109 protein-coding genes and 1 tRNA gene are annotated in these 113,162 nt (G+C 58.9%); 54 read left to right on the top strand and 56 right to left on the bottom strand.

What is annotated here, in order from left to right; all coding sequences use genetic code 11:
- Positions 1-160 precede the first annotated feature (160 nt).
- Positions 161-237, bottom strand: a tRNA-Met gene (locus ABRP64_RS03390).
- Between the two features lie 162 nt (positions 238-399).
- The gene (locus ABRP64_RS03385) at positions 400-3,369 is read right to left on the bottom strand and encodes a UPF0182 family protein (RefSeq protein ID WP_296087853.1); all 2,970 of its coding nucleotides are present in this window, start codon (positions 3,367-3,369) and stop codon (positions 400-402) included.
- A gap of 123 nt (positions 3,370-3,492) precedes the next feature.
- Here ABRP64_RS03385 and ABRP64_RS03380 point away from each other — a divergent pair, with 123 nt between their 5' ends.
- Positions 3,493-4,029 carry a PPA1309 family protein gene (locus tag ABRP64_RS03380; RefSeq protein ID WP_284770000.1) on the top strand — a complete coding sequence of 179 codons (537 nt, stop codon included), beginning with the start codon at positions 3,493-3,495 and terminating at the stop codon, positions 4,027-4,029.
- Positions 4,030-4,065: 36 nt separating this feature from the next.
- Complete coding sequence (locus tag ABRP64_RS03375; protein ID WP_284770001.1) at positions 4,066-4,722, top strand: beta-N-acetylglucosaminidase; 657 nt, start codon at positions 4,066-4,068, stop codon at positions 4,720-4,722.
- A gap of 22 nt (positions 4,723-4,744) precedes the next feature.
- Here ABRP64_RS03375 and ABRP64_RS03370 read toward each other — a convergent pair whose 3' ends face one another.
- Positions 4,745-5,809, bottom strand: coding sequence for a YlbL family protein (locus tag ABRP64_RS03370; protein ID WP_349865422.1), 1,065 nt, complete (start codon positions 5,807-5,809; stop codon positions 4,745-4,747).
- A 93-nt stretch (positions 5,810-5,902) separates the two neighbouring features.
- On the opposite strand from ABRP64_RS03370, the gene ABRP64_RS03365 reads away from it, so the two are divergent.
- On the top strand, positions 5,903-7,348 hold the full coding sequence (locus ABRP64_RS03365) for a zinc-dependent metalloprotease (RefSeq protein ID WP_349865420.1): 1,446 nt from the start codon (positions 5,903-5,905) through the stop codon (positions 7,346-7,348).
- Between the two features lie 6 nt (positions 7,349-7,354).
- Here the strand turns inward: ABRP64_RS03365 and ABRP64_RS03360 are convergent, their stop codons facing one another.
- The gene (locus ABRP64_RS03360; protein ID WP_296087839.1) at positions 7,355-7,876 is read right to left on the bottom strand and encodes a M48 family metallopeptidase; all 522 of its coding nucleotides are present in this window, start codon (positions 7,874-7,876) and stop codon (positions 7,355-7,357) included.
- 160 nt (positions 7,877-8,036) lie between these two features.
- On the opposite strand from ABRP64_RS03360, the gene ABRP64_RS03355 reads away from it, so the two are divergent.
- Positions 8,037-8,855, top strand: a complete 819-nt coding sequence (locus ABRP64_RS03355; protein WP_349865418.1) for a hypothetical protein — start codon at positions 8,037-8,039, stop codon at positions 8,853-8,855.
- Here the strand turns inward: ABRP64_RS03355 and ABRP64_RS03350 are convergent.
- From ABRP64_RS03350 to ABRP64_RS03315, 8 genes are all read right to left on the bottom strand, one after another.
- Entirely contained in the window at positions 8,836-10,890 is a 2,055-nt protein-coding gene (locus tag ABRP64_RS03350) for an ATP-dependent DNA helicase UvrD2 (protein ID WP_349865417.1), read from the bottom strand. The genes ABRP64_RS03355 and ABRP64_RS03350 overlap by 20 nt on opposite strands.
- The gene (locus ABRP64_RS03345) at positions 10,883-11,614 is read right to left on the bottom strand and encodes an NAD(+) diphosphatase (RefSeq protein WP_284781742.1); all 732 of its coding nucleotides are present in this window, start codon (positions 11,612-11,614) and stop codon (positions 10,883-10,885) included. The genes ABRP64_RS03350 and ABRP64_RS03345 overlap by 8 nt, the downstream gene beginning before the upstream one ends.
- On the bottom strand, positions 11,615-12,733 hold the full coding sequence (locus ABRP64_RS03340) for a potassium channel family protein (RefSeq protein WP_284770008.1): 1,119 nt from the start codon (positions 12,731-12,733) through the stop codon (positions 11,615-11,617).
- 99 nt (positions 12,734-12,832) lie between these two features.
- Positions 12,833-16,012 carry an ATP-dependent helicase gene (locus ABRP64_RS03335; RefSeq protein WP_349865415.1) on the bottom strand — a complete coding sequence of 1,060 codons (3,180 nt, stop codon included), beginning with the start codon at positions 16,010-16,012 and terminating at the stop codon, positions 12,833-12,835.
- Positions 16,005-19,112: an ATP-dependent helicase gene (locus ABRP64_RS03330; protein ID WP_349865429.1), complete on the bottom strand. Its 3,108-nt coding sequence runs from the start codon at positions 19,110-19,112 to the stop codon at positions 16,005-16,007. Before ABRP64_RS03330 ends, ABRP64_RS03335 begins: the two co-directional genes overlap by 8 nt.
- A 32-nt stretch (positions 19,113-19,144) precedes the next feature.
- Positions 19,145-19,933: a hypothetical protein gene (locus tag ABRP64_RS03325; RefSeq protein ID WP_284852128.1), complete on the bottom strand. Its 789-nt coding sequence runs from the start codon at positions 19,931-19,933 to the stop codon at positions 19,145-19,147.
- 10 nt (positions 19,934-19,943) lie between these two features.
- Entirely contained in the window at positions 19,944-20,897 is a 954-nt protein-coding gene (locus ABRP64_RS03320; RefSeq protein WP_349865413.1) for a DUF3152 domain-containing protein, read from the bottom strand.
- 66 nt (positions 20,898-20,963) lie between these two features.
- Complete coding sequence (locus tag ABRP64_RS03315) at positions 20,964-21,188, bottom strand: DUF3107 domain-containing protein (protein WP_239269424.1); 225 nt, start codon at positions 21,186-21,188, stop codon at positions 20,964-20,966.
- 74 nt (positions 21,189-21,262) lie between these two features.
- Here ABRP64_RS03315 and ABRP64_RS03310 point away from each other — a divergent pair, with 74 nt between their 5' ends.
- Together ABRP64_RS03310 and ABRP64_RS03305 are read left to right on the top strand one after the other, a co-directional pair.
- Positions 21,263-22,603 (top strand): DEAD/DEAH box helicase, encoded by a 1,341-nt coding sequence (locus tag ABRP64_RS03310; RefSeq protein ID WP_284849899.1) that lies wholly within the window; start codon positions 21,263-21,265, stop codon positions 22,601-22,603.
- Complete coding sequence (locus ABRP64_RS03305; protein ID WP_284785035.1) at positions 22,600-23,838, top strand: Rv3212 family protein; 1,239 nt, start codon at positions 22,600-22,602, stop codon at positions 23,836-23,838. The genes ABRP64_RS03310 and ABRP64_RS03305 overlap by 4 nt, the downstream gene beginning before the upstream one ends.
- A gap of 50 nt (positions 23,839-23,888) precedes the next feature.
- Here the strand turns inward: ABRP64_RS03305 and ABRP64_RS03300 are convergent, their stop codons facing one another.
- Entirely contained in the window at positions 23,889-24,368 is a 480-nt protein-coding gene (locus ABRP64_RS03300) for a hypothetical protein (RefSeq protein ID WP_284785037.1), read from the bottom strand.
- A 516-nt stretch (positions 24,369-24,884) separates the two neighbouring features.
- Here ABRP64_RS03300 and ABRP64_RS03295 point away from each other — a divergent pair.
- The 3 genes from ABRP64_RS03295 to ABRP64_RS03290 all read left to right on the top strand — a co-directional run bounded on the left by ABRP64_RS03295 (position 24,885) and on the right by ABRP64_RS03290 (position 26,508).
- Complete coding sequence (locus tag ABRP64_RS03295; RefSeq protein ID WP_126318533.1) at positions 24,885-25,145, top strand: WhiB family transcriptional regulator; 261 nt, start codon at positions 24,885-24,887, stop codon at positions 25,143-25,145.
- 104 nt (positions 25,146-25,249) lie between these two features.
- Positions 25,250-25,324 carry a 50S ribosomal protein bL37 gene (locus ABRP64_RS11680; protein ID WP_369707509.1) on the top strand — a complete coding sequence of 25 codons (75 nt, stop codon included), beginning with the start codon at positions 25,250-25,252 and terminating at the stop codon, positions 25,322-25,324.
- Positions 25,325-26,058: 734 nt separating this feature from the next.
- On the top strand, positions 26,059-26,508 hold the full coding sequence (locus tag ABRP64_RS03290; protein ID WP_284770014.1) for a hypothetical protein: 450 nt from the start codon (positions 26,059-26,061) through the stop codon (positions 26,506-26,508).
- 352 nt (positions 26,509-26,860) lie between these two features.
- On the opposite strand, the gene ABRP64_RS03285 is transcribed toward ABRP64_RS03290, so the two are convergent.
- A complete protein-coding gene (locus ABRP64_RS03285) occupies positions 26,861-27,133 on the bottom strand; it encodes an anti-sigma factor (protein ID WP_239269419.1) in 273 nt (90 codons plus the stop codon).
- Positions 27,133-27,735 carry a sigma-70 family RNA polymerase sigma factor gene (locus tag ABRP64_RS03280; RefSeq protein WP_239269418.1) on the bottom strand — a complete coding sequence of 201 codons (603 nt, stop codon included), beginning with the start codon at positions 27,733-27,735 and terminating at the stop codon, positions 27,133-27,135. Before ABRP64_RS03280 ends, ABRP64_RS03285 begins: the two co-directional genes overlap by 1 nt.
- A 36-nt stretch (positions 27,736-27,771) precedes the next feature.
- On the opposite strand from ABRP64_RS03280, the gene ybaK reads away from it, so the two are divergent.
- Positions 27,772-28,275: a Cys-tRNA(Pro) deacylase gene (ybaK, locus tag ABRP64_RS03275; RefSeq protein ID WP_349865410.1), complete on the top strand. Its 504-nt coding sequence runs from the start codon at positions 27,772-27,774 to the stop codon at positions 28,273-28,275.
- Here ybaK and ABRP64_RS03270 read toward each other — a convergent pair.
- Positions 28,261-28,908, bottom strand: coding sequence for an SOS response-associated peptidase (locus ABRP64_RS03270; protein WP_349865408.1), 648 nt, complete (start codon positions 28,906-28,908; stop codon positions 28,261-28,263). The genes ybaK and ABRP64_RS03270 overlap by 15 nt on opposite strands.
- Between ABRP64_RS03270 and aroA the strand changes: the two genes are divergently transcribed.
- The gene (gene aroA / locus ABRP64_RS03265) at positions 28,907-30,208 is read left to right on the top strand and encodes a 3-phosphoshikimate 1-carboxyvinyltransferase (RefSeq protein WP_349865406.1); all 1,302 of its coding nucleotides are present in this window, start codon (positions 28,907-28,909) and stop codon (positions 30,206-30,208) included. The genes ABRP64_RS03270 and aroA overlap by 2 nt on opposite strands.
- Positions 30,201-31,235, top strand: a complete 1,035-nt coding sequence (gene rsgA / locus ABRP64_RS03260) for a ribosome small subunit-dependent GTPase A (RefSeq protein WP_349865404.1) — start codon at positions 30,201-30,203, stop codon at positions 31,233-31,235. The genes aroA and rsgA overlap by 8 nt, the downstream gene beginning before the upstream one ends.
- A 6-nt stretch (positions 31,236-31,241) precedes the next feature.
- On the opposite strand, the gene ABRP64_RS03255 is transcribed toward rsgA, so the two are convergent.
- Both ABRP64_RS03255 and ABRP64_RS03250 read right to left on the bottom strand, forming a co-directional pair.
- A complete protein-coding gene (locus tag ABRP64_RS03255) occupies positions 31,242-31,757 on the bottom strand; it encodes a DUF6912 family protein (protein WP_411706959.1) in 516 nt (171 codons plus the stop codon).
- A complete protein-coding gene (locus ABRP64_RS03250) occupies positions 31,757-32,167 on the bottom strand; it encodes an HAD-IA family hydrolase (RefSeq protein WP_284781755.1) in 411 nt (136 codons plus the stop codon). The genes ABRP64_RS03255 and ABRP64_RS03250 overlap by 1 nt, the downstream gene beginning before the upstream one ends.
- A 177-nt stretch (positions 32,168-32,344) precedes the next feature.
- Between ABRP64_RS03250 and ABRP64_RS03245 the strand changes: the two genes are divergently transcribed.
- Positions 32,345-32,728 carry a hypothetical protein gene (locus ABRP64_RS03245; protein WP_284628921.1) on the top strand — a complete coding sequence of 128 codons (384 nt, stop codon included), beginning with the start codon at positions 32,345-32,347 and terminating at the stop codon, positions 32,726-32,728.
- Positions 32,729-32,807: 79 nt separating this feature from the next.
- Here the strand turns inward: ABRP64_RS03245 and secA are convergent, their stop codons facing one another.
- The 8 genes from secA to ABRP64_RS03205 all read right to left on the bottom strand — a co-directional run bounded on the left by secA (position 32,808) and on the right by ABRP64_RS03205 (position 42,508).
- The gene (gene secA / locus ABRP64_RS03240) at positions 32,808-35,393 is read right to left on the bottom strand and encodes a preprotein translocase subunit SecA (RefSeq protein WP_284853448.1); all 2,586 of its coding nucleotides are present in this window, start codon (positions 35,391-35,393) and stop codon (positions 32,808-32,810) included.
- 237 nt (positions 35,394-35,630) lie between these two features.
- Positions 35,631-36,275, bottom strand: a complete 645-nt coding sequence (gene hpf / locus ABRP64_RS03235) for a ribosome hibernation-promoting factor, HPF/YfiA family (protein ID WP_023025625.1) — start codon at positions 36,273-36,275, stop codon at positions 35,631-35,633.
- A gap of 136 nt (positions 36,276-36,411) precedes the next feature.
- Positions 36,412-36,852 (bottom strand): ComF family protein, encoded by a 441-nt coding sequence (locus ABRP64_RS03230; protein ID WP_284853447.1) that lies wholly within the window; start codon positions 36,850-36,852, stop codon positions 36,412-36,414.
- A 253-nt stretch (positions 36,853-37,105) separates the two neighbouring features.
- A complete protein-coding gene (gene lpqB / locus ABRP64_RS03225) occupies positions 37,106-38,851 on the bottom strand; it encodes an MtrAB system accessory lipoprotein LpqB (protein WP_284785047.1) in 1,746 nt (581 codons plus the stop codon).
- On the bottom strand, positions 38,852-40,690 hold the full coding sequence (mtrB, locus tag ABRP64_RS03220) for an MtrAB system histidine kinase MtrB (RefSeq protein WP_410762324.1): 1,839 nt from the start codon (positions 40,688-40,690) through the stop codon (positions 38,852-38,854). It abuts the gene before it with no gap.
- Positions 40,691-40,780: 90 nt separating this feature from the next.
- Positions 40,781-41,473 carry an MtrAB system response regulator MtrA gene (gene mtrA / locus ABRP64_RS03215; protein WP_284785051.1) on the bottom strand — a complete coding sequence of 231 codons (693 nt, stop codon included), beginning with the start codon at positions 41,471-41,473 and terminating at the stop codon, positions 40,781-40,783.
- A gap of 3 nt (positions 41,474-41,476) precedes the next feature.
- Positions 41,477-42,091 carry a dTMP kinase gene (locus ABRP64_RS03210; protein ID WP_284781761.1) on the bottom strand — a complete coding sequence of 205 codons (615 nt, stop codon included), beginning with the start codon at positions 42,089-42,091 and terminating at the stop codon, positions 41,477-41,479.
- A gap of 63 nt (positions 42,092-42,154) precedes the next feature.
- Positions 42,155-42,508: a DUF4259 domain-containing protein gene (locus ABRP64_RS03205; RefSeq protein ID WP_023025612.1), complete on the bottom strand. Its 354-nt coding sequence runs from the start codon at positions 42,506-42,508 to the stop codon at positions 42,155-42,157.
- 212 nt (positions 42,509-42,720) lie between these two features.
- Here ABRP64_RS03205 and ABRP64_RS03200 point away from each other — a divergent pair, with 212 nt between their 5' ends.
- Positions 42,721-43,587 (top strand): hypothetical protein, encoded by an 867-nt coding sequence (locus tag ABRP64_RS03200; RefSeq protein ID WP_284770027.1) that lies wholly within the window; start codon positions 42,721-42,723, stop codon positions 43,585-43,587.
- Positions 43,588-43,707: 120 nt separating this feature from the next.
- Here the strand turns inward: ABRP64_RS03200 and manA are convergent, their stop codons facing one another.
- Together manA and ABRP64_RS03190 are read right to left on the bottom strand one after the other, a co-directional pair.
- The gene (manA, locus tag ABRP64_RS03195) at positions 43,708-44,961 is read right to left on the bottom strand and encodes a mannose-6-phosphate isomerase, class I (protein WP_349865400.1); all 1,254 of its coding nucleotides are present in this window, start codon (positions 44,959-44,961) and stop codon (positions 43,708-43,710) included.
- Positions 44,962-44,967: 6 nt separating this feature from the next.
- Positions 44,968-46,017, bottom strand: a complete 1,050-nt coding sequence (locus ABRP64_RS03190) for an exopolyphosphatase (protein ID WP_284770029.1) — start codon at positions 46,015-46,017, stop codon at positions 44,968-44,970.
- A gap of 41 nt (positions 46,018-46,058) precedes the next feature.
- On the opposite strand from ABRP64_RS03190, the gene cobA reads away from it, so the two are divergent.
- Positions 46,059-46,811, top strand: coding sequence for a uroporphyrinogen-III C-methyltransferase (gene cobA, locus ABRP64_RS03185; protein WP_284781762.1), 753 nt, complete (start codon positions 46,059-46,061; stop codon positions 46,809-46,811).
- On the opposite strand, the gene ABRP64_RS03180 is transcribed toward cobA, so the two are convergent.
- Genes ABRP64_RS03180 through ABRP64_RS03165 form a run of 4 tightly spaced genes read right to left on the bottom strand, consistent with a single transcriptional unit; the run spans position 46,808 to position 50,480 of the window.
- Entirely contained in the window at positions 46,808-47,827 is a 1,020-nt protein-coding gene (locus ABRP64_RS03180) for a sulfite exporter TauE/SafE family protein (RefSeq protein WP_284770031.1), read from the bottom strand. The genes cobA and ABRP64_RS03180 overlap by 4 nt on opposite strands.
- Complete coding sequence (locus ABRP64_RS03175; RefSeq protein ID WP_284852118.1) at positions 47,821-48,546, bottom strand: sirohydrochlorin chelatase; 726 nt, start codon at positions 48,544-48,546, stop codon at positions 47,821-47,823. Before ABRP64_RS03175 ends, ABRP64_RS03180 begins: the two co-directional genes overlap by 7 nt.
- Positions 48,547-48,555: 9 nt before the next feature.
- A complete protein-coding gene (locus tag ABRP64_RS03170) occupies positions 48,556-48,807 on the bottom strand; it encodes a hypothetical protein (protein WP_005277497.1) in 252 nt (83 codons plus the stop codon).
- Positions 48,804-50,480 carry a nitrite/sulfite reductase gene (locus ABRP64_RS03165; RefSeq protein ID WP_349865399.1) on the bottom strand — a complete coding sequence of 559 codons (1,677 nt, stop codon included), beginning with the start codon at positions 50,478-50,480 and terminating at the stop codon, positions 48,804-48,806. Before ABRP64_RS03165 ends, ABRP64_RS03170 begins: the two co-directional genes overlap by 4 nt.
- Positions 50,481-50,787: 307 nt before the next feature.
- Here ABRP64_RS03165 and ABRP64_RS03160 point away from each other — a divergent pair, with 307 nt between their 5' ends.
- Positions 50,788-52,140 carry an FAD-dependent oxidoreductase gene (locus ABRP64_RS03160; protein ID WP_349865397.1) on the top strand — a complete coding sequence of 451 codons (1,353 nt, stop codon included), beginning with the start codon at positions 50,788-50,790 and terminating at the stop codon, positions 52,138-52,140.
- 8 nt (positions 52,141-52,148) lie between these two features.
- On the opposite strand, the gene ABRP64_RS03155 is transcribed toward ABRP64_RS03160, so the two are convergent.
- Both ABRP64_RS03155 and ABRP64_RS03150 read right to left on the bottom strand, forming a co-directional pair.
- Complete coding sequence (locus ABRP64_RS03155; RefSeq protein WP_284852115.1) at positions 52,149-53,516, bottom strand: phosphomannomutase/phosphoglucomutase; 1,368 nt, start codon at positions 53,514-53,516, stop codon at positions 52,149-52,151.
- 107 nt (positions 53,517-53,623) lie between these two features.
- Positions 53,624-54,115, bottom strand: coding sequence for a DUF3499 domain-containing protein (locus ABRP64_RS03150; protein ID WP_410762405.1), 492 nt, complete (start codon positions 54,113-54,115; stop codon positions 53,624-53,626).
- A 94-nt stretch (positions 54,116-54,209) separates the two neighbouring features.
- Here ABRP64_RS03150 and ABRP64_RS03145 point away from each other — a divergent pair, with 94 nt between their 5' ends.
- Positions 54,210-54,686, top strand: coding sequence for a metallopeptidase family protein (locus tag ABRP64_RS03145; protein WP_284781768.1), 477 nt, complete (start codon positions 54,210-54,212; stop codon positions 54,684-54,686).
- A gap of 85 nt (positions 54,687-54,771) precedes the next feature.
- On the opposite strand, the gene ABRP64_RS03140 is transcribed toward ABRP64_RS03145, so the two are convergent.
- The 3 genes from ABRP64_RS03140 to ABRP64_RS03130 all read right to left on the bottom strand — a co-directional run bounded on the left by ABRP64_RS03140 (position 54,772) and on the right by ABRP64_RS03130 (position 57,600).
- Positions 54,772-55,065, bottom strand: coding sequence for a WhiB family transcriptional regulator (locus ABRP64_RS03140; protein ID WP_005277485.1), 294 nt, complete (start codon positions 55,063-55,065; stop codon positions 54,772-54,774).
- 438 nt (positions 55,066-55,503) lie between these two features.
- Positions 55,504-56,598: a mannose-1-phosphate guanylyltransferase gene (manB, locus tag ABRP64_RS03135; protein ID WP_284609975.1), complete on the bottom strand. Its 1,095-nt coding sequence runs from the start codon at positions 56,596-56,598 to the stop codon at positions 55,504-55,506.
- Between the two features lie 93 nt (positions 56,599-56,691).
- Positions 56,692-57,600, bottom strand: coding sequence for a glycosyltransferase family 2 protein (locus ABRP64_RS03130; protein ID WP_349865395.1), 909 nt, complete (start codon positions 57,598-57,600; stop codon positions 56,692-56,694).
- Between the two features lie 134 nt (positions 57,601-57,734).
- Between ABRP64_RS03130 and ABRP64_RS03125 the strand changes: the two genes are divergently transcribed.
- The 7 genes from ABRP64_RS03125 to ABRP64_RS03095 all read left to right on the top strand — a co-directional run bounded on the left by ABRP64_RS03125 (position 57,735) and on the right by ABRP64_RS03095 (position 64,555).
- Positions 57,735-59,366, top strand: coding sequence for an LCP family protein (locus ABRP64_RS03125; RefSeq protein ID WP_284781770.1), 1,632 nt, complete (start codon positions 57,735-57,737; stop codon positions 59,364-59,366).
- Between the two features lie 25 nt (positions 59,367-59,391).
- Positions 59,392-60,054 (top strand): TIGR03089 family protein, encoded by a 663-nt coding sequence (locus ABRP64_RS03120; RefSeq protein WP_349865394.1) that lies wholly within the window; start codon positions 59,392-59,394, stop codon positions 60,052-60,054.
- A 28-nt stretch (positions 60,055-60,082) separates the two neighbouring features.
- On the top strand, positions 60,083-60,820 hold the full coding sequence (locus ABRP64_RS03115; protein ID WP_349865393.1) for a sulfite exporter TauE/SafE family protein: 738 nt from the start codon (positions 60,083-60,085) through the stop codon (positions 60,818-60,820).
- A 190-nt stretch (positions 60,821-61,010) separates the two neighbouring features.
- Positions 61,011-61,646: an ABC transporter permease gene (locus ABRP64_RS03110; protein ID WP_349865392.1), complete on the top strand. Its 636-nt coding sequence runs from the start codon at positions 61,011-61,013 to the stop codon at positions 61,644-61,646.
- Between the two features lie 2 nt (positions 61,647-61,648).
- Positions 61,649-62,863 carry an ABC transporter ATP-binding protein gene (locus ABRP64_RS03105; RefSeq protein WP_349865390.1) on the top strand — a complete coding sequence of 405 codons (1,215 nt, stop codon included), beginning with the start codon at positions 61,649-61,651 and terminating at the stop codon, positions 62,861-62,863.
- Complete coding sequence (locus tag ABRP64_RS03100) at positions 62,850-63,602, top strand: ABC transporter permease (RefSeq protein WP_284849885.1); 753 nt, start codon at positions 62,850-62,852, stop codon at positions 63,600-63,602. The genes ABRP64_RS03105 and ABRP64_RS03100 overlap by 14 nt, the downstream gene beginning before the upstream one ends.
- The gene (locus ABRP64_RS03095) at positions 63,599-64,555 is read left to right on the top strand and encodes a glycine betaine ABC transporter substrate-binding protein (protein ID WP_284849884.1); all 957 of its coding nucleotides are present in this window, start codon (positions 63,599-63,601) and stop codon (positions 64,553-64,555) included. The genes ABRP64_RS03100 and ABRP64_RS03095 overlap by 4 nt, the downstream gene beginning before the upstream one ends.
- A gap of 298 nt (positions 64,556-64,853) precedes the next feature.
- Here ABRP64_RS03095 and ABRP64_RS03090 read toward each other — a convergent pair whose 3' ends face one another.
- Both ABRP64_RS03090 and ABRP64_RS03085 read right to left on the bottom strand, forming a co-directional pair.
- On the bottom strand, positions 64,854-66,176 hold the full coding sequence (locus ABRP64_RS03090) for an MFS transporter (RefSeq protein ID WP_296087694.1): 1,323 nt from the start codon (positions 66,174-66,176) through the stop codon (positions 64,854-64,856).
- A 480-nt stretch (positions 66,177-66,656) separates the two neighbouring features.
- Complete coding sequence (locus ABRP64_RS03085) at positions 66,657-67,928, bottom strand: threonine/serine exporter family protein (RefSeq protein WP_284781957.1); 1,272 nt, start codon at positions 67,926-67,928, stop codon at positions 66,657-66,659.
- Between the two features lie 537 nt (positions 67,929-68,465).
- Between ABRP64_RS03085 and ABRP64_RS03080 the strand changes: the two genes are divergently transcribed.
- The 6 genes from ABRP64_RS03080 to ABRP64_RS03055 all read left to right on the top strand — a co-directional run bounded on the left by ABRP64_RS03080 (position 68,466) and on the right by ABRP64_RS03055 (position 75,106).
- Positions 68,466-69,350 carry a carbohydrate ABC transporter permease gene (locus ABRP64_RS03080; RefSeq protein WP_349865425.1) on the top strand — a complete coding sequence of 295 codons (885 nt, stop codon included), beginning with the start codon at positions 68,466-68,468 and terminating at the stop codon, positions 69,348-69,350.
- Between the two features lie 29 nt (positions 69,351-69,379).
- Positions 69,380-70,225: a carbohydrate ABC transporter permease gene (locus tag ABRP64_RS03075; RefSeq protein WP_284785088.1), complete on the top strand. Its 846-nt coding sequence runs from the start codon at positions 69,380-69,382 to the stop codon at positions 70,223-70,225.
- Positions 70,226-70,300: 75 nt separating this feature from the next.
- Positions 70,301-71,623, top strand: coding sequence for an ABC transporter substrate-binding protein (locus tag ABRP64_RS03070; protein ID WP_284853432.1), 1,323 nt, complete (start codon positions 70,301-70,303; stop codon positions 71,621-71,623).
- 37 nt (positions 71,624-71,660) lie between these two features.
- Positions 71,661-72,755 (top strand): ABC transporter ATP-binding protein, encoded by a 1,095-nt coding sequence (locus ABRP64_RS03065; RefSeq protein ID WP_284853431.1) that lies wholly within the window; start codon positions 71,661-71,663, stop codon positions 72,753-72,755.
- Between the two features lie 170 nt (positions 72,756-72,925).
- Positions 72,926-73,543, top strand: coding sequence for a zinc metalloprotease (locus ABRP64_RS03060; protein WP_349865388.1), 618 nt, complete (start codon positions 72,926-72,928; stop codon positions 73,541-73,543).
- 168 nt (positions 73,544-73,711) lie between these two features.
- Positions 73,712-75,106, top strand: a complete 1,395-nt coding sequence (locus tag ABRP64_RS03055; protein ID WP_284853429.1) for a GntP family permease — start codon at positions 73,712-73,714, stop codon at positions 75,104-75,106.
- Here the strand turns inward: ABRP64_RS03055 and ABRP64_RS03050 are convergent.
- A complete protein-coding gene (locus ABRP64_RS03050; protein ID WP_284853428.1) occupies positions 75,103-75,612 on the bottom strand; it encodes a gluconokinase in 510 nt (169 codons plus the stop codon). The two genes, ABRP64_RS03055 and ABRP64_RS03050, sit on opposite strands and share 4 nt — an antisense overlap.
- A gap of 151 nt (positions 75,613-75,763) precedes the next feature.
- On the opposite strand from ABRP64_RS03050, the gene ABRP64_RS03045 reads away from it, so the two are divergent.
- Positions 75,764-76,669 carry a hypothetical protein gene (locus ABRP64_RS03045; RefSeq protein WP_349865387.1) on the top strand — a complete coding sequence of 302 codons (906 nt, stop codon included), beginning with the start codon at positions 75,764-75,766 and terminating at the stop codon, positions 76,667-76,669.
- Here the strand turns inward: ABRP64_RS03045 and uriH are convergent.
- Positions 76,666-77,622 (bottom strand): uridine-preferring nucleoside hydrolase UriH, encoded by a 957-nt coding sequence (uriH, locus tag ABRP64_RS03040; RefSeq protein ID WP_284853426.1) that lies wholly within the window; start codon positions 77,620-77,622, stop codon positions 76,666-76,668. The two genes, ABRP64_RS03045 and uriH, sit on opposite strands and share 4 nt — an antisense overlap.
- Before the next feature lie 150 nt (positions 77,623-77,772).
- On the opposite strand from uriH, the gene ABRP64_RS03035 reads away from it, so the two are divergent.
- Genes ABRP64_RS03035 through hepT form a run of 3 tightly spaced genes read left to right on the top strand, consistent with a single transcriptional unit; the run spans position 77,773 to position 79,882 of the window.
- Complete coding sequence (locus ABRP64_RS03035) at positions 77,773-78,975, top strand: amidase (RefSeq protein WP_349865385.1); 1,203 nt, start codon at positions 77,773-77,775, stop codon at positions 78,973-78,975.
- Between the two features lie 56 nt (positions 78,976-79,031).
- Positions 79,032-79,451, top strand: coding sequence for a hypothetical protein (locus tag ABRP64_RS03030; RefSeq protein WP_296087673.1), 420 nt, complete (start codon positions 79,032-79,034; stop codon positions 79,449-79,451).
- The gene (gene hepT / locus ABRP64_RS03025) at positions 79,448-79,882 is read left to right on the top strand and encodes a type VII toxin-antitoxin system HepT family RNase toxin (RefSeq protein ID WP_349865383.1); all 435 of its coding nucleotides are present in this window, start codon (positions 79,448-79,450) and stop codon (positions 79,880-79,882) included. Before ABRP64_RS03030 ends, hepT begins: the two co-directional genes overlap by 4 nt.
- Here the strand turns inward: hepT and ABRP64_RS03020 are convergent.
- Positions 79,868-80,377 carry a 2'-5' RNA ligase family protein gene (locus tag ABRP64_RS03020; protein WP_284784464.1) on the bottom strand — a complete coding sequence of 170 codons (510 nt, stop codon included), beginning with the start codon at positions 80,375-80,377 and terminating at the stop codon, positions 79,868-79,870. The two genes, hepT and ABRP64_RS03020, sit on opposite strands and share 15 nt — an antisense overlap.
- Positions 80,378-80,759: 382 nt before the next feature.
- Between ABRP64_RS03020 and ABRP64_RS03015 the strand changes: the two genes are divergently transcribed.
- The 4 genes from ABRP64_RS03015 (at position 80,760) to ABRP64_RS03000 (ending at position 87,015) form a co-directional block, all read left to right on the top strand.
- On the top strand, positions 80,760-82,706 hold the full coding sequence (locus ABRP64_RS03015; RefSeq protein WP_349865381.1) for a fructose-specific PTS transporter subunit EIIC: 1,947 nt from the start codon (positions 80,760-80,762) through the stop codon (positions 82,704-82,706).
- 145 nt (positions 82,707-82,851) lie between these two features.
- On the top strand, positions 82,852-83,613 hold the full coding sequence (locus tag ABRP64_RS03010; protein ID WP_284849874.1) for a LamB/YcsF family protein: 762 nt from the start codon (positions 82,852-82,854) through the stop codon (positions 83,611-83,613).
- On the top strand, positions 83,613-85,232 hold the full coding sequence (locus ABRP64_RS03005) for a 5-oxoprolinase subunit B/C family protein (RefSeq protein WP_349865379.1): 1,620 nt from the start codon (positions 83,613-83,615) through the stop codon (positions 85,230-85,232). Before ABRP64_RS03010 ends, ABRP64_RS03005 begins: the two co-directional genes overlap by 1 nt.
- Positions 85,222-87,015 (top strand): ATP-binding protein, encoded by a 1,794-nt coding sequence (locus tag ABRP64_RS03000; protein WP_349865376.1) that lies wholly within the window; start codon positions 85,222-85,224, stop codon positions 87,013-87,015. Before ABRP64_RS03005 ends, ABRP64_RS03000 begins: the two co-directional genes overlap by 11 nt.
- 10 nt (positions 87,016-87,025) lie before the next feature.
- Here ABRP64_RS03000 and ABRP64_RS02995 read toward each other — a convergent pair whose 3' ends face one another.
- A complete protein-coding gene (locus ABRP64_RS02995; RefSeq protein ID WP_296087657.1) occupies positions 87,026-87,226 on the bottom strand; it encodes a DUF8462 domain-containing protein in 201 nt (66 codons plus the stop codon).
- Positions 87,195-88,121, bottom strand: a complete 927-nt coding sequence (locus ABRP64_RS02990; protein ID WP_349865374.1) for an ATP-binding protein — start codon at positions 88,119-88,121, stop codon at positions 87,195-87,197. Before ABRP64_RS02990 ends, ABRP64_RS02995 begins: the two co-directional genes overlap by 32 nt.
- Before the next feature lie 116 nt (positions 88,122-88,237).
- On the opposite strand from ABRP64_RS02990, the gene ABRP64_RS02985 reads away from it, so the two are divergent.
- Positions 88,238-88,855, top strand: a complete 618-nt coding sequence (locus tag ABRP64_RS02985; protein ID WP_349865372.1) for a GntR family transcriptional regulator — start codon at positions 88,238-88,240, stop codon at positions 88,853-88,855.
- A 20-nt stretch (positions 88,856-88,875) separates the two neighbouring features.
- On the opposite strand, the gene ABRP64_RS02980 is transcribed toward ABRP64_RS02985, so the two are convergent.
- From ABRP64_RS02980 to ABRP64_RS02970, 3 genes are all read right to left on the bottom strand, one after another.
- Entirely contained in the window at positions 88,876-89,655 is a 780-nt protein-coding gene (locus ABRP64_RS02980; protein WP_349865370.1) for a putative hydro-lyase, read from the bottom strand.
- Positions 89,646-90,809 (bottom strand): NRAMP family divalent metal transporter, encoded by a 1,164-nt coding sequence (locus tag ABRP64_RS02975; protein WP_284770101.1) that lies wholly within the window; start codon positions 90,807-90,809, stop codon positions 89,646-89,648. Before ABRP64_RS02975 ends, ABRP64_RS02980 begins: the two co-directional genes overlap by 10 nt.
- 196 nt (positions 90,810-91,005) lie before the next feature.
- Entirely contained in the window at positions 91,006-91,905 is a 900-nt protein-coding gene (locus ABRP64_RS02970; RefSeq protein ID WP_349865368.1) for a DUF559 domain-containing protein, read from the bottom strand.
- Between the two features lie 461 nt (positions 91,906-92,366).
- Here ABRP64_RS02970 and ABRP64_RS02965 point away from each other — a divergent pair, with 461 nt between their 5' ends.
- On the top strand, positions 92,367-93,410 hold the full coding sequence (locus ABRP64_RS02965; RefSeq protein WP_349865366.1) for a ribonuclease HI: 1,044 nt from the start codon (positions 92,367-92,369) through the stop codon (positions 93,408-93,410).
- 6 nt (positions 93,411-93,416) lie between these two features.
- Here the strand turns inward: ABRP64_RS02965 and ABRP64_RS02960 are convergent, their stop codons facing one another.
- Complete coding sequence (locus tag ABRP64_RS02960; RefSeq protein WP_284770067.1) at positions 93,417-93,872, bottom strand: YdcF family protein; 456 nt, start codon at positions 93,870-93,872, stop codon at positions 93,417-93,419.
- A 120-nt stretch (positions 93,873-93,992) separates the two neighbouring features.
- On the opposite strand from ABRP64_RS02960, the gene ABRP64_RS02955 reads away from it, so the two are divergent.
- From ABRP64_RS02955 to ABRP64_RS02945, 3 genes are read left to right on the top strand one after another with little or no spacing between them, the layout of a single operon-like run.
- Positions 93,993-94,979, top strand: a complete 987-nt coding sequence (locus ABRP64_RS02955; protein ID WP_349865364.1) for a LacI family DNA-binding transcriptional regulator — start codon at positions 93,993-93,995, stop codon at positions 94,977-94,979.
- An 11-nt stretch (positions 94,980-94,990) separates the two neighbouring features.
- A complete protein-coding gene (locus tag ABRP64_RS02950) occupies positions 94,991-95,899 on the top strand; it encodes a ribokinase (RefSeq protein ID WP_284781817.1) in 909 nt (302 codons plus the stop codon).
- A gap of 48 nt (positions 95,900-95,947) precedes the next feature.
- Positions 95,948-96,232 carry a hypothetical protein gene (locus ABRP64_RS02945; RefSeq protein ID WP_349865362.1) on the top strand — a complete coding sequence of 95 codons (285 nt, stop codon included), beginning with the start codon at positions 95,948-95,950 and terminating at the stop codon, positions 96,230-96,232.
- Between the two features lie 50 nt (positions 96,233-96,282).
- Here ABRP64_RS02945 and purE read toward each other — a convergent pair whose 3' ends face one another.
- Positions 96,283-96,783, bottom strand: coding sequence for a 5-(carboxyamino)imidazole ribonucleotide mutase (gene purE / locus ABRP64_RS02940; RefSeq protein WP_302521138.1), 501 nt, complete (start codon positions 96,781-96,783; stop codon positions 96,283-96,285).
- 24 nt (positions 96,784-96,807) lie between these two features.
- Positions 96,808-98,016 (bottom strand): 5-(carboxyamino)imidazole ribonucleotide synthase, encoded by a 1,209-nt coding sequence (locus tag ABRP64_RS02935; protein WP_349865360.1) that lies wholly within the window; start codon positions 98,014-98,016, stop codon positions 96,808-96,810.
- On the opposite strand from ABRP64_RS02935, the gene budA reads away from it, so the two are divergent.
- Positions 98,002-98,733: an acetolactate decarboxylase gene (gene budA / locus ABRP64_RS02930; RefSeq protein ID WP_349865359.1), complete on the top strand. Its 732-nt coding sequence runs from the start codon at positions 98,002-98,004 to the stop codon at positions 98,731-98,733. The two genes, ABRP64_RS02935 and budA, sit on opposite strands and share 15 nt — an antisense overlap.
- On the opposite strand, the gene ABRP64_RS02925 is transcribed toward budA, so the two are convergent.
- Positions 98,711-99,151 carry a YdbT family protein gene (locus ABRP64_RS02925; protein WP_284770074.1) on the bottom strand — a complete coding sequence of 147 codons (441 nt, stop codon included), beginning with the start codon at positions 99,149-99,151 and terminating at the stop codon, positions 98,711-98,713. The two genes, budA and ABRP64_RS02925, sit on opposite strands and share 23 nt — an antisense overlap.
- 129 nt (positions 99,152-99,280) lie before the next feature.
- Positions 99,281-100,150 carry a biotin--[acetyl-CoA-carboxylase] ligase gene (locus tag ABRP64_RS02920; RefSeq protein ID WP_349865357.1) on the bottom strand — a complete coding sequence of 290 codons (870 nt, stop codon included), beginning with the start codon at positions 100,148-100,150 and terminating at the stop codon, positions 99,281-99,283.
- A gap of 43 nt (positions 100,151-100,193) precedes the next feature.
- Between ABRP64_RS02920 and ABRP64_RS02915 the strand changes: the two genes are divergently transcribed.
- The 6 genes from ABRP64_RS02915 (at position 100,194) to ABRP64_RS02890 (ending at position 106,263) form a co-directional block, all read left to right on the top strand.
- On the top strand, positions 100,194-101,186 hold the full coding sequence (locus ABRP64_RS02915) for an ABC transporter ATP-binding protein (protein ID WP_349865355.1): 993 nt from the start codon (positions 100,194-100,196) through the stop codon (positions 101,184-101,186).
- A 103-nt stretch (positions 101,187-101,289) separates the two neighbouring features.
- The gene (locus tag ABRP64_RS02910) at positions 101,290-102,552 is read left to right on the top strand and encodes an ABC transporter substrate-binding protein (RefSeq protein WP_349865354.1); all 1,263 of its coding nucleotides are present in this window, start codon (positions 101,290-101,292) and stop codon (positions 102,550-102,552) included.
- Positions 102,553-102,747: 195 nt separating this feature from the next.
- Entirely contained in the window at positions 102,748-103,755 is a 1,008-nt protein-coding gene (locus tag ABRP64_RS02905) for a carbohydrate ABC transporter permease (RefSeq protein ID WP_349865353.1), read from the top strand.
- Positions 103,755-104,576: a carbohydrate ABC transporter permease gene (locus tag ABRP64_RS02900; protein ID WP_005281622.1), complete on the top strand. Its 822-nt coding sequence runs from the start codon at positions 103,755-103,757 to the stop codon at positions 104,574-104,576. Before ABRP64_RS02905 ends, ABRP64_RS02900 begins: the two co-directional genes overlap by 1 nt.
- Positions 104,576-104,761 carry a hypothetical protein gene (locus ABRP64_RS02895; RefSeq protein ID WP_005281620.1) on the top strand — a complete coding sequence of 62 codons (186 nt, stop codon included), beginning with the start codon at positions 104,576-104,578 and terminating at the stop codon, positions 104,759-104,761. The genes ABRP64_RS02900 and ABRP64_RS02895 overlap by 1 nt, the downstream gene beginning before the upstream one ends.
- Positions 104,758-106,263 carry an alpha-amylase family protein gene (locus tag ABRP64_RS02890; protein WP_296090023.1) on the top strand — a complete coding sequence of 502 codons (1,506 nt, stop codon included), beginning with the start codon at positions 104,758-104,760 and terminating at the stop codon, positions 106,261-106,263. Before ABRP64_RS02895 ends, ABRP64_RS02890 begins: the two co-directional genes overlap by 4 nt.
- A 281-nt stretch (positions 106,264-106,544) precedes the next feature.
- Here ABRP64_RS02890 and ABRP64_RS02885 read toward each other — a convergent pair whose 3' ends face one another.
- The 3 genes from ABRP64_RS02885 to ABRP64_RS02875 are packed head-to-tail and all read right to left on the bottom strand — an operon-like array spanning position 106,545 to position 108,990.
- A complete protein-coding gene (locus ABRP64_RS02885) occupies positions 106,545-107,123 on the bottom strand; it encodes a hypothetical protein (RefSeq protein ID WP_284770081.1) in 579 nt (192 codons plus the stop codon).
- A 3-nt stretch (positions 107,124-107,126) separates the two neighbouring features.
- Complete coding sequence (locus tag ABRP64_RS02880; RefSeq protein ID WP_284770082.1) at positions 107,127-107,699, bottom strand: hypothetical protein; 573 nt, start codon at positions 107,697-107,699, stop codon at positions 107,127-107,129.
- Between the two features lie 22 nt (positions 107,700-107,721).
- Positions 107,722-108,990, bottom strand: coding sequence for a hypothetical protein (locus ABRP64_RS02875; RefSeq protein WP_284770083.1), 1,269 nt, complete (start codon positions 108,988-108,990; stop codon positions 107,722-107,724).
- A 338-nt stretch (positions 108,991-109,328) separates the two neighbouring features.
- Here ABRP64_RS02875 and ABRP64_RS02870 point away from each other — a divergent pair, with 338 nt between their 5' ends.
- The 4 genes from ABRP64_RS02870 to ABRP64_RS02855 are packed head-to-tail and all read left to right on the top strand — an operon-like array spanning position 109,329 to position 112,039.
- Positions 109,329-110,789 carry an acyl-CoA carboxylase subunit beta gene (locus ABRP64_RS02870; protein ID WP_349865351.1) on the top strand — a complete coding sequence of 487 codons (1,461 nt, stop codon included), beginning with the start codon at positions 109,329-109,331 and terminating at the stop codon, positions 110,787-110,789.
- Between the two features lie 6 nt (positions 110,790-110,795).
- Positions 110,796-111,005 carry an acyl-CoA carboxylase subunit epsilon gene (locus ABRP64_RS02865; protein WP_284628984.1) on the top strand — a complete coding sequence of 70 codons (210 nt, stop codon included), beginning with the start codon at positions 110,796-110,798 and terminating at the stop codon, positions 111,003-111,005.
- Positions 111,005-111,592, top strand: a complete 588-nt coding sequence (locus ABRP64_RS02860) for a Maf family protein (RefSeq protein ID WP_284852095.1) — start codon at positions 111,005-111,007, stop codon at positions 111,590-111,592. The genes ABRP64_RS02865 and ABRP64_RS02860 overlap by 1 nt, the downstream gene beginning before the upstream one ends.
- Positions 111,593-111,622: 30 nt before the next feature.
- Positions 111,623-112,039, top strand: a complete 417-nt coding sequence (locus tag ABRP64_RS02855; protein ID WP_284770086.1) for a DUF3151 domain-containing protein — start codon at positions 111,623-111,625, stop codon at positions 112,037-112,039.
- A 532-nt stretch (positions 112,040-112,571) separates the two neighbouring features.
- Here ABRP64_RS02855 and ABRP64_RS02850 read toward each other — a convergent pair.
- A partial coding sequence (locus ABRP64_RS02850; RefSeq protein ID WP_349865349.1) for a DUF4282 domain-containing protein occupies positions 112,572-113,162 on the bottom strand: 591 nt, incomplete at its 5' end.

Below are 113,162 nucleotides of genomic sequence, written 5' to 3'. Positions count from 1 at the left end.
AGTTCGGCGGATTAAGCATCAATCAACGCCGACGCAAGCTGCTACTCTGAATAGTCCTAAAAAATGTCCGCATCCCCTTTTGCTACTTAACCCGCATTCAGCTCCACAAGGCATAAATAAAGGCCCTGGCCAGAAATTAATCTGGTCAGGGCTCGGAAGTTGGTAGCGGGGGCAGGATTCGAACCTACGACCTCTGGGTTATGAGCCCAGCGAGCTACCGAGCTGCTCCACCCCGCGTCGAGATGACTTCCATCATCTGCGCTTGAACAGTGCAGTAATACTTAACGTATTCGCTCTGTCCCGGCGACTTCTGTAACTATACAGACAGGAAGGCACCTACCCAAATCCCCTGGGTAGGTGCCTTATTTCCTGAGTTTCGAGTGTAAGAAGTTGGAGGTTTTAGCCTTCGGACTTCTGGTAGGACTCGACGGCCTTATCCAACTCATCTAGGGCGCGGCCGTACTCTTCGAAGGAACCGTCGCGGGCATCCTCTAGGCCCTTCAGAGCCTTGTTGATGTCATCGATAGCGCCTGCTTCATCGGAGGAGCGAGGGGCCGAAGCCGGAGTCGATTCCTCAGAAGACTCCTTCTTCTCGTCCTTCTTATCCGCAGAAGAGCTGTCTTTGTCGGCATCGTCGTCGCCGGAATCGCCCTCAATCTCTTCGATGTCCTGGGCGGACTTAGCGTCGATTCCCACCTGCTCAAGGGCATCACCGATAGTCGGTGCGTAGCCCACGCGGCCCTTGTAGGACACGAGCACGCGCAGCAGCTTCGGGAAGGCGGAGGCCTGATCCTTGCGCTGCGAGTAAATCGGTTCGAGGTAGAGAATCTCGCCGCCACCGACCGGCAAGGCCAGCAGGTTACCGTTGTGCAGGTCGTTGGTGCCCTCCCACAGGGTGCGGTCGCGGGCAACCTGGTCAGAAGACATCATGGCGTCCTGCGCCTGCTTCGGACCCTGGGTCTGCGTATTGGTTGGCAGTACGCGCACGGTGATATCGCCGTAGGTATCCGGATCAGAAGATACCGCCATGTGTGCGGACAGGAACTCACGGTTCAAGCCACGGTACGAGGTAGTCAGCTGGAAGCTCGGCTCGCCGGTCTCTGGATCAGCAGCCATCACGTAGTACGGCGGCTGGTTCAGGTCGCGGGATTCCTCAGCGGTCGGGTCATTCGGTACGGACCAGAAGGCGTCGTTATTGAAGAAGACGTTCGGATCATCAACGTGGTAGCGGGCCAAGAGGTCACGCTGCACCTTGAACATATCCTCCGGGTAGCGGAAGTGCTCGCGCAGCTCATCGGAGATCTCCGATTCCGGCTTCACCACATCCGGGAAGACACCTTCCCATGCCTTGAGCACGGGGTCTTCCTTGTCAAACTCGTAGAGGTCCACGCTGCCGTCATAGGCATCCACGGTCGCCTTCACGGAGTTGCGGATATAGCCCACCTGGTCATTAACCAAGCGCTGGGTGGTGCCATCGGGGTTGAGGGCGTCCTGGGTGGCATCGGAAAGCGAAGCGCGCTGCGAGTATGGCAGGGAGTCCAGGGTGGTGTAGCCATCAACGATCCACTTCAGGTGGCCGTCAATAACGGCCGGGTAGGTAGCGGAATCGGTGGTCAACCATGGGGCCACCTTCTCCACGCGCTCGCGGGGGTCGCGGTCATAGAGCAGCTTGGATTCGCTGCCCACGCGATCCGAAAGCAGGAAGTTCAGCTCGCGGTACTTAGCGGCATACATGGTGCGGTCAAAGAGATTGCCAATCTCAACGCCACCGTCACCGTCATAGGTGTAGTTGGTGCTATCGGTGTCGTACTCCACTGGATTCTCGCCGGTGGTACCGGTAATGGCGTAGTCCAAGTTATCAGCAGCGCCTGCGATGACCGGGCCGTAGTAAATGCGGGGCTGGTCTACCTTGATGCCCAAGGACTTCTCAGCGTCTTGGGTCTCGCCCTCGCCCTCAGACTCGCCGGCCTGGGTCTGCAAGTCAGAAACGGTGAAGATGGGGTAACCACCGCGGGCGGAACCGGCATCGCGGGCAACCTCATCGACGGTATTAGCCTGCGCGGCTACGAAGCCATTGCCGTGGGTATATACGGTGTGGCGGTTAATCCAGTCGGACTGGTTTTCGCGCAGCTCGTTCGGGTCCAGCTCGCGGGCCGCAACGACGAAGTCGCGCATCTTGCCGTCGATTTCGTAGCGGTCCATAGACAGCGTTTCTGGGAATCCGTAGAAGTTCTTCAGCTGCTGCATCTGGGTAAACGTCGGCGACAAAATCTCTGGATCCAGCAGGCGCAGGTTATTGATGGTGGCGTTATCGGAGGCAACCTTGTCATCCGATACGTCATCGCCGCCCCAGTTTTCCTTGTAGTCCACGTGGTCATCGGTAAGCCCATAGGCATACCGCGTGGCCTCGATATTGCGGGCGATGGACTCGTTTTCCTTGGCCTGGCGGTTTGGCTGGACCGAGAAACGCTCCATCAGCAGCGGCCATGCCTGGCCGATGATCAGGGAGGACGCGAGCATGAGCACGACGGCGAGGCCAGGAATGCGCAGGTCCTTAATGACGATGGCCATAAAGAGCGCAATGGCGACGAAGACGCCGATAATCATCAAGATGATCTTGGCGGGCAGGTAGGCGTGGATATCCGTGTAGGAACCACCGGTAAACAGGTCGTGCTCGGAATACAGCAGCCCGTAGCGCTCCAGCCAGTAGCCGGCGACCTGGGCCACCATCCACAGCCCGGCTGTAATGGCCAGCTGCAGGCGCGCCGAGCGGGAGATAGAGCCGCGCACTCCCGCAGCCTTATTGCCAATGCGGATTCCACCCAAGATGTAGTGGCCGAACAGAGCAATGAGGAAGGCGAGCACGAGCAGGATGGACAAGGTGCTGACCACAATCTGCAGCACGGGCAGGCTGAAGGCATAAAAGCCCAAGTCGTGGTGGAATTGGGGGTCCTGCACGCCAAAGTCCTGGCCGTTGAGGAATAGCATCACATCGCGCCAGTGGGATTGGCCAATAAAGCCTGCGATGATACCCACGATGGCCGGGATGACCTTGAAAAGCACGCCCATGGATTTCTCAATGGACTGGCGGTACTGATAGACCGGCGAATTCAGATCCCCCACATCCAGGGAATCAGGGCGTCCGCGCCAAGCAAAGAACCCGGCTGCCCACACCACTGCGGCTGCAACGAGTCCGAAGATGATAAAGAGGACTATGCGCGCAATAATCGCAGTGGTGAAAACGCTGCGGTAATCAATGGAGCCAAACCACCTCCAATCCGTGTACATGCCCACGAGCATGGGGCCGAAGAATAAGAGGACGGCAATGATGGCCGCAATAATTGCCGCGACCTTAGGAGGCCGCTTCAATGGGGCGGCTGGTGTGGATGACCCTAGGGACAACGCCAGCTCCAATCAAATAGTGCGAATATTAAACATGTAGACTTTTCCCAGTTTAAGGAATCAATACCCAGATAACGAATAAGGATGCCTATGAGTTCCCCCGAATTATCACAGCCAGCTTTAAACCGCGCTATGACGGAGGCCGTGGATTTCGTCCACGCTGAAGGTTGGGACGCCCGCCCCACCATCTTCGCGCTTGTTCCCACCCACCTAGTGGCGGACCAGCTAGCGGCCATGGATGAGGAAACCGCGTCCCCGCTGACCCTTATCGTGCAAGACAACGTCCCGGAAAACATCGAGCCAGGCTCCGAGGAATTGGCTGATTACGTCTCCCGCTTGGCCTGGCCGCGCGAGGTCGCAGGCGCCATCTTGGCCCAGGAGATCAAATTCCGGGATACCTCCAGCGAGGACCCCTCCCCTCGCCCGGCGCGCCTGTATTCGGGTGCCCTGCGCGAGGAAGGAATTGAGACCACCTTGCTGCAGCTGCGGCCCACCGAAGAAGAGCTAGAGGCAGCAGGTCCCTTTGCTGAGGACGATATTCAGCTCCGCGGCGGCCCGCAGGTGGCCCCTGGCGTGATCGCCGCTTTGCGCTATGGCCTCAACCAGGATCCGGATGAACTAGACTAAGTGGCAATTAAGCCCGCAACCAAGGAGTTCTATACAGTGCGACGCCTTTCCTTCTCCCGCCGTTCTTCTGCCCGTACCGCTACCGCGGCGGCGCTACTAGGGCTCAGCGTGGCTGCGGCAAGTTGTTCCTCCGGTGCCGATGCGCCTGACGATGCCCCCGTAGAGACCACCTCTGCGGCCACCACCACAGCCTCTGAGAACGACGAGGAGTCCGCGGCATCGAGCACCGAATCCTCTACGGAGTCAGAATCAGCAGCCAAGGATGAGGACGAGGCTTCCGAAGAAAGCACCACCCGCGAGCCGAGCGCTAGCAGTGAGCTGGATAAGTCGGTGGCCAAGGTCTATGACGTTTATAAGTCGCTGGCGCCCAAGGACCTATTCGCCCAGTTTGAGCGCTGCGATTCCACCGGCGGGGATTCTTCCTACAATTGCTCCGGCCCTAAGGTGGGGCAATTCCAATTCTTTAAGTCCCACTCCAAGGCCTCCCAGACCACCCAAGTCCTTACGGAGTTGCGCAGCTCCCATGCCATCGAGGACGATGGCGATCGCGTCGTCGGCTGGTCTACGTTGGGCACCACCGCGGTTATCACCGTGGTGGATAATAAGGAAGGCTTGGTCATGCAACAGATGATTTCTTCTGACCAAGTGGACCCGGAGGAAAAGATCAAGGAATTGGGCCTAGTAAAGGACTAGGCCTCGGCCTTATTAGCTTTTATTAGCTGCATTCCTTGACGTCTTTGCCCGCTGCAAAGTCCTTCATAGCCGCCACGGCATCGTCGAGGTTTTCTACCTGCGCAATGGTCATATCGCCGTGGTCGCTGCCGGCCGCTGCAGAACAGTTGTCCTTGGGCGCCAAGAAGAGCTCGGCGCCAGCATCGTGCGCGGCGGCGATTTTATGCTCGATGCCACCAATCGGCCCGACCTTGCTATCGGCCTGAATGGTCCCGGTGCCGGCCACGAAGGTACCGCCGGTTAAGTCTTCATCACTGAGCTTGTCGATGACCGCCAGGGTAAACATCATGCCCGCTGACGGCCCGCCGATATCCTGCAGGTTATAGTTCACCGAAATATCGTCCTTGGGCTGCGATAGCATGGCGATTCCCAGCAGCGCCTTGCCCTTATCGTGCGGGTTTTCGCCCAATTCAATTTCTTCGCTGAGGTCTTTGTCCCCGCGAGTGACGCTGATTTTTACCTTATCGCCAGGGCTTTTGTCCTTGATAATGTCTTGGACCTCGCTCGGCTCGGTGACCTCGGTGCCATCGACGGCGGTGATGACATCGTCCTTTTTAAGGTGTTCCGCGGCGGCGCCGTCCTCGATGACCTCGGCCACGGTGATTTTGACCGGCAGGTGCAAATAGTCCATCGCCGCAATGGTTGCTGCGGATTCAGATTGGGTAAAGGCCTGCTTATTGGATTCTTGGACCTCTTCATCGGTCATATTCTGCGGAATGACGGTATCGATGGGCACCAAAGTGTCATCGGTAAGCGCCCAGCGCCCCAGCGCCTGCGCCAAGGTCATATTGGTGCGCACGGACACGGTGGTCATATTGAGGTGCCCACTGGGCTCATAGGTCTTTGGCGCCTGCACATCAACGACTTGGGTGCCATCAACCTCGCCCAGCGTATCCACGGTAGGGCCAGGGCCTTCGGCGGCATAAGGAACGGTCAGCGAGACATCGGTGCCCGGGATATGGTCAAGCGATACCAACGCACCGGTAAGCACAACGGGGATGGCACCCCAGGCGATGGTGCGGACGCGACGGCTAGCAGGAGAATTCACGAAGCAATAGCCTACAACCTTTGGCGTACTGTTCGCTGTCAGCGTTGCTGTGATCATGGAAACTTTCCGCACGGTGCCGGTAGATTGGAGCGCATGAGCAACGGATTCGGTTTTTCTTTCCCAAATAACGATGACGACGATAATGACGGCCGTCGTGACCAGAACCCGTTCGGCGCATTCGGCGGCGGTAACGGTGGCGGCCTCGGAGACATGCTGAACCAGTTCGGTCAGATGCTATCCGGCATGGGTTCGTCCATGAACTCGCCCCAGAACTCCGGGCCGGTCAATTACGACATGGCCAAGCGCATCGCCCTGCAGCAGATCCCCAAGTCAAAGAGCATCAGCGCGGAAGATTCCAAGGCAGTAGAGGAATCGGTGCGCTTGGCGGAGCTGTGGCTTGACGATGCCTCCATTCTCCCCACCGCTTCCGGCGCCACGCAGGCATGGGATTCCAAGCAGTGGCTGGAAGAAACCATGCCTGCTTGGGAGCGCATGGTCACCCCGGTGGCCCAGCACATGAACGATGCCCAGCTGGAGTCCATGCCGGAAGAGGCCCGCGAAATGATGGGCCCAATGACCAAGATGATGGGCCAAATGTCCAGCATGAATTTCGGTATGCAGCTAGGCCACGCCTTGGGCGATCTGGCCACCCAGGCACTAACTGGCTCCGATTTCGGTCTGCCCATCGCCCCAGCCAATACGGTGGCGCTTTTGCCGCATACCATTCAGAAGGTCGCGCGCGAGCTCAACGTTCCTGGCCAGGAGGTATTGGTCTACATCGCCGCGCGGGAGGCCGCCCGCCAGCGCCTATTCAAGCACGTGCCGTGGCTGGTAGAGCGCATCGTGTCCTCCGTGGAGGAATACGCCATCGGTTTGGTCATTGATACCTCCCACATTGAAGAGCTTGCCCGCGAGCTCAACCTAGAATCCGGCGATCCGCAGGCCATTCAAGAGGCAATGAGCAAGCTGCAGGGAATGGACCTCTCCCCGCGCATTACCTCCAAGAACACCGCTGCCGCATCAAGGCTAGAAACCCTGCTGGCCTTGGTTGAGGGCTGGGCCGAGCACGTCGTAAGCGAGGCCTTGGGCGATCGCATCCCCTCTACCGCCAAGCTCACTGAGGCCTGGGCGCACCGCCGCAGCACCGGCGGGTCTGCCGAGCAGGCTTTCAGCAAGGTCGTGGGCATCGAGCTCAACGCCCCCAAGGTGACCGAGGCCGCCGAGCTGTGGCGCCGCGCCACCGTTGCCGTGGGTGCAGAGAAGCGCGATAAGGCCTGGGACCACCCAGACTTCCTGCCCACCGCAGAGCACCTCGATAACCCGGCCGCCTTCATCGATTCCCTCTTGGATGACGAGCCGGATGAGGGCTTCGAGGAAGAATTTGCAAAGCTCGAGGAGATGCTCAAAAACGGCGAGGACTCCGAAAACAAGTCCGAAGAGGACAAGGATTCTGCAGAGGACCAGGATTCCAAGGGCAGCGACGACGGTGACGACAGCGACGAGAGCACCGATAAGGACAACGGCAGCGAGGATAAGTAGCTCGCGTTAACCGCCCCAGCGCTGGTAGGCCTCGAGGTAGCCCTTGGCCCGCTCGGCGTGGGGTGCTCTATCGGCCCACTGCCAGAATTCGCGCCCATGGCGCGGGATGAAGGTATGGGTCAACTCATGGATGATGACCGAATCCAACACATAATCCGGCACCTGCTGTAGCCGGTTGCTCAGCCGGATATCCGCGGTGGAGGTAGTACAACTACCCCACCGCGTATTTTGATTGCTCACCCACCGGATGGACCCAATCCAGGCTCGCCCTTCCAGGTACTGTGCGTTGAGCTGTTCGGCGCGCTGAAGGAGCGCCGCATCGGTCTTCGCCGCACCACCGGTCTTCTTTTCTAAGCGCGCGAGCATGTCCTGTACCGCCTCGTTTTCCTCACGGGCGGACATCCAGGCAGGAATGCGCACTTCCAATACCCCGGCCACCATGCGCGCCTGCACCGACTTTCGCCGCCGCGCAGAACGGATAACCTTGACCTCAGGGTGGTTACTTCCTGGTGGTTGCGTGCTCGACATGACAGGCCATTGTACCTGTGGTGCAATGGACGCACATGCGGCGCTTTGCCGTATTCGGGGTGCTCGAGGGGATTCGGGGGAAGCAATGACTGCCTCACAAGGCACGACTCAACTTGTGACATTGGCGCCAGGGTGCGGCGTATTTTGCCGCGAGGATTCCGTGGTGCAATTCGGAATGGATGCCACCCGGGTGGCGGTGGCGGAAACGGGCAATGCGCCGGGTATAGCGCGCGCTTTAGCCACCGCCCATCAGCCGGTCGACTCTTCCGACTTGGCGGCGCGGTTGGAAGCGGCCGGCTTGGATAGCGCTGCCGCCAGTAGCCTTATCGATGATGCCCTAGCCTATGGCATCCTCTGGCCGCAGCCACCGCATCCCAAGAAGCCTGAAACCATCATCATGCTGGGTGAATCCCCGCTCGCTGTGGAGCTGCGCACCCGCTTGACGGCAGATGGATACACGGTGCGCATCCCCCTTGATGAAGACAATATCTTTTCCTATACCCACGACCTCGATGGGCTTTTTACGGTACTTGGCATCGACCAGCTCCACTGCCCCATCGATTGCGCCAATGCGCTTGCCGGCACCCAGACGACCTGGTTGCCGATTTCCTTACTAGATAACCGCGGCATCATCGGGCCCCTGCGCGTAGAAGGGCAAGGCCCCTGCCCGCTGTGCGTTCACTTATTTCGCGTGGATGCGGATCCGCAGTGGAGCACCATTGCTTCCCAGCTCACCAGCGTGCGCAGGCAGCCAGAAAAACTAGTCATCGATGCCGTAGCGACCCAAGCACAGGTGGTGATTCGCCGCTTAAGCAAGCGCCCCTTACCACCAGGCGCGCCCACGGCCTTCCCACGACCGGGGCAGCAATGGGAGGTAGACGTCTACGGCCGCCACCAGCAACGCACGGCCATCGCCCATCCGCGATGCCCGGTGTGCTTCGGCGGCAAGGTCAACCTGGCTACAGCCGCACAGAGCTAATGACCTCCAGGATTTGCTCGCCGTAGCGCTCCAACTTATTGGGCCCTATTCCGGAAATGGACAGCAGCTCCGCCTCATCTGCCGGCAGCTCTTCCGAGATGGCTTGCAGCGTGGCATCCGTAAAGATGACATAGGCCGGAACCTTTTCCTCACGGGCCACCTGCGCGCGCCACGAGCGCAGGGCGGAAAAGACCTCGTCATCGCCATTGCCCTCACAGTCTTCATGCCGGCCAATGACCTTTTCCGCCGGGGTCTCTAAAACCCCGCTGCATACGCGGCAGCGCTTCGGGCGGCGGGAGCGGCCACTCCCTGCAGAAGATTCCACGCCGGGCGCGATGCCGTCGAGAAAGCGGGTGCGTTCCCGGGAGGCTCGCGAACCGGCGGTCTTCGCCAATGCCCACGACAGGGCCAGGTGCTCGCGGGCGCGGGTAATGCCTACATAAAACAGGCGGCGTTCTTCCTCAATCTGCTCATCGCCCGCCTTAATGGCGTGGTTGATGGGCATGAGTTTTTCGCTCAGCCCGACGAGGAAGACGGCGTCCCATTCCAAGCCCTTCGCCGCGTGCACCGTAGCGAGGGTCACGCCCTCCATGGCGGGGGCTTGCTTATCGGTGGAGCGGCGCCGCAGCTCACCCAGCACCCCATTGAGATCGATGCCCGGGGTGGATTCCACGATCTTCTCGATCAACCCCACCAGCGCGTTCAGCGATTGCCAGCGCTCGCGGGCCTGCGCGCCCTGCGGTTCGGTGGCACTGAGCCCAAGCTCCACGAAGGCGGCCCGCGCAATCGCCACGGGGTCCTCCGGCAAATCATCGCGGCGCGTGGCGGCGATGAGCACGCGAATGGCCTCCAGAATCTCCGGGCGGCGGAAGAAACCTTCACCGCCGCGGACTTGGTAGACCACTCCGGCATCGGCAAGCGCCTGCTCGAACTGTTCCGACTGGGCGTTAATGCGGTACAAGATGGCAATTTCTGAAGCCGGCACACCCTGATTGAGCAGTGTCAGCACCTGCCCAGCCACCTCCTGCGCCTCATTTTCCTCGGACTCGTAGGCCTTGAACGTCGGCTCCGGCCCGGGCTCGCGCATGCCCTGCAGCTCCAAGCGGGTGCCCGCCGCGCGCCCCGTAGCCTTGCCGATGACCCGGTTCGCCAAATCCGTTACCTGCGGCGTGGAACGATAGTCGCGCTGCAGCTTGACGATGGTCCCGTCCGGATAGCTGCGCGAAAAATTCAGCAGGTACTCCGGAGATGCGCCATTAAAAGAATAGATGGTCTGATTGGCATCGCCCACCACGGTGAGATCATCGCGATCACCCAGCCAGGCGTTCAGCACGCGCTGCTGCAGGGGCGTGACGTCCTGGTACTCGTCAACGACGAAGGTGCGGTATTGCTCACGGAAGGTCTCCGCAATGGCTGGGACGTTTTCGATGGCACCGGCGATATGCATGAGCAGGTCATCGAAGTCCAGATGCATCATATCCGGCGTGGCTTTGGCCTTTTCGTAACGCCGGAAGGCCTCGGCCACCTTGGCGGCATCAGCCGGGGCGGTGCGATCCGTTTCCGCGATGACGCTCTCATAGTCCTCCGCGCTGACCAGTGCGGATTTCGCCCATTCGATTTCCGCCAGCACGTCACGGATCATGTCTTTGGAATTATCCAGCCCCACCGAGCGCACCGCGCGGGCTACCAACGGGAATTTATTATCCAAAAGCGTCCATGGCAGATCGCCTGCGACCTGCGGCCAGAAATACTTCAGCTGCCGCCGCGCGGCCGCGTGAAAGGTTTGGGCCTGCACGCCAGCAACACCCATCATGCGCAGGCGATCCCGCATTTCTCCCGCCGCACGCGCGGTAAAGGTCACGGCCAAAACTCGCTGGGGGTTTACGAACCCTTGATCCACCATGTTGGCGATGCGATAGGTAATGGTGCGGGTCTTACCGGTGCCCGCGCCCGCCAAAATGCACACCGGTCCGCGCGGGGCGGTGGCCGCGCGGCGCTGATCCTCATCCAGCAGGGACAAATCCGGCTTACTCACCGTGATACCACTCCATAATCATCGTGTGTGCGATAGAACCCGCGGTGGCCAGCGGAAGCTTAGGCAGCTCGGCGCGGGTCACCCAACGAATTTCTTCCAGTTCCCCATCAGTATGGCAGGTGGCCTGGACATCCGATGTCTCTGCGTGAAAGCCCAGCATAAGCGAGCCACTCGGCGGCCACGGCTGGGATCCCCAGTAACGAAGATTCTCAATGCGCCGCCCAGTTTCCTCCATGGTTTCGCGGGCAAAGGCGTCCTCAATGGTCTCGCCCGGCTCCACGTATCCAGCAATCAAAGAAAAGAAGTTATTGCGCCCGCGATTGCGCGCCAGCAAAATCTTCTCCTCGCCCTTGAGCTCAATAAGGCCAATGACCGCGGGGTCCAAGCGCGGGAATACCATGCGGCGCGAATCCTGCGGATCGCGGCCAACGATACCCGGCGTTGGATAGTCCAACGGTTGGCCTGTGCGTGGATCGAAGCGTTGCTCCAACCTGTTGCGGATCAAGGCAATCGCCTGCATGATAAGGGAATTATCGGCGAAAAAGGTCGCAGGTTGCAGCTGCCCTATCCCCCGTGCAATTGCTTCCGGGCAGGCAAAAACGTGCAGCGTGCCGATGTCCACCATCTCCGGAGTTCCCACACCTTCCGGCAATTCCTCCACCAACGCCGCGTCCCCACTCGCGGTGGCGGGCACTAGTCCCGTGTGCGTTACGGGCAAATACAATTAATCCTCCTCGTCATCATCTTGCACTTCCACGGGTTGTTCCAGATCGTGCTTGATATACAGCAGGCGGTCGCCCGGTTTCAGTGCGGAGGCATCAGCAGTATCGACGCGGTGGAGTTCGTTATTGCGCAGCACCGCGAGCACGATATCCGCCAGGTGGCGCGGGTTGGACCCGACCTCGAACTCGCGCACGGCGCGCTCAGATACCGAAAAGCCCTCATTAGGAGAAAGCAGGTCTTCCATCATTTCCACCACGGTGGGGGTCACGGTGGCAAGCCCCAGCAGGCGGCCGGCGGTCTCTGCGGACGTCACCACGGAATCGGCACCAGATTGGCGCAGAAGGTGGCGGTTTTCGGACTCGCGCACCGAGGCCACAATCTTGGCCTTGGGGGCAAGCTCGCGCACCGATAGGCAGCACAGCACCGCGGTATCGTCCGAGGACGGGGTGACCACTATGGAGCTCGCGTGCTCCACCCCGGCCACCTTAAGCACGTCCTGCTTGGTTCCCGAACCAAAGATGGTGACCAGGCCGTGGTGCTCCGCATGCGCCAGCGACGCGCGGTTATTATCGATGACCACGATCTGGGAGGTGGGTACGTCATCTGCCAAGAGCGCGGCGACTGCCCCGGCGCCCTTCGTTCCATAGCCAATAACGACGGTGTGGTTACGCAATTGTTTTCTCCAGTTCTGGATTTCAAAGGTGCGGCGGGCCTTGTCCGTCAGCACGGAGAGCGTCGCACCAACCAACAGCACAAGGAAGACGAGGCGGGCCGGGGTGATAAGTACGAGGTTAATAAACCGCGATTGCTCCGTAACGGGAACGATATCGCCATACCCCACTGTGGTCAGCGTGACGGCGGCATAGTAGGAGGAATCCAAAAGCGACATGTCCTCGCTATAGCCCTCGCCGTCCAAGTACACCACGACGGTGACGAAGATGAGTATGCCAAATGCCCACAGCGCGCGTTTGGCCAACTGGCGCCACGGGCTGGCATTTTGATCCTTGGGCACAGTGATGACATCAAGGAGCGCGTGATCAGGTTGCGAGGACAACTCGACTTGGGGCAAAAAGCGCTGTTTAATACGCCCTTTGAACACCTTCGCACGTTTTCTGGCCACTGGCCCAGCCTTCTTTTCTGGATCGATTTTTCATTCCGCCGGTTATACGGGGACGCAACTATCCATTCATCGTCCGCATTCCGTCCCCATACCTTAGCCCTAGTGGCCTGCTACTGACGATTCAAGCAGGCTACGCAGCTCCTCACCTTGGGCTAAAGTATCTGGCTCAAAAGTATAACCATCGTGAACGTAATGGAAAGCGGCGCGGATTTTATCGCCGCCGTGGATGCGCCGCCAGGCTTCGGCATAGACCGCCAACTGGATCTTCGCCGCTTCCATAGCCGCCCCCTTCGGTGGCCGGCCAGTCTTCCAGTCCACCACCATCCACGTGCCATCTGCCAAGCGGAAGACGGCATCCATTCGCCCGCGCACCACAGCGCTGCCGATGGTGATTTCAAACGGCGCCTCCACAAAGTCCGGCTGGCGCTCCGCCCATTCGGATTTCAGGAAGGATTCCTTCAGCTCTTCTAGGTCGAAGTCCTCCGGCTCATCGATGCCCGGCAATTCCTCTTCCCCTAGCAGCGCTGGGCTGCCAAAACGCTCTTCCAGCCATGCGTGGAAGGCGGTGCCCCGCTTGGCATAAGAATTGGGCTTAAACGGCACCGGGCGGCGTTGCCGGCGCGCAAACTGCAGCGGATCGCTGCCCAGGGCCACCATGTCAGAAGCGGTCAGCTCGCTGGGAAGTTCCACATCCACTACCGGTTGCTGCAGGGACTTGTATTCCTCAATGAGCGCACCCGCATCCTGTTCCCACAACTCGAAGGTCTCGCCGTGGCTCAGCTCAGGAAGGTCCTCCATGGCGGCTAGCACCGCATCCGCGCCGGCCAGGGAATCCGGATCGGCTTTGAGGGCCGGGAAGAGCCCGCTTTCTGCCGCATTAGCCGAGGTTTCTACCGGCTCTTCGGGCACCGTCCACTCCACTACGTACTGGGGGAAGGATTCTTTTAGCCTTTCAAGGTACTCATACGGGACCTTCTTGCCCCTGCCCGGCTTGTTATTCGTACCAGAGCCGGTAACGGTCAACGTGGACTCGGTTCTGGTTAAGGCCACATAAAAGAGACGAGCTGCCTCCTCCGCTTTAAGCGCGCGGTCATCATCCAAGAATGCCTTGCAGGCCTTTTCGAATTCGGAGCGAGTGACCGCATCCGGTGATACCTCGATATAGTCATCTTCACCGGGTACCTTCTCGATCTTGGATAAAAAGGTCTCTGCTTGTGCCCCATAACTCGAAGAATCCGCGTGCACGAGATAGACGTGCTCCCACTCCAAGCCCTTAGCCTTATGCACGGTCATGATTTGTACGCGATCCGTAGAGGCAGGAACCTCCCCAAGCTCGAGGCCATCTTCATGCTCGCGAGCGAGCTCTAAATAATCTATGAGCGCATACAAGGAATCCCCGTGGAATCCCGCGACGATATCGGCAAATTTATCCAAGTGGGTGGCGCCTCCCGCGCTGCCGCGGGCGAGTACCTCGGTACGGATATTGAAGATAGCCTCGATATCTGCGAAGAGATCGCTTAAAGGCTTGGACAGCGAGTAGGTGCGCAGGTAGCGCAGCTTGGCAGATACCTCTTCCATACGCGCCAAGCCCTGCGGGGTGTAGCGATCGCGCTCGCCGAGGTCTGCCAGGGCATCGGCAAGCCCCACCGTCTGATCTGGGCCCTCGGCCGTAAGCTGCGCTAATTGGGCGCGCAGATACTCCTCCGGATCCATGCCCTCTTCCCACTGCAGGCGCTCTTGCTTCGCCCCCGCCAAATTCTTTTGCCGTGCGGAAAGGACTTGGATATCGCCCATGCCCAGCCCGCAAATGGGCCCGGCGAAAATGCGGAGGGCGGCTTGCGCGTCTTCAGGCCGCACCAGCATGGTTGCCAGCGCTACGAGGTCCTGGATTTCCGGTTGCCACAGCAATCCACCCAGGCCATTAATTTCATTGGGAACATCAACGGCATCCAAGGCTGCTGCAATGGCCGTAGTTTGCCGGTTGGTGCGCACCAGTACCGCTGCGCTAAAGCCATCGCCTTCGCGTGCATCCCACTGCTGCTTTAATTTCTGGGCAATATAATCGTGTTCCTCGTCCTCGCTGGCGAAATAGGCCAGCTCAATCTCGCCTTCGCCCTTGTGCGGGGCCGCACGCAGTTCATCGACGGGGCGCGGGCCGCCGGCAAAGACCCCGGCCGCCACCGAGTTGGCCAGCTTCAAGGCACCCGACGGGTTACGCCACGAGGTAGTGAGCTGATCCTTGGGAGCAGGGGTGCCATCTGCCTGCGGGAAGTCCTCCACAAACGCGGTGAGGTTTTCTGAGGTAGCTCCGCGCCAGCCATAGATAGACTGCATAGGATCGCCCACGGCGGTCACGGAAATGTCTTTCTGCTCCCCGCCAAAGAGGCTGCGCAGCAGTACGCGCTGGGCATAAGACGTATCTTGATATTCATCCAGCATGACCACGCGGTAGCGCTGCGCCTGTTGCTTGCCCACGGCCGGGTGCGCTTGTGCGAGGCGCGCTGCTACAGACATCTGCTCGCCAAAGGTGATGACCTGCTGTTTTGCCTGCGCGCGCTTGAGTTCCTCGAGCAAAGGCACGTACTGCACGCGCCAATCCTGGACATCAATCCAATCCTGCAGATTCTTGGAATACTTGCCCTCCGTACTCGGCGCCTTTTCCAGGTTGTCTATATCGGCGCGGAAATCCCTCGCGAACTCGGCGATACCATCCGGACCTTGTAAGGAATTATCCATATTGGAGGTCATCTTCAGCAGGGTTTCTGTAATGTTTCCCAAGCTATTTGTATCCGTTAATTTCCCGCCGTAGTTTTTTACCACGTCATAGGCAATGGCGAAGCGCTCTGCCTCCGTAATGATTCGCGCCGAGGGCTCCACTGGGACCAAAAGACCGTATTCGCGCACTAGCTCGCCGGCATAAGAGTCATAGGTGGCCACGGTGGGTGCGATATTGGTAAGTGCCTCCGCGGCGGGGCTACCAGGGGCGATGAGGCCAGAATCGCGCAGCTGAATGAGCTGGCGCCGAATGCGCTGTTCTAGTTGCTGAGCCGCCTTGCGCGTAAAAGTCAGCCCCAGCACCTCTTCTGGGCGCACGTAGCCATTGGCCACCAAATAGACCACGCGGGAGGCCATGGTTTCCGTCTTACCGGCACCCGCGCCGGCGACCACGAGCTTGGGGCCAAAAGGACCCTCGATGACGTGGGCTTGTTCCTTAGTGGGTGGATAATCTTTACCCAGTGCTTGGGCTATTTCTTCCGGGGAAAAATTCTGCTTAGGCATGGATGGTCATCTTTCCTTCCTCCTGCACCGGGCAGATGGTACGAATGGGGCACTTATCGCAATCCTTATTGGTGCGCGCGGTAAGCTGCGGTCCGCGCAGTTCCGCCGCCAGTGGTGGCAGTAGTGCAGAAAATTCTTCAAGTGCCTCCGCGGTGAGCTGACTTTGTGTGCGCGTGGTGATCTTTTTGGAATCTTTTCCGGCAAAGACAAGCACCCCGCCTGCGCGCGGCATCCCTTCGCCATCGCGAACCCGCTGCCCGTCGAAGCTGCCCCGGGACAAGGCCAATTGATAGGTCATTAGCTGGCGGTTTTCTTCCGCCTCCGGCACCGACACTACAGATTTACCGGTCTTGAGGTCCACGACCAGGTAATTTCCATCTCCATCCTGCATCAAGCGGTCCATGAATCCACCTACCCGGATATTAGGGGCAACTTGGACATAAACGGGCACTTCGACCCCGACGAGTTCGTTTTTGACTTCGGATTGCTGTGCCCATTGCTGCGTGCGCTCTAGCAGGCGGGAAAATTCATTTAACTTGGTCTGCAGCTGCCACTGTGGAACGTCCAGGATGAGCTCATAGGCCTCCATGACGAGCAGGCGGGCCTTTTCTGCATCCATGCCGCGGCCGATGGCCTCCAAGAAATGGTGGGCCAGGTCGCCGCGTAAGAGGTGCTCGGCGCCGCTGGGATCTTCGGCAAGGTTGCCAACAATCGCCTTGAGTGGGCAATTCAGTAGGGCTTCAACCCGGGACGGGGACAGGCTCTTGCTGCCTCGCAGCTGCGTATGCGATGCCACAGAGCGCGCGGAGAACCATTGGTCTGGATGGGCGCCTGGGATTTCCGCCTGCGCTAAGCGCGCCAGCTGCCGGGCTGCTTGGCGCCGCTCCGCCTCGCCAGAATCTGGATTCGTGACCACGCGGCGCAATTGCGCCACAAAGGAAGGAACGGAAAGCACCGCCACGTCGAGGGGATCGACCTCGAGCCCATCGCGCAGAGACACCGGTGCCGGCTCGGGAACATCCAAGCCCAGCTCGCGGGGAAATTGGGTGGCGCGCAAGGCGCGGCTGGCTTCCCGGCGCGCCATAGTCCCGGGCACATCAACCCCGCGCCCGGTAAATTCCGCGATGAAGCGGGAAGGTTCTGCAAAGGCATCCTCATTGGGGTTTTCCACCGCGGCGATGAGCAACCGGCTCCGGTGGCGCGTGGTGGCGACGTGGAAGAGCCGGCGCTCTTCTGCCAAACGGGAGGCAATGTGGCTAACAGGGGTATCGGGCTCAATATCGCGGTCCAGGAGATCGATGAGATCTTCTTGGCCAAAAATGGATCCGGTCTCCCCCAGCGAGGGCCACGCGCCTTCTTGGGCTCCGGCGACGATGACGGTATCCCATTCGCGGCCAACGGCGCCGTGGGCGGTGATGATCTCTACGGCCTGCGGGATGGCGGTGCGGCGGTCGCGCACGCCGGTGGGCAGTTCTTGTTCGGTGATGTGAGTTAAAAAGGACTGCAGCGAGGAGCCGGGTCGGCGCTCGGAGTAATCACCGGCAGCATCAAAAAGCGCCATCATGGCATCGAGGTCACGATCCGCCTGCGAGCCGGTGGCGCCGCCGCGCAAGGCGGATGCCTGCAGGCGCATATCCAGCTCGGTAGCGCTCCATACCTCCCACAGGATTTCTTCCACAGAAGCCTGGGCTTGCACGGCCTGCCTGCCCGCGGAAAGTACTGCGCGCACGCGCTCTAGGATGGAAAATTCGCGTTCGGTGAGTTGCCCGTTGAAGTCCGGCAGCTCGCCCTGCAAGAGCTCGCGCAGGCTATCCATGCCGCGCGTATCGGGTGCCCACCGGCGCAGACCGCGAATCAGGCGGCGCAGGGTGACGGGATCCGCCCCTCCCACTGGACCGGTAAGCAAGTCCTCGAGCTCCACATTGCTGAGGTCTTCTTCCAAGGCGCGCAGGGCAAGGAGCATGGCAGATACTAGGCGTTGTTCTGCCAAAATCACGTCGGTCGGGCTGATGTGTACGGGTACGCCGGCGGCCAGCAAGGTGCGGCGCATCTGGCCTATATCCGCCGTCGAGCGGACGATGACGGCGATATCGCGCCACTGCACGCCATCGTCCAAATGGCGGCGGCGCACGGTATCGGCCACCACATCGCGCAGGCGGCCCTCAGAATCCACGATGGAAACGCAGGCCGGGGATCCGTTGCGGTGCGGCTGCGAAAGCTCCACGGAGTGTTCCGCGGGAAATTCTTCAAGGAATTGCGAATTAGCACCGCGGAAGGCAAAGACGGATTGGTCCGCATCACCGCCGATGACCAGCAATTGTGCATCGGGGGCCAAGCGAGAGATGAGCTTGCCCGCGGTGGGATCTAATAGCTGGGCATCATCGACCACGATGGTGTGCCACGGGTGCGAACTCGTAAGTTCTGGGCGCAGCAAGACCTGGTTAACTAACTCGGCCGCGGAATAAGAATGCGCCCCGGATAGGGCTTGGACGCGTTCGTATTCGCGCAGGAACGTACCGGCAGCACTCCACATACCGCGGCCGTACTTAGCTCCGAGGCTCTCTAAATCCGCGGGGCTAAGTCCTCGTTCAATGGAGCGCAAAAGAAAATCGCGCAATTGGCGGGCAAAGCCTACATACTCTAGGGCGGGGCGGACTTCCTCTGGCCAGTCGCCGTGGCCGGATTCAGCGTGGCCTTCGAGCAATTCCCGGATAACGGCATCTTGTTCCGCGCCGGTAATAAGGCGCAATTCCTCGTCGCTTGCACTGCGCAGAAGGGCAAAGGCCAAGGAGTGGATGGAGCGGACCATAGAGGATTGTGCCGCATAATCTTCGAGGCGTTCCGAAAGCTCACGGCGCAGGCGGGCGCCGGATTCCTTGGAGGCGGCAACAACGAGGATGCCGGAGGGATCTGCCCCCGTCTCCTGGGCGCGGTCGAGGGCATGAATGACGGTATCGATAAGAAAACTGGATACGCCGGTTCCGGCGGTGCCGGTTACCTTCCAGGTACCGGTTTCCGGCAGCTCAACGGGCCAGGAACGAGCGTGTGCGGACGGGGTGCGGGCGATGAGTCGTACCTCTGGCGACGGCGGTAGGACCACTCCCGCGCGGGCGGTGGAATGGGGATTGTAAGTCACCGCCCCAGTATCGCAGATGCCCTAGACACAAGAAACTGTTCCACCCGCTCAATATTAGAACGCACATTCGAGCGTGACCGCGGATTCAAATCATTGATATGCCGGCGGTAGGACACAGCCCGCAGCAAAAGCTCCTGCATACCCGGCACGTGACCAAACCGCTGGCAGATATCATCATCTACCACTTGCGCGATCAACCCATCCACGATCACGAGCGCAGCGCTCCACCCGGCGGGGCGCGCGGATTGGCTCGGCACGAGATCCACGATTCCCGGTGGGTGCGCGCCATAAAAGACCGTGGTGGTCAGCAGCGCGGTATGGGCGGTAACCAAGGGGACATCGGCAAGCGCGGCCTTATCGTAGGCCTCCCCCGTCTCCGCCCAGGCGGTGCGCTCCGCGCGGGCAAAGGCATCATCGCGGTGCGTACCCGGAGGTACTGGCGCATTAGCCATGGCATCGTCCAAGCGCAAGGCCGTCTGCGCCGCTTCATCGATACGCCCGGTGACCTCGCCGGGAAGGAACTGCGTCGCCTTCCACCCGGCCGCGGTATGGCGCCCGTCGCTCGCGAGAACCGGCCGCGATACCCGCGCGCCCGGCACGCTGAGCTTTTCGCGCACCTTGGCAGACCACGCCGCGAAGGGGCCGGCCTGGGAGTAGACCACATCGCCCACCTTGATGCCGTTATCCCATACTGGGCCCAGCTGATCGCCTTGGGCCCGGCGCGACCCTGTCGCACCGGTTTCTGCGTGGAAGGCGCTTAAAACATGCTCTGGAGGAAGCGGCATCCAGTACTCCTTATTGGGGTTGGTGGGGATCCTTGTGCTCCGGATTGGGATATGGCCACGGGTTAGGCTCGCAGGTCACATCCTCATCAGGATAGACCTCCTTGGGATTGCGGTCATGCAATTCCTTGTTGTTCAAACTCAGCGTCTGCTGCATCATTACCGGGGCCAATTTGCCCTCGCCGCCGCACTGCTGGTGGGAGGCATAGCCAATGGCGTGGCCCAATTCGTGGTTGATGACGTACTGGCGGTAATTGCCCAAATCACCCTCAAAGGGCGTGGCCCCGCGCACCCACCGCGCCTCATTAATGATGGTGGTGGATTCGCCGGTAAACATGGTGTGGCAGGAGGTTTCCGTCTCGATCTTCTCGCCACACCGCTCCGCAGCAGTGCCCAGAGAGGTCAGCTGGATGCGGGTATCGGGATCGTCTGCAGAGGCGACGTGCTCGAATTCGAAGTCACCCTGGGCGGTCCACCCGCGTGGATCCGCAAGGGTTGCCTCCACCATTGCGGCAAAGGCATCATCACCGCCGTAGGGAGCGGTATTGAGCCCATCTTCCACCTCGATGGAGTAGCGCACCTTCTTCTCGCCACCCTCGCCGGCTACGGCGCCGGGGCGGCCGATTGCGTGGAACGTGCCCTTTCCTTTTTTGGTGAAGTCACTTCCTGGGGGCATCTCACTAATCTCGCGCTCTACCGCCTCCGCATTCGCGGGGTCGGGGCCGGTGAGATCCTCGTGGGTAGGGGTGGCGGCTGCGGTGGTCTCCGCGCTGGATGCATCGCCGTTATCATCGGTCGAAGAGCCGGACGCGATATCCACAATCACCCAGATGGTAAGCAGCACCATCACGGGGATAGCCACTACACGCCACCAGCCGTAGCGGCGGGCGAACCGGACCACCGGGTTCGGGTGATCCGGGATTCGCCCATGGCTCTGGTGAGCCTTGCGATTCTGCCTACTTTCCATAGGCATTGAGGGTACCCGGTTGCCTATTCAAAAACTGAATTAGCAAACCTTTAGAAAGCCCCAAGCTTAGGCGCCGGCGAATCCGACGGACTGCTTCTTAGCGGCGCCAACCTCGACGTACACCACGCGGTCCGTGCGCACGAGGTACTTGCGACCCTTGTCATCTTCTAGCTCCAACGTGGAGTTTTCCGCCAGGGCGCTATTAATCTTTTGCGTCAGCTCCGCCTGCTCGCCACTGGTGCTAATAATCAGCTCGCGCGGGGTATCTGCAAAACCAAACTTGATATCCATAAAAACTATCCTCCTTTAACGAGAGTTTTACATGCCAATGGCCCCACTATAACCATCCCGGCTACTATCAAGGTGTGTCTGTCATAAAACCCCAGCCACCGACCTTCGCGGAACTCGGCGTGGCCGCCGAAATCTGCGATGGGCTCGCTGACCGTGGCATCGCGCGAACCTTTGCAATCCAGGAATTAACCCTGCCCATTGCGCTCAATGGCCAAGACCTCATTGGCCAGGCGCGCACCGGCATGGGCAAGACCTTTGGCTTTGGTGTGCCGCTGCTCGATCGCGTTTTTGATGACGCGGATATTGCCCCACTGGATGGGACGCCGCGGGCACTTATCGTCGTGCCCACCCGCGAGCTCGCCCAGCAGGTCACCGCGGATCTGCAGGACGCGGCCGCGCACCTGCCTGTCCGCCTCGCCTCCATCTACGGCGGGCGCCCCTACGAGGAGCAGATTAAGCTCCTCCAGCGCGGCGTTGATGTGGTCATCGGCACGCCAGGCCGCCTGCTCGATCTGCACGAGCGCGGCGATCTGGTTCTGCGCCACGTCGCTATCGTGGTGCTCGATGAGGCCGATGAGATGCTGGACCTGGGCTTTTTGCCCTCCATAGAGGCCATTTTGGAAGCGCTCGATGGCAATGCGCACCAAACAATGCTGTTTTCTGCCACCATGCCGGGCGCCATTTTGAACTTATCGCGGCAGTTCATGAATAAGCCCGTACACATCCGGGCCGAATCGGAGGCGGATGAAGTCACGCACGAAACCACCCGCAAGGTCACCTTCCAAGCCCACCGCATGGATAAGGTGCCGGTCATCGCACATATCCTGCAGGCCCAGGGCCGGGGTCGCAGCATAATCTTTACCCGCACCAAACGCTCGGCGGCGCAATTGGCCGATGACCTTGCTGAGCGCGGCTTCCGCGTCGGCGCCGTGCACGGTGACTTGGGGCAAAAGTCCCGGGAAAAGTCCCTGCAGGCCTTCCGCTCGGGCGAGGTGGACATCCTCGTCGCCACCGATATCGCCGCGCGCGGCATCGACGTCGATGATGTCACCCACGTCATCAACTACCAAGTTCCCGATGATCCCATGACGTTTATCCACCGCATCGGGCGCACTGGCCGCGCTGGGCATACCGGCACCGCCGTTACCCTCGTGGGCTACGATGAGCTGGCCAAATGGCAGGTCATCAACGATGAGCTAGGCCTAGATTCGGCCACGCCGCCGCAGTGGTTTTCCACCTCCCCGGAGCTTGCCCAGGCGCTGTCCATCCCCGCTGGCGTGCAGGAAAAGGTGGGGCCTGCCACCAGCGTGATTGGCCAACTTCCGGCGCATAAGCGGTCCGCGGGACAAGCCCAATCGCGGTCCCGGGGCGGGTCTCGGCGCGGTAATGGCACGCCCCGAGGAGGGCGCCGATGACTAAGGCCCCCATCTTGCGGGCTACCGCGGCGGATTGGAAGGCCACCGGCATCATTGGCGCTATCTGTGCCATCGCGGTGGGCGGCGCGGTCGCCACCGCCAATATCCACCAGGCGGACCTGCACCAAGAGGCGGTTCCTGGGGAAGGTGATGCCGCTGTGCTTGCCGATGTCCCCTCCTCCCTCACCACTGCCTACAGCCTGCCCAACCAGCCCGTACCCGGCCAATACCGCGCCATTTCCGCCCACGGGTTGAGCATTAGCCACGATGGCGATGTGCTCACTGCCACCAATGCCGATGGCTCCACGGCCTGGACCTATACCCGCAGCGATGCCGATCTCTGCTCGCTATCGACCGCCTGGGGCAAGGTAGTTGCCACCTATCGCACGGGCGTGGGCTGCGGGGATACGGTTGCCATCAACGCCGCGACGGGTGAATATGACTCCACCCGCAGCGCTATCAATTCCCCGGACGTTGTACCTGTGCAGTCCAATGACCGGGTAGGGACCGTTTCTGCCGGGCGAATCGATCTATGGCGCTCAGATCTCGTGCGCACCGTGGAATACGGCGAAGTGGAGGCCAAGCAGGAGGCACAGAAGCAACCGCACGAGGAGTGCACCATTTCTTCGGCGCTGACGCGTACCGAGAATCTCGCACTGACGGAATCGTGCCCGGAGGAACTTCACACCACGTGGTTAAGGTTTCAAAACACCACCCCGGAGGACTCCCGGGAACCAGAAATGGATGCCGATGTCTCCGTCGATCGCGATGGAGCGCGGCTTATCGCGGTGGGCCAAGACGCCGCCGCGGTCTATATCCCCGGCCCAGAACCCCGCATTGAGTCCTATAACAACGAGGGCGAAAAGCTTTCTTCTACCCCCGTAAAGCCTTCCGCAGCCATCGATTCCGGCACAAGCCCTTTCGCCCCGGCCGTTGCGGATCTCCCGCACCATATGACGTGGTTTGATGGGCAGCGCCTCTACCTTTTAACGCCTAGTGATTTGCGAGTCGATCATGTCATCGACGGCGCCATCGGCACCCCAATTTCAGTGGCTGGGCGCATGCTGATGCCCACCGAAAAGGGCATAGCTGTCGTGGACTGGTCTACCGGTAAGGTACTGCGCGAAATTGCCGTCGACCGCGGAGATTACCGCGGTCCTGTCCACCTCACGTTGGCGGGCGAGACCATTGTAGAAACCCGCGGCGATACCGTCGTTGGCCTCAGCAGCGACTAAGCGAGTGCCACTCGTGGGCCCCGCGCGAGTGGCCCAAACGCGAGTGGCCCTTAGAAATTCGAGGCGGCCCACTCCGAGGACTCGCGCCTGAACATCAAGAGGTAAAGCACCGCGACCGCGCTTAGCAGGGTGATAGTTCCCAGCACCGGGGATCCACCGCTATACATTTGAAACGCGCTCGCGCCCAGGATGAGCTCTACGAGGACCACGGCACCTCTTCCCCATCGCTTTCCCTTCACCATGGCCCACGCGCCTGCGATGACGAAGCCAAAGACGATGAAGATAAAGATGGCGGTGCCAAGCCCTACAAAGCTTCCCGATCCGGAATCAGAGACCATCGAGTCATTTTCCGCACCCACCGCTTCGCGCACAATGAGGAAAATGCCAAAACAAATAACCGCGATGGATTGCACCGTGGCAATGCCAGCGCCTATCAGCACCGACTGCGGGGCACTATCCGGTGCCGCTGCGGGCGCTGCCGCCTTATCTCGCTGCTGTTTATTTACCTGGCGTTTGTTCTGCTTAGACACAAAGCCACAGTCTACTAATCCGGCGTGAATTTTTTCTGTGCCACCCACGGCAAGGCCTCGATGTTGCCTGCACTAGCGCGGGGGCAAGGGCTGAGCTGGGAGATTTGACGGTCTCTTCCTCACCACACTCACAACATAGCACCTATAGCTGCAGCTCACGGCGATTCTCACAGGATTCTTTAAAATTTGATTTTGACATTTATGGCCCCCACACTGCGCCTATTTGCGTGATGTTAACCACAATTTAGCCTTTAACCCTAGCGGCGATCGGGTAAACATGTCATGATTCTCTAGTAGCAAAAAGAAAGAGGGCGTAAACCTCTTCTTAACCTGGAGGAAACTTCAGGCAACAACACCGTGAACCATAGGCGGCGGCGACGCTGGCCCGACCTCGAGACCGGACCCCACTGCTAGCAGACCAGTTCACACACCACCTAAAAATCAAGGTGCTTTCCTGCCCCGCACGGATTGCGCTCGTATTTACTGCTGTCAAAAATTTGTTAGGAGATATCAATCATGGATTGGCGCCACGAAGCCGTTTGCCGCGACGAAGACCCAGAGCTGTTCTTCCCAGTAGGTAACTCTGGCCCTGCTCTTACCCAGATCGCTAAGGCCAAGCTGGTCTGCAACCGCTGCCCCGTCGCTACTTCCTGCCTCAACTGGGCACTCGAGTCCGGCCTCGATGCCGGCGTCTGGGGCGGCCTGTCTGAAGAGGAGCGCCGCGCCCTCAAGCGTCGCCGCAACCGCGGCCGCGGCCGTTCCCGCGTGTCCGCCTAAAAGCGCGGACCCGGGGAACCTAACCCCCGCCCCAATTTTCGTTTCGGCGCCCTTAGCCGCTACAGTTGAATAAAGTTCAGAAACCCTCAACGAAGGAGTGCGCAATGAGCAAGCGTGGTCGCAAGCGCAAGGATCGCCGCAAGAAGGCCGCTAATCACGGCAAGCGTCCTGGCGCATAACGTACAGCACATATTATAAAGCCCGGTTTCGTACCAGTTCACCTTAAGAACTCGTACGGCCGGGTTTTTAATCTTTCTATTAGAAATCCGACTCTCGGAGCAGTAGCGACCAGGGCGCTCATTTTGGGTTGATACTACTGGTCCATATCGGGACATCGGTCATAGCTTCCCCGAAGTGCACTAATTGAACTCATTTCGTGGTTTCCTTTTGCCGGCTTCCGTTAGCAGGTATAGCGATCGGCGATGGTGGCCCCTGTTACATATGGGTGCCCATCGTCCGTAAGCTGTTCGCCTCAACTACCTCCTCAAGGCGAAAGACACTTGACGACGACGAGTATGCAGGACTAGCCCGAGACTCACCGTGCAAACTGGTAGTAGCCGGAACCCGCACAAACATCGCTCCTCACTACGCCCAAATTGATGGAGTAGAGACATACTAAATCTTGCTGACACCAGAAACCGATTTAGGCGCATAAATATCCTCGGGGCAGCGATTCTCGCCTTCTTCACTTCGACAACGTCTCTGCTGCACCCCACAGAGCCGAATCTTGAATCCTCAGGACACAACAGCCAAATCTTCCTTGTAGAAAAGTGAATGCTGGAATACACTCAATCGTCTAAGAAGACAGCAAAACTGGGGACTGGGCTATATCCGCAACCTGCTTTTCGACAAGACTTTAAATCAATATTCAGGGGCTTGGGTTATACGCCCTGCATAGCCCGACAGGAACCTAATGTGGCTTGACGGATATCATCAACAATTCGGAAATAGGCTGGAAGACTTCCTTTCAACAACAGTCCCCACGACACTTGCAGAGTTGACGCCTCTTCAGCGCAAGCAGGTCACCGATGGCACAAAAGAGTTTCCCTTCGAGATCGTACTCGAAATCTTAAACTCTAAACACAGCTATGAAGAGAAAGTATCCCGCATCCTCGCTATCAACGGCACATGGATGAATGCGATGTCAGGGAGTCAGTGGGCACTTGGCCCTTTAAATAGCACGGCCTACTCCGAAAGAGTCGGCATAGGCATCAGATGGGGCGAGATCGCTTTTTCACCGTTGCTAAACATCGCAGAAAACCTTATCGATACGTATCCCATCTGGCCGGGCGTACTCATGGAATTTGCTCACATGCAAGAAGACAATCGTGATTACTACCGCCAGCGAATTCAGAAAAACTAGCGCTGGTACCACCAGAGAGGTACCAGCCCAAAAACAGAACCCGTTCTTCAACTATTCGCAGGATGCGTATTTACTAGTCAGGGCTGGACATGACCCCAGAAAATGGACACGTCAGTGTTAGGCCCCTACTATTTGCCTATCCACTCGCATTACGCCCCAGGGCGTGTGGGTAGGGTTTGACTCGCGGGTTGACCGCTGCGAGTGAGATCCTATGGAAATTTTTTCTACAGCACCGCTTCGGCAGAGGGCGCCTGACGGTATGTATGTATGCTTCTGAACTGGAAGAGGAAATACAGCAGTACGAAATGCCTCGACTCTTGTTGCGAGGCGTTCTCAGTTCTAAATGACACTTTTACCAGCGGGATTCGATCTCCGTAATTTCTATCGAGATGCGGCGGCGCAGCGATTGCGGTGCCTTAGCTTGGCCGGCACAGCAATTGCGCACGAGGGAGCGGACGAGCTCTTCGCGCTCTAGTCGTTGCTGGCAAAAATCACATTGGGCGATGTGCTCGCGGATGGCTAAAGCGCGGGCGTAGGTCGTGGATTCATCGAGAAGCTCGCAAAATAGGTTGTGTACCTCAGTGGAACTACACGCACCACAGTTCTTTCCGGTTGCGCCTTCCATTACTTCTCCTCCATGTCCGGGTGTTCTAATCCAATTCCTTGTTCACGTGCTACGTCCTTCAACGCCTTCCGGAGCATTTTTCTTCCACGGTGCAGGCGAGACATCACCGTTCCCAATGGAGTATCCATGATTTCGGCGATTTCCTTGTACGCTAAGCCCTCCACATCGGAGTAGTAGACCACCATCCGGTAATCCTCCGGCAGGTCATTAATGGCCTGCGAGATGGACCTATCTGGCATCTCTTTAAGCGCTGCCACCTCAGCGGATTCCAACCCGGTGGAATCGTGCCCTGCGGTGGTATAGAGCTGAAAATCACTCAGATCATCGGCAGAAGACTCGGTAGGACGCCGCTTCGCCTTGCGATAGGAGTTGATGTAGTTATTGGTCATGATGCGATAAAGCCATGCCTTCAGGTTCGTTCCCTGCTTAAAGGAATGGAAGGACTTATAGGCCTTCAGATAGGTCTCTTGCACCAAGTCTTCCGCGTCTTGCGGGTTTCGCGTCATGCGCAGCGCGCCGCCATAGAGCTGATCGAGCAGCGGGAGCGCTTCCTTTTCAAAGCGGCGCTGCAGCTCCTTTTCGCTCACTGTTTCTTTAACCACACAATCTATCCTAACGTCTCACGCTAAAATTCCTATATGGCCAAAAAGTCCCCGCATGCCGCTACCCCGGCCCTGAAAGTCATCGAAGATGCCGGAGTCAAACACTCCATATCCACCTTTGAAGCGGGCAAGGACCACTTCGGTGACCACGCCGCGGCGGCCTTAGACGTAGAACCCGAGCGCGTGCTGAAAACGCTCATTATTGATCTCACCGCGGGCAAAGGCCCGCGCCGCGAGCTGGCGGTGTGCGTGATTCCCACCACGCACCATTTAAGCCTCAAGAAGGCGGCGGCCGCCCTTGGCGTATCTAAGGCCGCCATGGCGCAGGTGCACGATGCCGAGAAATCCTCAGGCTACGTGCACGGCGGCATTTCCCCGCTCGGACAAAAGAATCCGCTGCCCACGGTGATCGAGGAATCCGCGGTGCTCTTCGATACTGTCTTTATCTCCGGCGGCCGCCGCGGCTTAGATATTGAGCTCAACGCAGAAGACCTCGCGCGCTTGTGCGGGGCTGACTTTGCCGATCTACTGGCTGAGTAGCTCCGGGTAGTCATTAGAGACAGTCCCCACGGCCTTATCCACAGGGTGATACTCAAACCCCCGCAGGCCAGTGGGCACTAGCAGCTCCTTGGCCTCCTCGGCACTACCCTCGAGCCAGGTGCGCATCTCCTCCGGCGCCAAAAATCGCGGCAACCTGTGGTGCAGCCACTCCATCTCTTCGGTAGCCGCGGTGGTCACGATGGTGGCAGAGAGCCGGTCCAACCCAGTATCCCAGAGCCCCGCGGCCCACAGCAGGCCCTGGTCTGGATGGACGTAGTACGGCGTCTTGGTGGAGCCATCCTTGTGCCACTCGTAATAGCCGTTCATGGGGATAAGGCAGCGCTGGGATTTAAAGGCGGTGCGAAAAGATGGCTTGCTTGCCACCGTTTCCGCCCGGGCATTAAAAAGCGGCGGGCCATCCAGGTCTTTCTTCCACTGCGGCAAGAGCGCCCACCGCGCGGGATCGACTTCCGCCAGTTCTTCGCGCACGCGTACGATGGGAATGGGCTGGGTCGGGGCAATGTTATATCGCGGCCCAGGCGTGCCCTGTGGGGCGTGGACTTCCTGGATTCCCGGGAGGTTTCCCACCTCATCGAGGAGGGACTCGGTAAAAAGAACGAATCTTCCGCACATGGCCTCTATTATGGACACTATGTCTCAACCTTGGACCGCCCCGCTGGCTACCAGCCCCGTTACGGGGGAACACCAGGTGCCAGGATCGAAATCGATTACCAATCGCGCCTTCATCCTGGCCGCGCTTGCTGATTCCCCGTCTATCCTGCACACCCCGCTGGTATCGCGCGATACGCAGCTAATGGAGGATGCGCTCAGTGCCATGGGGGTTCGCTTCACCCATGACGGCGCCGATATCCACGTCCAGCCTGGGAAGCTGCACGGTGCCACGGTGGATTGCGGGCTGGCCGGCACGGTGATGCGCTTTGTGCCGCCGGTCGCGGCGCTGGCGGATGGCCCGGTGCGCGTCGATGGCGATAAGCAGGCCTACAGCCGCCCCATGTCGACGACGCTGGATGCGCTGCGCAGCCTCGGCGTTGATGTGGAAGGAGATAGCCTGCCCTTTACGGTGTCCTCCAACGGCGTGCCAGAAGGCGGCAAAGTCACCATCGATGCTTCTGGTTCTTCCCAGTTCGTCTCCGGCCTGCTGCTGAGCGGGGCGCGTTTTTCCCAGGGCATCCAGCTCACCCACGAGGGCGGCCAGCTGCCATCTATGCCGCACGTGGAAATGACGGTGGGCATGCTGCGCCAGGCGGGCGTGCGCGTGGATTCTGACGGCACGACGTGGACGGTGCACCCCGGCCCCATTGCCGGGCGCGAATGGTTCATCGAGCCGGATCTCTCCAATGCCACGCCATTCCTCGCCGCAGCGGCGGTAACCGGTGGGCGCCTGACCATCAAGAATTGGCCGGCAAATACCACCCAGCCAGGCGATGCCATCCGGCAGATCCTGCTGGATATGGGTGTGATGGTAACCCAGGAGCACAATAGCGTGACTGCAGTGGGCAACCCTGCGGGAAAGATGCAGGGCATCGAGCGCAATATGGGCGATATCGGGGAGCTTACCCCCACCGTTGCGGCCCTGTGCGCGCTCGCGGAAACGCCGTCGCGGCTCACGGGCATCGCCCACCTGCGCGGCCACGAGACCGACCGCCTGCAGGCGCTCGCAGCGAATATCAATGCACTGGGCGGCAGGGTCACCGAGCTTGACGATGGCCTGGTGATCGAACCCGCCGAACTCCACGGCGGCGATTGGCCGTGCTATGCCGATCACCGCATGGCCACCGCCGGCGCAATTCTGGGTTTGAAAGTCCCTGATATCCAGATTGAGGATATTTCCACCACCTCCAAGACCTTGCCCGGTTTCGCCCGCATGTGGGAGACGATGCTGCACCCCGACCAACAGGATTTACATGGCTAGACGTTTCGGTTCCTTTGATGAATCTGATGTGCGCGTGCGCCCCGGCAAGGGCTCGCGCCCGCGCACCAAGGATCGGCCCAAGCACAAAAATGCCAAATACGGCATGGTAATCACCAAGGACCGCGGGCGGTGGGGCGTTGCGCTTGACGATGGCCCCCACGTCACCGCCATGCGCGCCCGCGAGCTGGGCCGCACCGCCATCGAGGTCGGTGACCGCGTCGGCGTGGTTGGTGATACCTCTGGTGCCAAGGACACGCTGGCGCGCATCGTCAAGCTGGCGGATCGCACCTCCGTGCTGCGCCGCACCGCCGATGACACGGATCCGTATGAGCGCATCGTGGTGGCCAATGCCGATCAATTGCTGATCGTTTCTGCCGTGGCAGACCCTCCCCCGCGATCCGGCTTTGTCGAGCGCGCCCTGATTGCCGCATTCGTGGGCAACCTCCACCCCATCTTGTGCCTGACCAAGACGGATCTCGCGGACCCAACGCCGTTTGCAGAAGAATTCGCCGACCTAGATGTCACGGTGGTCGAAGCCGGAGTCGAGGATGGCCTAGATGCCGTGCGCGCGCAAGTAGATGGCCACATTACCGCGCTCATCGGGCATTCCGGGGTAGGCAAGTCCACGCTGGTCAACCGCCTGGTTCCAGACGCGGAAAGGGAAACGGGGGAAGTATCGGGCATCGGCAAGGGCCGGCATACCTCGACGCAATCGGTGGCCCTCCCCTTGCCCACCGACGCTCCAGGTGCCGAACCTCAGGGCGGCTGGATCATCGATACGCCGGGCATTCGCTCCTTCGGGCTGGCGCATGTGGACGCGGATACCGTCCTTGGCGTTTTCGAGGACCTCGCCGCGGCTATTGAGGAGTGCCCGCGCGGCTGTACGCACGCAGGGCCGCCGGCGGATCCGGAATGCGGGCTCGATGATCCAGAAATCATCCCCGAGGGCACCGCTACCGCCCGCCGTCGCGATGCGGTACGCGGACTACTACAAGCCCTGCGCACCAACGTGGAGTGGGAAAATTAGCGCGGCTTAGAGCAATTCCACGAGGAACGGCAGCTCCGTTGGGTGGTAGAAGGCCATGAAATTATCCAAGGCATCGCCCACCGCGAGCTCCGCGTCCTCATCGCCGAGGTCAGCGGAATCAATGGCCTCAATGGCCTTGGCGGTTGCCTCTTCGGATTCTTCAATATCCACGTGAATGGCGGCGAGATTATCGGTGCCAAATTGCGCCGGCTGGAGCTCTACCACCGGCTCGCCCATATCTGGGCGCGGGGTAACTGCAGTGTCATCAACGTCGATAGAAATGACCACGCGCCGGTGCGGGAACTTCTCCTCGTCCCCAATGGTCAACAGGCGCAGCGAGGCCATAGAGGCCTCAAGGAAGGCGGAGTAGGCGATCTCTTCTTCATCGCCTGCGGTATAAAAATCCCGCAGGGCTGGGGTAACCATGAAACCCCAGCCGGAACGCGCCGCGAGCGTTCCGGTTTCTGCGAGCTCCGCCAGCATGGCATAGGTCGCCGGAATATAGACGCGGGCTTGAGCCACTAAAATTCCCCTTCAATATCGAATACGGCTTGAATTTCTACAGAAACGCGGTCGAAGCTGGTGTACAAGAAACCGATCATTCCGGCATCGACGGCGGCGCGCACGTTAAGAATCGAATCATCGACCATGACGCAATCGCTCAAGGGCAGCTCAAGGGCATCGGCAGCAGCTTGGAATGCCGCAACCTCCGGCTTTTCCGCCCCGATTTCTCCAGACAACACCACGGCATCGACGTTGCCGCGGTATTCCCACTCGCGAATGTGCTCGGCTCCGGAACCGCCCGGGTCATTAGACAAGATAGCGGTTGCGGCACCATTTGCCTTCGCCGCAGACAGCAGAGCCTTCCAGCGGCGATTGTCCTCTTCAGCGCCATCGAGGACGCCGACATAGTCAATGATGAGACCACGCATAATTTTTAATCCTTCAGTACACGAATACTTTGTAACTCCCGAAAGTATAGCGAACTGCGCTTATATTCTCGCCCGCCTCATACAGGAAACTGCCAGAAATAGCGCGCGCAGCGCCCCCGTGAGATAATTATCACGCGTTCGCCTCCCTGCCCTTTTTGCAGGAGCACTCATTTCACCATGTATGAGCCCATTCCCGGCTACTCTCATCTCAAGCTATACATCGCCCCGCACCGCATCCATTACGGCCGCCTGCCCACTACGGCAGAGGTAGCCGCCCAGCACCATATCCAAGCCTGGGTCGTCTTTATCCTTGAGGTCGCCGCCGGCTACCGCCCGCTGGCACACCTTAATTCCCCGCGCTTTTCGGATTCCATCCGCCTACATATCGGTTCTTGGGTGCACCGGCGCGAAAGCCCCTATGACACCGATGCCCTGCGCCTTACCAGCCTGCACGCGCGACCTAATGGCGAATACTTCGGCTCCGCGGTCATCGGCACGCACCGTCACGCCTTTACCGGCTCCGCCACGGACCAAGGGCTACGCTCGTTTCGGCTGCTCTAAAACTAACAGCGCCCCTACCGCTTCCCCACCGCGCGAGGGCAGGGAGGAAGAGGAAGGGGCGTGATAGGACGTTGAAGCGTTATGCCTCTACGGTTTCTTGGCCTGCAGGACCAGAGCCCGAGTCACCGCCGGATTCTTGGTTTTCTTCCTGCTGCTTGAACTGCTTGCGCAGCATGAACAACTGGCGCACGGTTTCTTCCTTCACGCCTTCATTCATGGCATTGAACATATCGCCACCCTCCTTCTGGTATTCCACCAGCGGGTCGCGCTGCGCCATCGCGCGCAGGCCGATGCCCTCCTTGAGGTAGTCCATCTCATAGAGGTGCTCGCGCCACTTCTGGTCAATAATCGGCAGGATCACCATGCGCTCGGTATTGCGCATCTGCTTGTCGCCGCCGATGGCAGAAACGGATTCCTCCAACTTGTCGTACTCTCGGTTCGCGTCGGTGACGAGGGCATCGCGCAGCTGCTCCGCGGTGAGCTCGCCTGGGGAACCGTACTCGGAGCCCTCCACTAGCTCGTCCGGGGACATCGTGGGGCCGTACAGCGCCTCGAGGGCATTCCAGAGTTCCTCGAGGTTCCAGTCCTCGACATAACCGGTGGCGGTAGCACCCGCGACGTAGGCAGAGACCGTGTCATCGATCATGGTCCGGATATCGTCCTTGATGTCATCGGCATCGAGGATGGAATAGCGCGTGGAGTAGACCACCTTGCGCTGCTCATTGAGCACCTCATCGTACTTCAGCACGTTCTTGCGCATCTCGAAGTTTTGATTCTCCACCTGCGCCTGGGCGCCCTTAATGGAGTTCGAGACCATCTTGGCCTCGATGGGGACATCATCGGGCACGTTGAGGCGATTCATCATGTGCTCCATGGACTGGCCCACAAAGCGCACCATCAACTCATCGCGCATAGACAGGTAGAAGCGGGTCTCGCCCGGGTCACCCTGACGGCCGGTACGACCGCGCAGCTGGTTATCAATGCGGCGAGACTCGTGGCGCTCGGTGCCCAAGACATAGAGCCCGCCCGATTCGCGCACCTCATCACCCAAGCGCTTCGAGCGCTCTTTCTCACCGTCGATCTCGGCTTCCCAGGCCTCCTGGTACTTTTCCTCATCCTCAAAGGGGTCGAGGCCGCGTTCGCGCAGCTTCTCATCGAGAATGACTTCCGGGTTACCGCCGAGCACGATATCGGTACCACGACCGGCCATGTTGGTTGCCACGGTCACGGTGCCGGGGCGGCCCGCACGGGCAATGATCTGGCCCTCTTCTTCGTGGTGCTTGGCGTTGAGCACGTTGTGCTGCACGCCGCGCTTGCTAAGCAACTGCGACAAGTATTCGGAGCGCTCCACAGAGGTGGTACCAACCAAGACCGGCTGGCCGTTTTCAACGTGCTCTGCAATATCATCAACCACCGCGGCAAATTTTGCCTCTTGCGTCTTGTAAATGCGGTCCGAGTGGTCGGTGCGCTGGTTCGGCTTATTGGTAGGAATAGGAACCACATCCAGCCCATAGATGGAATGCAGCTCCGCGGCTTCCGTTTCCGCGGTACCGGTCATGCCGGAAATTTTTTCATAGAGACGGAAGAAGTTCTGAAGGGTAACCGTCGCCAGCGTCTGGTTTTCGTTTTTGATCTCCACCTGCTCCTTGGCCTCAATGGCCTGGTGCATGCCTTCGTTATAGCGACGTCCTGCCAAAACGCGGCCGGTAAAGCCATCCACGATCATCACTTCGCCGTTGCGAACGATGTAGTCCTTATCGCGGGTAAAGAGCTCCTTGGCCTTCAACGCGTTATTGAGGTAGGAAACCAACTGGGAGTGCTCCGGCGCGTAGAGGTTATCAATGCCGAGCTGATCTTCGACGTATTCCACGCCCTCTTCCAAGACGCCGATGGTGCGCTTTTTGTGGTCCACTTCGTAGTGGATGCCCTCGCGCATGCGCGGCGCCAGCTGGGCAAAGACGCCGTAGAACTGGGAGGAGCCATCAACCGGGCCGGAGATGATGAGTGGGGTACGGGCTTCATCGATAAGAATCGAGTCCACCTCATCCACGATGCAGAAATTGTGTCCGCACTGAACTACATCATTAAGGGTGCGCACCATGTTATCGCGTAGGTAATCAAAGCCCAGCTCATTATTGGTGCCGTAGGTGATGTCGCAGTCATAGGCTTCCTTGCGCTCTTGCGGGCGCATTTCTGCCAAGATTACGCCCACGGAAAGGCCCAACCAGCGGTGCACACGACCCATCATCTCGGCGTCGCGCTTGGCCAAGTAGTCATTGACCGTGACAATGTGTACGCCCTCGCCCTCCAAAGCGTTGAGGTAAGCGGGCAACAAGGAGGTCAGGGTCTTACCCTCACCGGTACGCATCTCTGCAACATTGCCAAAGTGCAGGGCGGCGCCGCCCATGATCTGCACGGGGTAGTGCTTTTGCCCTAGGACGCGCCAAGCGGCTTCGCGGACGGTAGCAAAAGCATCGAGCAAGATGTCGTTCTTTTCTTCGCCATCCTTGAGGCGAGTTTTGAACTCGTCAGTCTTGGCCTTTAGCTCATCGTCCGAAAGCTCCGCGTACTGATCCTCGAGTGCAATTACATCGTCTGCAATCTTGCCCAGGCGCTTGACCGTACGGCCCTCGCCCGCGCGCAGCAGCTTGGAAAGTCCAAACACTATTCGTTAGTCCTTCTTATCGCGACACATTCGTTAACTTCCCGCAATTGTACTCACGCTGCTGGCCTTGTCGCGTTCTACCCGCCCTTAAACGATAGTGATTTCACACTAAGAGCACTAAGAAAACAGATAACTCACAGCATGACAAATCCCCCTTCCCCACCTCATCGAGCAATAGCCCGATTGGTAGGAAGGGGGAATAAAGAGGTTTAGCGCTCTAGGCGGGCGCCGGAGGCTCTAGCCCTCTGCATCCTCAGACAAGGAGATGATGCCGTAGTCGAAAGCGTGGCGGCGGTAGACCACGGATGGCTTGTTGTTTTCCTCATTGACAAAGAGGAAGAAATCGTGACCAACCAGCTCCATCTCACTCAGGGCATCGTCCACGCTCATCGGGGTGGCCGGGTGTTCCTTGGTGCGCACGATCTGGCCGGGGCGAACATCCTCGACGGTCTCGGCATAAGGATCAACCAAGCGCTCTTCCTTGGCGCGCTGTGCTTCTGCCTCCGCAACCATCTCGGCGGCGATTTCGCCGGTGCCCTTCTGTGCGCGGTGGCCGCCCTTGACGTATTCACGGCGCACCTTCACCTTGCGCAGGGAGCGTTCCATCTTCCCCATCGCGGTTTCCAGCGCTGCGTAGAAGGAGTCTTCCTTAGCCTCTGCGCGGGCGATGTGGCCTTTACCGGTCGCAGTGATCTGGATGCGGTCGGACTCTGCTTCGCGGCGTGGGTTTGGCTCGTGCTGCAACTCCACGTGGAAGAAGGTCAATGTGGGATCAAGGCGTTCAATCTTGGCCAGCTTTTCATTGACGCGCTCTTGGAAGTGTTCCGGAACTTCAACGTTACGGCCCGTAATCGTTACCTGAGCATTATTTGGCTGGGACATTGAGATGCCTCCCTTTGGTAGTGGGGACTAGAAACAATCACAGTAACTGTTCCTCTGTGACACTTTTAATAATACCAGTGGTTATGACCTGATGGCATTAGGGGGTAAAACCGTGCACCCTACTGTGTGATGTACCTTAAGCATCTGCAAAGGCCAATGCCCCATAGACTGTGGCGCCGGCGGCGCGTAGGGCCGCCATACTGGCCGCAAGGGTGGCGCCGGTGGTTATAACGTCATCGACAAGCAGCGCCGGCTTACCGTTCACTGGGGCGCAAACCCCCACTCGCCCCTGTAGATTCGCCCATCTATCCTGCGCATTGAGCTCAGATTGATCCTCGGTATTCGCGCCCATGATAAGCGCCTCGCGCACCTGCAGGGACCGTTGCCGGCGCGCCGCACCCTGGCACACGGCCGTCACGGGATCGCCGCCGCGCCTGCGCGCAGAGCGGCGACGAGTAGGTGCCGGCACTAGGCACAGCTCGCGGGGAATCTCGCCGCGGGCAGCCAAGTGCGCCACGCCCGCGGCCACCACCGCACCGATATAATCGCGCACCTCCCTATTGCCCTGTTCCTTCATGCTGATGATGATATTTCGGCGAATGTCCGAATAGGACCCCAGGGCAAATACCGGTGCCCCGAGCAGCCGCGGGCGGCTTACCAGGTAAGGAGGCTGGCGCAGGTGCTCCCGGCACTGCGCGCACAAGACATGTCCGGGCGCGCGGCACCCCGCACACGCACGCGGAAAAATCAGTTCTCGCACGCTCACTGCGCACCACCGCCCCATCCCCGAAAGGCCTTTGCGGCGGCGCCACCTAGAGCGCAACCGCCTTCTAATCGGACACGATAGGCGAAGAACGCCGGCCCTGCAGGCCAGGCACCTCGCGCCAGTTCACCTCATCTACCACCGTGGCGGGAAGTTCCAACATGGCATGGGAATCCGTTATATAAAGCTTTGACGGCGAGGTCGCCACCGCGACTACTGGGGCGGTGATATTACCCGTCGGCATGGTAGATGCCGAAGAACCATCCTGCTCGATGCGCCATACCGGCGACTGACCAGAGGAGGTACCGACGATGAGCGAGCCATCGTTATTCCAATCCAGCGATAATGCCGAACCAGAGACCTCTGGACCCACCTCGCGGGCGTTGACGATGCGCTTATCGCCGCTGCTGGATTGGGCTACCGCAGCGATATAGACGTGGCCGTCAATGATCATCGCCGCGCGTGCGCCGCTATGGGAGAGCCGGATAACGGAGATTTCGCCCTCGATCTCATCAATGCTGCGGGCATCAACCTCGGATTCCGAAATCCGCCCGGTGGTCTTGGAACGCACGACGCGCACGATGCGGTCACCATCGACCACCGTCCAGGCGGCCTGCCCGTTGAATTCGAAGGTGGGCCGCGCCAGCGTCTTGCCGTCGACCGAGTCCTGCATGACGGAGCCGATTTCGCCCATTTGCAACTTGAAGTCACCACTAGACTTCCGGCTGACCGCCGCAATCATGCCGGAGTCGGTGACATCGACTGACTGCACATTGCCGCTCGACCCCAAGGCACCAGTGATCGGCTCGGCCACCCCACTATCGACTTCCAGCACGTTGCCCTCGTTCAATGCGTACAGCGTGGACAGGGAATTGCTATTGATCTTGGGGTTATAGTCAGCAAAATCATCCACGCTGACTGTATCCATGCCTTCTACCAGGTTGCTGCCATCGGCCTTGACCTTGAAGGGGCCGATATGTCCGGCATCAGAAAGCGTCCAGACCAATTGCGCGGCAAAGCGGGTGCGGTCATTTTCATCCAGATCTGACAAGCCCTCGAACTGGTAGCCGTTTTCATTATCGTAGCCAGCAAAGGTGACCTTTTCATCCGCTGCCCGGCGGGTAGCCGGGGCAATGCTGCTGGACGGGCCTTCCATCAAGAGGGTAATCAGAGTGGACTCGGATTCTTCGCTGCCTTTATAGAGCCACCGGCGATCCGGGACGAGGACGTCATCGGTTTGTTTATAAAAATAGAGCGATTGCGGGGTGTAATGATTGCGCAGCTCATTGCGCTCAATAACCAATCCTGCCGGCAGCCCATTAATAAGCCACTGGTCATCCACCATTTTCATATCGATGGTAGCTTCGTAGCCTTCATTTTCCGGCACATACGCCCCACCGGATTTAAGCCGTCCAATGATGGTGCCCCGCACATTAAATGAGCGCACATCCTCCGCTGTGTTTTGTTTCTTATCGGGTGCGGTCACGATATCCAGGCTATCGACCACCATGACATCGCCCGAGGCATCCCACGCCCCGCGGGCGGTCTCCGTGAGGAATCCACGGGCCGCATCGTGATCATTGGTGGGAACGGCCGCAGCTCGGTAAAAATCGCGCAGGGTAAGGTCCGGGTCTGCCCCCACCTCTGGGGCAATGACTTCTTCCGGGCCATCGGGCTGATTGTGGTAGGTACCTACGACTTGGGGGCTCGTATCGTGCGGCAAGGTTGAGCAACCGGAAACAAAGCCCAGCACCGCCACCGCGCCCACTGCGGTGCTCCGCCGCCACAATCCGTTGCGTACGACCGAATTCATTTATATATCCCCCTTAAAATCTGGCGCCTTATAGGAGCGCCTCTCTGGCGACGCGGCCCCGCGATTGTGCTCGCGTTCGGAGGGCCACAGGATGCCGTCACCATCTGACTCAGCTGCGTCAGCGGAGTCATCGTCGATGCCAATTCCACGACCTAGCACTGAGCTATTGCTTGGCGATGCCCCACCAGCGGACGCTCCGCCCTTGTCTTCCGCTGCACCATCCTCCGTTGCATCAGCTTCCGCTTCCCCAGCTTCCTCGGTACTAATATCCGCGTTACTAGCATTCGCGGCGCCAGTTGCGCCGCTGGGGTCGGCGGTAGCAGGGGCATCGGCAAGCGCAGCGTGCCCAGAGTCTGAAGCTGTGCCTGGGGCACCTGGAATCTCGCGGGAAATGGGCTCATCACCAATCTCGGTATTCGGCTCGCGCGGGATGATGAGGCGGAAACGGGAACCATAGCCGAATACGCCAAAGGCATCGAGCGTGCCGCCATGCAGGGCTGCATCCTCGCGGGCGATGGCAAGGCCTAGCCCGGTGCCGCCGGAGTGGCGCTTGCGGGAAGAATCCGCGCGCCAGAAGCGGTTGAATACTAGTTCTTCTTGTCCTGGTTTCAGGCCCACGCCGTGGTCCGTAACGGCCACGCCGACGGCCTTATCTGTGGTGGCAATATCGATCACCACAGGTTTGCCCTCGGAATGGTCGATGGCATTGGCCAAGAGGTTGCGCAAAATACGCTCGATGCGGCGCGAATCGGCCTGGATGGTAATCCGCTCGTCCGGCATATTGCGAACGACCTCCACGTCGAGCTTCTGCGCCAAGTGCTCGACCTGGCGGTAGGCAGCATCCACGCAAGAGCGCAGGTCAATGGCCGTGGTGGACAAGTCCGCCACGCCGGCATCGTGGCGGGAAATCTCCAACAGATCCGCCAGCAGCTCCTCGAAGCGGTCCAGCTCCCTGGACATGAGCTTGGAGGCACGCTGCGCGCCCGCAGGCAGGCTATCGGCCTCGGATTCGATGAGGTCTGCGGCCATGCGCACGGTGGTAATGGGTGTGCGCAGCTCATGCGAGACATCGGAAGTAAATTGCCGCTGCAAATCGCCGTATTCCTCTAGCTGCGCAATCTGGGAGGATAATTTATCCGCCATATTATTAAAGGAGGCGGCAAGCCGGCCCATCTCATCGTCCCGGTCCACGGCCATGCGCTCCTTAAGGTGGCCGGCGGCCAGGCGCTGGGCAATGCGGGACGCGGACTTAATCGGGGTAATGACCTGCTGGGTAGCCAACCAGGCAATGCCCACCAGCAAGACCACGACCACCACGCCGGCTGCAGAGAGCAACCCGCGCATAAGCGCCATCGTGGATTCTTCCGATTCCATGGAAAGCGCCAGGTAGACCTGCAAATTCGGAATCTCTGCATCAGTGGGCGTGCCCACCATGAGCGCGTTATAGTAATCGCCATTGCCGCGCGGGACAGGGTAATACTGCTGCGCAATCTGGTCCTGGCCCACCATCTTCCGCATTTGTTCCGGAACCGGGAAATCCTCCGGCGAGGTGGTGATGGATCCATCTTGGTTTTCCACCACGATGACGGGTTCATATACGGCCTGCGCATCGCCTTGTTGTGCAGAGAGCTGATCCAAGGAAGCGCGCGCGGAATTGATGCGCACCTGCACCGAGTTTGCCGAGCTGGTGGCATCGATTTGCTGCTCCACCGCCGTGCGGGCGCGCTCGAGTTCCTGCAGCGCCACGTCTTCTTTTTGGGATACTAACCGCTGGGTCAGCACGGAGACCAAGGCATAGGCCAAGATGATCATGACCACCGAGGAGGCGACCACAATCATGCCGATAACGCGCGCCTGCAATGAGGTGCGCAGCGTATCTACTATGGCGTCACGAATGCGCCGCACGCGGTCCAGAATTCTGATGTTTCCTTACTTCCCGGCACCGGCCTTGCCGGTCTTATACCCCACGCCGCGCACCGTCAGCACGATCTGCGGATCTTCCGGATCGTGCTCGATCTTGGCGCGCAGGCGCTGCACGTGCACGTTAACCAAACGAGTATCGGAGGCATTGCGGTAGCCCCAGACGGATTCCAGCAGTGACTCGCGGGTATGCACCTGCCCTGGGTGCCGCGCCATTTCCAGCAGGAGATCGAACTCCAGCGGGGTCAGGTTCAATTCGGTGCCATCGGCACGGCGCACCGTGTGCTCCGGCACATCGATGATCAGGTCGGCGACCTCAAGGGTTTCCGGTTCCGCAGAATCGGTGCGGCGCAGGCGCGCCCGAATGCGGGCGATGAGCTCCTTCGGCTTAAAGGGCTTGGTGATGTAATCATCCGCGCCGGATTCAAGGCCCAAAACCACGTCCACGGTATCGGTCTTGGCGGTAAGCATGACGATGGGCACCGCGGATTCGCGCCGGATGGTGCGGCAGATATCCACACCATTCATGCCCGGCAGCATGAGATCCAAAAGGATGAGATCCGGTTCGTGCTCGCGGAAGGCAGGAACGGCATCGTTGCCATCCATGACGGGGACGGGATTGAGTCCCTCAGATTCAAGGACAATGGTCAGCATTTCCGAAATCGCTGGATCATCATCCACAACCAAAATCGTTGGCGCCACGTTTTAATCTCCTACAAGGTCATTTATTGCTGCCGTAATAGTATCCGCATCGGCGGTGGCGATCCAGCGCCCGCCCCACCCGGACTCGACTAGGCGCCGGTAGGCGGCGGCGGTGCGCTCCTGCAATCCCCCATCGCGTTCATAGTGGTCGCGCTCGCGGGTGGAATCGCTAGCGGCTCGGGAGTGCGCTCTTGCCGATGCCACCTCCACCGCCGTATCCACATACACCTGCAGGTCTGCTTGTGGCAGGCCCAAGGTGCCAAATTCTAGGTCATAGACCCATTGGAAGAGGCTATCGTCGCGCAACCGGGCCGCGGAATAGGCAGCGTTGGAGGCTACATAGCGGTCTAGGATCACTACCTCGCGCGTTTGCTTCGCCGCCAGCAATTCCTCTTTTACCCCAAAGCGGTCGAGGGCGAAAAGCGTGGCCATACCGTAGGCCGAATCCGTAAGGTCGCCCATCTTTCCGTAGAGCGCCTCGCGCGCAAGCTGCGCGTGGATGGAGGTCTCATAACGCGGAAAGGAAACGGTTTTTACTGGGACTTGGAGGGCGTCCCGCACTGCGGTCGCAAGTGTATTTTTTCCGGCGCCATCAATGCCTTCAATGCTTATAAGCATGGTGAGATATGCAGAATCCTTTCTGCTCCTAGGCGGCGCCAGCGGCACCGAGGGAGGTGGGTTTTAAGAAAGCGCCTCGATAAACGGTTCCACGTCGTAGTCTTCTTCGACGGTATCCAGGATCTCAAGGGCATTTTCGGTCAGGGTATCGTCAACGGTTCCCACCAAGTCCCTAATATAGGGGTAGTCTTCAACGGTTTCGCTGGCGCTGAACGGCGCGCCCGCCCAAATGGCGGCGATCGTGGCCGCAGCGTGGGCGTTGAGCTGTTCTTCCTCGGTTAAATCGTTCTTGCTGCGAGCCACCTCGCAGGCATCCTGTACTGCGCGGATTACCCCTTCTTCATCGAGGTTTGCCAATTCATCTAGAAAATCCACGTTGAGATCGGTGCTAAAAATCTCTTCGTCCCAGCTGCTCATTTCTCACTCCTTCGACGGGTTTAGCGCCATTTATACACGCTTTTGCGGCGCAGAAAAATCGGGCATGAAAAGGATTGCATAGAAAATCCACTTTCCCATTTGAGCTTTGTTCACATATCACGGATTCTAAAGGCTGTCGCGAAAATTCCAATGCATGATACTCTCGTTATCAACTTGTTACCCACCCTATGTAACTAAGAAAGGAGAGCACGATGAAGCCAGATTCACGTCGCGTGTACGTGTTCATCGTGCTCGGCCTTATCGCCGCCGTCGTCGTGGGAGTGGGCGTGTGGCGCATGAGCACGCCGAGCGCCCGTTACTCCAACGCCGCGAATGAGTCCCCTACCTCTAGCGTGGCACCAAAAAATACTTCCGCTGAAGAATCGACGACATCGTCGACACATAAGAAGCCTTCGCCGGAAAACTCCACCTCCGCAGAGTCTAATTCAGGCGCTGGTGAATCGGACCATCAGCGCCCGCAATCGACGGACCCATACTTGGCGCCCAATGCCGTCACGCATCCCCACGCGGCTACCCGCCCTACCAAGGTGTACCGCCCCGGAAATGTCTACTCTCCAGACGCTTCCGCTAATAACGCCCCGTCCGCCCAGGGCGGCCAGGCTCCGCAGAATGGTAACGGTGCCGGCACCATGCAGGCAGCGCCGGATAATCCCAGCAAGCCGGATAACTTAGCACCGTCTTTCCCGGCACCAAGCTCACCAGCTCCATCTTCTGCTCCAAGCGAGGGGAAGCCAGGTCAAAGTGAACAGGGTGGAGAGTCCGGAAAACCGGTAGAGCCCGCCGGATCCGATAACCCGGAGTCGCCATCAACGCAGGCCCCGCAAAAGTCATATACCAACGGGAGCGCGCAGCGCACCCCGTCTGCTCGTAATGCCACCACAGAGGATCACGGTGCGGGAACGAGCGCGCCTTCTAGCGCACCGCAGGCGAAAAATAAATCCCACGCCAAGCCGGAAGCAACCGGGAAGCCTGCCACTACGCAACAGACGGGAAACCAAGAGCCCACGGATCTCCCGGCAACGGGAAGCTCTGCCGCGGGATCTTCCGCTGCGCGCTAAGTCCTCTATGCGGCTAGCGCAACTGGTACCAAGGAGTTAGCCTCGGCCCAAATGCCGCCAACACCTAAAAGTGCCCCCTTGCTGGGATTTTCTAGCAAGGGGGCACAGTTATAAGACCTATTAGACTCGGGCGACGAATAATTGCGCCGTGCGGTCCTCAGGACTTGACTCATGTACAGCGTGAGCTTGGGCGGTAACCACACCATCGGAGGCCGGCAGCCATGCGGCTTGGCCCGGAGAAAGGATCAATTCCTCGCCCGCGGCATTGCGAAGGTTGAGGGAACCAGCGGTGCACAAGGCGATGGTGGGGCCGTCATAATCGAGGTCGACGGAAGAATCGGGCCCGAGCTCGGCGCGATCAAGCAGAAATTCATCGATGGGCACCGGATAGGACCAAGCCTCGGCACCATGGACGTTATCCTGATTCCGCTTATCTTTTTGCTGCACCCGCGGCTCATTGGCGGCCGCATAGGTCAGGACCTTCACCAACTCCGGCACATCCACGAATTTCGGGGTCAATCCGCCGCGCAAGACGTTATCGGAATTGGCCATTATTTCTACGCCAAGTCCGGAGACATACGCATGGAGCTGCCCGGCGTCGAGGTAGACGGCCTCACCTGGGGCAAGCTCGATGTGGTTAAGCAAGAGCGCGCCAAGCACGCCAATATCGCCAGGATAGCGATCATTAAGGTCCACCACCGTAGCCATGACCCGCGCTTTCCAATCCTTCGGGTCGGCGGAAATCAGGCGCTCGCCGGCGGCAACGATGGCCTTAATAAGCTCCTTGCGCTTGGCCGAAGGGATGGTAATCCACGTGGTGAAAAGCACCCGGAGGTTGGCGGATTCGGAGGATTCCGCGGGGTCATCGTCAAGCATGGCAAGATAACGCTCAAGCTCTGGGCACTCCAAGGCAGCAAAGAGCTCGCGGGTTTGTGCCAGGGGACGGAAACCGGCCATGGCATAGAAATCCGAGAGCGCCACGATAAGTTCCGGCTTGTGGTTATCGTCCTTGTAATTGCGATTTGCAGCCTGCAGGGCAATACCCGCCTCGTTTTCGCGGGAGAAACCCTCTTCGGCCTGCTCCTTGGAGGGGTGGGCCTGCAAAGATAGCGGGTCTTCGGCGGCGAGAATCTTCAACAAAAACGGCAGTTTTTCGCCGTATTCTTTGTAGACTCGCGTACCCAACTGGCCTTCTGGATCCTCCGCAATCACCTCGTTGAGAAGCTGGCCTTCCACCGTGGAAGGATCACCGGGGTGGGCACCAAACCAGAGTTCAGCTACCGGCTTTCCTGCGGCTTCTTCGCCCCGCAGCTCAGGGATGAGGGTGCGTGATCCCCAGGAATAGTTGCGGATTGCGCCTTCCAGTAATTGCATATATTTCTATCCTTTAGAAATCTCGTAGGCGGTCGCGGCAAAACTCCGCGTAATAAGCTGCAGCGAGCGGGCAAGGTGCCCTAGGCCCGGTTCCGGGTCGGTGCTGCGGACTGCAAGCGAGTTGGGCAGGTTCGCCTCTTCCTGCCCCCAGAAAATCACTTTTAAGGGTATCAAAGGTGCCTCCGCGCCAGCACCGTCGATAAAGGGATCGTAGAAAAGGTCATCGGCCGGCGTGGACGCCGTGCTGGATTCGGCGCCTCGGTCGAGTGCGCCACTCAGGTCAGCGGGCTCGACGAAGGTCCCGGGCAGCCCGTGCACGGCCCAGATAGTCGCGGCCATGCGGGCGACCAGGGTATCGATGTGCACGCGCTCGCGGCGCTCGGCATATGCATAGGGATCGATAACGCAAGAATGGATAATCCGCGCAACCTCTGCGTATTCGCGCAGCTGCCGTCCCGGATTGATGGCATCATCGCGCTCTGGAGAAAGCTGCTCGATTTCGCGGTCCACGGCGGCGGCGAGGTCCTCTAGCTCCTCGCGCACCGCATGCGGGGAGGTATGCACGATGCTGCACAGCGCGTATAGGGCCGTGATAAATCGCGCCGGCGAGCAGCCCTCTGCGGTGGGAAGCGACGGGGCAATCAGGGTGTCCTCTGGGCAATCCTCTACCAAGGGACCGCTTGCCGGGCCCACCAGAATTGTGGTGGCGCCGCGCTGGCTCGCGGCAATGAGTGCGCGGGAGGCCCAATCGCATTCTGCGGGCTCGCCCACTGCCACGACGATATCGAGCGCGCCCACGTACTGCGGCAGCGATTCCGTCACCACCAGCGGGATGCGCAGCGGTTCGGCCAAGCCGACGCCGAGGTGCGCTGCCTCGCGGGCGATGGCGTCGGTGGGTAATATGACCAAGGAGCGCGGGTTGAGCCCGTTTAAGATTTCACCCCAGCGCTCCACTTGCCCGGCGAGCAGACGAATCTGCGCACCCTCGTGGGCGACATCAAAAAATCGCACCGTTTCGGTGTCATAGGTGGAACCATCAGTGAAACCGTTATCCATATCGCTCTAGCATAGTCGGGCTCCCACTAAGATGGTGCGGCATGACGTCAGCACAGATTCATCCCGTATCCCTTATCGGTGGCGGCCCCGGCGCGTGGGACCTGATTACGGTTCGCGGCATGCGCGCCTTACAGGAGGCCGAGGTCATCTTGACCGATCACCTAGGCCCTGCCCCGCAGTTGGATAAGCTCTGCGATATTTCCGCAAAGGAGCTTATCGATGTCTCCAAGCTGCCCTACAAGAAGTCGATTACGCAGGACAAGATCAATGAGCTGCTCATCGAGCATGCCCAAGCCGGGCGGAAGGTGGCGCGGCTCAAGGGCGGCGATCCTTTCGTGTTCGGCCGCGGCTTTGAAGAGGTACAGGCCCTAGCCCAGGCATCTATCCCCACCACCGTGATCCCGGGAGTGACCTCCGCTATTTCCGTGCCTGCAGGCATTGGCATCCCCGTCACCCAGCGCGGCATGGTCCACGGCTTTACCGTCGTATCGGGCCACCTGCCTCCGGGGCACGAGAAGTCCCTCGTGGATTGGCACGCCCTGGCCCAATCCGGCGCGACCTTATCCATTATCATGGGCGTGAAAAATGCCCCGGCGATTGCCAGGGCATTGCAAGACGGCGGGCTTGCTGGGTCGACGCCGTGCGCGATTATCCAGGAGGGCACCCTGAACACGCAGCGGGAATTTCGCTGTGAACTAGCGCAACTTGCGCAGACGATGGAGGATCATAATGTCTCCTCCCCCGCCGTCTATGTCATTGGCGAGGTTGCCGGCCTCGGCCCAGCCGGGGATTAGGCCTTATCCGCCTGCGGTGCGGAGTCCTCCACGATGCTCACGTCCTTGGAGGCACCGGCCGCGTTGTGCGCAAAGCCTGCGGCATGAAATTCCGCGTGTGCCTTGGTCTCGGCGTTCTCGGCTTCCAGCTCCCTTACGCGAGCAGCCCGGGTAGCCCGCGCGCCGTGGATGGTAGCGGAAATACCCACGACGAGAATCATGACCATGAGCAGCGGGGAGACGAAGCCCGGCACCGTCAGCCCGAAGTAGGTTTCTAGCCCGCCTAAGACCTTGCCGATATTCAGCGCCACGATAGCCGTACCCACGAGGCCACCGAGGACGACCGGCTCAATCCGGGAAATCACCCATGCCGCAATCGGCGCGGCAATGGAACCACCGATGAGCAGGGCCAACACGGCGGAGAGGTTGGCGACGATATCCTGCCACAATCCAACGACGAAGCCGAGGGTGGCGCCCAGTGTGACCAGGAATTCGGCGGTATTTACCGTGCCGACGATGCGGCGAGGCTGCTCGCGGCCAATTGCCATAAGCGTCGAGGTAGACACCGGACCCCAGCCGCCGCCACCGGTGGAGTCAACGAAGCCGCCAACAGAACCGAGCCCGATCAAAAATGGGGTGGAATGGCTGCGTTTTTGTACGAACTTCGCCCGGCGCGGGCGGGAAAAGCGCCAGATGAGGTTGCTGCCGATGGCCACCAGGATGAGCGCGGTAATGGGAGCGGCCGCATCGGTGGAGATATTGGAGAGCACGGTGGCGCCGATAAACGCCGCGATGGCACCCGGCACGCCCAGCCGGAAGACGGTTTTCCAATCCACATTGCCAAAGCGGGCGTGGCTGAGGCCAGACATTGCAGTCGTCCCCAGTTCCGCGGTGTGGACTACGGCGGAGGCTTGGGCGGGTCCCAGGCCCGCCAGGAGGAGGATGGTGGTTGAGGTAACGCCGAAGCCCATGCCGATGCCGCCATCGACAAGCTGGGCGGCCGCACCGGCCACGGCGATTAAAATAAGGGTTAGCATGGAACACCGACCTCCTGGGCGATGTGATAGTGAGCAGCAACGATGCCAGCGAGATCGGTACCAAGAACGGGATCGACGGTGACATTGCTGGGGGTAGATGACAGTGGTTTAAGAAGCAGTCCTGCGGTAACAAACAGCGGGATAACCCGCATTCGCGCAGTGCTTCTTGCCAATGCATGAATGTCATTGCTGCCACCGCGGGTGGCGAACGCGGCCGTGGCGGGTACACCGGTGAGCTGGGATACCCGAGCGGCGAGCCGGTGGATGGAGTCATTGGCCGCAGCATCAGAGGAACCAACGGAGTAGATGACGTGGTGGGTATCCCCAGACCTGGCGCGTGCGGCGAGCACCGCCGCCAATTCCGCTTCTGCGGCTTCCCGCCTGCCCACATCTCGTACGGCACGCCCTCCGCCTAAGCACTCACCTTGCACCAAGCGCAGGCCTGAAGCCTGTTCGGCCGCAGCGATAACGCGGGGAACGTCAACGCGCTGGTGGTAACCCTGCGTAAAGAGCAATGGAATGACTACGGCCGTATCCTCCCCGCAACGAGCGAGATCGACCGCAGCGGCGGTGAGATCGGGAGTATTGAACTCCAGGTGCGCCGCACGATAAGCCGGTCGGCCTGGTATCGCGGCGGCAGCGGTCTGGGTGAGCCGTTCAATGCCGGCGGCGGCGCCCGAGTGGCGCGAGCCGTGGGACAAGGTAATGAGTGCGGTCATGGTGCATCCTTAATCCACTGGAGCCGTGGAGTGTCCGCGGCGGGCTAGGGAGCGCTGCAGGGCCTCAGTGGAAGAGACTGCTGGGGCCGGTGCTACGGGGGCATCATCTTGTCCGTGGAAGCGGACCGAAAATACGCGCAGGCACTCCTGGCAATTCCAGGCAAAGTCGTCTTCTTCATCGGGGAAAAGATCAGTGCCGGCGCAGTACGGGCAAAAGGTGGGGTGATTGCGATTGGGATTAGGTTTTCGGCGAAAATTCACTGCAGATCTTCCTCCTCGGCGCGCAGTACCCAGTGGCGGAACTGCTCGCCTTCTTCGCGTTGTTCCTTGTATTTATTGACCAGCCGGATGACGTAGTCCGGTACTTCATCGGCCACGACCTTGTGACCGCGGAGCTTGCGGCCCCAGTCGGGGGAAAGGCCGAGGGCGCCGCCCAAGTGGACTTGGAATCCCTCGACGCGGTTGCCATCGGCATCGGTGACGATCTGGCCCTTGAGCCCGATATCGGATACCTGAGAGCGCGCGCACGCATTGGGGCAACCGTTCAATGCGATGGAAATGGGCACATCCAAATCCCCCAGGGTGTCTTCGAGGATGTCCACCAATTCGATGGCACGGGCCTTCGTGGTCACGTGCGCCAACTTGCAAAATTCCAGACCAGTGCAGGAAATGACGCCGCGGCGGAACTCCGTGGGCTGGGAATACAGGCCCGTTTCATCCAGCGCGCGCGAGAGCGCCGGAATATCGTCTTCCTCCACATCGAGGAAGAGCAATTCCTTCATCGGGGTGGTACGGATGCGCGAGATGCCGAACTTTTCTGCCACATCAGCAATGGCAATCAGCTGTTCGCCCGTTGCATGGCCCACGGTAGGTTTCACGCCGACGTAGAATTTGCCGTCCTTTTGCTTGTGCACACCTAGGTGATCGCGGCTGCCGGGATTGACCTCGAGCGGGATGCCATCGGCCAACGGCTTCTCCAGGTACTCCTCCTCGAGGACCTGCCGGAACTTTTCGATGCCCCATTTAGCCACCAAGAACTTCAGGCGCGCGCGATTGCGATTGCGGCGGAAACCGTAGTCGCGGAAGATGCTGACCACGCCGGCCCATACTTCCGGCACGCGCTCGAGTGGCACCCACGCGCCTAATGACTGCGAGAGCATGGGGTTGGTGGACAGTCCCCCGCCCACGAAGCAATCGAAACCGGGGCCGTATTCGGGGTGGTTGACGCCTACGAAGGCAACGTCTTGAATTTCGTGCGTAACGTCCTGGCGCGCATTGCCGGAAATAGCGGTTTTGAACTTGCGGGGAAGGTTATGGAACTCCTCGCGCGGTAAGTAATTATTCTTGATTTCCTCGATAGCTGGGGTGGCATCGATAATCTCATCTTCGGCCACTCCTGCGACCGGCGAGCCCAAGATGACGCGCGGCACATCGCCGCACCCCATCAAAGTGCCAAGGCCCACAGATTCGAGTTTGTCCCAGATGGTGGGCACGTCTTCGATCTGGATCCAGTGCAGCTGAATATTCTGGCGGTCCGTAAAGTCCGCGGTGGAGCGGGCATAATCGCGCGAGATTTCTCCCACCGCGCGCAGCTTGGCTGGATCGGCGCGGCCGCCATCGAAGCGCACGCGCATCATGAAGTATTCATCTTGCAATTCCGCGTTGGATAACTTGGCAGTCATCTCCCCGCCCAAGTTCTGATTGCGCTGCGTATACAGCCCCAACCATTTAAAGCGCGGCGCTAAATCCTCCGGTGGGATGGAGGAAAATCCCTGCCTAGAGTAGATGTCTATTACGCGCTGCTTGGCTGAGAGACCACCATCGTCCTGCTTGATGGCCTCATCGTTATTCAACGGTTCCTTACCGTCAATTTTCCACTGGCCCTCGGGCTTATTGGCGCGTGGCTTGCGTTTGGTCGTCGTTGCGGTAGCCATAATGTGGTGTAGACCTCCCTTTCAAAGCGTTGAAGGAAAACCTACCCGTCTACAGATCGCAGACAAAGCGGTCTGTTTTATTTTCACCCTCGCCAGCGCTGTGAACAGCGCATTAAAGGCATTTAATAAAGAATCTAATTATCCCACTTGTGCGCAAACAGACCATACGGTTCACTCTGCTAAGAGAAATTCCGTACTCACCTGCCGGAAATAGACCACTCAGTCTATTTGCGCATATCCGTTGAGGACTCCATTTCCTCCTCGCATCGCCGCGGGAGAATACGCACACTAGAAAGGCAGATTTACCGTGTCAGATAAACCCTTAAACGTAGCCGTCATTGGTGCCGGCCCCGCCGGCATTTACGCCTCCGATATCTTGGTGAAAAAGACCGGCGGAAACGTGCGCATCGATCTCATTGAGCAAATGCCCGCGCCCTTCGGTCTCATCCGCTACGGCGTGGCCCCTGACCACCCACGTATTAAAGGCATCATTAAATCCTTGCACCGCGTCTTAGATACGGAGCAGATTCGCCTGCTTACCAACGTGCACATCGGCCGCGATATCACCGTAGACGAGCTCCAGCAGCACTACGATGCCGTCGTCTTCGCCACCGGCGCAGTAGGCGATCGCCACCGCGATATCCCTGGTGCACAACTGCAGGGAGTGCACGGCGCCGGTGAGTTCGTGGGCTTTTATGACGGAAATCCGCGTTTTGAGCGCGAGTGGGATCTCTCCGCCAGCGAGGTCGCCGTCATCGGCGTGGGCAATGTGGGACTGGATGTCTCACGCATCTTGGCCAAGACGGGCGATGAACTCAAGGTGACCGAAATCGCCGATAATGTCTACGATTCACTGGCACAAAATAAGGCAGAAACCGTACGCGTCTTCGGGCGCCGCGGGCCCGCCCAAGCCAAGTTCACCCCGCAAGAGCTCAAAGAGCTCGACCATTCGGAGAACATCAATGTGGTCGTCTCCCCGGAAGATATTGATTACGACGAGGCCTCGCTAGAGGCTCGCGCTTCCAGCAAGTCCACGGATTTGGTGTGCCAAGTACTTGAGCAATATGCCATTCGCGATCCCAAACAGGCCCCGCATACGCTGCAGATCCACCTCTTCGAGCAGCCGGTGGAGATCCTCGGTGAGAACGGCCGAGTCAGCGGGATTAAAACGGAGCGCACAGAGCTGACCGGCGATGGCAGCGTGCGCGGGACGGGTAAATTCACCACGTGGCCAGTGCAAGCGGTCTACTTTGCCACGGGCTATCGCTCGGACGCCGTGGATGGCGTGCCATTTAATAGCGAGAAAAACGTCATCAACAATGACGGCGGCCACGTCATCGACGAAGAGGGCGCCATCGTGCCCGGCCTCTACACCACCGGCTGGGTAAAACGCGGGCCCGTGGGCCTGATTGGCAATACCAAGTCCGATGCCAGTGAAACCATTGGCATGCTGCTTGATGATGCCGCCGCGGGCACCCTACCGTCCCCCACCGTCGGCGATATCACCGAGGCCTTCGCAGATAAGGGCATCGACTACCTCACGTGGCAGGATTGGCAGCGCCTCGATGCCGCTGAGCGCGCTTTGGGCGAGAGCGAAGGCCGCGAGCGAAAGAAGTACGTGGAGTGGGAAGACATGGTCGCCCACTCCCGTGCGCAGTAATTCAGTAATTAACGCCTGATGATGGCGAGGACCTCGTCTACGATCTGCTGGACCTCTTCAGAGGTCTTCGCCTCAACATTGAGTCGCAGCAGCGGCTCGGTATTGGAAGCGCGCACATTGAACCAGGCATCCGTGCCCTTGAGCTCGACCGTAACGCCATCGAGCTCATCGACGGATTCAATCTTATCCGCCAGCTCATCGAGTACCGCCTGGGTGGCGGCCTGTTGATCCGCCACGGTGGAGTTAATCTCCCCGGAGGCCTCATAGCGGGAGTACTCCGCCATGAGCTCGCTCAAAGGCTTATCCGTCTGCCCCAGCGCGGCCAAAACGTGCATGGCGGCCAGCATGCCGGAATCGGCATTCCAGAATTCCTGGAAGTAGTAGTGCGCGGAGTGCTCGCCGCCAAAGGCCGCCTTGTTCTCGGCCATTTGAGCCTTGATGAAGGAGTGACCCACGCGCGTGCGCACTGCGGTACCGCCCTTTTCCGCGATGAGCTCCGGCACCGTCTTGGAGGTAATTAGGTTGTGGATGATGGTCGCGCCCGGGAATTTATCCAAGTAGCGGCTAGCCACCAGCGCGCAGATGGCAGACGGCGATACCGGCTGGCCTTTCTCATCCACCACGAAGCAACGGTCTGCGTCGCCGTCAAAGGCAAGGCCGATATCGGCCTTTTGCTCTACGGTGAATTTCTGCAGATCCTCTAGGTTCTTGGGATCCAGTGGGTTCGCCTCATGGTTGGGGAAGGTACCGTCGAGCTCGAAGTAGAGATCGCGGACATCAAAGGGAAGGCCATCGAAGACGGCCGGGACGGTGTGTCCGCCCATGCCATTGGCGGCATCGACGGCCACGACCAGCGGCTTGGACTCTTCCAGCGGCACGAGGTGGCGCAAGAAGTCCGCGTATCCGGTCAGGATTTCTTGCTCGGCGATGGCACCATTGGGGCCGTCGTAGTCTGGGGTGCCATCGATAAGCATCTGCTTAATCTCTTCCAGCCCAGTCTGTTGTCCAACGGGGACGGCACCCGCGCGGCAGAGCTTGATGCCGTTGTACTTCGCCGGGTTGTGGGAGGCGGTAAACATCGCGCCCGCGCACTCCATAGAACCCGCGGCATAGTAGAGCTCATCGGTGGAGGTAAGCCCCAGAAGCGTCACGTGGAGGCCTTGGCTCACCACGCCTTCAGCAAAGGCTTGCGCCAGCGCGGGAGAAGACGGGCGCATATCGTGGCCTACGGCCACGGTGTTTTCGCCTTCTTCGCGCAGGATTGCGGCAAAGGCGGCACCAGTATCGCGCACGAAGTCTTCATCGATATCTTCGCCCACCACGCCACGGACGTCATAGGCCTTAATCACTGCATCAAGATGCTCACGAGTTCGCATACCTCGCAATATTACTCCCCGCCTGCGGGCAACTAGGGCAGTGCTCCATCCGTGTCTGCAGCTAGCTAGCGCAAACTTTCACGGGCGCTGTGCCCAGCGCCCGTGGTTTAGTCAGACTCAGAGTCCGTGTCCTGCCTCTCGGCAGAATTATCTTCGCTGTGCGCATCGGGAACTACGGACAGGTGAGCGCGGCGGGCCTTTTTGGCATAGGCCACGCGGCGAGTGCGAAATACCGGGTGATTAGAATTGGCAGGATCAGCGCCATCGAAGGTGGCGGTGTAATCGATGGGATCTGCCCCGGAGCCGGCACTGCGGTCATCGACAAGCCCCGTTGTTACCCTGCCGTCTTCCTTGACCGCCTGGGCCAGTGCCATAAGGTCATCATCCTCGTCCAGCTCAATGCGGTCTACGCGCACCAGCTCCCACCCCACCGGCGCAGAGATGCGGTCGCGGTGGGTGCTGCACAGATCCCAGCTATGCGGGTTATCCTCTTCTGCCAGCGGACCAACCACTGCGGTTTGATCCGCATATGCATAGGTCAACGTCGCCACGGCGGGTCGGCCGCAGCCTGGGCGGGAGCAATGGCGAGATTCAGTCACGGACAATAGTCTAAACCCTTGGTTGAGATTTAGATAGTACCTCCCCGGCGTGGCTGCACTTATTGCGCCGTCACCGAGCTTTAGAATCAACGCCATGACCGCCGCTCGCCCCCGCCCGCATATTCGCCCCGCCCGCGACCGCCACGGGCGCGGCCTGCACGGGCCCTTGCTACCGCAGCAAACCCCGCGCTACCGCAGCGCCCGCGAGCTCTTCGATGCCGCCGTCCTCGAGGCCTACGCACCCATTCAGCACGCCTTCGCCCCGCAATTGCGCGGGCTCGACCTTGCGGTAGATACCATCCCGCGCATGCGACTTTCAGCGGATATGACGGTGCTGCCAGATGAGATCATTGCTGATGGCCCAGTGCCGCTCGGCCGCATCGTGCCCGCCGGTGTCGACTCTGCTGGCACCCCCACTCGCGCCCGGCTCGTTATCTTCCGCATGCCCATTGAGCAGCGTGCCGTCACCTCCGCCGAGCGCGCGGAACTCCTCGGCACGGTCATTACCGCCCTGGTGGCCAATTACTTAAACCTCGCCCCAGAGGAGGTAGACCCGCGCTATAGCTGGTAGGGAGGTTTTCGCACCACAAAGAAAACTCTAGCCCTTGACCGCACCACTCAGGGGGCGCAGCCAAGGGCTAGAGCACACAACTTAATTAACCAATCTCGCGCTTAAGGCGGCGGCGTTCGCGGTCCGAAAGCCCGCCCCAAATTCCGAAGCGTTCATCGTGCTCCAGCGCGTATTCCAAGCATTCATCGCGCACCGCGCAGGCTTGGCAGATACGCTTTGCCTCACGGGTGGAACCCCCCTTTTCAGGGAAGAATGCCTCTGGATCCGTCTGCGCGCACAACGCTTGATCCTGCCACTCCTGCTCGACGGCACCGAAGAGTTCATCGAGCGATACCTCTGCAGCAGCACCGCCACGGAGAATGGCGTTGTTATTAGCCATTTTGTCCACGCCTTTTCCTTTCTCCGAGGTTGGGTAATCCTAATCAGTGCAACCGACTGTACACGAGGCTGAAGTACGACTGAATCGCCGTCAATCCGCGAACCAATCCGTGAAAACAAGTGCGTCGGTCGCCGTTTCTTGCACTGATGTAATTTCACACCGGATCACTAAATATCGTCAACCTGAATTAGTGCCTTTTTCGCGCTTTATCGCAAAAACGCTGCACACGATCCCCATCCGTCACATTAGTAACACCCGGTGTCATCCGGGGGTGTAGGTAGGGGGTACTAGATATAGTGGTACCCGGTTTTTCTGTCAACAATTTTCAGGAACTTTCGGCGTGTCTCCCAAATCTCGACCGGGCAGGGATCACAAAGCCCTCCGCACCGCGCGGCGTTACCGAGCTGCAGGCGGTGCGGAGGGAAGGCGGCGGGCTCTTTAGGCGTCGGAGCTAAAGCGAATGCCGGCATCCGGGATGGTCACGCCGGGAAAGACTCGCATGCCGTCCACGAGCTCACAGCGGGCACCAACGTGGGCACCTTCGCCGATGACGCAGTTTTCGATGACCGCATTGGCACCGATGTGTGCGCCCGAGGCAATGATGGAGTTATGGATGATGGCGCCCGGTTCGATGCGCACGCCATCAAAGACCACCGTTCCCTCCAGGCGGGAGCCCGCGCCCACCTCGGATCCGCGGCCCACCGCGGTGCCAGATAGCAGCAGCACGCCGCCGGCAATTCCCGCAGAGGATTCCACGAGGGACTCGCCGGTGCGACCTTCCAACAGCGGCGATGGGGCGATGCCGCGCACCAAGTCGGAGGAGCCGCGGGTGAAGTCATCCGGGCGGCCCATATCGCGCCAGTAGGAGTTATCGACATGGCCGACGACCAAGCGGCCATCGGCAAGCAAGCCCGGGAAGGTCTCGCGCTCAACCGAGACCACGCGGTCTGCAGGGATGGACTCGATGACGGAGCGGTCAAAGACGTAGCAACCGGCATTGATCTGGTTGGTTGGTGGATCCTCGGTCTTTTCCAAAAAGGCCGTGACCCGGCCCTCAGAATCCGTGGGCACGCAGCCAAAGGCGCGCGGATCCGCCACGTTGAGCAGGTGCATGGTGACATCGGCACCCTTGTTGTGGTGCGTGGTCAAGATGCCCTCTAGATCCATGCCGGAAAGAACATCGCCGTTGAAGACCATGACGGTGTCATTGCGCAGCTTGTCATAGACGTTGCGGATGCCGCCGCCGGTGCCCAGCGCGGTTTCTTCCACCACGTATTCAATGTCCAGGCCAAGCTCCGAGCCATCACCAAAGTATTCCTCGAAAACCTCTGCCTTGTACGAGGTGGACATCACCACGTGCTCAATGCCCGCGGCCTTGATGCGGGCGAGCAGGTGCTGCAGGAACGGGTAGTTTGCCGTCGGCAGCATGGGCTTGGGCGTACCAATGGTCAGTGGGCGCAGGCGGGTACCGCGCCCGCCCACCAAAATCACCGCATCGGTGGTGGCACCATGAGTGGTGGCTGCTTCAGTCATAGTCATCCTTTGTATGCAGACAATCTTATTCTGAGGTTTTTCGAAGGTCAGTGTATGCGGCCGCGGCCAGAAACCAGGTCAACGGCACGCGCTTCAGGCCTCCGAATCTTTGGCCGTGCTAGCGCGAGCGGCCGTTACCGCGCCCCGCGCCTGCAATCCCAGCCACAGCGCGGCGCGCAGCGGGGCCTGCCACCACGCCGGGTGACGGTCCGCCTGGAAGCGATACGCGGAACTGTGGTGCGCGCGCAGCATCGCCCCGGCGTGCGCCTGGGTGGAATGCCCCTTGGCGTGGCTAATGACGGCTTCCGGACAGAAAATATTTTGATACCCGGCGCGCGCGAAGCGATCGCCCAAGTCCACGTCTTCCAAGTACATGAAGTAGCGCTCATCAAAGCCGCCAATGGCATCGAAGGCGTCCCAGCGCACCAAGAGGCAGGACCCAGACAGCCAGCCTGCGGGGCGCTGGACGGACATATCGGCATCATTGCGGTACGTGCGCGTCCACGGATTAGAGGGCCATAGGTTAGAAAACAGCGCGTGGCCGATGCCGGTGGATATATTGGGCACCGACCGGGCAGACGGATAGTTGCTGCCATCTGGTTCCACGATGCGCGGGCCTACCGCCGCGGCATCCGGCCAGCGGCGTGCGCACGCGATCATCTGGTCAATGGCGCCTTCACTAAAGGTGACATCCGGGTTAGAGATAAGGAAAAACTCATCATCTACGCGCTGGTTCTCGCGCACCCACCGCGCACCGGCGTTCATGCCGGCACCGTAGCCGATATTGCCGCCGGTATCGAGGAAGTGCACGTCCTCTTCTTCCGCAGCGGCGGCTTCCGGGATACCGTCGGTCGAACCATTATCCGCCAGCACCACCTGGGTGCCGTTAGCACCGGCGTCCGGCAGGGAGTCTATAAAGCGCGCCAAGTACTCACCGGGGTTGTAGGTCACGGTGATAACGGCGAGCGGAGCTGTAGTTTCAGTAGTCACAATGGGCTCCAAGCTTAGTCATGCCAGAGGCCACGTCAGGAGACAGACACTGTTTCAAACACGCGAAACTGGTCACGGATCCCTAATTTCGGCGAGATCTCCCCTAAACTATCTCCAGATCCCCGGAAAGTAGAAAGCCTTCACTTGTGACTTCTGAGAACACTCGCCGGGCGCGCAATATCCAACCCGCGCCCTCTGCCGCTAGCGCGGTTAAGCAAAAGGGTTCCACGGCCACCAAAACCATCGTGGCCGTCATTTCTGCCCTCATCCTAGCTGTCTCCGGCGTGGGCTATGCCACGGTGGGGCGCCTGGATACGGGCATGTCCTCCGCCTCGGACCTATCTTTGGGCGAGGATGGTTTATCCGATCCTTCCTTGGACGGCGCCGCCGATATCTTGCTCGTGGGCAAGGACTCGCGTACCGATGCCCAGGGCAATCCGCTCTCCGAAAAGGAGCTGGCGGATCTCCACGCCGGCGTTGCCGAGGGCGAGGAAAATACCGACACCATCATGCTCGTGCGCATTCCAGAAGACGGCTCGCGCGCTACCGCGGTCTCCATTCCGCGCGATACCTATGTCAACGATCCGGACTACGGCAATATGAAGATCAATGCCGTCTACGCCTCGCACAAAAACGACAAGGTGCAACAGCTCCAGCAGGAAAACGCCCAGGCGGAGGCGCAGGGCGAAAAGAAACCGTATTCGGATAAGGACATCGAAAAGCACGGCGTGGAAGCCGGCCGCGAAGGCCTGCTCAAGATGGTGCACTCCCTGACCGGCGTGTCCATTGACCACTACGCCGAGGTGGGCTTGCTGGGCTTTACGCTGCTTACTGATGCCGTCGGCGGCGTCGAGGTGTGCCTCAACGAGGATGTTGAGGACGAGATGTCCGGCGCCAATTTCCATAAGGGCACCCAGACCCTCGATGGCGCGCAGGCGCTGACCTTTGTGCGCCAGCGCTATAACCTGCCGCGCGGTGACCTTGACCGCATCGTGCGCCAGCAGGCGTATATGGCCTCGCTGGTCAATAAGGTGCTCGATAATGACACGCTGACCAGCCCGTCCAAGCTATCCAAGATTGCGAAGGCTGTGGAGCGCTCCGTGGTCATCGATGATGGCTGGGACATCATGGGCTTTGTCACCCAGCTGGCCGGCCTGGCCGGCGGCAATGTCACCTTCACCACTATCCCGGTCACTTCTATCGATGGCCGCGGCGATTACGGCGAATCCATCGTCACCATCGATACCAATGAGGTCCACCGCTTCATGGAGGATCTGGCCATGTCGCACGAGGAAGCCGAAGAGGACGCGGCCAACAAGGAGGAAAACTCCGAAAACGCGCCGGAGCACGATGCAGATATCAACTCCGATAACGAGGTCCACGTCCTCAATGCCGGCAATATCGATGGATTGGCCGCTGGCATTGGCACCTGGCTGGAAAACACCGGCTATACCGTTGAGCGCTCCGCCAACGCCCAGCCCGGTATCTACTCCGAGTCCCAGGTCGTGGCCGCAGACCCGGAGAGCGAAGATGCCAAGAAGCTGGCGGAAAAGCTCGGTGGCCTTCCTGTGGTAGAAAATCCGCAGCTCGATGACAATACCTTGCTCGTCGTGGCCACCGATGATTACCAGGGCCCTTCCGATGAGGAGGCCAGCGCGGAGGAATCCGCAGCCGAAGAAGATACCGACCTGGTAGGAACACCGGGCAATGACTTCGGTGCCAACAAGGTCGCGCCTGAAATCGACGCCGGCGGCCACGGTCCGCGCTGCGTGAACTAAGCAGGCTGGCCTACGATGGGCGGGTATGGAACTACTCGCCCATCTTTTAAACGCCGATGCCGCCACCCCGCGGCTGACTGTTTATAACGAATCCACCGGCGCGCGCATGGATTTTTCCGCCCAGACGCTCGATAACTGGGTGGCCAAGATCGCCAATATGTTGGAAGAAGAGCTCGACTTAGAGCCGGATTCCACCATCGCCATCGACGTGCCCACCTCGTGGCAGGCCGCCGTCATTGCCTTAGGCGCCCTTGCCGCCGGGCCCACCTTTGATTTCGGTGAATCGGCCGCGCTTGCCGATGTCGTCTTTACCTCCCCCTCCCGCTACCTCGCTGCCCAAGAGCGACAGCCACAGGCCGATATCGTGCTCATCAGCGATGATCCCTTTGGCCGCGGCATCGTCGAATCCGGCGGGGATCTGCCCACCGGTGCCATCGACTTCGGCCCCACCGTCCGTTTTTATGGCGACCAATACTTTGGTGAAACCCAACCCCTGCCGGAATTGGTGACCCCGCCCGCGAGTGCCGAGCGGTTGCTGTCTACCGGATGGAGCGACAAGGCTTCTTTCACCCGCGCCGTGCTCGAGCCCTTAGCCGCCGGCGGTTCCGCCGTCATCGTTGCTGGACTCTGCCCCGCGTCCCGCTTGGATGAAATTGCAGCGAATGAGAAAGTAACCGCCCGGCTCTAGGCCAAGTGGCCTATACTTGCCTTCCATCATGTTCTTGGGAATCTCTTCAGACGCGTGGGTCTACATCTTTATTGGTGTGCTCATTTTGGTCGGCACTATCACTCAGGGCTCGATCGGCTTTGGGCTCGGCACCATCGCCACCCCCATTGTCGCGCTCCTGCGCCCGGATTTAGTCCCCACGCTCATTTTGCTCCTCGCGCTGTGCATTTCCATCTATACGCTGGCGCGGACGTACCGCGAAACCTCATGGCGCCTAGTTGGCATATCCGTCATAGCCCGCATTCCTGGCTCATTTGCCGGCGCGTGGGCGATCGCTTCTCTCTCGCACGATGGCCTTTCCATCTTCATCGGCTGCGCGGTGCTCTTGGCGATGTCCCTCTCCAGCCTCGGCTGGAGCCCCGAGCCCACCAGGCGCAATACCGTCCTGGCCGGTCTGACCTCCGGGTTCCTGGGAACCTCTACTTCCATCGGTGGCCCGCCGATGGCGCTGATTATGAAGCGCTTTGACCCACAGCGCACCCGCGGCAGCCTCGCCGGAACCTTTGTGATCGGTACCGTCATGTCCCTTTTCATCCTGGGCTTTAGCGGCCAGGTCGCCCAGCCGCAGGTCTATGCCGCAGCGGCGTACAGCCCCTTGGTGGTCATCGGCCTGTTCATTGCCAACTACCTAAACCACTTCATCGATACCAAGCGCCTTAACCGCATCGTCACGGTGGTAGCTATTACCGCTGCCCTTGCCCTTATTGGCCAAGTGCTGTTTTTCTAGGCCTCCAATAAGACCGGTATGACGTGGTAATCACTGCCCCCGGTTTTGTCTCCAGCCTGTCCAGCTATTGTTTCGCGCTGAAAAAAGCTTGTACGCTAGAAGCACATCATCAGCGCAGAGGAAGGACCAGAGAGTCTGTGCTCTCCTTTAATTTTCCCTGCGCTCTATTCTCTTTCTTTTAGGTGATGAAATGAACGAATTTATCGCTGCGCGCTGGCAGGATATCCTTTTCCGCAGTTACCAACACGCAAGCCTTGTCATCCAATCAGTCGCCGTGGCCCTGGTCATCGCGTTGGTTATTGCCATCTTTGTGGCCCAGCGCCCGCGCGGTGCGGCTATCGCTAATGCCTTGACCTCCATTGGCCTGACCTTGCCATCGCTGGCGCTGCTTGGTCTTGCCATCCCGCTGTTTGGCATCGGCACCATACCGTCGGTTGCCCTCGTGGTCTTTTATGCCGTCCTTCCCATCCTGCGAAATGCCATCGTCGGCTTGCACAATGCCAGCGACGATGTCATCGAATCCGCCCGCGGGCAGGGCATGAGCTCGACGGCTATCCTCTTCCGCATCCGGCTGCCGCTGGCCTGGCCGGTGATTATGACTGGCATCCGCGTCTCCACCCAGATGTCTATGGGTGTTGCCGCCATCGCCGCCTATGCGCTCGGCCCAGGACTGGGTGGATATATCTACTCAGGACTCAGCCAAATCGGCGGCACCAACGCACTTAATTTCACGCTGGTGGGCACCATCGGCGTCGTCATTATTGCGCTCATCGTGGATGCGATTCTCGCCGGAATCCAAAAATTGACCACCCCGAAAGGTATCTAAGAATGTCTGATTCAACGCACGCTTCGTCCACACGCTCTGCGGACGCGAGCAATAGCGGTGCCAGCATCGTATTTGACCACGTCACCAAGGCTTATTCGGGCCAAGACTCCCCTGCCGTCGAGGATCTGTCTTTCGAAATTCCGGCGGGCGAGCTGGTCGCGTTCGTCGGGCCTTCCGGTTGCGGTAAGACCACCTCGCTGAAGATGATTAACCGCTTGGTGGAGCCGACCAGCGGCACCATTTATATCGATGGCGAGGACGCCACCAAGAAAAACCCCACGCAGCTGCGTCGCGATATTGGCTATGTCATCCAAGGCGGCGGGCTCATCCCCCACATGTCTGTTGCGGATAATATCGCCCTGGTGCCCAAGCTGAAGAAGTGGAAGGCCGATAAGATTTCTCAGCGCACCGACGAGCTTTTGGAAATGGTGGGACTCGATCCTGCCACCTACCGCGATCGCTTCCCCAGCGAGCTATCCGGCGGCCAGCAACAGCGCGTCGGCGTTGCCCGCGGCCTAGCTGCGGATCCGCCGGTGGTCTTGATGGACGAGCCCTTCGGCGCGGTCGACCCCATTACCCGCACCCGCCTGCAGGATGAATTGGTCAATATCCAATCCGAGCTGAAAAAGACCATCATCTGCGTCACGCACGATATCGATGAGGCCATCAAGCTGGGCCACCGCATCCTCATCTTTGAGCCAGGCGGAAAGATCAGCCAGTACGATACGCCCGAAAATATCCTTGCCGCGCCTGCGAATGATTTCGTGGCTGACTTTATTGGTTCCGGCTCCGCCTTAAAGCAGCTCAACTTGCGCCGCGCGGACGAGCTAGAACTTGCGGATCAGGCCACCGCGCGCATCGGCGAATCCACCGATAAGGCGCTAGCGCGTCTGCGTGAGGCCGGCGAAGAAATGGTGGTCATCGTCGATGACAAGGGCCATCCCCGCGACTGGATTTTTGCCCGCCAGCTCGAGCGCTACGAGACCATCCCGGAGCCGCAGTTCGAGCTCAACTCCGTTGTGGATGCGCGCTCTACGCTAAGCGATGCCATGTCTGCCATGCTTGCTTCCTCCCACAGCGGCGCGCTTGTCACCCGCCGCGGCGAATTCGTAGGCGTTTTGTACTACGAAACGGTCACGGATTATATCCAGCAGATGAACGCCGCGGCTCAAGAGGCTTTAGATGAAAAGGAGGTGGATTCCGGTGGAGAAATTTAAGCGCCTCACCGGTGAAGACCGCCTCCTTATCATCGGCATCCCCATCCTGGTGGTGCTCACGGTGGGCGGTTGGCTCATCTGGCACGCCACGGCCGAGCTGGATGATATTGAAGAGCGCACCTTGCAAATTAGCTCCGTCCTCACCATGACCCGCGAACACTTGGTCCTCGTGGTCATCTCCGCGTTGCTGGTCATCGCCACGGCTGTGCCCCTGGGCATCGTGTTAACGCGTAAGTCCACCAAGTTCATGGCGCCGATTATCACCAGCATCGCGAATATTGGCCAGGCCGCGCCCGTCGTTGGCGTCATCGTCTTATTGGCCATCTGGCTGGGCTTTGGCGAACCGGTGGCCATCCTCGGCCTCTGGTTCTATGCCTTCTTGCCGGTACTCGCCAACGTGATTGCGGGCTTGCGGGGTGTGGATAAGCAGCTTGTTGAGGCCGCCTACGGCCTCAGCATGTCGCCATTCCAGGTGCTCACCAAGGTCGAGCTGCCTATGGCCCTGCCGGTCATCATGACCGGTATCCGCACCTCCCTGGTGCTTTTGGTCGGCGCTGGTGCCTTCGCCACCTTTATTGATGCCGGCGGCCTCGGCGGGCTGATTACCACCGGAATCACCCTCTACCGCAACCCTATTCTCATCTCCGGCGCGGTCCTCATCGCATCCTTAGCCTTAGCGGTCGAATGGGTGGGCCGCGTTCTTGAGGTTGTCTTCGCCCCGAAGGGAATGATCAAATGAAACGCGTCCTCGCAACGCTTGCCGCCGCAAGCACGTTCTTCCTCGCCGGGTGCGGCCTCGGCACCGCCGGTGGCCTCATCCCGAGTGGGGAATTAAAGGGTGACCTGGCCGAAATTGACCTCGACGGCGCCAATATTTCCATCGGTTCCAAGAACTTCACCGAGCAGGTCATCTTGGGCAAGATTGGCGCGATCCTCTTGGAATCTGCAGGTGCCAACGTAAAGGACTTGACCAATATCCCCGGCTCTACCTCGACGCGCCAAGCGCTAGAGGTCGGCGATATGGACTCCATGTTTGAATACACCGGCACCGCCTGGATTACTTACCTGGGCAATGCCGATCCGGTCCCCGGCTCGCAAGAACAATACGAGGCGGTAAAAGAAGCCGATAAGGACCACGGACTTACCTGGCTGCCCCCAGCGCCGATGAATAATACGTACGCGCTAGCCATTAGCGCGCAGTCCCACGCAAAATACGGCCTCGAATCGCTAGCAGATATTAAGGGTATTCCCGCCAACGAACAGACCTATTGCACCGATAGCGAGTTCTTGGCCCGCAATGACGGCCTGCTTACCATGTTGGATAGCTATGGCGTTGAACAACCACCGCGCGACCGCATCCGGATCATGGATTCCGGCGCCGTCTATGCCGCCTTGAATAAGGGCGAGTGCACCTTCGGTTCGATCTTTGCCACCGATGGCCGCATTAAATCCCTGAACCTCACCGTGCTGGAGGATCCTGAGCTCTTCTTCCCCAAGTACAACCTCGCCCCGGTTGTGCGCACCGAGGTCTTGGAGGAATACCCAGAGATCAAAGATCTCTTCGCTCCCCTCTCGGAACTCCTGACGGATGAAAAGATGCAAGAGCTCAATGCCCGCGTGGACGTCGACGGTGAGGACTATACCGCCGTGGCACAGGATTTCCTCATCGATGAAGGGCTGCTAGAAGGATAATCCTCTGGCCGCTCTACCAGAGCAAATGGATATACAGAAAACTTTCAGTAATTTTCAGCGACCTATCAGATAGATTCCATGGCTGTTCCAGCCATATGCCCCATACTTAAATCATGCGTTTGAGAGAGCGCATACGAGAGAGATAGAGAGAACCCCTCAGTTTCCAGAGGGCGGTGCAAACCGATACATGGAAACACCCTTGTAGAGAGAGACGTCAGCGGCACTCGGAACCGAAAGGAACCGGGTGCCGCTGGCGTTTTACTAGTTCCACAGGCATAACCCGCACGGGTTATGCGGGCTATGCCACCAAGTCGTTCTTGCGCGGCGCGAAGAGCACGGCGGTACCCGTCACGATTGCAGCGGTCACAAGGTAAAAGGCTGGGGCGAGTTTATTTCCGGTGGTATCAATCAGCCACGTCGCGATCATCGGGGCGGTGCCACCGAAGATGGCATTGGCCGTATTAAACGTCAACGCGAAACCAGACAGGCGCACGTGCGTGGGGAATTGCTCGGAAAGGAAGGAGGGCAAGACGCCATCGTTAAGCGCCAGCACCCCACCCAGGCACACCTGAATGATGATGACGAGCAGGATGCCTGCGCCATCGAGAAGCATGAATGCCGGAATGATGGCAAGGCCCATAAAGAGCGCGGCGCACAGCATGGTGGTGCGCCGGCCAAGGCGATCGGACAGCAGGCCTGTCAATAGCGCGAAGCCCACGTAGAACGCGGAGGCCACCGAGGAAGCAATAAACGCCGGGGTTTCTGCCATGCCCAGCTCCTCCGAAAGATAGGTAGGCAGGTAGGTCAAGATGACGTAGAAGCCAATCGCGTTGAGCACCGCGCCGGCAAAGGCAATGGCCAGGGCCTTGGGGTATTTCAGCACCTGACGCAGGGGCGAAAGCTCGGTTTCCGCGTGCTTTTCAAAGCGGGTGGATTCCTCCGTGTGGCGGCGAATCCATAGCCCGTACAAGCCCAGCGGCAGCGCCACCAGGAAGGGCACGCGCCAGCCCCAGGAATGCAGGGCATCATCATCAAGCACGCCGGTAAGAAATGCCGCGATGAGCGAGCCCAAGAGCAGCCCGGATGCGGTGGCCGAGGGCACCACCGCAGCATAAATCCCGCGTTTCCCAGGTGGGGCGATCTCAGCCAGGTGCGTGGCGGCGCCGGCATATTCACCGGCGGCGGAAAAGCCTTGCACCATGCGGCACAGCAGGAGCAATAGCGTGGCGGCAAAGCCGATGGTGGCATACCCAGGCAATAGACCGATGCAGGCGGTCGCCAGCGACATCAGCACGATGGAATAGGTCAACGTGTGGATGCGGCCGTGCCTATCACCAATATGACCCCAGACGATTCCGCCGATGGGGCGCACCAGGAATGACAGCGCAAAGAGCGCGAAGGTCAAAATCAGCGCGCGGCGGCCTTCCATTTCCGGGAAGAAGACGCGCGAGATAATCGCGGACATATAGATATAGGCCGCATAATCGAACCACTCAATAAACGTGCCGATGAATGCAGCCTTGATCGCGGAAACGCGCTGTTCGTGTGAAGTACCAGGAACGTCCACGTCCGCTGGGGCAGATTCATCGCTCGCTGGCGGTGGGGCTATCAGAGGAGCCATGCTCCTCACCTCGTTTCTGTTGAGCATCATTCGCAAAAATGGCGCAGCATCATCTGCACCCATAACGACGAGCCTACAGAAATAACTATGGTTTAGATCACCTTTATCTGCTTTTATAGCCTCGCCTATAAGCTTCGCTTGCCGATGCCTCCCTTCCCCACCTAACTCACAGCACTTAGCAGCAACCTTTCAGGCAGATTCCATGGCTGTTCCAGTCACATGCCCCATACTTAAATCATGCGTTTGAGAGAGCGCATACGAGAGAGATAGAGAGAGAACCCCTCAGTTTCCAGAGGGCGGTGCAAACCGATACATGGAAACACCCTTGTAGAGAGACGTCAGCGGCACTCGGAACCGAAAGGAACCGGGTGCCGCTGGCGTTTTACTAGTTGTATTTTTGGCAGCCGCATTGCCTAGTGCCTCTGGCCGCCGTCTCTGGCTGCCGTTGCTGGTGGCTGCCGCGAGGCCGAGCCACCGGCGCTAGGCGGGCTTCTTTCGCGGGATTTCCTTATCGAAGTCAATAAGCCGCCCCAATGCCCAATCGCGGTCCGTGAGCAACCGGGCAAAAACCATCCCTGCGCCGATGGCGCCTACCACCATCAAGCCGGTAGCCACATTCGCCACTGCCTGATCCATCTGGCCATCGTTGAGGTAATAGACCGCGCGAAACATCGTCACCCCGGGGATCATGATGACGGCGGCAGGCACGGTGGTGGTAATGCGCGGCAACCGCGCCTTTTGGGAGGCCACCGCACCCAAGAGTCCGATGATCAGCCCGCCAATAAACGCCGCAAAGTAGACGGTCGTGCCCAGCTCCAGGAGGCCTAAGCGCACCGCGTTGGCCACTGTCCCCACGCTTGCGGCCACTAGGACCATGCGGCGCGAGGAATTAAAGAGGAAGGCAAAACCCGCGATGCCAAAGAAACTGGCGACAGAAGCCAGTAGGTACCACCGCGTATCCGGTGCAGGAACCGGCGGATCCGGGCTGAGATCCGTCAACCAACTGACCATGGAGACGGTAAACGTAGCGGTAAAGATGACCGTAAACGCATACCCCAACCTGGCGATGCCCGCATCGAAGTCAAAGCGCGCAATATCAATCAGGGCCGAGAACAGCGGGAACCCCGGAATCAAAAAGAGCACCGCCGCTACATAGCCCGAGGAAAGCGAGCTCGGCTCTACCACCCCGGCAAATCCTAGAAGCTCGATGAGGATAAAGAACGTGATGCTAGCTGCCGCACCACCGGCGATGATCCCGCCAATTTGGTGCACATGCTGGTGCAATACCTCATAGCGCACGAATTGTCCCACGAATGCGGCCAGCGCGACGAGGCCTACCGCCTGCACCGGAAAGAAATTTAGGAATGCAAACGCCGCGCACGCGACCGCTGCCGCTGTGGATAGGACCCACACGCTCCAGCGCTTTTTCACGTCACTTTCAATGGAATCGAGCATCCCTGAAAGCTCTTCCGCGGTAATTCCGGAATACAGGTGGTTATGGGTGAGATCCTCCAACGCCTCAATGCGGGAGGCATCGACGGCCGGCGAATGCGTGCGCGCAATCACGGTGCGAAAGGAATCGCCCCGGTGAAAGGTACAAGTAATTTGGGTCAGCCCCACGTTGGCATCCAAATGATCAAATCCCAGCGCCCGGGCGCTGCGCTTCATGCCGCGCAGCACGCGATAGCCTGATGTGCCCGCCCCCATTAGCATCATTCCGACGCGCAAGACGACGTCAGCTTCCACGCCCATCTGCCGGTGAAAATTCGGATCATACTGCGACGACAAATCTTCCACCTCTACCTCGCGGGAAAGCTGCGATCCAAGCCACTTCCCAGCGACCATTGCCCCAGCTTCCACCCACATTTTGGCTAATTCTTCTACCTCCCAGACTAGCGCACCGCGTTCCTACCCCGTGGCCTTCTTAGCCTCCACTAACTTTCAGGAAAATTTCAGCTTTCTTCAATGCCTATAACAGGGTTTAGCGCCATACTTTCTTTAGCGTTTGAGAGAACGCAAGAGAGATAGAGAGAACCAGCTCCAGCGCCCTGCGGCCCTTCACTGAGGCCCGGGCGCTGGAGTTGTTTTTCCATCGGTTACGCAGTAGTCCCCTAGTCTTTACGGGCTCGACGTTTGCAATTCATCAAGAGTTTCCACTATGTGAAACACCCCGTAATCTACGCGGTTTACGTTGACTGGGTGACTCTCAGGGATGAACCTGCCGGCACTAAGAACGGCATCGCGACTGCCACGGCCACCGGCCCGAGCAACGATAATCCATCGGAGCTCGTGCGAAAGGCTACAAAGAGCCGACATAAGGAATGGTTGCTGGCTGCCGTACTTTTGGCGCCCAATCTCATCTTGCTGGCCATTTTTACCTACCGGCCGCTGCTAGATAATATTCGGCTTTCCTTTTTTAACTGGAATATTTCTAGTTCAAGCTCCACTTTTGTTGGTTTTGATAATTACGTGGAGTGGTTCACGCGTGACGATACAAAGACGATCGTCTTAAATACCGTCATTTTCACCTTTTTCGCGGTCATCGGCTCCATGGTAATTGGGCTTGCGCTTGCGCTACTTCTCAATCAAAAAATCAGAGGCCGCAACTTTGCACGCTCGGTGGTCTTTGCGCCTTATGCCATCTCCGGTGCTGCGATTGGTATCGCCTTCCAATTCGTATTCGACCCCAACTTCGGATTGATTCAAGAAATCCTTGGGTGGTTTGGCATTAGTTCTCCAAACTTTTACGCCGTGCCTAGCTGGGCGTTGTTCATGGTGACATTCACATTCGTGTGGAAGAACTTGGGATACACGTTTGTCATCTACTTGGCTGCCCTACAAGGCTTAGATAAAGAATTAGACGAAGCTGCCGCCATTGATGGAACTGGGCGTTGGCGCAAATTTTGGCGCGTGACAATGCCACAACTGCGCAATACCACCTTCTTCCTTTCCATTACGGTACTGCTCAACTCTGTGCAGGTCTTCGACATCATCAACGTCTTGACCCGAGGCGGCCCTCAAGGAAACGGCACCCAGACGCTGGTTTTTCAGATTTATAACGAAACCTTTGTCAACTTCCGTGCTGGTTACGGCGCCACTGCTGCGACAATCCTATTCCTCATCCTGCTCGTCGTTACGTTGATTCAGGTCCGCATCATGGATAAGCGAGGTTAACCCACCCTATGGCTGATTCAAATCTTCACATGATCACAGACTCTTCCCCTGTATCAAGGCGTGCCAAGCTCATCGGTGGCTACGTAGGAATTATCCTCGTCCTCCTGCTCGTGGGACTGCCGTTGTTCTGGATCTTAATGACCTCATTCAAGGCCAGAGGTGATATTTACACCGACCCAGTTAACTGGCTACCGCCGACGTGGGAAACCAAAAATTACGCAGACGCCACAACGCGCGTTCCCTTCTGGACCTACCTGCGCAACTCCGTCTTCATTACCGCGGTCCTATCCGCTATAAAGATTGTGCTTGGTGTCATCTCCGCCTACGCCTTATCTATCCTTCGCTTCCCAGGACGCAATCTAGTCTTCATCGTGGTGATTTCTTCCCTGATGGTCCCTGCAGAAATCACGGTGATTTCCAACTACGCCTTGGTCAATTCCTTGGGATGGCGTAATACCTTTGTCGGCATCATCGTCCCGCTGGCTGGTGTTGCATTCGGCACCTTCCTCATGCGCAATCACTTCCTTTCCTTGCCTTATGAGCTTGTGGAAGCTGCTCGCATGGACGGTGCCGGCCCCATTCGCTTGCTCACCAAGGTGCTGCTTCCCGTTTCTTGGCCAACACTGACAGCATTTTCAGTGATCACACTAGTAAACGAATGGAATACCTACTTGTGGCCATTCCTGATGGCGGATACAGAACGGGTTGCTCCCTTGCAGGTGGGGCTGACCATGCTGCAAAACAACGATGGCGTTACTAACTGGGGACCAGTAATGGCAGCAACCGTTCTCACCATTCTTCCGATGGTCGTCATCTTCCTTGGCCTGCAGAAATACATGATTCAAGGTCTCACCACTGGCGCCGTCAAAGGTTAGAAGGCTTCTATCCCTATCACGCTCGCCGTTATCACCCTATCCTTCTCAATCTGACTTCTATATAAGGAGATACCCATGCTTCGCCGTAAGTTTCTCGCGCTAGCTTCCACTGCTTCTACCGCTACATTTCTTGCCGCTTGTGCTGGCACCTCATCTACTAGTTCCCAAGGCAGTAGCGACGGTGGCGATGGTGGCGAGGTCACGGAATTGACGTGGTGGTCCAACCACCCAGCTTCCTCAAAGGACATCGAAAAAGAAATCATCTCTCGCTTCGAGAAGGAAAACCCTGATATCAAGGTCAACCTTGTTGACGCAGGAAAGAACTACGAGGAAGCAGCACAAAAGTTTAATGCTGCACTCACAGGATCTGATCTTCCAGACATCGTGGTTCTGTCTGATGTGTGGTGGTATAACTTCGCCATCAATGGGCAGATTGCCAATGTTGATGATCTAGCCAAAGAAGCCGATATTGACCTTTCAAGCTATGTCCAACCGCTCTATGAGGACTACAACTACGACGGCGGCCACTTCGCGCTTCCCTTTGCCCGGTCGACTCCCCTGTTCTACTACAACAAGGACGCGTGGAAGAAGGCTGGCTTGCCGGACCGCGGACCGGAGTCTTGGGACGAAATGGATGAGTGGTCTGAAAAGCTCGCCAGCGCTGATTCTAAAATGAAGCCCTTTGGCTGGGGCGATGCAGTCGGCTACTTGGGATGGATTTTCCAAGGCCCCTTGTGGTCTAAGGGCGGCGCCTACTCCGATGAATGGGATTTGAAGTTCACTGATGACAAAACCATCGAGGCTGTGGAATGGCTCAAGGATGTTACCGATAACAAGAATGGCTATTCCTACATGGGCAATGACATGGCCATGGAATTCGGTACCGGACGCGCTGCAGCCACTGTCCTATCCACAGGCGATCTTGCAGGTATCACTGATACCGCTGACTTCGAGTTAGGAACCGCATTCCTTCCCAATCCAAAGGGAGACGGCGCTTGCCCCACCGGAGGTGCCGGCCTCGCCATTCCTTCCGGTATTAGCAAGAACCGCCAGTTGGCAGCCATTAAGCTGATTGATTTCATCACGAACGAGGAAAACACCTCATACTGGTCCCAAAATGTGGGTTATATGCCAGTCCGCTCTTCTGCTGCCGACAACGAAGATCAGAAGAAATTCATGGAAGAGAACCCGAATTTCGAAACTGCTATCAAGCAGCTTCCAGAAACACGCCCACAGGACAACGCCCGTGTATTCCTCCCTGGTGCAGATCAGGAGATTGGTGGTGCCTTCGAGAAGATCGTCACCAACCGCGACGATGTCACCAAGGTGCTCACGGATCTGGAAAAGACTCTGCAGTCCATTTATGACAACCAGGTAAAGCCCGTCATTAACGGCTAATCTTGCCAATTCTCCTTAGTATCTGAAAGGTAACACCATGGCTACTGTCACATTTGATGGAGCAAGCCGCATCTACTCCAAAGACGCGGAGCGCCCCGCAGTTGACCGTCTTAATCTAGATATTTCCGATGGCGAGTTTTTGGTCCTCGTCGGGCCTTCTGGCTGCGGAAAATCCACCAGCTTGCGAATGCTCGCGGGCCTTGAGCCGACCGACCGAGGTTCCATTCGGATCGGAGGAAAAGACGTCACTGGAGTCAGCCCATCAGATCGAGACGTAGCCATGGTCTTTCAGAACTACGCCCTGTACCCGAATATGTCGGTCGCGCAGAATATGTCCTTCGCTTTGGAGAACCGGAAAGTACCCAAGGACCAGATTAAGACGCGGGTGCAAGAAGCCGCCAAAATCTTGCAGATGGAGGATCTGCTTGACCGAAAGCCCGCAAATCTTTCAGGTGGCCAGCGCCAGCGCGTAGCGATGGGCCGCGCCATCGTGCGCGAACCAGCTGTATTCTGCATGGACGAGCCATTATCCAACCTGGATGCAAAACTGCGCGTATCCACCCGCGCGCAGATTTCAAATTTGCAACGTCGCCTTGGCACGACCACGGTATACGTAACCCACGACCAGACCGAAGCAATGACCATGGGTGACCGCGTCGCGGTGCTTAATGCAGGTGTCCTACAACAAGTAGATACCACTCGTGAAATCTACGACCGCCCCCAGAACGTCTTCGTTGCCGGCTTCATCGGCTCCCCTGCCATGAATATCTACAACCTCGCGCACACCTCTAGTCAGCTTTCACTGGGATCTACTCGCATCAACTTGGCGAATTACGACTTCGATGGTGCGCATTCCGTTACCGTTGGCGTTCGCCCTGAAGATTGGGTGCACACAGAGGAAGGCGCGGAATTTACCGTTAAGCACGTTGAAGAGCTCGGCAATCAAACCTACCTCTATGGCGACTTGGCAGACTCGGGCGAAAATCTCCAGTCGACGACCCGCATGGGCGGACAAACTGGGATATTGGTAAGTGCTCGCCGTGATTACACGATTGGTGACACTTTCCGCGTTTCCCCAGATCCTGACCGTATCCACCTATTTAGCTCTACTACTGGTGAGCGTCTAAATTAGAGTCGACAAAGCGAAGTTAACAATGTAAATTTCTATTTTGCCCGGTGTAGCAAAAATTGTTTGTTTCTCGCTTGCCTGAGACATCCACGCAATTCTGTTTCCCGCGGATATTGCTAAGGCCAACTGCACTCCACGAACGATAAAGCCAATCGAAAGGTCACTAACTGCCGATGCGCTCTCTGAAGAAGCTATCTGTCACCGCCCTTGCCACCACCGCCATTCTCGGCACTATCGCCGCGCCGGCCGCGAACGCAAAGAGCAACCCAGTACGTTCCATCATCGATCCTGGAACCTGCAAGGCCATCACCAAACTGGCTAACGAGGGCAAGCCGGTTCCAGATCCTTCCATCCTCCACGATGAGGACTCTGTGAAACCTTATTTCAGCGATGGCGTACTGAAGTACAAAGTGGCGGATAACTTCCCATACCGCAAGCAGCTGGACGCCGCCGTTGCCGAGTGGAACGAGGCTCTCGAGGGGAAAGCTTCCCTTAAGGAAGTAAATCCTTCCGAAGCTGATGATGACACCATTTCCATCATCTACAATCCGGATCCCCGCGGCTACGTCCAAGGCTCGGCTTACCCAGATCACAAGTTGGTGTCCATCAAGATGCCCAACGCCACCTACCCTGAGGCGCTCCAAGGCACCATTGCTCACGAGCTAGGCCACATGATGGGCGCGGGACATTCCTGCGCCGGCGCACTTATGGCAGGTTCCAACCAGAACCCGATCTCCTATCACGTAACCCCGCTCGATGCGGCCGCCATCATCCAAGGTCAGTTCGACTAAGCACGCCTCGACTTCTCCCCTGGTCCTTCACTGGAACCAGGGGATTTTTATATGCCCAGTTTCGGGGCGGTGGATAAGCCACGTTGGGGAAATGTGGGCATCGGCTAGCAGAGCTACTGCTAACGTTGCCCATATTCAAAGGTTTGCACATGAAAAGGAGCCTTCTCTATGGAGACGTGGGAACCCACATTGTCCACTGGTCCGCTGCTAGGGATTGCGGTCGCTGCAATCGCTGTGATTTTGGTGCTGGTTATATATTTAAAGCTCCACGCTTTTCTCACTCTGCTGGTGGTCTCCGCGCTGACAGCACTTGCAGCTGGCATACCGCTCGAAGGCATTGTCCCTACGATGACGGAAAGTTTCAGCTCGACCCTTGGCTCGGTGGCGCTTCTGGTGGGACTCGGCGCCATGATCGGCCGGCTCGTGGAAGCTTCCGGCGGTGCTCAGTCGCTTGCCGATGCCATGGTTCGCCGCTTTGGCGAAAATAAAGCACCCCTTGCACTCGGCATTGCCTCACTGATTATGGGCTTTCCTATCTTCTTCGACGCTGGTCTTATCGTGATGCTGCCGGTTATCTTTGCCGTCGCCCGCCGCTTGAATGGCCCAGTCATTGCTTTTGGCCTGCCAGCCGCCGGCGCATTTTCTGTCATGCATGTCTACCTGCCACCGCACCCCGGTCCTGTCGCCGCCAGTGAATTCTACGGCGCCGATCTCGGCCTGGTGCTGCTCGTCGGCCTACTGTTGGCCCTGCCTACCTGGTATATCTCCGGCTACCGCTTTGGACTTTTTGCCGGAAAGAAGTTCCCATTCAAGGTCACTGACGCCATCGCCGGGCCTGCCCTTGAAAAGGAAGAACAACCCTTAAAACCTGCCTCCGCCACCACAGTGATTTCTATTTTGCTCATCCCGATGGTGCTCATCTTCTTTAATACTGGGCTCAACGCCCTAGCTTCCTACGGCACAATCGATGCCGATGCCACGTGGGTCAGGTTCTTCGTCATGCTCGGCCAAACTCCAATCGCACTGCTGATTACAGTGCTTATCGCGCTGGTAGTCCTCGGCTTGCGCCGCAGCGTGGAAAAGACGGCGCTGGAAAAACTCGTTGACTCCTCGCTTGGCCCTATCTGTTCTGTCGTGCTCATTACCGGTGCAGGCGGCATGTTCGGCGGGGTGCTTCGCACCTCAGGCATTGGCGATGCGCTTGCCGATTCCCTCTCCGGCCTCGGCATCCCCGTCATCCTGGCCTGCTATCTCATCGCCGTAGCCCTCCGCCTGGCACAAGGTTCAGCCACCGTCGCACTCACCACTGCTGCTGCCCTCATGGTTCCCGCCGTGGAAGCTGGCGGTTTCACCGAGCTCCAACTCGCACTCATCGTTGTGGCCACCGCCGCCGGTTCGGTCTTCGGCTCGCACGTTAACGATTCCGGCTTCTGGCTCGTCGGCCGCCTGATGGGCATGGACACGATGACAACGCTGAAGACATGGACCGTTAATCAGATGCTCATCTCCGTCATTGGCTTCGCACTCGTCCTAGTCCTCTACGGCGCGGCTGCAGTCTTTTAGGCGCCGGTCTTTATCCAAGCAGCAGCGTCTTCTGCAATATCTTCCGCTGGTCGCGTCACATCGAAAACGCGGCCAGTTTCGTCCTCTTCCAGCGGCTCCAAGGTGTCGAACTGCGACTGCAACAGCGACGCTGGCATGAAGTGTCCCGGCCGGTGTTGCATCCGCTCATACAACACATCAAAGTCACCATGTACGTGCACAAACGCCACGCCTGGGCAGTACTTTCTAATCAGATCTCGATACTTTCGCTTCAACGCGCTGCACCCCACCATCGCACCTTCTGGCCTATCCGCCAGCCACTGACCAATCTGTTTTAGCCACGGCTCCCGGTCCTCATCATTCAGCGGCGTTCCCGCGGCCATCTTGTCGATATTTGTCTGCGGGTGCATATCATCGCCGTCGCGGTACTCTAGCCCCACCAACGGCGACAGGGCCTGCCCCACCGTCGTCTTGCCCGAGCCAGAGACTCCCATGACGACGACATGACGGAATGTATTCTGGTTCATGGTGACTCCTCAGGCTGGGTTCTTTCTATCGAGTTTATCCACTCCTCTACTACCGCTCAGAATAGCGAGAAGGCAAGCTAAGAACAGAACATTCCGGCGGTATTAGCTAAAATTTCCTAGAACACTTATTCCTATATGATATCTTAATCATATGGGTCGGCACACAATTAATGAACACTGGTTTGAATTCTCAAAACAAAGACTCGACAGTTTCGGGGCAAAGGTTGAGGATCCGACCAAGGAGCATCGTTATCCAAGTCAGCCTGATTGGTATGAAATAGCAAATAATCTAAGACCATTCCTCTTTCACGACCTCAACATTTCCAATGTATCCCCTACAACAGCCAGGATTTTAAAAAGCTGGCTCATAGATCCTCCCAAAGCAAGTACTTGCTTTGGGAGAGATCCTGAAAATAATTCTCCATGGCAAGTCACCAACGGGCGACACCGCTTAACTGGGGTGATGTCGGCACGGCCCGATCTAAATATTCCCGTTTACTGGGATATTTTTGGGTACGAAAATGGACCATACTCCGAAAAGGTTCTTGCCTCAAAGATAGCGCAAGCCGAATTAATCGAGCAAGAAAGACACTCTTACCTCCCAAGGACAGTCCAAAACGACAGATTTTTGATCGCTCTTGAAAATCTAGCCAATAAAAAGTTCAAAAAGCCTGAACCAAAGTGGCCTATTTCGACAGTAAAAGTTCAGGGAAGAGAACCCGACCACTCCTTCCTCAGCGATGACGAATGCAATTCAGCATTTGTATGGAAACACAATGAAAACGCCTTAATCGTGGTCGATTCAGTAAAAACTCTTTACGACGATCGTTTTTCGAGTGACTGGGCCGAATTAAGGGGAAAAATTCCTGAACTTGAGCACGTTATAGCAGACAGCAGAAACCTCACTGTGGTTTCAGAAGTCATGACCGGATTTAAATCCGATGTCCATTACACATACTTCCCAGAATCCAAAGACTTTTTTTCAATTCACTGTTGGGGACCTCCAATTCAGGTGTGTATCTGTCGAGCTGGCGTCCGGTTGACACGATTTCCCTAATATCTATCTTTAAAGGCGAGATTTTTGAGGGCGTCAGTTACCAATTTCCAGAATCCCGGATGATCCAGCTTGGTAGCGACCTGGGTATGGCAGCTGTCATCAGCGGGTTCCCGCAGGTCAGTCACGGTCATGCCGGTGGTAAGTACGCCGGCGAGCTCGACATGCACGGGTGCTTTGCGGGTTTGCACGATGCTCGGATCGATGAGGTAAGCCACCGTGCATGGATCGTGAACCGGAGGATCCGTAAATCCTTGGTTTTGCTGATACGCCTCACGGAAGAAGCCGAAGAGGCCGACAACAAAGTCTGAGACGGGCGTATTCAACGCCTTAATTTCGGCTTCGACCTCGGCTGTTGCTAGTGCTTGGTGGGTAAGGTCGAGCCCGACCATGGTGACCGACCACGGCTCTTCGAAGACGATATGTGCTGCCTCAGGATCGATCTTGATATTGAATTCGGCGACTGGGGACCAATTGCCTTCGTGGTAGCCGCCGCCCATAAGCACAACCTCTTTGACACGCTCTACGATGCGCGGTTCTTTGCGCGCGGCCATAGCGATATTGGTCAACGGACCCGTTGGAACCAAGGTAATGGTGCCGGGTTCATGGGCCATGATGATGTCGATGATGAAGTCGATGGCGTGGGCATCGGCAAGCGCGGTGCTTGGGTCCGGAAGCTCGACGCCATTAACATCCATGCCGGTGGAGCCGTGGATGGACTCAGCAACTTCTACGGGGCGCACGAGCGGGCGATCGCAGCCGGCGTAGACCGGAATCTCTGGGTGGCCGGCGATCTCCTTGACCACCAGCGCATTGCGGGCGACCTTGTCCAAGGTCTGGTTGCCTCCGACGGTGGTAATGCCCAGCAAATCAATGTTGGGATTGCCCATGGCCAAGAGCAAAGCTACTGCGTCATCATGGCCGGGGTCGCAGTCCAGAATAATTTTTCGCGTCATATCTTGAGCCTACTTTTGGTCGGTGAAGACTGCCACGGTCTCATCCTGTGGCGCAGCTTCAATTCCTCTGTGCTCACCAGCTGTACCCTGGAAAGCAGCAACTCACCCCGTAAACGGTATAAACCGTCGTGGAAAGGAATTCGCCCCGCCATGCCTTCAATTTCTGACCGCCTGACCCAGGCACAGCAAGATTTTAACGCGGTGATTTCCACCATTCCTTTTGATGAGGATGCCGTAGATACTGCACTTACGCTGCGCGGATTGCCTGTTGCTTTTAAAGACATCGTGGATATCGCCGGGGTGCCAATGACCTGTGGCACCAACGTGGATATGGGACCGGCTCCGACCATGAATGCCACGGTGGCACAGCGGCTAATGGATGCCGGCGCGATTCCCGTTGCCAAGGCCAACCTCCAGGAGTTTTCCTATGGCATCTTGGGTGACGCCTCCGCGTATGGGCGCGTGATCAATCCTCGCGATCCACAGGTCTGCGGCGGCGGATCCAGCTCTGGGTCGGCGGCGCTGGTTGCGTGCGAGGCGCTAGATCTCACGGTGGGTTCCGATAGCGCCGGTTCCGTGCGCGTCCCGGCCGCCAGCCAGGGCGTCCTCGGTTTTAAGCCCACCACCGGTACGATCCCGCTCGATGGCGTCTTCCCCTTCGCGCCGAGCTTCGATTGCATCGGTTTCTTCGCCAGCTCCATCGAGCTCATCGAGCAGGCCCTGCTAGCCACGGTGGATGAGGCACCCACTCCGGCCGAGAATGTATCCACCATCGATGTCTCTGCGTTGCAAACCAAAGGTGAGCGCTTTGCTGGTCTGCTGTCTGCGCTGCAGGATTCCGCGTTCGCAGCCGTAGAGCGCCTCGATTACTCCCAGCTCGAATCCACCATCGCTACCACCGCGAAGCTCTACGCTCCGATGCGCGTCAAGGAGGCTTATGACGTCCACCAGCCCTACCTTGACCAGCGGGATAAGTACCAGGATGTCATCTTGGAGCGCATCCTCGGCGGGCAGGATATTTCTCAGGCAGACTACGACGCTGCAGCGCAGCAGGTAGAGGAGTTGCGCGAGGAAGCACTAACGCTTTTCGATGCCTCCCCCATCATCCTCACCCCCACCCTCGACGCCGGCCCCATCAAATGGGACGACATCACCGAAGAAAACACTGCGGATTCCGCTGCCAGCCTGCGCCGCTGGACCGAGCCATTCAATGTCGTGGGCTGGCCGGCGATCACTATCCCGCTGCACACGAGGGACACCACGGGAGTGGGTGATGCGGTGCAGGTCATCGGCAAGCCGGGCCAGGACCTCACCGTCTTGCGCGTCGCCCGCGAGATTCAGGCGCTGCTTTAAGCACATCGCAATTCTGCGCGTCTCTGCCTGCTGACGGCGTTGGTAAGGTGATGGTTATGAGTACTCCAGCACAGCTTGTCGCGCGGTTGCGCGCTGAGGCCGATGACGGTTCCTTGGAGTCATTCTGCTTGGATACCGGCATTGACCTGCTGGTTCTTTTTGGCAGCGCGCACGTAGATGCCGCCAATGCGAATGATGTTGACCTTGCCTATTCGGTCGATTTCTCGCGCGCGAAAGCTGAGCGTCCCAACGTACTCGACGTTGCCACGGCGTTTTACGCCCGCTACGGCGACGGCATCGATCTCATGTGCCTAGATACCGCAGACACGGTGGCGCAACATGAAGCTCTGCAAAAGTGCGAGCTCTTGGTCGATCCGTCCAATTCCAAGTATGGAACGCTGCAAATGATGGCGGCACGGGAGTACATCAATACGGCGTACCGTCGCGAGTTCGAGCTCAGGAGCTTAATGTCATGAGTCCACGGGATTTCCAATCTGACACTATCCGCAAAAGGCTTGTCTCCCTCCGGCGCATACTTGGCGAGCTTGAAAAATACCGGGATTCAGATGCGAAACAACTGCGCTCTGACCTTTCACAAATGTATGCCGTGTTTTTCATGCTGCAGCAAGTAATCGATCTTGCCACGGATATTAACCAACACATTGCGGCAACGACCTTAAACGTTGCGGACTCTAGTAGCCGTCGCGGTTTCGAAGATCTCATTCGCGCGAGCGTTTTACCCGCCGACCTGGAGCAAGATTTCTATAAGAGTCTGGCTTTGCGCAATGTCATTACTCACCACTACGTTGAAGTGGACTTGGGAATCGTCTCCAATTCAATCCCGCGAGTATTAGATGTATATACGCAATACGTTAAATCGATTTCGCGCTGGCTAGCCTCCCGCTAGCACCGTCTTTTCTTGTGTGCGCGGGCGCCAATATGCAGCTTCTACTGCGTTAAGTTCCTTGAAGTGCGAGGACGTCAGTTCATCCATCGCGGTTAAATAGCCACCCACATCCTCGCGCGGTAAGCGCAGGCCCATCGTCAAGTGCGGGGTCCAGCGCGGACCGCGCCCCTCAGGATTGGCGGCGCTAATCTTCCGCGCTGCCATTTCGAGTTCATCGCTAGTTTCTAATAACCACGCCACGGTTCGTTTCCGCTTGGTGCCGAAGATGACGTTTCCCACGCGCCGAAACGTCGCCGGAATAACCGCCGGTAAAAGCTCCGCGGCAAGCTCTACAACGTCGGGGTCCATCTCCGGCGCGAAGGTCACCGTAATATGCGGGCGCTGGTTCTGCACGGGGAATCCGCGCTCGGCCAGACCGGCAAAGATCTCCCGAATCTGCTCTTCCTGCTTTCCTGGCAGGTAGAGCAGGATATTATCCGGCGATGCTGTACTCACGATGCGGCTTTCTTCGTTTCAAGTGGGCACGATTCATTCGTGCTCCCCAAGTGCGGGCGGTTTCGGTTCTGTTTCTAGTTCTAGTTCTGTTTCTAGGGTACCGCCGGTCAGCGCTTGTGCGATCTCCGCGATGCTATAGGTCCTTTGCACAGTTTGAGCAAACTCGCCCTTCAAAAATCGCATCGCGCCTTCAGTTGATGCAGAGGAGGTTGCACATCGGACACTGCACACAGGAGGTTGCGCATAGGACCCTGCACATTAGCTCCCGTACATCGGACCCTGCATAGAGGAGGTTGCGCATAGGGCCCTTGCACGCCGGCCCCTGCGCAAAGAACCTTCCAATTCTCTTGTGCTCGTTTAACCGGGTGCCTTTAATAAGAGTATGAGCACATCAGATTCTTCGCCTTTCATTCTCGCCATCACGGCTTGCCCAACGGGTATCGCCCATACCTATATGGCCGCCGAGAACTTAGAGGCTGCCGCCGAAAAGCTGGGCTACCGCATCAAGATTGAAACGCACGGTTCGATCGGCGTGGAGGGTAACTTCAGCACACAAGACATTGAGCAAGCCGATGCCATTGTCATCGGTGCCGATACCGTCATCGCAAAGGACCGATTCCACGGCAAGCGCTTGGTGGCCACCGGCGTGGACGAGGCCATCAAACACCCCGAGCAGCTGTTGACCAAGTCCTTGGAGGCGGCAGAGTGGAAGGGGGAGGATAAGGGGACATCGGCAAGCGAGGCAGAGGACACCGCGGAAGATGCTGGGCTGCGCGGTATTGGGCAGACCATGTACAAGGCGCTGATGAACGGCGTTTCCCACATGATTCCCTTCGTGGTTACCGGCGGATTGCTCATCGCCGTGGCGCTGTCATTGGGTGGCACGCCCACGCCGGAAGGACTGTCGATTCCTGAAGATAGCTTCTGGAATACGCTCAATGAGCTCGGTGGCCTGGCATTTTCGCTGATGGTGCCGGTCTTGTCGGGCTACATTGCTGTTGGCATCGCGGATAGGCCGGGGTTGGCACCGGGCCTTATTACCGGGCTCATCGCCACAACCGGTTCGCTGTACGGGTCCGAGGCTGGCGCCGGATTCTTGGGAGGTATCGTCACCGGTATTCTCTCCGGCTACGTGGCCCTTGCGATCAAGAAGATTCCGGTGCACAAATTCATCGCGCCGATTTGGCCGATTATCGTCATCCCGATTTTCACCACGCTGATAGTGGGCCTAGCCTTCATCTATTTCATCGGCGCGCCGATTGCCACCGCCTTTGAAGCCATGACCGAATACCTCGGCGGGCTGCAGGGCTCGTCTGCGATTGTGCTGGGACTTATCATCGGCGCGATGATCGCCTTCGATATGGGCGGGCCCTTCAATAAGACTGCTTTCCTGTTTGGCGGCGGCATGATCGCCGCGGGAAATGCCGCCCCGATGGGTATGGCCGCCGCCGCGATTGCGGTTCCGCCGCTCGCCGTGGGCGTGGCTACCCTCCTGCGCCGCGGTTGGTTCAATAAGGCGGAAAAGGACTCCGGTATCGCCGCACTATTTATGGGATTTTTCGGCATCACCGAAGGCGCCATTCCCTTGGCCGCGGCGCGCCCCCTGCAGGTCATCCCGGCCAACGTGGTGGGCGGTGCCGTCGCCGGTGCCATGGCCGGCGCGTTTGGCGTCCGAGATCATGTCATGCACGGCGGCCCCATCGTCGCCGTTCTCGGCGCGGTGGATCAGGTGGCCTGGTTCTTCCTGTCCATGCTCTGCGGCGTTGCCGTGTGTGCCGCGCTCATGCTCCTGCTCATTCGCCTGACCCAACGCTCCCCGGAAACAGAGGAGAACACGGAGGAGCCCACAGTGCTCCCGCTTCTCGGTACCTCTACCATCAGCCTCGATGAGCCACTCGGTAATGACTCCGAGGCCGTCATCAAGTCGCTCGTTTCCCTCGCCGCAGCCGATGGCCGCATTAGCGACGCCGCTGCAGTTGCCGATGCCGCCCTTCACCGCGAGGCCCAACACTCCACCGGCGTAGGCCACGGCGTGGCCATCCCGCACGCTCGTTCCGCTGGGGTTACCACACCGACGCTGGCCTTCGCCCGGCTTCCCGAAGGTGGCATCACCTGGGGCACCGGAGAAGGACCCACGAGCTTAGCGTTCCTTATCGCCGTGCCCGATGACGCTGGGAAACAGCACTTGAAGCTGCTGTCCACCCTCGCTCGCGCCATCATGAAGGAAGATTTCCGCGCCCAACTGCACGCGGCCAGCTCCCGTGAAGAAGCAGAAGAGGTTATCGCCTCTGTCCTCCAAGTCGAGCCACAAGCCGCCGTGGAGTCTTAGTCTTCTGCCTTGGCCTCAGCCTGCCCAGCAAGGAGCTGTTCCACCGATACCACGCCCCCGAAAACGTAACCGCCTTCACAAATGGCAGTGGCACGGGTTACACTAAGATTCACACTTATTGTTCAACAATTAAGGACGGTGTTGAATGGCTTCGCTCCACATTGATCTCAACGCGGACTTGGGTGAAACCACCGCTGGCAACCCGGTAGCCGATGATGCCGCGATGCTGGAGATGGTCTCTTCTGCCAATGTCGCCACCGGCTTCCACGCCGGTGACCCGCACTCCATTGCCCAGACCCTTGAGGCCGCGGCGCGTGCGGGAGTAACGGTCGGTGCACACGTGGGCTATAACGATCCGGCCGGCTTCGGCCGCCGCTTCATCGACTACAACGCGGCGGAGCTCGCGGACGAGATCACCTACCAAATTGGTGCGCTTGACGCGCTGGCGCGCGCCAATGGCACACGGGTGTCCTACGTGAAGCCGCATGGGGCGATGTACAACACCATCGTCAAGGACGAGGCACAGGCCAAGGGTGTCATCGCGGGCATTAAGGCCTTCGGGGATCTACCTGTGATGCTGCTGCCGGGCGGCCGCGCGGTCGATATTGCAGAATCGCAAGGCCTCACCGTCATCCGCGAGGCATTTGCGGACCGCAATTACAACCCCGATGGCACGCTGGTCTCACGCAAGCAGGACAATGCGGTATTGGGGGATGAAGGGGATGTCGTCAAGCGCGTGCTAGAAGTCGCCCAAACCGGATCCATTACCGCCATCGACGGCACGACGCTCGATGTCGATGCCCAATCCGTGTGCACCCACGGTGATTCACCGGGATCCGTGAAATTGCTGCGCGGTGTGGTCGAGCGCCTCAGCGCGGAAGGAATCGACATTCGGAGCTTTATATAATGCCGCATATTCACTTCGTTGGCACCCGCGCCCTGCTCGTTGATTTAGACGGGCTCGAGCAGGTCATGGCGTGGCATGCTGCGCTGTCTGCTAAACCGCTCAAGAACCAGGTGGATTGCATTGCCGCTGCCACCACATTGCTCATTACCTTTGAGGCGCCTAATTCCGCGCGCGCGGCCGCAGAGTTCCTGACGGACTTCTCCCCTGCCGCCGCTACCGCAAAAGAGGCGCGCACGGTAGACATCGACGTGCTTTACGATGGCGAAGATGTCGACGCCGCCGCCGAGCTCCTCGGCATGTCGCGCGAGGCCTTAATTGACTGGCATACCTCTACCGAGTGGACTGCCGCCTTTGGCGGCTTTGCTCCCGGCTTTACCTACTGCGCGCCCTCCGATCCTGCCCAGGCCAAGGCCGTGTCCCGCCGCTCCGATCCGCGCACCGCCGTTCCGGCTGGCGCCGTAGGCATCGCAGGCGAGTTCTCGGCGGTCTACCCGCGCGTTTCACCAGGTGGCTGGCAGTTGCTCGGCACCACCAATACCCCGATGTGGGATTCGCACGCGAACCCGCCCGCATTGGTGCAGCCCGGTGACCGCGTGCGCTACCGCGCCGTGGACGAGCTACCGGACTTGGTGGATCGCAGCGCGGAATCCAAGCGCTCGCCGGCCCGTCTGCCCCGCATGGAGGTCCTCGATGCCGGCCTGCTCACGCTTTTTCAAGACCTTGGCCGCCCCGGCGTAGGCGACCTCGGCGTGACGCCCTCCGGTGCCGCCGATCACGCCGCCGCGGCAACCGCGAATGTCGCCGTGGGCAATCCGCGGGGTGCGACGGTGCTAGAAAATATCGGCGGCATTAAGCTGCGCGCGCTGACCGATACCGTCATCTGCGTTACCGGCGCCACCGCCCGCGTTCGCCTGGGTGAGATGCCCGTGCACCTCGCCCGCCCGGTGCTCGTTACCGCTGGCCAGACCGTGACGGTCGGTGCCGCAACGGTGGGCATGCGCAACTACGTTGCCATTCGCGGCGGCATCATTGCCGAATCCGAACTGGGGTCCTCTGCCACCGACGTCCTTTCTGGCCTCGGCCCCGATCCCGTCACCACTGGCGATGTCATCGGCGTGCTGCCGCGCTCGACCGGCATGACGGATGCGCAATTGGTCAATCCTCTGCGCGTATCCGCCGATTCCGCTGGCAAAACGCGCGCGACGCTGCGCTGCGTGCTGGGTCCGCGCGATGACTGGTTTGGCGATAATATCTCTACCTTCCTGGATACCGAATGGGTCGTTTCCTCTGATTCCAACCGCGTTGGCCTCAGGCTTTCCGGGGCGAAAGACGGCGCGGAGGCTTCTGAAGCCTCCGCAGATGGGAACATCACCGTGCAACGCGTGAAAGACGGCGAGTTGCCCTCCGAGGGAATGGTGGCCGGCTCCATCCAGATCCCACCGAATGGCAAGCCGGTGGTCTTCCTGCGCGACCATGCCGTCACCGGCGGCTATCCCGTCATCGCCACCGTGCTGGAAGAAGATATCGACATCGCCGCGCAGCTCCCGCCCGGCGCGCGCGTGACCTTCCGCCTCGTGACACCTCAAGCTTTAAATACTGGAGAAGAAAATGCAGATTAAAACCGTCCTCATTGCTAACCGCGGCGAAATCGCCGTGCGCATTGCCCGCGTGGCCCGCGACTTGGGCATTAAGTCCGTCGCCATTTATTCCGAGGCCGATGCCGGTGCCCTGCACACCCAGGTTGCCGATGAAGCCTATGCGCTGCCCGGCAATACCGCCGCCGATACTTACATGAATATCCCGGCGCTGCTGGATATCGCCGTGCGCGCTGGCGCCGATGCCATCCACCCGGGCTACGGTTTCCTCTCCGAAAACGCCGACTTCGCCCGCACCGTCACCGATGCCGGCATGGTGTGGATCGGCCCCTCCCCGGAGTCCATCGAGCTGTTGGGCGATAAGATTGCCGCGCGCCGCGTGGCTGAAGAGGTCGGCGCGCCCCTGGCTCCGGGCACCTCAGATCCCATCGATGATTGGCAGGAGGCCCGCGCCTTTGCCGAGGAGCATGGCCTACCCATTGCCATCAAGGCAGCTTATGGCGGCGGCGGGCGCGGCCTTAAGGTCGTGGACTCCATGGATGAGATCGAGGGCGCGTTTAACTCCGCCGGGCGCGAGGCCATGGAGGCCTTCGGCCGCGCCGAGTGCTACGTGGAGAAGTTCCTGACCCACCCGCGCCACGTGGAGGCGCAGGTCTTGGCGGATACCCACGGCAACGTCCGCGTGCTGGGCACCCGCGATTGCTCCACCCAGCGCCGCTTCCAAAAACTTATCGAGGAGGCCCCTGCGCCCGCGCTTTCCGATGCTCAGCGCACCGGCATCATCGAAGGCGCGCGCTCCATTTGTTCCCACGTGGGCTATACCGGCGCCGGCACCGTGGAATACATCGTTTCCGAGGACGGCACCATTTCTTTCTTGGAGGTCAATACCCGTGTCCAGGTTGAACACCCTGTGACCGAGGTCGTGACCGGCACCGATATCATCGCCGAGCAATTCCGCATCGCCGCAGGCGAGCCCCTGTCTATCTCTGAGGATCCGGATTCCACCGGCCACGCCTTTGAGTTCCGCATCAATGCAGAAGACATCCTCAACGGTTTTGCCCCCTGCCCCGGCACCATCGTCTCCTTCGAGCCGCCCACTGGCCCCGGCATCCGCGTCGATTCGGCTGTCCGCTCGGGATCCATTATCCCGCCGTACTATGACTCGCTCATTGCCAAGCTCATAGTGTGGGGCCCCACGCGCGAGGTAGCCCTCGCCCGCTCGCGCCAGGCGCTGCGCGAGTTTGACGTCTCCGGCGTGCGCACCGTGCTGCCCTTCCACCGCGACATGATGGACGAGCCAGCACTTATTGGCACTGCGTCTTCCGCTGAGGCCGATGCCGGCGCCAGCGAAATCGGCGTCTTTACTGACTGGCTCGACCACAACTACCGTCCCTCTGCCGCCAACCAGGTAGACAAGGTCGAGGCCATCTACACCAAGCGCCGGACGGTCGCGGTGGAAATCGATGGCAAGCTCGTCAATATCGGCGTGCCCATGGACTTCCTCGCAGGCGCCGGTGCCGGTGCCGGCGCTGGTGCGGGCGCCGCGGATGGTTCTGGTGCCACCGCTCCCTCGACGGCCGGGGCGCAGTCCACCGACGATAACGCGGTCACCTCCCCCTTCGAGGCCAACCTCGTGGCCTGGAATGTATCCGATGGCGATAGCGTCTCCGAGGGCGATTCCATCGCCACGGTCGAGGCCATGAAGATGGAATCTGCCATCAAGGCCCCGCGTGGCGGCACCATCAAGATCCTCGCTAAGGAGGGCGACCGCCTGGATTCCGCGACGGTGATTGCGACCATCGACTAGCGCGTGCGGCCTACCTGGGTGCTTGGCCGCGCAGAAACTCACCCAGGTAGGGCAAGAGAAAGCGCACGGTTCCATAGCGGTGGCTGGCGATGAGATCGCGTTCTAAAAGCAGCTTGCGGGCCATGGAAATGGCATTGGGAGTCTTGCCCAGGTGCGCCGCGATGGCACCGGTGGGAATATCAGGTCCGTGTTCGGCTTCCAGCTCCGCCATGGCGTTGAGAAAAGCGCGCTGGGCGTCCGGAACATTCTTCAACGCAATCTTGTGCACCTGGTTGCCCATATGCGCTGGAATCTCGCGCGCCATCGAGTACCGCATGGGTCCACGCCAAAGCGCCGACCAACTGCAATAGGTACGGATACCCCTGCACCAATGCGGTCGCCTCTTCCAAAGCGCGCTCGCTGAAACCGCGCCCAGCCGCGGTGGCGGTGCTATGCAGGGTCTCGGCTACGGTGGCATCATCAAGCAGCCCCAATTCCAACCTTTGAGCGCGGCGCAAAAAGGTGGTGCCCTCGTGCTCCAATAGTTCTTCTACCCCGAAGGTCAATCCCGCGGCGGCGAAGGCGATATCGTACTCGTCCCGAATGAGATCCTGGATGGCGGTGGCAAGCTGCGCAAGCTCGCCCACGGAAGCCGCTTGCACCTCATCGACAGTCAACAAGACTCCAGCATCATGCGCACGCGCGGCCTTCAAGAGGCTACGCAGCCGCGAGACCAAGCTGGGCTGGGCCTGGTTGTGGGGCAATTGTGTCGTCACAGATCCCACGCCCGCCACAGAGAATCCCGTGATCTTGCGGCCCGTCTTCTCCGTATAGTCCAGCTCCTCGATGGCTTCCGGAATCGTGGAATTGCGCAGCTGCGCTACCATCTGGGCATCCGCATAGGCGCGGATAACAACACACCCTAGGCGGCGCGCGGATTCTTCGAACTCATTGAGCAGCACGGTTTTGCCCACCCCGCGAGTACCGCTGACCAGCAAGGCGCGCTGCATGCTGCCCACACCACCCACGAGCCCATAGTTAAACGAGCTGATTTCAAATTCGCGCCCAGCCAGCTGCACCGGCGACGCGCCCAAACTGGGGCGAAAAGGATTCTTATCCGGAATCACTATGCCAGACCTTCCATTTAGATCTTTTAGAACTTCGCCGCCTCTTTAGAACTTTTAGATCTTTAAGTCATACGGAATGGCCGTTGACGCCTCACCCATTCAGTAAGGTGAGGGGCATGCTTTCCCAGTCCGTCGCCACCGCCTTGCGCCAAGAGATATCGGCCGGCAATTTTCAGCCCGGCGAGCAACTCAGCGAGGTAAAGGTAGCCGAGCAATTCGGTTGCTCCCGCAATACCCTCCGCGAGGCCTTCACCACGCTCGCAGCCGAGCGCCTGGTTGAACGCATCCCCCACCGCGGCGTCTTCATCGCCACCCCGGATGCCGCCTATATCCGCGATTTATTCGCCGCCCGCGCCGCCATCGAGCCGGCTGCCGCGCGGTGGGGCGCGTTTGCCGATGCCCCCTCGCTCATCTCCCTCGCATCCTCCGCCTTCGAATGCGCAAGGCGCGATAAACACCAGGAAGTCTCCTCCATTAACCAGCGCTTCCACCAAGCACTGGTAGCAGGACTTGATTCTCCCACCTTGGATGAGCAGATGAGCAACCTGCTCGCGCGCATGCGGCTTACCTTCTTATTGGTCATTCCCCGCTACCCGCAGCTGCACGCCGAGCACATTCAAGGCAACGTTGATGTGGCCACGCTCATCGCGGAGGGAAAACGCGAAAAGGCCACCACGCGCTTGCGCGATAGCCTCTTAGAAACCTGCGATACCATCTTGTCCTTCACGGACTAAGAAAGTAGCGGGGACAATGCCTAAGGGATGAGATACTCCGCATCGCGGGCATTGGTCACCAGCATCTTGCCCGGCGCATGGGAAATGGCCAGCTCCGGCTTTGATTCCATCACGATGGCCTGCGGGGTGACCCCACACGCCCAAAAGACGGGCAAGCAGCCTTCTGGAATATCCACCGCATCACCAAAGTCTGGGTGCGCTAAATCCGCAATGCCGATAGCCACTGGGTCCCCCACGTGCACCGGCGCGCCATGCACGGATGGATAGCGGGAGGTAATGCGCACCGCATCGGAGACCTGCGATGCCGGAATCGGGCGCATCGACACCACCATCGGTCCGGAAAATACGCCCGCAGGAGTAGTAGGAATATTCGTCCGGTACATCGGCACATTGCGCTGCTGTTTGATATGCGCGATCTCTATGCCCGCATCTACCAGCGCTGTTTCAAAGGTAAACGAGCAGCCGATAAGGAAGCTGACCATGTCAGGGGTGTAATGGGAGGTGGCATCGGCAAGCGTGGCCGTGTGCTCACCATGCTCAAAGATGCGATAGGCCGGGATATCGGTGCGGATATCACCGCCAGGTAGCAAATCCGAGGTGTACTGGCCTGCCTCAAGCACGCCGACGATGGGGCACGGCTTGGGGTTGCGCTGGGCAAAAAGGAGGAAGTCAAAGGCGTATGCGCTGGGCAGCGAGAGCAGGTTGGCCTGCATGTAGCCTCGCGCGTGCCCGGCGGTGGTGGTCATCTCGTGGGTGCGCGCAAACTCGCGCACCTCTTCTGGCGTATGCATTATGCCCATATCGCCGTGATTCCTGAGACTGCTCGGAGACCGATGAAGATCGTGAGCAACCAGACCAGACTGCCAAGGATAAGCAGCCACTTTGGGTACTTATAGCCCTGCAGCAGGTCCTTGCGGCGCCAGGCCACCCACATCACCAGCGCGAAGCCGATGGGAAGGATGAGCCCGTTAATCGCACCGGCGAAGATCAAGAGCTTTTGCGGCGCGGAGTTGATTATTACAAAAATGATCGTGCAGACCGTAATGAAGATGACGGTGAAGATATTGCGGGTCCGGGACGAAGTTTCCTGGGTGGTCACGAAGGATACCGAGGTATAAGCGGCACCGATGACGGAAGATAGGCCTGCGGCAAAGAGCACCATGCCGAATGCACGGAGTCCGAATTCACCAGCTGCGTGGTAAAAGGCATCGGCGGCAGTATTATTTTCTTTTAGCGTGACGCCGGTGGCCACCACGCCCAATACCGCCAAGAAGAGCAGCATGCGCATAATCCCGGTGACGATGATGCCGCTGACGGAGGTGCGCGTAATGTTCTTGACGTTTTCAACGCCAGATAAGCCCGCATCGATCAACCGGTGCGCGCCGGCAAAAGTGATATAGCCGCCGACGGTGCCGCCGATGATGGTGGTGATGACAAAGAAATCGATTTCACCCGGCGCAACGGTATTCTTAAGCGCCTCCCCTACCGGCGGCTGGCTGACGATGGCCACATACAGCATGAGCAGGATCATTACCGCGCCCAAGGCGGCCACGAGGCGGTCCAGCGCCATTCCAGCGCGGCGGGAGAGGAAGATGAACACCGCAATCGCCGCTGCAATGACGCCACCGATGCGGGCATCGATGCCCAGCATCGCGTTCAGGCCCAGGCCTGCGCCGGCGATATTGCCGATATTAAAAATCGCCCCGCCGAAAAAGACGAAGCCGGCGAGCACCCAGCCCAAGCCGGGAAGAACGGTATTGCCCAGGGTGTTTGCGCGCATTCCCGTCACGCAGAGCACGCGCCACACATTGAGCTGGATGGCGATGTCCACCAAAATGGACAGCGCAATGGCGAAGGCAAAAGAAGCGCCCATCTGGACGGTAAAGACCGAAGTCTGGGTCAAAAAGCCCGGGCCAATGGCCGAGGTAGCCATGAGGAACATGGCGCCCGCCATGGCGCCAATGCCCTTGGGCGGGGTTTTCGCATCCGCCTGCGCATCCGCCTGTGCCGAGGCGGAAGCTTGTTTTTCAGCACTCACTAGTTTCACCTTTCGTGACGCCGGTCTCTCTTAAATGTGATTCGCATCATCATAATTGTTATTACGGAGGTTGTTCAACAACATCTATAGCTAGGGGTGCTTCGGGGGTGATCTACGCTACTTTTCCCGCCTTTCGCCCCAGGTATTCAACTATTGTCTCCACTACCCTATTCGGCTCATTGACCAGCTCTTTTGGCCCGAATCTCAATACGCTAAATTGCTGATTTTCGATTTCTCGTTGCCTGCGCATCTGTTCCTTGACCACTGTTTCCGGTGCTTTCCCATAAGTACCGTCATACTTGATATCCCCGTCGACCTCGATAATGAGCCACCCATCGATACATAAGTCAGCCCGGTACTTTCCCAATATGCGAAACTGTGGGTACACAGTGGCCGTGGGAATCCTTTCAATAATCAACGCCCGCAACAGCGACTCGTACGGTGATTCAGAACCGGCATACGCATGCTCCACCACCATTCTCATGGGGATAGGCCCCTTCATCCGAGCCATTGCTGCCCGAGTTTCCTTCAGATCTTCTATCGAAACTAGGCCCGCACGCAATGCGGAATCGACCGCTACAAGCCCCTCCGCAAACCCATGTAACCTGGCGATATCCAAGCACGTTCGTGCCGGATTAGTCACCCGAACCCCGGACTTTTCCACCGACATCTCCCCTATACGTGACATTCGATAATACTTTCGCGGCCACTGCGTGTGCGGTGGAATGCTTCCTGAAGGTGAAGCGAGCTCAACGAGCTCTTTTCTCCTGGGAATCACCCAAATTCCCCAAATACGCGCAGCTGACTTAGCCACCAATGACGCTCGGTGCGCACTTAGGCCGGCCGCTAAAGTAAGGGCAAGCTGTTGCTTATGCCATGGCCAGCTTTCCCACGTCGTTGTTTTCACTGCAATCCATGGAGCGACTCGCTTTAATTCGCCCGTGTACAGCGCGGGATAGTAAGGACTAGTTGAACCTGCATAGCGAAGATTAATTAACTCATGATTTAACATGCTCTTTATCTTCGCTGCTTCCTAGAGAAACTGCTGAGCGTGATGCTCCAAGTGGTCATATTCTGAGCTCCCCGCTGGGCATCCGCATTGAACGGGTCCAATCCCACGGGACGGGCGACTTACACCTTTTGCGAAGGATAGGTAGTCGGTCGCTTTGGTCAGGGTTGGAAGGTCAGCCTGCTATGGTCAACCTCCACTGCAATAACTGAGCAAACTCGCTCCTCAAATATCGCAAATTCTCTTCAAATATTGCATGGGACCCTGCACTTTCGGAGCATCATAAAGAGGCCTTTGAGCAACCGATTGCGGAACATCCTGAGGAGACCTTTGCACAGCTCTTTGTGGCACTGTTGCGGGAGGGGCCGCAACGAGTCCTAAAACTATCGCGAACAGTCACGAATCGAGTCCACATCAGGCGCGTGCAGCTCACCGCTGGAATGGGGCGTGATTTACTAGAACCAATGGAACCCCTCGAGCTCTCAGCACTCACCGGCACGCAATCGCGTACCTACGGCACCCGCAAAATCACCAAGGACATGGTGTCTGCGCCGGTCCATGTGGCGATCGCCCTGTGGGACGAACGCTGGGACTCAGCGGAGGACGGAACCATCGAGGGCTGGGTCATCGCGGTCAACACTCCGCAGGCACGCTTTGTACGCAAAGGCCAGATCAAAAAGGGCGATATCGTCAAAGTTGCAGTTAGCGAGCTACAGCGCGCCCTGCGCGGAATCGATGGACGTACCTGGATTGTCACTGGTCGCAGGCAAAATGCGCTGCGATCGGCACTCGAGAAGCGCGGCTATACGGTGACGGGGAGCTTTGCGGGGGAGAATCGGGCATCGGCAAGCGCGAGCTCCGCACGCCGCAAACAAGCTGGCTTGACCGCGCGGAAGGCCCGCAAGCTGGGCGAGGCCCCGAAGAAGAAGGAAGCAAACAAGGTCGAAACGCCAGAGGCGAAATGGTGGCCGAATTTCTCGCATACGACATCCTGGCCGGCGGGCGCGGTGGTGCGCATCGCTACCGATGCTTCCTCCGATACCGTATTTAAGGGTTCGATGTGTTTCGTGGCGGGAAACGGTGACTACCGCCTGCGCACCCGCGAGACGAAGGCTAGCACGGACGAACTGGAGCTAGAAGCGCTCACACTCGCCTTAAAGTACCTGCTCAAGGTAGGTGCGACGAAGGCCGTGATCGAATCCGATTCTGTTGCGGCATTGGATGCTGTCAACCACATTGTGCACAAGAAAGGCTCGAAGGCGGCACGGCCGGGACGCAGGTGGCGCGGTGTCTCGTCTGGTGCGCGCTCCCGATTCCAACAGGCCTGGGGCGATCTAGAAGGCACCTGCGAAGTGGATATTCGCCGTGTGCTCGGTCATGCCGGGGATCCGCTCAATCGCGCCGCCGATCAGATTGCGTATATGGGGCTGCGCGCCATTGCGCACCCCATGAAGCAATCGCGACCTACCTTGCAAAGCGGGATCAGCAAGGCGCTCAAGGCGGTATAGCCCCAGTTACCTCCGCAGTCGCCGCCACAGGATTCGCGCTGCGGAATGCGGGGTCGCCGCAACCTCGCGCAGGTAATTGCGCGGCATCGACAGCCACGGCGTGCGCGCGGGGTGGACATTAATTGCAATGCCTAAATGCCAGGCCCACAATGTGGTGCGCAGGGCATGGAAATCGTTGGTGACCACCTGCAATACGGCATCTGGTGCAAGGCTATGTGCGTTTTCTAAATTTTCATTTGTACTGGTAGCAGCCGGTTCCACAAGCACATTCCCAGGATCAACGCCTCGCTTGATGAGGTATTCGGCCATCGCGCCCGCTTCCCCGCGGCCAGAGACGATGACCGTCTGCCCAGAATAGAGTTCAAGCGTCTTATCCAAACGAGACCGCAGCATGGCGCCCGGATGACCGTGGGTGACACGGGAGCCCAAAACAAGGAGCGGATCACGCGGGGAATTTTCCATGCTCATTAGCTTAGACCGGCGCGAACCCTTGACAGACACAGGTACTGAACCGTAAATTGAGACACAAGTGTGCAATCGATTGCACGACCCATCGAAGCTGCTCTACCCCTGGGAGCCGAATTGGCCGCAACCACCCTCAAGCACGTAGCCGCCGCAGCTGGGGTGTCCATTTCCACCGCCTCGCGCGCGCTGGCAGGAAATCCAGCTATTTCCGCAGCCACCCGCACGCGCGTAAAACAAGCAGCCGAACAGCTCAATTACCGCCCAAATGCCCAGGCACGCGCGCTGCGAAACGCACGGTCCAATGCCATCGGCCTCGTCATACCAAGCCTGGATAACTCGTATTTCGCCGCCATGGCCGCCGCAATTGAACAAGAAGCTAATGCTCACGGTGTCGCCACCATGATTACCAGCTGCGGCGAGGATCCTGCGCGTTTGGAACGCTCCCTCGATGCCCTCACGCAGCGGCAGGTCGATGGAATAATTACTGTTCCACTCGATGGCGCAGAAGACGCTATCCGCCAGGCCCATTCCCATCGGCCGTTGCTATTGATTGACCGAACACTGGGGGAATTTCCCGCCGTGATTTCTGATCCTGGTCCGGGAATGCATAAGGCAATTGCGCAGCTCAAGGACAAAGGCCATACCTCGATTGGCTACCTTTCCGGCCCCCAAGAAACCTCTACCGGCAGGCAGCGCCTCGCTGTATTCACAGAAGCAGCCCGCGACCTTGATATTCACATTCACCAAGGCAGTTTCCGGCACCGAGAAGGGTATAAGGGAGCAATCGAACTACTTAATGCCGGGGTCACGGCTATCGTCGCCGCTGATTCGATGATGACTGCGGGCGCCTTAGAAGCCTGTCATAATTCCGGCAAGGCCATTGGAGAGGAAGTCGCACTCGTCGGTTTCGATGACTTCATTTACCTGCGCTTCCAGCCAGCGCCCATATCCGTAGTGGACCAAAACGTCGACCACATGGGCAAGATAGCCACCGCAGAACTCATCGCGGCCATCAAAAATAAGCGCCCGCCTCAAGGATCGATAATCGATACGCGATATATCCCCCGCATGTCCACTGCATTCACCGTAGAATCCGATTCATAGGAGGATTTCCAATGAGCAAACTCACCGTCGTCGGCTCGATTAATGCTGACCTTATTGTCCATGCCGAACGCCACCCGCACCCCGGCGAAACGCTGCTGGGCTCCGGCGGCGAGATCCTCGCTGGCGGCAAGGGCGCGAACCAAGCGGTCGCCGCTGCGCAATTGGGCGCCAATGTAGCATTCGTCGGCGCGGTCGGCTCCGACCCCTACGCCGAGCCCGCCATGCACTACATGCACAGCTCCGGCATCGATCTCAGCGCGGTGGAACAGTCCGATACCACTACCGGTTTGGCGGTCATCACGGTCTCCGCCGATGGCGAAAACACCATCGTCATCTCCCCCGGCGCGAACGCTCTTGTCGATGCCCCCTTCGTCACCGCCCGCCAATCCACCATCGCCGATGCGGACGTGGTCCTACTCCAGGGCGAAATTCCCGCCTCCGGTTTCAAAGCCGCAGTCGATGCCGCCCAAGGACGCGTGGTTGTCAACCTCGCCCCGGTCATCGAGGTAGACCGCGACGCCCTCCTGCAAGCCGATCCCCTCATGGCCAACGAGCACGAGGCCGGCCTCATCCTCGAGCAACTAGGTCTTTCTTCCACCGGCACCCCGCGCGAGCTCGCCCACCGCCTGGTTTCCGCAGGCTTTAAATCGGTGGTGCTGACCCTCGGGGCCGAAGGCGCCTACGTAGCAACGCCCGATTCCAACACGGACATCCCCACCCCACAGATCACCGCGGTCGATACCACCGGCGCCGGCGATGCCTTTGCCGGAGCCTTTTGCACCAAGCTCCTTGAAGGCGCCACGCTTGTCGATGCCGCCACCTTCGCCGCCCGCGTCGGTGCCTTCGCCGCCACCAGCGCCGGCGCCCAGCCGTCCTATCCCACGACCTCTTCACAATTGCCAGAGGTCACGCAGAAATAGAAGCGTCCAGTTTTAAAGTCACTGCAATGGAAGGTCACATCAGCCATCATGCATAAGAGCCTTGGAAAGGATAGTAAGAATAAAGAGAGAAGCGGTAAGAGCGAGCCTAAAAAATGGAAAGCCTTTTTAATCTCGCTATTGATATTTCTGCTTGTCCCCTTACCTTTTGCTCTTTACCTTGGCGGCACTGAGTGGCTTTTCAATGGCGAAGAATCGGTACCGAAAGAATTCTGGGTTTCTTATGTACTAGGTTTCGTCGTTTTTATTGGTGGATTGCTCTGGATGCAGATCAAAGAGTGGTTCCATGACGACTCCAAGAATTCTAAACGGTAGCTGACTGGAGTCTCCCTCTCTTTTAGCCGAAAAAGAAAGGGAGCTCCTCCCTACTCCCCTAGCAGCTTCGAGCGCAGGTTCTTATCCTTCTGCTCGACTTCTTCTGCCATCTTTTCTTGGTAGGCGACCATCTTGTCTTGCAGGGCGGGGTCTCCGGCGCCCAGGATGCGGGCGGCCAGCAGGCCGGCGTTCTTTGCGCCGCCGATGGAGACGGTGGCCACGGGAACGCCGCTAGGCATCTGCACGATAGAAAGCAGGGAGTCTAGGCCATCGAGGTCCTTGAGTGCGCGCGGGATGCCAATAACGGGCAGCGGGGTGGCCGCTGCAACCATACCCGGCAGGTGGGCGGCGCCACCGGCACAGGCGATGATGGCCTTAAGGCCGCGGGAGTGCGCTCCCTTGGCGTAGGCCAGCATCTTTTCCGGGGTGCGGTGGGCGCTGACCACGCCAACCTCAAACGGGATGCCGAAGTCCGCGAGGACTTCCGCTGCGGGTTCGACGGTGGGCCAATCCGAATCCGAGCCCATGATGATTCCTACCTGCGGTTCCATAATGTCCTTTCTAGGTTTTAAGAGTTATTCCCACGTTGCGTGCATGAGAAAGTGCGCGGCCTGGCGGGCGGCATCGCGGGTCTCATCGAGTGATGTACCAGCGACATTGACGTGGCCGATCTTGCGTCCAGCGCGGTGGTCCTTGCCGTACAGGTGAATCTTGGCGTGCGGGTAGCGTTCCATGACCTCGCGCACACGCTGCGGCATAGGCATCTTGGGATCTTCGTCCGCGCCGAGCACATTTGCCATAACGGTCACCGGGGCTAGGGCGTCCACCGCACCCAAGGGCAGGTCGAGTACGGCGCGCAGGTGCTGTTCGAACTGCGAGGTCACGCAGCCATCCTGGGTCCAGTGGCCGGTATTGTGCGGGCGCATGGCCAATTCATTAACGGAGATATCCTCGCCATTTTCACCGTTGAAGGCGAAAAGCTCCACGGCCAGCACGCCGGTCACGCCGAGGGATTCGGCAATGCTTAGCCCCAGCGCAGAGGCACGTTCGGCCAGCTCAGGCGAGAGATCGGGCGCGGGCGCGATGGCCTCGGCACAGATGCCGTTTGCCTGGCGGGACTGGGTAATGGGCCAGACCTTGGCTTCACCGGATGGGCGGCGCGCTACCAAGATGGATAGCTCGCGGGTCAGATCCACTTGCTCTTCGGCCATGAGCGGCGTGCCGGCATCTAATGGCTCAGCGACGAGCTCATCAAGATCGGCATCCGAAGGAAACCACACGCCCTTGCCGTCATAGCCACCGCGGCGGGCCTTGAGGCAAACGCGCCCGTCTACGGCATCGAAAAAAGCGCGGGCATCAGCAACGGATTCGATTGCGCTAAACCGCGGAACGGGCGCCCCCAGTGCGGAGAGCTTTTCCCGCATGTCCAGCTTGTCCTGGGCATAGCGCAGGGCGCTGGGCTGGGGCTGGACGTTAAAGGAGGCATCGATAAGCGCGGCGGAATGCTCATTGGGCACATGCTCATGCTCGAAGGTAACCGCATCCGCGCCGCGGGCTGCCGCGAGCAGATCCTCGTACTTGTGGTAATCGCCCACCACGATGTCCGGGGTGACCTGCGCGGTCGAAGAATCCGGGCTACCAGCAAGAATCCGCAGATGAATATCGAGTTCAGCGGCGGCAGGCTGCATCATGCGCGCCAGCTGACCATCGCCACAGACAGTTACAATAGGTTTTGAGACACTCACGCCCACAATATTAGCTTGGATACCATGTTTACCCGTCATTCGATCTTCCAGAACTCCCTCATGAGCGCTCTCCTTGATGGCATTTATGACGGCGAGATGACCATCTCTGAGCTGCTAGGAAAGGGCAATTTCGGCATCGGTACCTTTAATGGCCTCGATGGTGAAATGATTATCCTGGACGGGACCTGCTACCAACTGCGCGGCGATGGCTCCGCACGGGTTGCGGACTTGGACCAGCAAACCCCTTATGCCGTGGCCACCAACTTTGTGCCGCGCATTCTTGTCGATGCCCCACGGGGCCTGCGCCGCGACGAGCTTTCCGCCTTCATCGATGAGGTGGAACCTTCCGCCAACTACATGTACGCGGTCCGTATCACGGGCAGGTTCTCTGAGGTCACCACGCGCACCGTGGTCAAACAAACCAAGCCCTATCCCCCAATGACCAAGGCGGTCGGCGGCGATAAAGAGCTGCACTTTAGCGATGTCGAAGGAGTCATCGGCGGCTTCCGCACTCCCGTGTACGAGCGCGGGATTTCGGTGCCAGGATGCCACGTGCACTTTATCGACGCCGCGCGGCAATCCGGCGGACATGTGCTGGATTACACCGTGGATGAGGCGAAAATCGAGCTCTGCCCCGGTTCCGATTTAGAACTGCGCCTGCCGCTGACCCAAGAATTCAGCAGCGCTAACCTCGCACCGGAGGACCTAGATAAGCAATTGCACTCCACCGAGGTTAAAACCAGGGGCGATCATTAATAATCTCTGCTACCTGCTTTGACTTGGCTACGGTGGGAAAATACATGGCCCTGTCCCAGCCATTGAGCGCAATGGAGATACCGCCGCGGCGCTTGCGGGCGCCGCGAATATCTTCCAGCGGAATTGAATCGATGTGGCGGCCTTCCCGCACAATGACGCGGCGATTGGTCACGATGAACCGCTTGCGGCGAGCCTTATAAAACGGAATGAGAAAGCGCCACGTGCTCAGCCCGGCCCACAAGACGACGAGCCCGTTGCGCAGCATGGGTTCTACTCCCTGGGCATCGCACCAGCCGATGGCAATCCACAGCACGCCCGTAATGAGGATGAGCTCCAGAAATGGGAAAACGAGCGCGCGAAATGGCGCGGATACATCCGCGCGCTTGACCTCGCCTTGGCCCATCTTCATCAATCCCATAGCCATGGATAGTACCAGTGCGAGGCAGCGCTACTCGGACTGCGCGGATTCCGCCGCACCTGCCGCGCGATACCTATCGCGCGGCACCTATCGCACGGCGCCGATCGTGCGACATCTAACGTGCGGCGCCTATCGCGCCGGACGCAGATGTGTCACGTCACCGGCGGAGTAGTACTCGCCTGCGACGTTAATGCGGCCGTCCTCACCAATGCCCTCAACGCGGCCGATAACATCGCCAGTCGGGGTCTCCAGCCGCACCTCCTGGTCAATGGATGAGCACACTGCGCGGTAATCCTGCATAAGCTGCGGATCCTGGTTCTCCCACTGCGTAATGCGGCGGCGCAGGTTTTTCAGCACGGTAATGGCCAGCTCGGTGCGGTCGGTATCGCGGCCTTCCAGAGCCAACGAGGTGGCCTTTTCAATGGGCAATTCCTCGCGGCTGAGCGTGACATTAATGCCCATACCTACGACCACGCGCGCAGAGGGCGCCTGCCCGCCGACGGCCTTATTTACCTCGGCTTTATTGACTTCAGCTTTGTTGACCTCAGCCTTGTTCAACTCAGTCTTATTGAGTTCTGCCTTATTGACCTCAGTCTTCGGTGCGGACTTGAAGGCTTGGCCCACGGGACCGGCCTCGGCAAGGATGCCGCAGAGTTTATTCCCATCGATATGCACATCATTCGGCCACTTCAGCACGGAGCCCTCGATGGAATCGGTCACGGCCAAGCCCGCAGCCAGCGGAAGCGTGCCCAAGTGGTCGAGAGAATCGGGCAAAAGCAGCACGGAAAAGATCACCTGGGATCCGGCCGGCGCCGTCCACGCCCGGCCGAGGCGGCCTTTGCCGGACAACTGCTCATCGGCAAGCAGCACGGTGCCATCGGCAACGTTTGTGGCCTGCATCAGGTCGGTATTGGTGGAACCGGTCTGATCCACAAAATCGATGGTGGTGAAATCCTCTGCCAGGGCGGTGCGAATGCGGTGCTTATCAAGTGCAGTCATAGATTCCAAGATACCGTCCGCCGGTGGTGCTAGTGTGTTGCGCATGGCAAAGGTCACTTTTGAAAAGGTAAATATAACCTACCCCGGCGCGGCGGCGCCCACCGTGAAGGAATTGGACCTAGAAATCGCGGACGGCGAGTTCCTCGTTTTGGTGGGTCCGTCTGGCTGCGGCAAGTCCACGACGCTGCGTGCGCTTGCGGGCCTTGAACCAATTTCTAGTGGCCGGATTTTAATCGATGATGCAGACGTCACGGGCCTCGAGCCGGGCGATCGCGATATCGCGATGGTTTTTCAAAATTACGCGCTCTACCCGCACCTTTCGGTGGAAGAAAACATGGGCTTTTCGCTCAAACTGGCCAAGCTCCCGAAGGCTGAAATCAAGCAAAAGGTCCAGGATGCAGCAGATATGCTGGGCTTGAGCGAGTTCCTCAAGCGCAAGCCCAAGGACCTATCGGGCGGTCAGCGCCAGCGCGTGGCCATGGGCCGTGCCATCGTTCGCAACCCTAAGGCCTTCCTCATGGATGAGCCGCTATCTAATCTGGATGCGAAGCTGCGCGTGCAGACTCGTACCGAGCTTGCGAGCCTGCAGCAACGGCTTGGGACCACCACGGTCTATGTCACCCACGACCAGGTCGAGGCCATGACGCTGGGGCATCGGGTAGCCGTGCTCAAAGATGGTGTATTGCAGCAGGTTGCCCCACCGCGCGAGCTTTATGCGGAACCGGCCAACGAGTTCGTCGCCGGCTTTATTGGTTCGCCTGCAATGAATATCTTTGACTACAACGGCGAGCGCCTGGGTGTGCGCCCGGAAAATATGCACCTCAATGAGGGGGCTGAGGGACTGCGCGGCGTGGTCGACCTGGTTGAAGAGTTGGGTTCCGAATCCTTTGTCTACGCCACGGTGGGTAGCGCACGGTTCGTGGCCCGGTGTGAAGGCACCCCGCCGCAGCGCGGTGAGGAGGTTGTATTGACCTTTGATGCAAGCGCTGCACACAGCTTTGACCCAGAAACCGGGCGACGTATCTCCACCTCCTAAATTACCCCCCCCATTTAGAGGTGAATAATCAAAATCTATTCTGCGCGCGGTGTTTGTAAATTATTTTTAAGGAACACCCAAGCTTTCTGAAAGGTGAATTCCCATGAAGAAGTACTTCATTCGCACCACAGTCGCCACCACGGCAGTATTGGCGCTGGCAGGCTGCTCCACGTCTGACGACGGTGCAGATAACGCGGATGGCTCCGCATCCGGTTCCGGTTCCGGCGCTGACTCCCACGGCCCCATCACCTTTGCCATGGGCAAGAACGACACGGATAAGATCACTCCCATCATCGATAAGTGGAATGAAGAAAATCCGGATGAAAAGGTCACCCTCAAGGAGCTCGCGGGCGAGGCCGATGCCCAGCGCGAAACCCTGGTGCAGTCCCTCCAGGCTGGCAATGATGACTACGATGTCATGGCCCTCGACGTGGTCTGGACCGCGGAATTCGCCGCCAACCAGTGGCTCCAGCCGCTTAACGGTGACTTCGAGACCGATACCTCGGAGCTCTTGCCCGCCACCGTGGAATCGGCCACCTACAACGACGTGCTGTATGCGCTCCCGCAAAACACCAACGGCCAGCTCCTCTTCCGCAATACTGAGCTCGCGGACGCTACCCCGGAGAAATTCGCTGACCTCGAATCCGCCTGCAAGGCCCTGGAAGACGGCAAGAATTGCCTAACCACCCAGCTCAAGCAGTACGAGGGCTTGGCTTTGAACACCGCCGGCTTCATGGAGGGCTGGGGTGGCTCGGTGCTTGACGATGACGGCAATGCCACCGTCGACTCCAAGGAAGCCCAGGAAGGCCTGCAGGCCATGGTGGATGCTTATGAAGACGAAATCATCTCCAAGGACTCCACCGCCGCCACCGAGGAAGAGACCAACATGGCCTTCACCGAAGGCAAGACCGCCTTCGCAGTGAACTGGCCCTACATGTACACCAATGCCGTAGATGCCGGCATTGACGTTGAGGTCCAGGCACCGCTGGGCAAGGATGGCGTTGGCGTGTCCACCTTGGGCGGCTACAACAACGGCATCAACATCAATTCCAAGAACAAGGGCACCGCCCTGGACTTCATGAACTTCATCATCAATGAGGAGAACCAGAAGTCCTTTGCTGAGCAGTCCTTCCCGCCGGTTCTTTCCTCCATCTACGATGACCCACAGTTGCAGGAGGAATTCCCCTACTTGCCAGCGCTGAAGGAATCCCTAGAAAACGCCGCACCGCGTCCGGTATCGCCGTTCTATTCCGCCATCTCTAAGGCCATTCAGGACAACGCTTATGCCGCGCTTACCGATGGCAAGTCCGTCGAGGATGCCACCTCCGATATGAAGGCGGCCATCGATTCTGCTTCGCAGGGTTAAAGAAGCCCTCCCTGGACCTCGTATCCTACGGGCAGGGAGCATGCTGAAAAGCGAGAAATATATAGCGAACCGCTAGTACACAAATGGGTGAGGAAGGCGTATATGCCACTGCCTCACCCTTTGTGGTTTTCCCGTCCCAGTTGGGGATAGAATCTAGCGCACTAGAAATCATCTGAATCAGAAAGGCGAACTCCCGTGGTCACCACTTCGCCGACGCAACAGAAGCACCCTCGATCGAAAAAGCCCAAGCGCGCCTCTAGCACCTCCAGGTTTGCCAATTTCGGGCGCCCGGCCGCGCTGATCGCCCCGGCGCTCATCGTGCTGGGCATTATCATCGGCTATCCCATCGTGCGCGCGTTCATCCTGTCTTTCCAGGGAAACCGGCAGCTCAACCCCAAAACGGGTCTCTTTGAAGAAGGCGGTTTCGCCGGCTTAGACAATTACCTGTACTGGATCAATAACCGCTGTGTGTCCGGTGCGGGTGAAATCACGACGTGCCCGCCCGGAGTTATCGCCACCGACTTCTGGCCCGCCGTAAAAATCACGCTGTTTTTCACCGTGGTCACGGTCGCCCTAGAAACCATCCTCGGCATGTTCATGGCCATCATCATGAACGGCGAGTACCGCGGCCGCGGCTTAGTGCGCGCTGCCGTGCTTATCCCCTGGGCCATTCCTACCGCCGTGACGGCCAAGCTGTGGCAGTTCATGTTCGCCCCGGACGGCATAGTCAATTCCTTGCTGGGCGCGAATATCGCCTGGACCACGGACCCGTTTTATGCGCGCTTTGCCGTCATCATCGCAGACGTGTGGAAGACCGCGCCGTTTATGGCGCTGCTCATCCTGGCTGGCCTACAGATGATCCCCAAGGATGTCTACGATGCCGCCCGCGTCGATGGTGCCAACCGCATCCAAACCTTTTTCCGCATCACCCTGCCACTAGTGCGCCCAGCCCTGATGGTGGCCGTGCTCTTCCGCACCCTGGATGCGCTGCGCATGTATGACCTTCCCGTCATCATGATTTCGAGCTCCTCTAACTCCCCTACCGCCACCATTTCCCAGCTGGTGGTGGAAGATATGCGCCAAGGTAACTTCAACTCCGCCTCGGCACTATCCACCCTTATCTTCTTGCTCATCTTCTTCGTCGCCTTCATCCTCATCCGCTTCCTCGGCGCGGATGTCTCCGGCAGAAAGGGTGCAAAGTAATGCGTAAATTCGGACACTACGCGGGCATTATCTTTATCATGTTCTGGGGCCTTGCCCCTTTTTATTGGATGGTGGTCACCGCCCTGCGCAGCCAGGAATTCACCTTTGATACCACGCCCTGGCCAACGCATATCACGCTCGATAATTTCCGCGATGCCCTCGCAACGGATAAGGGCAATGACTTCCTCGGCGCGCTGGGCAATTCGCTGTTCATCTCGCTCGCGACCACCGCGGTAGCCGTCTTAGTCGGCGTATTTACCGCCTATGCGCTCTCCCGTTATGACTTTCCCGGCAAGGGCATCGTCACCGGCATCATTTTGGCAGCCTCCATGTTCCCCGCCATCGCGCTGGTTACCCCACTCTTCCAGCTCTTTGGCCGCTTGGAATGGATCGGCACCTACCGCGCGATGATCATCCCAAATATCTCCTTCGCCCTGCCGCTGACGGTTTATACCCTGCTCAGCTTTTTCCGGCAGCTGCCGTGGGAGCTTGAGGAGGCCGCCCGCGTGGATGGCGCTTCACGTGCCCAGGCCTTCCGCCTCATCCTCCTGCCGCTGGCCGCGCCGGCGCTGTTTACCACCGCGATCATCGCCTTTATCACCACGTGGAATGAATTCATGTTGGCCAAGCAGCTGTCCACTACGAGTACCGAGCCGGTCACAGTGGCCATCGCCCGTTTCTCTGGCCCCTCGGCCTTCGAGTACCCTTATGCCGCGACCATGGCGGCTGGTGCATTGGTGACCATTCCGCTTATCATCATGGTGCTCATTTTCCAGCACCGCATCGTCGCCGGGCTCACCGCAGGAGGTGTCAAGGCCTAATGCGCCGGTCCCTGCTGTGGGATTCGATCCTCGGATTCCTCGGCTTCTTCGCGTGTCTTGCGGTCATCCAAGCCGTGGTGAACCTATTTGAAGACTCTCCCGCCGTATGGCCCGGCCTAGTGGCCGGCGCGCTGTGCGCACTAACCTACCTTGCGTGGCGGGCAAAAAGAAAGGATCTGCAATGAGCTGGTACCACAACGCCGTCTTCTATCAAGCCCTAGTGGGCTCCTTTAAGGACTCTGGCAATAACGAGGCCGAAAATAAGGGCATCGGTACGCTGCGCGGGGTCATCGACAAGCTGGATTACCTCCAGTGGTTGGGCGTGGACTGCCTCTGGCTCTCGCCGTTTTATGCCTCTCCGCTGCGCGATGACGGCTACGATATCGCCGATTATTACTCCATCCACCCCGATTACGGCACGATGGCGGATTTCGAGGAACTGGTTGAGGAATTGCACCGCCGCGATATGCGCATCATGACGGACCTGGCGCTCAACCACACCAGCTCCGACCACCCGTGGTTCCAGGCTTCGCGCTCCGATCCGGATGGCCCGTTTGGGGATTTCTACGTCTGGGGCGATGATCCCGAGCGCTACCCCGAAATCCGCGTCATCTTCACGGACGTTGAGACCTCCAACTGGACCTGGGATGAGGAGCGCCAGCAATACTATTTCCACCGCTTCTACTCCCACCAGCCGGATCTCAATTACGATAACCCGGACGTGCAGGACGAGGTCTTTAATATCTTGTCCTTCTGGATGGACAAAGGCCTTGATGGCCTACGCCTCGATGCCATTGCGTACCTCTTCGAGCGCGATGAGCTCGGCGGCGAATCCCTGCCGGAGACGGTGGAGTTCGTGGAAAAGATTCGCTCCTTTATGGATACCCACTATCCCGAGGCCGTCCTCATTGCGGAGGCCAACCAGCCGCCCAAGGAGACCATGGAGTTCTACGGCTCCGGCAACCGCTTCCACATGGTCTTCAACTTCCCGGTCATGCCGCGGCTGTACCAGGCGCTCGCGCTTGGCGATGCCACCCCCGTCTACGACATCCTCGACCAACTACCGCCGCTGCCCGAGGGCTGCCAGTGGGGTACCTTCCTGCGCAACCACGACGAGCTGACCTTGGAAATGGTTGACGATGATGTCCGTGAGCTGATGTATCAGACCTACCTGCCAGAGGAAGGCATGCGGGCGCATGTGGGCATCGCCAGGCGGCTCATGCCGTTGATGGGTGGGGACCGCCGCAAGGTGGAGCTGATGTTTTCTCTGCTCATGACCCTGCCGGGTGCGCCATTTATTTATTATGGCGATGAAATCGGCATGCTCGATGACACCTCTTTGCCGGATCGTTATGCCGTTCGCACCCCCATGCAGTGGGACGATAGCGAAACCGCGGGCTTTAGCGCCCGCACCCCAGCGCGGCTACCCATCGTCGGCGGCACGTCCGTGGAATCCCAGCTCAACGATGCCACTTCCCTGCTGCACAGCGTGCGCACCATGATTGCAGAGCGCCACGCGCACCCCGACCTGGGAACGGCACCCTGCGAGCCAGTGGAAACCGGTAAGGAAAGCGTGCTCGGTTACCAGCGCGGCGACCTGTTGTGCCTGCACAATTTCAGCGACCGCTCCGTTGACCTAGGCCCCGTCGAGCTCGGGCCTTACGGATACGCCTGGTTGCCGGCCTAGAGCGGCTGTCTTTGGCCCGGCATGACCGCTGCACGGCCAGTCATGCCGGTGGATGGGCCTGCTTTTGCAATTTGTGCATCCTCCACTGCGATAACTGAGCAAACCCGGCCCTCAGATATCGCAAATCTTCCTCAAATGTTGCAGAGGACCCTGCACTTTGGAGGATGCACTTTGGAGGATGCACTTCTACAAACCAAGCAGTGCGCGCCGTAGCTGCTACAAAAAAGAGCCCAGCTCCACACCCCATTCACAGGGTGCGGCTGGGCTCATTTTCTGATGAACTAACTCCAGTCCGGAGCGTCTTCTAAGCGCAGCTCGGAATAGCGAGCTTCAGGGACAGTGGCCGAATATGGTTTTCCTACCGTTTCCCATACTTGATCTCGGTTGCAGCGCACATCCTGGCCATCGGTATCCAGCATGGTAAAGCCCCACACCAACTTGCCTTGGGAATTTGCAGGCAAGGTGTATGGCCCAACTACCTGGTTAATCTTCCAGTGTTGTTCGCTTACATAGTTGAATCCGTAGGTCTTAGTCAGGATCTTGGCCAAATCTCCCTCTCCCTGCACGGAGCCGGAAACCTCAACGGTTTCCGTCCGCGCTTTGGATACGGTGTGTTTGACCGGCACCGGCTCAGCATTGTGGTTTGCCACGCTTGCGGCATCGGTTTGCTTGAACCAGCGGCGCTTCGCGGTGACATAGGTTGAGTTCTCCCCCGGCGTTGCGCAATGCGTGCCGGGCTTAAAGTCATCGTTCCAGCGCTGGGGCAGTTCAAAGTCTCCGCCGAAGTCAGAGGCATGGGCTACGGGAACGGCCACCAAGCTCAGCGCTGCGATTGCACTAGCGATGGACTTCACCTTCACGGTTTAACCCCAATCGTTGTTATCACGGGTGGAGACTGCGACGTGGCGTTCCTTGGGCAGAGTTGCGGTAAATTTACCGCCATTGGCTTGCCAGGTGTGGTCGGAACCGCACACGGTCTTTTGACCCTCGAAGTCAGAGACTACCCAACCAGCCTTCAGCACGGCAGTCTTACCCGGGGCGATATCGTATGGGCCCACCTGCTCGCCTACCTCGTAGGTCTGGCTAGAGGTGTAGCTGGAGGAGAAGGTGAAGTGAATCAGATCCAACAGCTTGAAGTCCACACCAGCAGAAACGTTCCAGGTCTTGGACTTGGTTTCTTTGATGGAGCGGGTTACGGGAAGCGGCTCGTCGTTGTAGTTGGAAACGGTCCAGGTGCCGGCGGAACCGTCGAAATAGGTGCGCTTAATATCAATGGTCTGGCCGGTATCGCCAGGATTGGCGCAACGTTCACCAATCGTAGTGGGGTTTGCAGGGCCCAGGTCGCGCTGCGGCAATGCATTGGCGGCTGGGGCAGCGAATACGCCGGCGGCAACGGCTAAAGCCGCGGTGGTGGACGCAATCTTGGAAATGCGCATGAGATGTACTCCTAGCAGGTAGTTAGTAGATGGTTTGGGTGGGTACGGGCAGATCGCGGTATTCGTCAGGGGTGACGTCTACGGTGCGGGTACTGCCGTCTTTGGAAGTGATTGTGGCTTCGGCCCAGAAACCGCTCGGGGCGGTGGTCTGTTTATAGTTCGAGGTGAGGTCGTACTTGCCGGATTTTCCGCAGTGCACTTCGCGATAGTTGATACGGGTCATGGTGGTGCCGTACTCCACGCGAACGCGCTCTCCGGGTGCAAGGTTTACATGTTTGAGTTCAGTACCGACCGGCATGTAGGCACGCTTGATGGCGCCCACGGACTCGAGCCACCCCTGAGGGATATCGCCCCTATTGCCTCGCCAATTGGTATATGGATCGTGCTGGGCACCAACCACGAAGTCCGTTACCGGAGCAAATTCATAGTCGCCCTGAGACCAGTTGAGGAAGTCGGTGGAATAACCGGGCTTGCGGAAGGTTGGCTTCACCGCGGTGATATCCAGCGGATACCAGGAGTTATCGTTGGCTTCGCACTTTTCGCCTTCCTTGGGCCAAGCAGGATCGCGTTGGGGTTCAGCGGCTGGTTGCATGATCTCGTCTTTGTTCGGATCAGCAATCTTTTCCAAGCTGGGGCCGGAAACCGCAGTGTAGCTACCTTCGATGGGCTTAGAATTAGTGCTGCCGGATCGAGACGGAATTTCCATTGCCAGGTCCGATACGGATCCATCGGCCTTGATGATATAGGCAAAGGCATAGCGCTCTGCTGGGCCTTTACCGCGGATGACGTTGGCGCCGGGAATGTTTTCGAGGCGGTCATCATTGCAGCCGACGAACATGGAAATAAAGTCCTTTTCCACCACGCCGTATTCCACGCGGAAGGATTCACCCGGCTTGAGTTTGACGGGCCCGAAGGTTTCTTTATCTCGCCAGCCATTGGCCATTTTTAGGCCAATATCGGATTTGGCGGTGGTGTCCCAACCAGAGGGCAACTTGGCCTTGGAGTTGGCATCAATTTCGTGATTGGTGCCGGTTTCTACCTCTGCGGTGTACGGCACCTCCTGGTCAGTGGTGTTTTTGAATTGCAAGGTTCCGTCGCTCATGTAGCGACGTCCTGTTTCAGCAAACCGCCATTCGCGTTCGGTGTTATCTCCGGCGGCGCTGCAGCTTTTATAGAGGTTGGTAATGGGATATGCCTGTGGCATCGGGGGAATATCGCGCGCATGTGCCGCGGGCGCGAGAAGTATCGCGATGGCAAGCGGCGCGACAAGTCGCAGTCCCTTTGAAATCACCAGAAGACCGTCCTTGTGGTTGTTTAAGGATACGAGAAAAATTCATGAAGACACAGCTGATATTAAGCTCTTCGTTATAGCTCCTCAACAGTTACAGCTATCTCTCTTTATGGCATTTATCGTCGTTACGGTGGGAAAACGCCCCTTACCGGTAACGAACGCTGCACAACACATTTCACCCTTACCCCCCATAAAGGGGAGCTAATATTTCCTAATGCCTGGCAGATACTCCGGTCGCGCTAATGCCGCACCGATAGCGCGCCGCCACCGACACTGTGACGATGCCCAAACCGCACGATTTCCGCATCTTTGGCCTTCCACTAGTAAACTCAGCGCCTATGACTGACCTGAAGACCACCGCTGGCAAGATTGAGGACCTGGACAACAAGCTCGCCGAGTCCCGCGCGCCGTTGGGGGAAGGCGAGCCAGCCGCCCGCACTCGCGTGAATCAGCTGCTCGATGAGGGTTCCTTTGTAGAAACCGATGCACTAGCCCGCCACCGCTCCACCGACTTTGGCCGCGAGCACGATCGCCCGTACACCGATGGCATCGTGACCGGTTACGGCACGATTGATGGGCGTCGCGTGTGCATCTTCAGCCAGGATGCCACCGTCTTTGACGGCACGATGGGTGAGGTTTATGCGGAAAAGCTCACCAAGGTCTATGACCTTGCGCTGAAAACCGGCGTGCCCATCGTCGGCATCTATGATTCTACCGGCCCGCGCGTACAAGAGGGCATCGTCACGCTGGCTGGCTACGCCCGCATCCTCGCCCGCGCGACCGAGGCCTCCGGTCTTATCCCGCAGATCTCCGTGGTGGCCGGGGATACCAGCGGCATTGCGGCATTTGCGCCCACGCTTGCCGATGTCCTCATTGTCACCCACGGCACCAGCCTGCACCAGGCAGCCAGCGACGTGGCCCAAGCGGAACCGGACACCTTTGGCGGTGCCGCAGTCCACGCGCAATCGGGCACCGCGCAGCTCAGCGCCCCAAGCGAGCAAGCAGCCCTCGCCTTGGTCCGCGACGTACTGGCTTACCTGCCGGCTAATAACCGCGCCGAGGCAACGCGCATCGATACGCGCGAGGTCGCCGAGTTTAATCTGGATTCCGTCATCCCGGATTCAGCAGCGGATGCCTATGACATGCGCGAGGTGGTCAACGCGGTCGTCGATAAGGGCTCCTTCTTTGAGCTTTCGGCAGAGGCCGCGCCCAATATCATCACGGGCTTTGCCTTCGTGGATGGCCGCGCTGTGGGCATCGTTGCCAACCAACCGCTGTCCCTCAATGGCGCGCTGGATTCAGCCGCGGTGGAAAAAGCGGCGCGTTTTGTGCGCCTGTGCGATGCCTTCAATACGCCGATCATCGAGTTCGTGGACTCGCCCGGTTTCGTTTCCACGCCGGAGGAAGAAAGGGCCGGTCTTCTGCGTCGGGCGGCGGGGTTTGCGTATGCGCAGGCGGAAGCGAGCGTCGGCCAGCTTACGGTGGTAACCCGCAAGGCCATTGGCCCGGCCTACGCGTTTATGGGGTCCAAGGATCTGGGCGCGGATTTGGTCTATGCCTGGCCGACCGCGGAAATCGCCGTCGCCGAGGCGGCCCAGACCTCGCTGGCCATCTACGGCGATGCGGACAAGCAGGAAGAAATGGACGAGCTCTTCTTGCACCCCTACGCCGCCGCCGAGCGCGGCCTGGCCGATAATGTCATCGAGCCTTCCGCTACACGCCACTACCTGGTTGAAGGCCTGCGCCTGCTAGAGCGCAAGGTCGTGGCCCAGGTACCCAAGAAGCACGGAACTGTTTAGGAAAAGATGTCTGAACCCGAAATCAAAGTCCTGAAGGGAAACCCCACGGAAGAAGAGCGCGCCGCGCTATCGACAGTGCTCAAGCAGATGCAAAAGGACCATTCCGGCGCCTTTGGGGATCGCAACCACTGGGGCAGGCCCGGTGAGCGTTTCGACCACTACGGCGCGCAGCGCGTCTTTAATCCTTCCGCCTTCCACACCGTGCGGTATTACTAATGCGCCTCATTTTGGCCTCACAGTCCCCCTCGCGCGCCTCCATCCTGCGCGGGGCCGGCGTGGAACCGGTGCTCAAGCCCGCCGATATTGACGAGCGCGCCTTGGAAGCCCAATTGGCGGGGCACTCGCCTGCCGATACCGTGGCAAAGCTTGCCACCGCCAAGGCCGAGAAGGTAGCTACCCAGTACCCCGACGAGCCAGTTATCGGCGGCGATTCCATGCTGCTATTGGATGGCCACTTGCAGGGCAAACCGCACACCATCGACGCCACCATCGAGCGCTGGAACCAACAGGCAGGCCGCACCGCGCAACTGTTTACCGGCCATTGCCTGATTTTTGGCACGCAGCGCCACGTGGAAACCTCCACCACGACCATCCGGTTCGCGGAGGCTTCTGCCACCGATATCGAGGCCTATGCCCGCAGTGGCGAGCCCTTGGAGTGCGCGGGCGCGTTTACCTTGGAGGCCATGGGCGGCTGGTTTATCGATAGCATCGACGGCGATCCTTCTTCTGTCATCGGGCTGTCCCTGCCGGTGGTGCGCCGCGCGCTCTACTCTTTTGGGCTTAACGTTTCTGATTTCTGGTAGGCCCGCACGAGCATCGCTAGAGTGTGTCTTATGGAAATGAAAGACATGCTTGCCCCAGAACCTATAAAGTTGCCCGCCGATCCCGGCACCAAGGACGCGGCCGCACCTGCCACCGGCATCGTAGACCACCCGGATTCCCCGTTGCTGTGGGCCATGCTCGCGGAGCAGGAGCTCGACAAGCTAGAGGGTGCGGATCCCAACGAGTACATCACCGCTTATGCCTACGCCCGCACCGGCTACCACCGCAGCTTGGACCGCCTGCGCGGCAATGGCTGGAAGGGATGGGGGCCAGTCCCCTTCTCCCACGAACCCAACCAAGGTGTCCTACGCGCCATTGCGGCCCTCGGCCGCGCCGCCAAGGCCATCGGTGAGGATGATGAATACGACCGCATCCGCCAGATGCTTTCCGATGCCGACCCCGATAGCGTCGCCCAGCTGCTCGACTAGAACCAGTAAAAATACTAAAGGCTAGTTAGCACTGCCGTTGCACTGCTAACGCTCCTCGTTGCGGCGCTGCCACTTAGGCTGGCAGCGTGTGACGCGGATGACCAGTAGCCCCACCAGTATCGACCAGACCCGAATTTTCCCAACACCCCTGAAGTCTCGGGACACAACCACACGGCGACCGAAAAGCCCACCGACGAAGCCACCAAATTCGATCCAGGTTCCAAGGTCAGCCGCGTCTCCGACGATGCGGCCGCCTTCACGTGGACAGAGCGCTCGATTACTACGTCCGCCGGGATCACCGCGCATCACACAGTGCGCCTTCAGGTTGATGGTGACTCGGCGGAACCTGTCTCAGGCGATATTGACCTATCCAATGATTTCTTGTACAAGCATTTGACGTTCGTGCTCAGTTCTTATGCCTAGGCCATAGGATTTGCCGTATTCCATTCGTCTTTGCACGCCACATAATAAGGACCCCGCGGATTGCCGCGGGGTCCTTATTGATAGGAGTTTCAGGCACAATCCTTAGCGCCTATTTTTTGTCCAAAGACTGCTTATCCAATAAGTCTCCGGTGTTTTGCGCTGTGCGGACGTTTGCCACCAAAGCTTCCAAGATGAGCCTTATAACCACCATTTTAATATAGAAGAGCACGGTAGCTAGTAGGACCAAGACGATAAATCCGATAAAGCTGAGGAGAACATAACCAAATTCGCCGTCCGAAATTCCATTTATACCGACGATAGTTCCTAGGCTAAACGCCCCAAGAACATTGAGAGCCCAGCAAATTCCGCATATCACCATAGCGACCATGTAGATCGCCTTCACATGGGTCAGGGTTATGAAATCTTTAAATTCAAATTCCCAAATCCCCCCTAAGAGGCCATTTTTGCCACCCAGGCTCTTTATCGCTGCCCCGAATCCACGCTTGTTCTGTCCAGCTGCTCGCCCATAGCTTTGAGGGGCCTCTGTGCTCTGCGGGGCTTGACCATAATTTGGTTGAGCACCTGCCTGCGGGTTGTACCCACCTGCAGCCGATTCCTCATGTGGACCTGACCCCCATGTGGTGGACACCTGATATCCAGCCCAGTCGAGCTGGGAAGAAAGGTAATCTACCACCATGTC

It is taken from the genome of Corynebacterium sp. KPL4015, assembly GCF_040225725.1.
GTDB lineage: Bacteria > Actinomycetota > Actinomycetes > Mycobacteriales > Mycobacteriaceae > Corynebacterium > Corynebacterium rhinophilum.
This window is presented reverse-complemented; position numbering and strand designations above follow the sequence as displayed.

Coding starts and splice junctions, on each gene's coding strand:
- ABRP64_RS03050 (WP_284853428.1), bottom strand. CDS start 75,612: ATGAACCAGAATACATTCCGTCATGTCGTCGTCATGGGAGTCTCTGGC.
- ABRP64_RS02965 (WP_349865366.1), top strand. CDS start 92,367: ATGGAACCCCTCGAGCTCTCAGCACTCACCGGCACGCAATCGCGTACC.
- manB (WP_284609975.1), bottom strand. CDS start 56,598: ATGACTGAAGCAGCCACCACTCATGGTGCCACCACCGATGCGGTGATT.
- ABRP64_RS03010 (WP_284849874.1), top strand. CDS start 82,852: ATGGCTTCGCTCCACATTGATCTCAACGCGGACTTGGGTGAAACCACC.
- ABRP64_RS03285 (WP_239269419.1), bottom strand. CDS start 27,133: ATGGAAGGCGCAACCGGAAAGAACTGTGGTGCGTGTAGTTCCACTGAG.
- ABRP64_RS03140 (WP_005277485.1), bottom strand. CDS start 55,065: ATGGCTAATAACAACGCCATTCTCCGTGGCGGTGCTGCTGCAGAGGTA.
- ABRP64_RS03075 (WP_284785088.1), top strand. CDS start 69,380: ATGATCACAGACTCTTCCCCTGTATCAAGGCGTGCCAAGCTCATCGGT.
- ABRP64_RS02970 (WP_349865368.1), bottom strand. CDS start 91,905: ATGTTAAATCATGAGTTAATTAATCTTCGCTATGCAGGTTCAACTAGT.
- mtrB (WP_410762324.1), bottom strand. CDS start 40,690: ATGATTGTGGTCGCCTCCTCGGTGGTCATGATCATCTTGGCCTATGCC.
- ABRP64_RS03045 (WP_349865387.1), top strand. CDS start 75,764: ATGGGTCGGCACACAATTAATGAACACTGGTTTGAATTCTCAAAACAA.
- ABRP64_RS02900 (WP_005281622.1), top strand. CDS start 103,755: ATGCGTAAATTCGGACACTACGCGGGCATTATCTTTATCATGTTCTGG.
- ABRP64_RS03190 (WP_284770029.1), bottom strand. CDS start 46,017: ATGGATAACGGTTTCACTGATGGTTCCACCTATGACACCGAAACGGTG.
- ABRP64_RS03305 (WP_284785035.1), top strand. CDS start 22,600: ATGACTAAGGCCCCCATCTTGCGGGCTACCGCGGCGGATTGGAAGGCC.
- ABRP64_RS02985 (WP_349865372.1), top strand. CDS start 88,238: ATGCTTTCCCAGTCCGTCGCCACCGCCTTGCGCCAAGAGATATCGGCC.
- ABRP64_RS03070 (WP_284853432.1), top strand. CDS start 70,301: ATGCTTCGCCGTAAGTTTCTCGCGCTAGCTTCCACTGCTTCTACCGCT.
- ABRP64_RS03085 (WP_284781957.1), bottom strand. CDS start 67,928: ATGGGCGTGGAAGCTGACGTCGTCTTGCGCGTCGGAATGATGCTAATG.
- ABRP64_RS03290 (WP_284770014.1), top strand. CDS start 26,059: ATGTGGCTTGACGGATATCATCAACAATTCGGAAATAGGCTGGAAGAC.
- lpqB (WP_284785047.1), bottom strand. CDS start 38,851: ATGAATTCGGTCGTACGCAACGGATTGTGGCGGCGGAGCACCGCAGTG.
- ABRP64_RS02895 (WP_005281620.1), top strand. CDS start 104,576: ATGCGCCGGTCCCTGCTGTGGGATTCGATCCTCGGATTCCTCGGCTTC.
- ABRP64_RS03270 (WP_349865408.1), bottom strand. CDS start 28,908: ATGTGCGGAAGATTCGTTCTTTTTACCGAGTCCCTCCTCGATGAGGTG.
- ABRP64_RS03210 (WP_284781761.1), bottom strand. CDS start 42,091: ATGCTTATAAGCATTGAAGGCATTGATGGCGCCGGAAAAAATACACTT.
- ABRP64_RS02855 (WP_284770086.1), top strand. CDS start 111,623: ATGGAAATGAAAGACATGCTTGCCCCAGAACCTATAAAGTTGCCCGCC.
- ABRP64_RS03325 (WP_284852128.1), bottom strand. CDS start 19,933: ATGCCGCTTCCTCCAGAGCATGTTTTAAGCGCCTTCCACGCAGAAACC.
- ABRP64_RS03155 (WP_284852115.1), bottom strand. CDS start 53,516: ATGCGAACTCGTGAGCATCTTGATGCAGTGATTAAGGCCTATGACGTC.
- uriH (WP_284853426.1), bottom strand. CDS start 77,622: ATGACGCGAAAAATTATTCTGGACTGCGACCCCGGCCATGATGACGCA.
- ABRP64_RS02920 (WP_349865357.1), bottom strand. CDS start 100,150: ATGACTGCACTTGATAAGCACCGCATTCGCACCGCCCTGGCAGAGGAT.
- ABRP64_RS03015 (WP_349865381.1), top strand. CDS start 80,760: ATGAGCACATCAGATTCTTCGCCTTTCATTCTCGCCATCACGGCTTGC.
- ABRP64_RS02890 (WP_296090023.1), top strand. CDS start 104,758: ATGAGCTGGTACCACAACGCCGTCTTCTATCAAGCCCTAGTGGGCTCC.
- ABRP64_RS03205 (WP_023025612.1), bottom strand. CDS start 42,508: ATGAGCAGCTGGGACGAAGAGATTTTTAGCACCGATCTCAACGTGGAT.
- ABRP64_RS03035 (WP_349865385.1), top strand. CDS start 77,773: ATGCCTTCAATTTCTGACCGCCTGACCCAGGCACAGCAAGATTTTAAC.
- hepT (WP_349865383.1), top strand. CDS start 79,448: ATGAGTCCACGGGATTTCCAATCTGACACTATCCGCAAAAGGCTTGTC.
- ABRP64_RS02910 (WP_349865354.1), top strand. CDS start 101,290: ATGAAGAAGTACTTCATTCGCACCACAGTCGCCACCACGGCAGTATTG.
- ABRP64_RS03360 (WP_296087839.1), bottom strand. CDS start 7,876: ATGTCGAGCACGCAACCACCAGGAAGTAACCACCCTGAGGTCAAGGTT.
- purE (WP_302521138.1), bottom strand. CDS start 96,783: ATGGAACCGCAGGTAGGAATCATCATGGGCTCGGATTCGGATTGGCCC.
- cobA (WP_284781762.1), top strand. CDS start 46,059: ATGACGTCAGCACAGATTCATCCCGTATCCCTTATCGGTGGCGGCCCC.
- ABRP64_RS03055 (WP_284853429.1), top strand. CDS start 73,712: ATGGAGACGTGGGAACCCACATTGTCCACTGGTCCGCTGCTAGGGATT.
- ABRP64_RS03245 (WP_284628921.1), top strand. CDS start 32,345: ATGTATGAGCCCATTCCCGGCTACTCTCATCTCAAGCTATACATCGCC.
- ABRP64_RS03295 (WP_126318533.1), top strand. CDS start 24,885: ATGGATTGGCGCCACGAAGCCGTTTGCCGCGACGAAGACCCAGAGCTG.
- ABRP64_RS02880 (WP_284770082.1), bottom strand. CDS start 107,699: ATGCGCATTTCCAAGATTGCGTCCACCACCGCGGCTTTAGCCGTTGCC.
- hpf (WP_023025625.1), bottom strand. CDS start 36,275: ATGTCCCAGCCAAATAATGCTCAGGTAACGATTACGGGCCGTAACGTT.
- ABRP64_RS03230 (WP_284853447.1), bottom strand. CDS start 36,852: ATGAAGGAACAGGGCAATAGGGAGGTGCGCGATTATATCGGTGCGGTG.
- ABRP64_RS03180 (WP_284770031.1), bottom strand. CDS start 47,827: ATGCTAACCCTTATTTTAATCGCCGTGGCCGGTGCGGCCGCCCAGCTT.
- rsgA (WP_349865404.1), top strand. CDS start 30,201: ATGGCTAGACGTTTCGGTTCCTTTGATGAATCTGATGTGCGCGTGCGC.
- ABRP64_RS03365 (WP_349865420.1), top strand. CDS start 5,903: ATGAGCAACGGATTCGGTTTTTCTTTCCCAAATAACGATGACGACGAT.
- ABRP64_RS02945 (WP_349865362.1), top strand. CDS start 95,948: ATGCATAAGAGCCTTGGAAAGGATAGTAAGAATAAAGAGAGAAGCGGT.
- ABRP64_RS02865 (WP_284628984.1), top strand. CDS start 110,796: ATGTCTGAACCCGAAATCAAAGTCCTGAAGGGAAACCCCACGGAAGAA.
- ABRP64_RS03120 (WP_349865394.1), top strand. CDS start 59,392: ATGGAACTACTCGCCCATCTTTTAAACGCCGATGCCGCCACCCCGCGG.
- ABRP64_RS03065 (WP_284853431.1), top strand. CDS start 71,661: ATGGCTACTGTCACATTTGATGGAGCAAGCCGCATCTACTCCAAAGAC.
- ABRP64_RS03110 (WP_349865392.1), top strand. CDS start 61,011: ATGAACGAATTTATCGCTGCGCGCTGGCAGGATATCCTTTTCCGCAGT.
- ABRP64_RS03380 (WP_284770000.1), top strand. CDS start 3,493: ATGAGTTCCCCCGAATTATCACAGCCAGCTTTAAACCGCGCTATGACG.
- ABRP64_RS02925 (WP_284770074.1), bottom strand. CDS start 99,151: ATGGGATTGATGAAGATGGGCCAAGGCGAGGTCAAGCGCGCGGATGTA.
- ABRP64_RS02975 (WP_284770101.1), bottom strand. CDS start 90,809: ATGGCGGGCGCCATGTTCCTCATGGCTACCTCGGCCATTGGCCCGGGC.
- ABRP64_RS02935 (WP_349865360.1), bottom strand. CDS start 98,016: ATGACGGGTAAACATGGTATCCAAGCTAATATTGTGGGCGTGAGTGTC.
- ABRP64_RS03145 (WP_284781768.1), top strand. CDS start 54,210: ATGACCGCCGCTCGCCCCCGCCCGCATATTCGCCCCGCCCGCGACCGC.
- manA (WP_349865400.1), bottom strand. CDS start 44,961: ATGCAATTACTGGAAGGCGCAATCCGCAACTATTCCTGGGGATCACGC.
- ABRP64_RS03335 (WP_349865415.1), bottom strand. CDS start 16,012: ATGCCTAAGCAGAATTTTTCCCCGGAAGAAATAGCCCAAGCACTGGGT.
- ABRP64_RS02980 (WP_349865370.1), bottom strand. CDS start 89,655: ATGGGCATAATGCATACGCCAGAAGAGGTGCGCGAGTTTGCGCGCACC.
- ABRP64_RS03175 (WP_284852118.1), bottom strand. CDS start 48,546: ATGACCGCACTCATTACCTTGTCCCACGGCTCGCGCCACTCGGGCGCC.
- ABRP64_RS03095 (WP_284849884.1), top strand. CDS start 63,599: ATGAAACGCGTCCTCGCAACGCTTGCCGCCGCAAGCACGTTCTTCCTC.
- ABRP64_RS02960 (WP_284770067.1), bottom strand. CDS start 93,872: ATGGAAAATTCCCCGCGTGATCCGCTCCTTGTTTTGGGCTCCCGTGTC.
- ABRP64_RS03115 (WP_349865393.1), top strand. CDS start 60,083: ATGTTCTTGGGAATCTCTTCAGACGCGTGGGTCTACATCTTTATTGGT.
- ABRP64_RS03005 (WP_349865379.1), top strand. CDS start 83,613: ATGCCGCATATTCACTTCGTTGGCACCCGCGCCCTGCTCGTTGATTTA.
- ABRP64_RS02860 (WP_284852095.1), top strand. CDS start 111,005: ATGCGCCTCATTTTGGCCTCACAGTCCCCCTCGCGCGCCTCCATCCTG.
- ABRP64_RS03315 (WP_239269424.1), bottom strand. CDS start 21,188: ATGGATATCAAGTTTGGTTTTGCAGATACCCCGCGCGAGCTGATTATT.
- ABRP64_RS03060 (WP_349865388.1), top strand. CDS start 72,926: ATGCGCTCTCTGAAGAAGCTATCTGTCACCGCCCTTGCCACCACCGCC.
- ABRP64_RS03200 (WP_284770027.1), top strand. CDS start 42,721: ATGAAGCCAGATTCACGTCGCGTGTACGTGTTCATCGTGCTCGGCCTT.
- aroA (WP_349865406.1), top strand. CDS start 28,907: ATGGCCTCTATTATGGACACTATGTCTCAACCTTGGACCGCCCCGCTG.
- ABRP64_RS03000 (WP_349865376.1), top strand. CDS start 85,222: ATGCAGATTAAAACCGTCCTCATTGCTAACCGCGGCGAAATCGCCGTG.
- ABRP64_RS02915 (WP_349865355.1), top strand. CDS start 100,194: ATGGCAAAGGTCACTTTTGAAAAGGTAAATATAACCTACCCCGGCGCG.
- ABRP64_RS03030 (WP_296087673.1), top strand. CDS start 79,032: ATGAGTACTCCAGCACAGCTTGTCGCGCGGTTGCGCGCTGAGGCCGAT.
- ABRP64_RS02995 (WP_296087657.1), bottom strand. CDS start 87,226: ATGGCGGAGCTGGAAGCCGAACACGGACCTGATATTCCCACCGGTGCC.
- ABRP64_RS02870 (WP_349865351.1), top strand. CDS start 109,329: ATGACTGACCTGAAGACCACCGCTGGCAAGATTGAGGACCTGGACAAC.
- ABRP64_RS03320 (WP_349865413.1), bottom strand. CDS start 20,897: ATGGAAAGTAGGCAGAATCGCAAGGCTCACCAGAGCCATGGGCGAATC.
- ABRP64_RS03165 (WP_349865399.1), bottom strand. CDS start 50,480: ATGGCTACCGCAACGACGACCAAACGCAAGCCACGCGCCAATAAGCCC.
- ABRP64_RS03250 (WP_284781755.1), bottom strand. CDS start 32,167: ATGCGTGGTCTCATCATTGACTATGTCGGCGTCCTCGATGGCGCTGAA.
- ybaK (WP_349865410.1), top strand. CDS start 27,772: ATGGCCAAAAAGTCCCCGCATGCCGCTACCCCGGCCCTGAAAGTCATC.
- ABRP64_RS02950 (WP_284781817.1), top strand. CDS start 94,991: ATGAGCAAACTCACCGTCGTCGGCTCGATTAATGCTGACCTTATTGTC.
- budA (WP_349865359.1), top strand. CDS start 98,002: ATGTTTACCCGTCATTCGATCTTCCAGAACTCCCTCATGAGCGCTCTC.
- ABRP64_RS03105 (WP_349865390.1), top strand. CDS start 61,649: ATGTCTGATTCAACGCACGCTTCGTCCACACGCTCTGCGGACGCGAGC.
- ABRP64_RS03090 (WP_296087694.1), bottom strand. CDS start 66,176: ATGGCTCCTCTGATAGCCCCACCGCCAGCGAGCGATGAATCTGCCCCA.